Below are 114,369 nucleotides of genomic sequence, written 5' to 3'. Positions count from 1 at the left end.
CCTCGGATCGGCTAAGACGAAACCAGATCAGCCCCATCTAAGCCTTTCGAGGAGCCTGCCATGACCCTGTCCAACCTTCCGCCGCTCGTGACCGTGTTCGGAGGATCAGGTTTCATCGGGCGGCATGTCGTGCGCGCGCTCGCCAAGCGCGGCTACCGCATCCGTGTCGCCGTTCGCCGTCCCGATCTCGCCGGTTACCTGCAGCCGCAGGGCAATCTCGGCCAGATTTCGATCGTCCAGGCGAACCTGCGCTACCGCAACTCCATCGACCGCGCCGTCGAAGGCGCGCAGCATGTCGTCAACTGCGTCGGCATTCTCGCTGAAAGCGGCCGCAACACATTCGACGCCGTGCAGGAGTTCGGTGCCAAGGCCGTCGCGGAAGCCGCGCGCGGCGTCGGCGCTTCGCTGACGCATGTCTCCGCTCTCGGCGCCAACGTCAATTCGCCCTCGGTCTATGCTCGCACCAAGGGCCGCGCCGAAGCCGCCATTCTCTCGATCAAGCCGGATGCTGTCATCCTGCGGCCGTCGATCGTCTTCGGACCGGAAGACAATTTCTTCAACAAGTTCGCCGAGATGTCGCGCTCGGCACCCTTCCTGCCGCTGATCGGCGGCGGCAAGACCAAGTTCCAGCCGGTTTATGTCGAGGATGTCGCCGAGGCAATCGCACGCGGCGTTGACGGCAAGCTGAAGGCCGGCACGATCTACGAACTTGGCGGTCCGGAAGTACTGTCCTTCCGCGAATGTCTCGAGACCACACTTGCGGTCATCAATCGCAAGAAACCGCTGGTCTCCCTGCCGTTCAGTTTCTTTTCCACGATCGCCAGCATCACGTCGCTGTTGCCGCTCATCGCGCCGCCGATCACCGCCGATCAGGTTACGCTGCTGAAGAGCGACAACGTCGTTTCCAAGGAAGCCGAAGCTGAGGGACGGACGCTGAAGGGCATCGGCCTGCTGCCGACCCTGCTGGCCTCCGTGCTGCCGTCCTATCTGGTGCGCTATCGTCCGCAGGGCCAGTTCACCGGTTCCGGCAAGGCTGCCTGACGCCGCGATCGTTCGAAAAATTCAAACGCCGCCTGGTTCCGCCCGGGCGGCGTTTTTCGTTTCTTCAGCTCTGCTCATGATCTTCTGGGTAGCGCGTACGCCGGCTTAACGCACAGCCTGACGTTGCCGAAAAGACGCACCTCAAAAATAGTAGCATTAACGTCAAATTTAGCATGAACATTTATTGCTATTGCTCACTTCACTGACTAACACAACCGCGCGTCCAGAGGTTCACCCAAGGAGCCAGATCGTGGCGCGCTCTAATTCTGCGGAAAGGCATTTTTCGATGGGTAAGTCTATCGCGCTTCTGTTTGCGTGCGCGGCACTAGTGATCCTCGCGGGCTCGTTCATGGCCCGTGGCAGCATCGCTTCGGTCAAGGGTGAATGCACGCCGACCTATGGCGTCGACCCCTGCACGACGGGCTCCATCGACGCATCATCCTCGAACTGATCGAGCATGAAAAAGGCCGGTTCTCACCGGCCTTAATTTTCTTCGCTATTTCGACTTTGCAGCCACTTCAGCCGACGGTGTAAAGCCCGATCAGGCCGAGGACACCGACGCCGATACGCCACCATGCAAAGGGAGCGTAGCCGCGGCGCGAGACGAAATCGAGCAATGCCCGTACCACGAACAGCGCCGTGATGAAGGCGGCGACGAAACCGATGACGATCAGTTGGCCGTCGGCCATGGTGAGATCGTGCCGGCTTTTCCATAGATCCAGCGTGAAGGCACCGACCATGGTCGGCATGGCGAGGAAGAAGGAAAACTCAGCCGCAGAGCGCTTGTCCGCGCCAAGCAAGAGGGCGCCGACGATCGTCGAGCCGGAACGCGAGGTGCCGGGGATCATCGCAAGGCACTGGAAGAAGCCGATCTTGATCGCCATCGGCCACGAGAAATCGTAGGCGCTGGTATATTTCGGCTTGAACTCGATCCTGTCGATGACGAGCAGGACGATGCCGCCGAGAATCAGCGAGATACAGATGAGAGCGGGCGTCTCGAACAGCACGCCTTTGATGAAATCATGCGCGAGCGCGCCGATGACCGCGGCCGGCAGGAAGCCGAAGAGAATGGCCAGCACGAAATGCCGCGCCTTGACGCTGACCGGCAACGCCTTGGCAATTTGAACCAGACGGTTGAAATAGACGAGCAAGATGGCGAGAATCGCACCGAGCTGGATCAGAACCTCGAAGGTGCCTGCAGATTTAAAACCGAGAAAATGTCCGATCAGTATCAAATGACCCGTGGAGGAAACGGGAATAAACTCTGTGAGGCCTTCCACGAGGCCCAAAACCAGCGCGATAATAATTTGTTCAGCCATATTGTGTCCTTTGTCAAACGGCGGGGCAGCCCGATTCGCTTGTGTTAACTAGGCCAAGCTCCTATAGCTTCAACCGATGACGTATGACTAGGGTCGCAATCATGACCGACCCAAAACGCCCGTAAGCATCAATCAAAAAAGCCCGAGTATCAATGCCGACGCTGTATCATCACTCCATGTCATCTCCGTCACGGTTCGTCCGTCTGATCCTGACCGAATACGGTTATCAGACGGAGCTGATCGAGGAACAGACATGGGAAAAGCGACGCGACTTCCTGGCGCTCAACCCGGCCGGCACCCTGCCGGTCTATGTTGACGACAGCATGCGGGCGCTCTGTGGCGCGACCGTGATTTCCGAATATGTCGATGAGACGCATGGCGTGCTGAAACGCGACCGCCGGCTTCTGGCCGAAGACCCGTTCCAGCGCGCGGAAATCCGCCGGCTGACGGAATGGTTCATGCAGAAGATGGAACAGGACGTGACGCGGCCTCTGGTGCGCGAGCGGGTCTACAAGCTGCAGATGACCGCCGATCAGGGTGGTGGCGCACCCGATTCCAAGCTGATGCGCATGGCGCGCGGCAATATCCGCCAGCACATGAAATATCTCTCCTGGCTCGCGGGCTCCAGGCAATGGCTTGCCGGCGACCGGCTGAGCTATGCGGATCTCGCGGCGGCAGCCTCCATTTCCGTTCTCGATTATCTCGGCGAGATCGACTGGGCGGAATCGCCCGTTGTCAAGGAATGGTATCAGCGGATGAAATCGCGCCCCTCCTTCCGTCCGATCCTGGCGGAGCGCGTGCGCGCCATCACGCCGGTATCGCACTACGCCGATCTGGATTTCTGACGAGGGCTCGCCATGCCCGAAGACCGTGCAGCAGAAAAGGAAAGCAGGCGGCGGCAGACGCTGACCGCTTTTCTACGCGACGAAGCACGGGCGCAGGGATTCGATCTCTGTCGCATCACCCGGCCGGATGCCATCCCCGAGGCCAGCGTCAGGCTCGACCAGTTCCTTGAGCAAGGCTACCACGGCACCATGGCGTGGATGGAAGAGACCCGCGAACGCCGCGGCGACCCGCGCATGCTCTGGGGCGATGTGCGTTCCATCGCCGTCTTCGGCCTGAATTATGGCCCCGAGGAAGACCCGCGCGGCATTCTGGAAAAACCGGATAAGGCGGCCATCTCCGTCTATGCCCGCAATCGCGACTATCATGACGTCATCAAGGGCCGGCTGAAGGAGATCGCCACCCGCTTTGCCGCCCGCTCGCAGGAAGACGTCAAGGTCTTCGTCGACACCGCCCCTGTCATGGAAAAGCCGCTGGCGGCGGCCGCCGGACTCGGTTGGCAGGGCAAGCACACCAATCTCGTCAGCCGCACGCATGGCTCCTGGCTGTTTCTGGGCTCGATGTTCACCACGGCCGATCTGGAGCCGGATCAGGCCGAGATCGACCATTGCGGCTCCTGCCGCGCCTGTCTGGATGTCTGTCCGACGGCGGCCTTCCCGACGCCCTACCAGCTCGACGCCCGTCGCTGCATCTCCTATCTCACCATAGAGCATAAAGGGCCGATCGATCCGCTGCTTCGGCCACTGATCGGCAATCGCATCTATGGTTGCGACGATTGTCTTGCCGCCTGCCCCTGGAACAAATTCGCCAGCTCAGCGTCGGAGATGAAGCTCGTCGCCCGCAAAGACCTCAAGGAGCCGTCGATCGCCTTTCTGCTTGATCTCGACGATGCCGCCTTTCGCACCTTCTTCAGCGGCTCGCCGGTCAAGCGCATCGGCCGCGACCGTTTTGTCCGCAACGTGTTGATCGCCGCCGGCAATTCCGATGATCGCACTTTGATCGAGGCCAGCCGTCGTCTCTCCGGCGATCCCTCGCCCGTCGTGCGCGGCATGGCCGTCTGGGCGCTGTCGCGGCTGATGACGGCTGGCGAATTCCTTGCTTTTGCGGCAGAAAGAACCGACGAACCGGACGCGGATGTCCGCGCCGAATGGAAACTGGCGGGAGTGGCGTGATGCATGTGATGATTTTCGGCTGCGGTTATTCGGGAACCGCTATCGCCAGGGCCTTCGCCGGCTCCGGTATCCGCATCACCGGCACCACCCGCTCGGCCGACAAAGCCGATCTTCTCGCCAGGCAAGGCGTGGAAGCCTTTGTCTTCGACGGCGAGACGCTCGATCCGGCGCTCGCCGAGGCGATGAAATCTGCCACGCACCTTATTCAATCGATCGCTCCGGGTACGGCGGGCGATCCGCTACTCAGGCTGGCGCATCTCGATGTCGCCACGCTGATGCCGAAGCTCGAATGGATCGGATACCTTTCCACCGTCGGCGTCTATGGCGATCATAAGGGTGCCTGGATCAACGAGGAAACGTCGTTGCACCCGGTTTCCAACCGCTCCGTCGAGCGTGTCGAAGCGGAGGATGGCTGGCTGCGCGTCGGCGTCCGGCTTGGCATTCCCGTGGCCGTGCTTAGGCTTGCCGGCATCTATGGCCCCGCCCGCAACGCCTTCTCCAATCTGGAAAAGGGCACGGCACGACGGCTGATCAAGGCAAATCAGGTGTTCAACCGCATCCGCGTAGAGGACATCGGCGCCAGCGCCAAGTTCCTCTCCGACCGCCGTCTCGGCGGTATCTATAATGTCACAGATGACGAGCCGACCGCGCCGCAGGATATTATTGTCGAAGCGGCCCGCCTGATGGGTGTCGAGCCGCCGCCGGAACAGCCTTTCGAGACGGCGGAGCTGACGCCGATGGCCCGTTCGTTCTATGGTGAGAACAAGCGCGTTTCGAATGCAAAACTACGCTCCCTCGGCTTCCTTTTCCGCTATCCGGAATACCGCATGTCGCTGGCCGAATTATGGGCTTCCGGACGCTGGCGCGGCTGAACAGAGCCATAGTTATCACAGCCAATTCGCATGAAAATTCCTACTAAGCCACCCGGCATAGTTCAATTTTCTCCACACTTATGGTTAACGATCTCTAAAATTGCACAAATGCGGCAGCGATTATGGCAAAGTCGGAAAATTATTTTTCCGACTTTCGTGATCCTTCGCATAGCGCCGGGGGTCAAAGAAAATTTATTCGGCTTTTGACTGATTCCATTAGGCTTTTTCCAAGAAGCAGCTTTTTCGATGCCTTGTCATATCAATTGCCGTGAATCACAAATGTTACAGACTGTAACATTCCGTGATCGACGGAGGCACTTTTTCGCCATTTTTCGCCCGATTTAAGCCCGCACCGCCTGCTGGGCGCAAGTTCAATTGCTTGAGGGAAAAATCGGTTTGAAGAAACTCAATCGTGCTATTGCGATCGCCGCAACTATATCCGCCTCTTTTGCTATCCTCTCTACGGACGCATTTGCAGCAACGGGATGCGGGGGCGCATCATGGTACGGCGGAACCACCAAGACTGCTTCCGGGGAACGCATGAGTTCCGCACGTCTTACTGCCGCGCATCGCTCGCTTGCTTTCGGCACACGCCTGAAGGTCACCAACCGTAATAACGGCCGCAGCGTCGTCGTTCGCATCAACGATCGCGGACCTTTCATTCGCGGCCGGGTACTCGATCTTTCCCGTGCAGCAGCACAGGATATCGGCATGGTTTCCTCCGGCACGGCCAAGGTCTGCTACGAAATCGTCGCTTCCAGGTAATCCGCGAAATCGCCGGTAACGATCCGGCGTTTCGGCGTAATGCTTGCTCTCTCCGTCAATCGCGGCTACCACGCGGTTGAGACGTCTCAATAATCTGCCGCCACGTGCTATATATTCGTGCGGATTGATGAGGTGTCAGCAACATCATGATGAGCGCATGTGCCCTTCCGACAATCGATCGTGATTTTCGGGCCCATGCGCCGAGCAGGAGAGTAGTGAATGCGTTTGGGCGGCCGACTACAGGGTGCCATCGAGGTTCTTGCCGATATCGAAACGCGCAAGCGACCGGTGGCCGATGCCCTGAAGGATTGGGGACTTGCCCATCGCTTCGCCGGTTCCGGCGACCGCGCCGCGATCGGCAACATCGTCTATGACGCCCTGCGCATGCGGCTGTCGCATGCCTGGCTGATGGGCGACGACACCCCATCCGGGCTCGCCCATGCCGTCCTCTTCCGTCAATGGGGCCTGACGCCCGAAACGCTGGCCGCAGAGCTTGACGGCGACAAATTCGCGCCCGAGGCACCGAGCGCAGAGGCGCTGGCCGCCTTTGCCGCCCGCAGGCTCGAGGATGCGCCCCGCCATATCCAGGGCGATATTCCCGAATGGGTCGAACACTCTTTCCAGCAGGCTTTCGGCGATAGCTGGCTGGCAGAGGCACAGGCGCTTGCCGAACGGCCGACGCTTGACCTGCGCGCCAACTCCCTGAAGGCCAGCCGCGACAAGGCGGTCAAGGCGCTGGAGCGCGCAGGCGCCCAGGCCTCGAAGATTGCCCGTAACGGCATCCGCATTCCCGCCGGCGAAGGCGCATCGCGCCTGCCGAACGTCACCGCCGAGCTTTCCTTCCAGAAGGGATGGTTCGAGGTACAGGATGAGGGCTCGCAGATCGTTGCCGATCTCGTCCTGCCGCAGGAGGGCGACCAGGTGCTCGACTATTGCGCCGGCGGCGGCGGCAAGACGCTCGCCATGTCGGCGGCAATGCACAATAAGGGTCAGGTCCACGCCTATGATACCGATCGCCGGCGGCTGGCGCCGATCATCGAGCGATTGAAGCGCGCCGGCACCCGCAATGTCCAGGTTCACGACGAACGCAACGCCCTGCTTGCCCTGCGCGGCAAATTCGACAAGGTGCTGGTCGACGCGCCTTGCACCGGCACCGGCACCTGGCGCCGCCGTCCCGATACGAAATGGCGGCTGACGCAGAAGAACCTCGACGAACGCATCAGCCAGCAGCAGGAAGCGCTGGCCCAGGCCGGCGAATTCGTCCGCCCCGGCGGTATGCTGCTCTACGTTACCTGCTCGGTCCTGCCGGACGAAAACGAGACGCAGGTCAACCGTTTCGCCGCCAACAATCCGGAGTTCGAGGTGGTCGAGGCGCTGAGTTCCTGGGAAAAGCTGTTCGGCAACGAAGCGCCGAAGCCGCTCTCGTCGGACGGCAAGACCATCACGCTGACGCCGGCATCGACCGATACCGACGGCTTCTTCTTCTGCCGCCTGCAGCGCAAGCAATAAAGGGAAGTTTTATTCCGCCCGCAGCGGATATTGCTGCTTCGGCGGGATGAGATGATGCAGCACGGCGATGGCGATCAGCAAAAGGCTGCCGAGACCGACCACCGTAAACAATGTCCAAGCCGACAGATGCGAGCCGAGTGCCACCAGCGGCACGGCGCCCGCCGGCGGATGCGTCACCCGCAGCATCAGCATGCCGGCGATGGCAAGGCCGACCGCGATGGCGGCCGCCCACCACAAGCCCGGAAACAGCACCATGGCAAGGCTGCCGACCAGCGCGGCCAGCAGATAGCCGCCAATCACATTGGCCGGCTGCGCCAGCGGGCTTTTCGGCTGGCCGAAGATCAGGACGGCCGTGGCACCGAAGGGTGCGATCAGCAGCGGAATACCGGTTGCGATCGTCAAACCGCCAACCGCAATCATGCCCGTAACCGCGCCGATGCCGGATTTCAGATGCCCGTGCCAGTGGCCTTCCGGCTCATGACGATGGATGAAATGCTTGAAATGGCGATGCATGGGGGGCTTGAAGACTCGATTGGACTCAACTTGCCTATTTTTTGAACTGTATCTGCCGCTTTTTCAAGCAAATCTATTCCATTGGCGAGACCTAAATCGGTAATTTCCTATCTTCGAAAATCGTCACAAACTAGAGCGTTTGACACCAGTTTAATTTTAATACATGACACCAGTCGCCAAGTTTTGACGGTGCCCCAGCTGTCATAGGAGAGGGAACATGAAATTGAAAATCAATTTAGCCGCCGCTTTGGCGCTGGCTGTCGCTGCATCAGCCGTCCCAGTGCTCGCCAAGGCTCCTGAGCCGGCAGCCATCATCAAGCATTACGCCGAAGTCGCGCATGCCAAATACGAGGACTCGCTGATCACGGCCAAGGTGCTGGACAAGGCCATCGATGCCCTGCTTGCCACTCCCAGCGACAAGACGCTGAAGGCTGCTCAGGCTGCCTGGATCAAGGCGCGTGTTCCCTACCAGCAGTCGGAAGTCTATCGCTTCGGCAACCCGATCGTCGACGATTGGGAAGGCAAGGTGAACTCCTGGCCGCTGGACGAAGGCCTGATCGACTATGTCGACGCCTCCTACGGCACCGAGAGCGACGAGAACTCGCTCTATGTCGCCAATGTCATCGCCAACAAGACGATCAAGATCAACGGCAAGGATGTCGACGCCTCGCATCTGACGCCGGAATTCCTCTCGGGCACGCTGCATCAGGCCGGCGGCGTCGAAGCCAATGTCGCGACCGGCTATCACGCCATCGAATTCCTGCTCTGGGGTCAGGACCTGCACGGCACCGGTCCCGGCGCCGGCGAACGTCCCGCCACCGACTACGACCTGAAGAATTGCACGCACGGCAATTGCGATCGCCGCGCCGAATATCTGAAGTCCGCCTCGACGCTGCTCGTCTCCGACCTGCAGGAAATGACCGAAAAGTGGACGCCGGACGGCGAAGCCACCAAGCATGTCGAAGCCGATCCCAAGGCTGGCCTTGCCGCCATCCTGACCGGCATGGGCTCGCTCTCCTACGGCGAACTTGCCGGCGAGCGCATGAAGCTCGGCCTGCTGCTGCATGATCCGGAAGAAGAGCATGATTGCTTCTCGGACAACACGTATAACTCGCACAACAACGACGCCATCGGTATCGCTGCCGCCTATAACGGCAACTATACCCGCATCGACGGCAAGAAGCTGAAAGGCGCGTCGCTGCACGACCTGGTCGCCGCCAAGGACAAGGCGCTCGACAAGGAAGTCGAAACCAAGCTCAACGCCACGCTCGATGCCATGAAGGCCATGGTTCATCGCGGCGAAACGGTTGAGAAGTACGACCAGATGATCGGCGAAGGCAACACTGTTGGCAACGCCACTGTCCAGAAGGCAATCGACGGCCTGCTCGACCAGACGAAGAGCATTCAGCGCGTCGTCGCCGCTCTCGATCTCGGCACGATCAAGCTTGAAGGTTCGGACAGCCTGGATAATCCTAACGCTGTCTTCAAGAAGTAAGTAAGGGAGAGCGGCAGCGTCTCAAGCGCTGCCGCTCCGACACATATGACCCGCATCCCGGCTCGTCGCGTCCTCCTGCCCGCCTTCGTCGCGGGTTTTTTGGTTTTTTCCATCACCCTGGCCGCGGCGGAGATTCTGAATTTCCCCTCCGTCCGCATCGACCTTTCGCCCGAACAGTTAAAACGGGTGCAGGACATCACCCGGCCAGCCACGGATTTCTCCAAGGCCGAGCCCTATGAGGCGATGCAGAGCGGCGCGACCACGACGGTCGCTCCCGTCAGCCGCGATATCTTCTCGCAGCCGTCGGCCAATCTCGGCCTCGAGCGCGAAGAGAATTTCCATCTCGGCAATGCGCTTTTCCGCAAGCTTTGGGTCTCCGCTCCCTCCTCCACGCAAGCTTCGGACGGGCTAGGCCCACTGTTCAACGCCCGCTCCTGCCAGAGCTGTCACATCCGCGACGGTCGCGGCCATGCGCCGGACACAGTGGGCGCCGCCGCCACATCGATGGTGCTGCGCCTGGCGCGGCCGGCAATCACGCCGGAAGAGGAACAGGCGCTTCGGGATTTCAAGGCGATCAACTTTCCCGACGCCACCTATGGCGCGCAATTGCAGGATCTCGCCGTGCCCGGCCTTGCCGCCGAGGGCAAGGTGGCCGTCAGCTATTCCGAGGAGACGGTGACGCTTGCGGGCGGTGAGGCCGTCACGCTGCGCAAGCCGCATTATGCCGTGGCCGACCTTGCTTACGGCCCGCTCGGCGAGACGACTACGGTCTCGGCGCGCATCGCCCCGCCGATGATCGGCCTTGGCCTCATCGAAGCCATTCCGGAAGCAGATATCCTTGCCCATGCCGACCCGGACGATAAGAATGGCGACGGCATTCGCGGCCGTGCCGCCATCGTCCGCGATCACCGCACCGGGCAGATCACATTGGGCCGTTTCGGTTGGAAGGCGCAAAACGCCACAGTCCGCGATCAGGTAGCCAGCGCCTTCTCCGCCGACATCGGCATTTCCACCCCCGACCGACCGAACCCCTATGGCGATTGCACGGCCAAGCAGCCGAAATGCCTCTCCATGCCGACCGGCGTGCAGAAGCGCCTCGGCGATACGGAGGCCCCAGGACCGATCCTCGACCTCGTCACCTTCTATTCCGAGAACCTTGCCGTACCCGCCCGCCGCAAGGCGAGCTTTCCCGATGTGCTGCGCGGCAAGGACATGTTCTATCAATCCGGCTGTGCCGCCTGTCATACGCCGAAATTCGTCACGCGCGACGATCTCAAGGGCAGCGACGGCAAGGACACGGTTCAGGCTTTCCAGCTGATCTGGCCCTATTCCGACTTCCTGCTGCACGACATGGGCGACGGTCTGTCAGACGGCCAGCCGGTGGGTGTGGCATCCGGCCGCGATTGGCGCACGCCACCACTCTGGGGTATAGGCCTGACGCAGACGGTGAGCGGCCGGCAAGCCTATCTGCACGACGGCCGCGCCCGGACATTGACCGAAGCCATCCTCTGGCATGGGGGAGAGGCGGAGAAAGCTCGCAATACTTTCGCAAACCTGCCGCAGGACGACAGGCAAGCTCTCATCAATTTTCTGGAGTCCCTCTGATGCACCCCTGGACATCCCTTGCAAAGCCGCTTGCAGCAAGCCTCCTTCTCAGCTTCCTCGCGCTGCCCGCCGGCGCGCAAGAGGCCACAACCAATGGTGCCGGGCTGAACGAAGCGGCGGTGCCGGCGGTCATGCAGAAGGCGATAGACGACGTCATCCGCCCCGGCTATCGCACCGTGCATGACAGCGCCGCGAAGCTGACGACGACGATGAAGGCACTCTGCGCCGATCCGTCCGCCGCAAGCCTTTCCGCCGCGCAGTCCGCCTTCGGCGACACGATCAAGAGCTGGTCGCGCATCGAAATCGTGCAGACGGGGCCGATCATCGAAAAGAACCGCTTCGAGCACATCCTCTTCTACCCCGACCGCAAGGGCGTCGGCCTCAAGCAAGTGCAGGCGCTGATCGCCAAGGCCGACGAGCACGACACCACCGTCGAGGCCGTTGCCAGCAAGAGCGTGGCGCTGATGAGCATGACCGCGCTGGAATATGTGCTCTACGGCAACGGCTCCAATGTTCTGAGCTCCGAGAAGCAGGGTTTCCGTTGCCGCTATGGCGCGGCTGTCGCTGGCAATATCGAGAACACCGCCAAGGAAATCGCCGACGAATGGGACGATCCAAACGGCGTGCAGAAGTCCTGGAAGAACCCCGGCAAGGACAGCGAAGAATTCATGGACAACAAGGAGGCGGTGACCGCGCTACTTGGCATCCTCGTCCATGGCGCCGCCAATGTGCGCGACCAGCGGCTGGAAACCTTCTACAAGGGCGATCCCGCCGCGGCACGGCCGAAAATGGCGATCTACTGGCGCTCCGGCAACACCTGGACCTCGCTCACCGGCAATCTCGAAGGACTGAAGGCGCTCTGGGAAAAGGCTGACATGGCCGACCTCTTGCCCGCCGACAAGCGCGACATGGCCGGCAAGATCGACGCACTCCTCGACAAGCTGATCGCCACCGCGCCGACCGTCAATCCCGATATCGAAGCGGCAATCGCCAGCGATGCCGACCGTGCCAAGATCGACACGCTGCTTGCCGAGACCCGCGACCTCACCACCGGCTTCAGCGACAATTACGGCGGCGCGATCGGCCTTTCCGCCGGCTTCTCCTTCGCCGACGGGGACTAACGGCGATGCGAAGCGCGCTGATCGACCGCAGGGCCTTCGTCAAGGCGGCAGGGCTAACCTTCCTGGCAGCCTTGAGGCCCGGCGCGCTGATGGCTCTGGAGCGGGCCGACGCGGTCTATGCTTCCGGCATGCGCGCCGCCGACGGCTCCTTTGCCGTCGCGACGGTCACCGAGCGCGGCGAGATCATCGACCAGGTGGCGCTGCCCGCCCGTGCCCACGGCATGGCTTTTTCGAAAGCGACCGGCAAGACCGTCGCCTTTGCCCGCCGGCCCGGCACCTATGCAATGATCTTCGATCCCTGGAACAAGGGCGAGCCGATCGTCATCAGCGCGCGCGAGGGCCGGCATTTCTACGGCCACGGCACGTTTTCGCCTGACGGTAAGCTGCTCTATGCCAGCGAGAACGACTTCGACGCCAACCGGGGCATGATCGGCATCTACGATGCCCGCAACCGCTTCACCCGCATCGGTGAATACGAGACCTATGGCACCGGCCCGCACGACATGACGGTGTCCGACGACGGCAAGCTGCTGATCGTCGCCAATGGCGGTATCGAGACGCATCCGGATTTCGGGCGCACCAAACTCAACCTCGACCATATGGAGCCGTCGCTGACGCTGATCGACGCGGCAACTGGCCGGCTGATCGAAAAGCACGCCCTGCCGCCGCAATATGCAAAGGTCTCCACCCGGCATGTCGATATCGACGCCACCGGCCGCGTCTGGTTCGCCTGCCAGTATGAAGGCCGCCGCAACGACCTGCCGCCGCTCATCGGCCATTTCGCCAGGGGCGAGGATCTGACCTTCGTCCACCTGCCCGACGACACCACCCGCGCACTCGGCAACTACGTCGGCGCCATCGCCGTCAACCGCGCCGAAAACCTCGTCGGCGTGACGTCACCGGTCGAGGGGACATCCGTGACGCTGGATGCAAAGACCGGAGCGGTGCTGAAGGTCGAGAGCGTAACGGATGCGGCGGGGATCGCGCCGGCAGAGCATGGGTTTGCGGTGTCGTCCTATCGCGGCGAGTTTCTGGGGCAACACAGCGATGTGGCCTGGGATCAGCATATTGTGCGGATTGGGCGTGGCTGAGAGGTGCAACGTTGGCGTGGCATGTGCAGGGGCCTATCTCGCCCTTGGCGGGCGAGAAAGCAAAAACTTAGGATTAGGCGGGGGCTTGTCCCGCGTCTAATTCTTAGTTTTTGCAAGAGAGGGGGTAGGCAGGGACGCAAGAACGCCGCAACGAGCAAGACACGGACCCCCGCTCTTGCAATTTCAATGGCTTAGAAATTGCGCCAACCTTTTGAATACATAGAGCTTCTTGTTTCGCAATTCCTAAACCAGTGAAATTGCTTTCTCGCCCGCCAAGGGCGAGATACGGCCCCAACCCACCTCACCACCGCTTGGCAAACTCCGCCTGCTCCGCGCTGATCGCCGTTGCCGCAGCCTTGGCGGATATCCTCAACCAATCGCCGCCGCGCTTGTCGAGATCCGCCAGAACCGGCGGAATACGCGCCGCGTCACCCGCATGGCAACTGGCGATTTCGAAGCCCATCAGATCGAGCATATCGGGCGACAGCAGGATCTGTGCATCACCGATGACTTCGATCTTGCGGCTGTTCGGCGACAGGCGACGGACCAATAGCTTGCCGGTTACCTGATAGCGCGGATCGGGAGCACGCGTCCGGCCGGCGGCGATAACGCCCGTATGGATTGTCGTATCCGATGGGTTATGGCAGAGCGACCAGGCGGACTGGGCAAGCGCCTTGACCTCGCGTAGCACCGGCCCGCCGCGCCATTCGACGTCGGCGACGAAACGCGGACGGCCGAGGCTGCCGGTGCCGGCGGTGCGCGGTTTGGGGACGAAGGTCAGCGTCGGGTCCGGCAATGACCGACGCAATGCGTCGAGATAGGGCTCCGGCACCGGTTTGGCCGCCGGCGGCAGGTCGCGAAACTTATCCCAGAACGCCTTGCGCTCGGCGTTCGACAGGATCACCGCGTTACGCAACCATTTATAATCGCGCTCGAGGATGACCGCCGAAGGCTTCTGCATGCCGCGCCGATAGCCGCCCAGAATGGCATCGGCGATAGCACGCGGCGTTGGGCCATCATCGCCACGCGTCAGGATCGCGCTCGCCGCCAGCCGCACCAGATCGAGCGCGTAGGGCATGGTGGCGGCATCGTCGAAATCATTGACGCCCCAGACCAGCCGCCCCTCCTCGTCGCGCCAGGTGCCAAAATTCTCGAGATGCGTGTCGCCAATCGCCAGCAACTGCGGCGCATCCGCAAGGTCAGGGCAAATGTCGAAGATGGTCTCGGCCCAGCGCCAATAGGAGGCGCGCAGGAATACGAAACCGCCGCTCTTCATCTTCTTGTACTTCTTGTCGAGATCAGCCTCCACCAGATCGGCGCCGAGCTGTGCCCGCATCCAGCTTTCATAAGCTTTGGTCGATTGCAGGATCGTCGCCATCTAAGCTCCATCTCGAATTTCCTGATGAGCATACCGAAAACCGGGCATCATGGAAAAACAATGTCGCAGATACATCACTTCCCCAAGGGCGATTTCCATCGCATGACCCTTGTCCAAATGACCTTGCCATGCCAATTTCGCACCTGCGAAGGGGAACAACATGACCGGGGAAAACAGCGGCGACTATAGGGCGCGCATCAGAACGAGTTTCGAGCGACAGGCGGCAATGGCGACGATCGGCGCGGAACTGACGCGCGTCGAGCATGGCATGGTCGAGATTGAGCTACCATTCGACGTCAAGCTAACGCAGCAGCACGGCATCCTGCATGCCGGCATCATCTCAGCGGCGCTGGATTCGGCCTGCGGTTTCGCGGCCTATAGCCTCATCGACCCGACCGCCTCGATCCTTACCATCGAATTCAAGGTCAACCTGATGTCGCCGGGGCGCGGAGAGCGCTTTCTGTTTCGCGGCGAGGTCACCAAGCCGGGCAATACCATCATCGTTGCCGATGGGCGTGGCTATGCCATCGGTGACGGACCGGCCAAGCTGATTGCCTCCATGACCGGGACGATGATGGTCATCCGGGGCCGAGAGGGAATTACCGGATGACATTCGAACTGAAGCGCGTGTCGGGAAAATCGATCCTGTTCGTGATGGCGGCCGAAGCCGAATATGGACCTTTCCTGCAATCCCGCTTCGAACCGTTGATAACCGGCGTCGGCCCGGTCGAGGCGGCCGTCGTCCTGACACGCGCGCTGGCCCAACTCCAGGCACAGGACGATCTCCCCGACCTCGTGGTGTCACTCGGCTCGGCCGGTTCCGCCAGACTGGACCAGACGGAAGTCTATCAAGCCACCTCCGTGTCCTATCGCGACATGGATGCTTCGCCGCTCGGTTTCGAGAAGGGCCGCACGCCCTTTCTCGACCTGCCCGCCACCATCGAGCTGCCGCTGCGCATTCCCGGCGTTCCGGAGGCCAGCCTTTCGACCGGCGGCAACATCATTTCCGGCGCGGAGGCCTATGGCCGGATCGCTGCCGATATGGTGGAGATGGAAACCTATGCGGTGCTGCGCGCCTGCCAGGCCTATAATCGGCCGCTGATCGGGCTACGCGGTATTTCTGATGGGAAAGTCGACCTGCAGCACATTTCCGACTGGACGGAATATCTGCATATCATCGACCGCAAGCTTTCCAATGCCGTCGACGCGCTGTTCACTGCCCTTGAAGACGGCGTATTCTGGTTCTAAAGGACCGGAAACCGCTAGAATTGAGGACAATCGGGACAATAAATTCGGCTCCGCCGTGATTTGCCCGATTGCCAGCGAAAGCGCTTTTCATTAAAGGCTCGACATGACCCAGACAGCACAGCCCGATACCGTTCTCATCGTCGATTTTGGCAGCCAGGTGACGCAGCTCATCGCACGGCGCGTGCGCGAAGCGGGCGTCTATTGCGAAATCATCCCTTTCCAATCCGCCGAAGCCGGTTTTGAACGGCTGCAGCCGAAGGCCGTGATCCTCTCCGGCGGCCCGGCTTCGACCGTGGACGAAGGTTCGCCCCGGGCGCCACAGATCATCTTCGACAGCGGCGTGCCGGTGTTCGGCATCTGCTACGGCCAGCAGACCATGTGCATGCAGCTCGGCGGCAAGGTCGAAAGCGGACATCACCGCGAATTCGGTCGCGCCTTCCTCGACGTCAACACCGATTGCGCGCTGTTCGAGGGCCTCTGGTCCTCCGGTTCGCGCCATCAGGTGTGGATGAGCCATGGCGACCGCGTCACCGCGCTGCCGGAAGGCTTCGAAGTCGTCGCGACGTCCTCGAACGCGCCCTATGCCTTCATCGCCGACGAGAAGCGCAAATATTACGGTGTACAGTTCCATCCGGAAGTGGTGCATACGCCCGACGGCGCCAAGCTGATCGGCAACTTCATTCACAACATCGCCGGCATCAAGGGCGACTGGTCGATGTCGGCCTACCGCGCCAAGGCGGTGCAGGCAATCCGCGACCAGATCGGCGACAAGCGCGTCATCTGCGCGCTCTCCGGCGGCGTCGATTCCTCCGTCGCGGCCCTGCTGATCCACGAAGCGGTCGGCGACCAGCTGACCTGCATCCTCGTCGATCACGGCCTGATGCGCAAGGACGAGGCGGCCAATGTCGTCGCCATGTTCAGCGAACACTACAATCTGCATTTGCTGCATGTCGATGCCTCCGAGCGCTTCATCGGCGAGCTGGAGGGCGTCAGCGACCCCGAAACCAAGCGCAAGATCATCGGCCGTCTCTTCATCGAGACCTTCGAAGAGGAAGCCAAGAAGCTCGGCGGCGCCGATTTCCTCGGCCAGGGCACGCTTTACCCCGACGTCATCGAAAGCGTTTCCTTCACCGGCGGCCCCTCGGTCACCATCAAGTCGCACCACAATGTCGGCGGTCTGCCGGAGCGCATGAAGATGCAGCTCGTCGAGCCGCTGCGCGAACTGTTCAAGGATGAGGTACGCGCGCTCGGCAAGGAGCTCGGCCTGCCCGACAGCTTCATCGGCCGCCATCCCTTCCCAGGCCCCGGCCTTGCCATCCGCTGCCCGGGCGGCATCACCCGCGAAAAGCTGGAGATCCTGCGCGAAGCCGATGCCATCTATCTCGACGAAATCCGCAAGGCCGGCCTCTACGACGCCATCTGGCAGGCCTTTGCCGTGCTGCTGCCGGTCCAGACCGTCGGCGTCATGGGCGACGGCCGCACCTACGAATTCGTCTGCGCACTGCGCGCCGTCACCTCCGTCGACGGCATGACCGCCGACTTCTACCACTACGACATGGAATTCCTCGGCCGCGCTGCGACCCGCATCATCAACGAGGTCCGCGGCATCAACCGCGTCGTTTATGACGTGACATCGAAGCCGCCGGGCACGATCGAGTGGGAATAGACGGGAGTACCGGGGGAGCCGACAAATATTCGGTCGCGCGCTGCTCCAACACGTTAGCGCGCAACCAGTTCTCGGCGTCGATCACACGGTCGTAGATCGACTACTGCTCCTTCTTGAACAAATCCTGGAAGATGAGCTGGCCCCAAGTGCGGCCGCGTGCGTGCACCAGCGCACCACCCTCGCTGAGCTTTCCCAGCTTGACGGGTGCAAAGCCGAGTTGTTTGGCCAGGGCCGCCACGGGAGCGATCGCGTCCTCGTCGTCGCTCGATAGAAAGACAACCCGGTGGCCGCCCTCGACGACCGGATCGGTAGCCAGGGTAGCTGCGATCAGGTGATTGAAACCTTTCACGAGCTTGGCGCCCGTGAACGCCTTCGCAACGAAGGCGGAGGACGGGAGACCGTCCAGCTCTTCAGGGACTGGAAACGCGTTCATCGCGTCGATGACCATCTTGCCTTTCCAGCTCGGCAGGGCCTTCGCAACCTCGCGATGCTCCCCGAACGGGACCGCCAAGATGATTGTGTCGGCCTCGAGTGCATCCCGCAGCGACTTGGCGACGACCGTGGGTCCAATCGCCCGAGCCTGCGGCGCCAACGCCTCGGGCGGCCGGCGGCTCGCGACGGCCACCTCGATGTTCTTACGGGCGAAGGCATGGGCGAGGGCTTGGCCTATCGCACCGAATCCTACAATTGCGTAGCTCATAGTGCTTCTCCGATGTTGTGTTGAGATTGATTCCCTGTCCTTCAACGGTGCAGGGTTATCCGTTTCGCCGCATGGCGACCTTCACGTAGACGTCCTGTCGTGAACGACTTCCGCGCGGCTGAGCCGACCGTTCAGCCCGGAAGTCGTTCCACCATGGACACGCTAGTTCCTGCGGATCAGCCACTTCCGGTGATCCGACGCGAATTCAGATGGCCGAGAAGCCGCCGTCGACAGACAACTCCACTCCATTCACGAAGCTCGAATCGTCTGAAGCAAGAAACAGCGCGACCGCCGCAATTTCCTCAGGGCGACCCATCTTTCCCCGTGGGATCAGAGATTCGAACATCTGCTTCGCCTCCTCAGTGAGGACTTGGTCCTGCATCGGCGTGGCGATCGGCCCCGGGTGCAGTACGTTCACCCGGATATTTCTGCCCCTCAGTTCGTTGAGCCACCCGCGTGCGAAAGCGTGCAACGTCGCCTTGCTCGCCGCATACACGCTGTAACCCGGAAAACCTTTGATCGAAGCAACCGACCCGGTCATGAAAATCGATCCGCCATCGTTGAACAGCGGCAACGCCTTTTGAACCGTAAACAGCGTGCCGCGCGCATTCAGGCCGAAGGCCGCATCGAAATGCTGCTCGGTAATCTCGCCCAGCGGTACGGCTTCGCCCGTGCCGGCGCTCGCGTACAGGATGTCGATCTTGCCCTTTTCCCGCTTGACCGTATCGAACAGGCGGTCGAGGTCGTCGAGATTAGCCGCGTCGCCGCGCACGCCGGTCACGTTCCGGCCGATCAGCTTGACGGCCTCGTCCAGCGCCTCCTGCCTCCGGCCCGTGATGAAGACATAGGCGCCTTCTTCAACGAACCGCTTGGCGCTGGCCAGCGCCATGCCGCTCGATCCACCCGTGATAACTGCAACCTTACCTTCAAGCTTTCCCATGACTTCTCCTATCAGACTCTATCTTTGGTCGTTCGGGGACGCCCCCGAGAACCTCAAGATAGGTTCGCCGGGGTCCGGCATTGAGTGCGGAAGCACGCACATCGGTGGTGCAAAATCGATCCGGTTGGACGACTGGCGCCAGCCGCGACGATCGGTGTTCGCCGCTCGGAATTGGGCCATGCTCGTCGGCATAAGCTATGATGACCGCCCGTACTGCTGTACGATGCGTCAGATACGGGCTTTGGAAGGCGCACCGCGTGGTGCCGGATTGCACCATGATCGACTGGGATGACATTCGCTATTTTCTCGCCGTCGCGCGCGGAGGCTCAGTACGAGCTGCCGCGCAGCGTCTCGGAGTGAACCACTCGACCGTACTGCGACGCGTCGCACAGCTCGAGGAACGCCTCGGGGCGCAGATGTTCGAAAAGCTGCCTTCGGGCTACCGCCTGACGGCTGCGGGCGAGGAGGTCCTCGATCTCGCGAACCAGATGGAAGCGTCGTCGCACCAGCTGGAGACGCGCGTCTTCGGTCGCGACCAGAGCGCGCGCGGGCTTCTGCGGGTGACGCTGCCACCGTTCCTCGCGACACACCTGCTCATGCCGGATCTCGCCGATTTCGCGCGTCTCCATCCGGACATCGAGATGGAGATCTTGTCGACCGGCGAGGTGGCGAATCTGACCAACCGAGAGGCCGACCTGGCGATCCGCATTGTCGCCGACCGCAAGGCCCTGCCGCTTAATCTCCACGGCCTGAAGGGACCGGAGCTGTTCAGTGGCGTCTACATGTCTCGCGATCGACTAGCCGCGTGGCGTGCGGGCGCGCCTGATCCCATCCGGTGGATCGTCACAGGCAATCATGGACTCCCGGTCTGGGCGCGCGAGGGAGAGGTTGACACCACTGGGGTTCCCTTCAGGACCCCGGACGCCGAGACGCAGATCGTAGCGGCGCAGAAAGGGATCGGGATGACGAAATTGCCGTGCTTTGTCGGGGATGCCGACGCTCTATTGGTGAGGGTGCCGGGCACCGACCTTCCCATGCATGGAACGCTCTGGCTTCTCACACAGGGGGAGACACGCAAGACGAAGCGTGTGCGGCTCTTCACGGAGTTCGTATCCCGCCGGCTCGCTGCGTATGCTCCGCTTCTCGCGGGGCTGTCCATATCGCGCGACTAACGCCCGGCAGGTCGCCAGCGACGTTTGCCGCAATCCGAGCTACGATCGCTTGAAGCGGCGGCGTTCAATCCGCGAATGTTGCGCCGTATCGCAACCGGCGCGACGGCACTCTCCGCGCAACTCTCCCGGATGTGCCCGATCGCTAAATTCAGCAAATCGGGCCCGTCCGGGGAATGACGAAGGGCGTGGCGCCGTTACTTCACCTTGATGCTCATGCCGCTGATATCGGCGTTGATCTGCAGGCCTACCTGCCTGCCTGTGAGTTCGAGTTGGGCGCCTTTGTCATTGGTCATGACGATCATCTGGGCCCCTTTGCCGACCGCGCCGCCGCCGCCCGCTGCGCCGTAAATGCCCGTCACATCCTGGGGACGGCGAATGTGGCGCACGGTGCCCTGGAAATAGGTCTTGGAGGCCCCGAAGGCGAGGCCGCCCGAGATGCCGCCGATCGAGACCGGATATTTGCGACCGTGGAAGGTCAACGTGCCCTCGCCTCCGGAGCCGCCGACGAAGAAGGCCGCCTTGTAGACGGCGAAACGGATCGTACCGCTGTCGGCATGCGCGGCGCTGGCAAAGCCAATGCCCGCGGCGGCGATGGCGGCTACTGCGACTGAACGAAATCCGGACGAAATATTCATGATGAGCTAATCCTCTAGAGTGCCGCTTAACCCAGCCGGCCGGGCACGACGTCTGCGTCGTATCAAAGTTATATATGAACAGTTTCGCGCGTCATTGGTTCCAAAGCAGGATAATAACAAAGCGTTAGAGTACATCCAAATAATCGAGTTGGAACGAAAGGTAGGCTCAGCCGGGGCATCCGAGGTCAACCACTCTATCCCCTTTGAGCGGTAATGATCCAAGCGCGCGAGTCGAAGAGTACGCCCTCCGGGGTCATATGCGCCTCCAGCAGATCGCGCAGCCGCTGCAACGCCTTGTCGGGCGCTTCGTCGGTTTGCGCGAGCGCGTCCTTCACAAGATAGAGGTTGATGAGCGCGTCAAACGCCGCATCGACGTCTGGCCCATAGAAGACCGGCTCCCGCACGTCGATAAAATCGATCGAAACAAAGCCGGCCATGCTTAGAAGCTCTGTGGCTATGGTGGGATCGCCAAGTGAAAATGGCGTGAGGGCATTCGCGGAAACGGCGGTTTCCGGGGTCAGAGCTCGCCGAATGGCGCCGGACCACTCGTTGCGCTCCTGGCTCTGCCACACCATCCATGCAAGTCGCGCGCCCGGACGCAGCGCGCGGGCGATATTGGCAAATGCTGCCGCCGGATCGGCAAAGAACATCACGCCAAACCGGCTGATGCAGAGATCGAAGCGGGCCACGGGAAATGCGTGGTGCTGGGCATCACCCAACTCGAACGTAATATTTCTCAACCCTGCTTCGCTGGAGCGTCGTCGCGCGACATCGAGCATCTCCGAGGACGTATCCACGCCGATCGCGCCGCCTTCCACCGCGAGACGAGCGGCCTCGCGCGTCGATTGTCCCGCCCCGCAACCGATATCGAGCACGCGGTCACGCACGCCAACGCTGGCGGCGGCGCGCAAATGCCGATTGTGCAGCTTTAATTCCGCGTCATAGAAGTCAGCACGATTCAGCATCTCCACCCTCGCTCGGTTCTGTCTCTGTCACTTGGTTGATGGGACAACCTCAATGATTATCAGGCATATCGATCCATTTGGGAAACCGGTTGCATAACAAGATCAGTTATGAGATAACAAAACTAGTTGCGAAATGCAATCAGATCTTTAGCAAGAGGGGGAACCATCAGATGAATGAACGCATCATCATGGCTGACGGTGTCGAGATTGCCACGCAGGTTTTTGGCGACCCAAACCATCAACCTACTCTGCTTGTCATGGGAGCCATGGCTTCAATGTTGTGGTGGCCGGAGACATTTTGCCAAAAGCTCGCCGCCCAAGGCCGCTTTGTCATCCGCTATGACAATCGCGATACCGGCCTTTCGACCTTCTACGAGCCGGGCAGCTCTCCCTATACGATGGACGACATGGCCGAGGACGCAATGCGCGTGCTCGACGCCTACGGTATCGACAGCGCCCATCTGGTCGGCATGTCGCTGGGCGGGATGATCGCACAGATCGCGGCGCTTGCGCATCCAGCGCGGGTGAGAACGCTGACGCTGATCTCCACCACTCCGATCGGCATCGACACCTCCGCTCTGCCGCAAACCAGCGATACCTATATGGAGCATGCGGCGGCAGGCGAGAGCATCGATTGGACCGACAATACTCAGGTCATCGACTTCATCGTCAAGGATACGCGGATGATTGCCGGCACGGCGCATCCCTATGATGAGATAGGCGCCCGTGATCTTGTGGAGCGTGACGTCAAACGCGCTCAAAACTTCGTCAGTGCGACCAATCATTTCATGCTGAAGGGTGGCGATGTGTGGAAGAATAAGCTCAGCGAGTTGGCCGCGCGCCTTCTCGTCGTTCACGGTACGGCGGACCCGATCTTCCCAATCGAGCACGGTGAATTGCTGGCAGAAACCGTCGCAGGCGCAAAGCTTCTTCGTCTCAACGGCGGCGGCCATGAAATTCATCCCGGGGATTGGGATGAAATCATTGCGGCCATCTATGCTCATACCGGCGCACAGCGCGGATAGGGGCCGGATAGCAAAAAATTCGCGAGACACTGTCGGTTTCCGAAAGCCCCATTCGTCGTTCCGATATCGAGCCGATAAGGCCGGCTCAAACAAGGAGACAGACAATGCGTGTGATGGTTCTGGTGAAGGCTACCGACGACAGCGAAAAGGGCTTTGTCCCCACGCCCGAGACCATGGAAATGATGGCGGCGATGGGCAAATTTAACGACGAGCTTCGCAATGCCGGCATCCTGGTTACCGCCGATGGCCTCAAGCCCTCCTCGCAGGGCAAGCGTATTGCCTTCGATGGTCCGGGCCGGACAGTCATCGACGGGCCTTTCACAGAAACCCGCGAGCTGGTCGCCGGCTTCTGGCTCTGGGACGTCAAGGACATGGACGAGGCGGTCGCCTGGGTGAAGCGCTGCCCCAATCCCATGCCGGGACCGAGCGAGATCGAAATTCGGCCGCTATACGAGATGGCTGATTTGCGCCAATAATCTGGCGCCGAAGATAACGGAGGCGGCCTCCGCCGCCGCAGGAAGTTTGATATGCAGGATAAAGCCGTAGCCGCCGATATGGATGACCAAGCCGAAATCGCAGCGCAGGCGAGCGGGCTAGCGGAGATTCTTGCCCCTCACCTTTCCGTGGTTTTCTGCGGCTTGAACCCTGCCCTTTCCGCTCATCTGGATGGCCACAACTTCTCGAACCGAAGCAACCGCTTCTGGCGAGTCTTGCATCTCGCCGGATTTACCCCTCGCCTGCTGCGGGCGGAGGAAGAGCGCGAGATGTTGCAATATGGCGTGGGCCTGACATCGGCGGTTTCGCGCCCCACGAAAAGCGCCAGCGAGCTTACGAAGCGCGATTACATCACCGCTGCTCCTGTGCTAGAAGACAAGATCAGGCAGCTTGCACCCGGTAATCTGGCGTTTCTAGGCAAGGCGGCCTATGCGGCGATCAGCCTTCAAACGCATGTCGAATGGGGCAGGCAGCCGAATGAATTTGCCGGCGCTTCGGTCTGGGTGCTCCCAAATCCGAGCGGACTCAACAGGGCCTTTGATCTCACGAGATTGACGGAACATTATCGCGAGATGAAATTGGCGGTTGACCGGGCGGCGGCCCCTCTTGAATAGCCAGGAATGAAGAGAGCAAGGAACCGCCCTACCCCACGCCGCCGACTCGCCGGACTAGCGGCGAGAAGTCCGGGTCTCCAAAGCGAAGTCCCGGAACTTTCCAGCTGCGGCACACTTTACTTCACCGCGATCACGATCTTGCCCTTGGCGCGGCCGGTCTCGACGTAAGTCAGCGCCTCGTTGGTCTTCTCGAACGGGAACACCCGGTCGATGACGGGGCGTATGGCTCCTGCCTCGATCAGCGAGGCGATCTGCCCAAGCTGCCCACCATTGGCCGCCATGAAGAGGAACGAATAGTTGACGCGATGACGTTTCGATTTCCTGCGGATGCCGAAGCTCAAGGCGCGCGTGACCTGCTGAAGCAGCCAGCCGAAACCGTTTTCCTTGGCAAACTCCGGATCCGGCGGACCGGAGATCGAGATAAGTTTCCCGCCCGGCTTCAGAACGCGCAGTGATTTCTCCAGCGTGTCCTTGCCAAGACTGTTCAGCACGACGTCATATCCCTGCAGGACATTTTCGAATTCGTCCTTCTTGTAGTCGATGACGACATCCGCTCCGAGGCTTTTGACCAGATCGACATTGGCGGTGCTCGTCGTCGTCGCCACAGTCGCGCCGATATGCTTGGCGAGCTGGATGGCGATCACCCCGACACCGCCCGAGCCGGCATGGATCAGAACCTTCTGGCCCTTCTTCAGCTTTGCTCGCTCGACAAGCGCCTGCCAGGCGGTCAGGGCGACGAGCGGCATCGATGCTGCCTCTTCCATCGTCAGGTTCTTCGGCTTTGCCGCCACATCGGCCTCGTTCATCGCGATGAACTCCGCGAAGGTGCCGATGCGGTCCTTGGCCGGACGCGCATAGACTTCGTCGCCCGGCTTGAAGCGCCGGACCTTGGGCCCAACCCGGACCACGACGCCCGCCACATCGTTGCCGAGGATCAGCGGCAGGCGGTATGGCAGGATAAGCTTGAACTCGCCGTCCCTGATCTTACCATCCAGCGGGTTTACACTGGTGGCATGGATCTGGACCAGGACGTCATTGTCCAGCAACTGCGGCTCGGGGACTTCGCCGAGGCGCAGGGCAGCACCTTTCGCGTAGCGATCGACAAGGAATGCCTTCATGATACTAACTCTTTTTCTAAGATTTCGGCGATAGCGGCTCAGGCCGGAAGCCCGTTGAATTTGCGAAGATTTTTGTCGACGAATGACTCGGGCAGAAAGCGGCGTATGAAGCGGATCTGGCCTGCGGCCTTTCCTGCAGTGTAGCGCCGTTTAGGCGATGCCGCATTGGCCGCCTTGACGACCATGTCAGCGACGATCTCGGGTGCATCCCCCGTCTCGACGATCTCACGCATCAGCTTCTCAGCATCGGTACGAACGGTATCATACACCGGAAGCGGCTGATCCGGTCGCGTGAGATTTTCCTCGAAGGAGGTGCGCGTAACGCCGGGTTCCACCAGCACAACGCGGATGCCCTGCGTTCGCACCTCGTGGTCGAGCGATTCCGAATAGCCCTCAATCGCGTGCTTGGTCGATGCATAAAGGGCGTTGAAGGGAGCTGGGATGAGCCCAAGAACGGAGCTCATGTTGATGATCCTGCCCTTTCGCTGGCGTCTCATGACGGGCAGCACGGCATTTGTCAGGCGCACGACGCCGAAGACGTTCACGTCGAACAGCACCTTTGCCTGTGCGGCGGAGGATTCCTCGGCACCGCCCAGCAGTCCGATCCCGGCATTGTTGACGAGAAGATCGATCCGTCCCGCGCGACTCACGACATCGTCGACCACATTCTGCACGGACCGATCATCGGTGACGTCGCAGACCAGCATGACCACACCATCCGAGGTGTCGGCCATCGGCTTGCGGCTGGTTCCGAATACCCGGTAGCCATTGCGCCGCAGCGCTCGTGCCGTCACCAGCCCAATGCCGGAGGAAGCGCCCGTGACCAGCGCAACACCGCGTTCTTTATTGCTCATTTGTCTCAGCTTTCATTTTGTCGTGGAACATCGATGAAAACTACGTTACTATCATTTCGAAACTAAGTCACTATCAAAAAGATACCAACATGCAGAATCTTTCGGAGAAGCCATGCCTGATCGCCCGCAGCCTGGCGCTGGTAGGGGATGCATGGAGCATGCTGATCCTGCGGGATGCCCATGCCGGGCTCACCCGTTTCGATGAGTTCCGCAAGAGCCTCAGCATCGCTCCGACGATCCTGACCCGGCGGCTTGCGGCACTGACGGAGGATGGGCTGCTGGAGAAGCGGCGCTACTTGGAGCGCCCGCCGCGCGATGAATACGTGCTGACCGAAGCAGGCCAAGACTTCCTACCGGTCTTGTTCGCGATCGGCGCCTGGGGGCGAAAACACCGCAACGCAGACGGTGTAACCCGTTTCCTCGATGCCGAGACTGGAACGGAGATCGATCCGATCACCATCGATCGTACGACGGGCGCTCCGATTGGAACGCGCCCGATTCGCATCGTCATGCCCGAGTGAATCGCATCCAGCCGAGGAGGAGCGGCTTTCAGGCTAATCAGCCGCCGTTTCATCCTTTAGATGCAGCGCGAAACCGGTGGCGGTGGCCTCGCCCAGTTCCGGGCGGAGTTGCATGCTCGGGATCAGATAGTCGCCGCCATTCTGTTGCCGATAGGCAATAGGACGCGTCGTCTCGAGTGCGCGCATCCTCGCGCGCAGGCCTTCGGCAACGGAGCCGAAGCCGGCTTCATCGAGACGATCGACACTGTAGGTCACGAAGGGCGGAAGCACGTCATAGCCGGGATAATAGAGAACCCCGTGATTGATCGGGAAGAGCAGGTCGTCGATTGGCCCATTGACCCCGCGCGGGGAGTAATGCGCCTCCCAACCACCGGCGGTGACGATCAGCATGGCGCGCTTGCCCGCCAGGGTTCCTTCCCCGTAGCGGTCTCCCCAGCGCCGATCGCTGTGTTCGCCGACACCATAGCCGAAGCCGTAGGCAAAGACCCGCTCGACCCAACCCTTCAGGATGGCCGGCATGGAGAACCACCAGAGAGGGAATTGCAGGATCAGGACATCCGCCCACAGGAGCTTCGCGATCTCGGCTTTGACATCGTCGGTCAGCGTGTCGGCGTCGAAGGCATTCTTGGACGCCACGACCGGTATAAGGCGTGCATCCGACGCCAGCGAGGGAAAGTCGGCGCGATCGATCTCGGATTTCCAGCCGTCGGCATAGAGGTCCGACACCCGCACCTCATGACCTTGGGCTTCCAGTTCCCGAACGGCAACGTCACGGAGCGCGCCGTTGAGCGAGCGCGGTTCGGGATGGGCGAAAACAAGAAGAACTTTCATTGGGCAGCGATCCTTGTGCGATGGAAGATTGACCCACAAGCTAGTCAACCTCCGAATGATCCGCTACATGTTGTGAATGCATAAGATTGTGCCGAAAAATGGATAAGTCTGATATCACGCTCGAGCGCATGCGAACCTTTGTCCGCGTGGCGGAACGCGGCAGCCTGTCCGCGGTGGCGCGCGAGCTCGCAATAGGCCAGTCGACGGTGACGCGGCATCTGCGGGAGCTCGAGGAGGCTGTGGGCGTGCCTCTGCTTTCACGCACCACCCGACGCGTCACGATGACGGATGAAGGCAGCCGCTACTATGCCGACAGCATCCAGATCCTGCGGCTGGTCGAACAGGCGGGCGACGAGGCACGGAGTACGCGCGGTGCGCCCGCCGGCACGATCCGCATATCCTGCACAGCTGCCTTCGGGGTGCTGCATGCAAGTCGGCTGATCTTCGCCTTCCAGGATCGCTATCCCGAAATCGGGGTCGATCTCAGCCTTACCGACGAGCGCGTCGACCTGGTAGAGGAAGGCGTCGACATCGCGCTTCGCCTCGGTCCGCTCACCGACAGTTCGATGAAGCTGCGAGCGCTTGGGCAGAGCCGGCGCCTGCTGGCCGCCGCACCCGCCTATCTGGCGGCGCGGGGGACACCGGCCGTTCCGCAGGATTTGTCCAGTCATGAGGGCATCCGGATGTCGAACATAGCGGGCAGCGATACGCTCGCCCTGGAAGGACCTGATGGCAAGCGCCATCTGGTGCCTTTCGATGGGCGGTTCCGGGTCGACCACGGGCTCGCGGTACGCGAGGCCCTCGTCGCGGGACGTGGCTTTGCCCCCACCCATCATTGGCTTGTCGATGATCTCCTGGCGACCGGGCGGCTTATGCCCATTCTGCCGGACTACGCGCTGCCGCCGGTTCCGCTCAGCATGCTGATCGTTCCCGAGCGCGCGGGAATTGCCCGGGTCCGGCTGCTGGTCGATTTCCTCGCGGAGCAGATCGCCAACATATCGGGCATCGAATAGATGCGGCCGAGGCTGATCTGCCCTGCCACATCGCTGTCCGTCCCTCGCCCTGCCTAAAACTCCAACGATTGCTGCACGGGCTTCGGCGGCGCGAGCTGGACGCCTTCCAGTTCCAGCATGCGGGCCTTGGCGGTCGAGCCGCCGGGGGCCGAGAAGCCACCGATCTTGCCGCCGGCGGCAAGTACGCGATGGCAGGGGATGATCAGCGCCACGGGGTTGCGCGCCATGGCCTGGCCGACATCGCGGGCGGCTTCCGGTCCCACACCGAGCTGCTTTGCGAGCGCGCCATAGGTCGTAGTGTGGCCCCATCCAATCTGTCGCGCCGCAGCATAGATCTGCTCGAAGAAGGCATCCTGCTCGCCGAGATCCAGCGTGACGCCGGAAAAGTCGATTTCCTCGCCCGCGAAATAGCGCTTCACGGCAGCGACCGCATCAATCACCTCCGGCGTCGGCGTACCCGGCCGAGCATCCGGCAGACGCCGCAACAGAAGACGCTCGGTCGAGCCAGCATCTTTCGTCGGCAACTGGAAGCGCGTGACGCCGATATCGTTCCAGGCGATGCCGCAGAAGCCGCCGGCGGTTTCGAAGATCAGATAGTATTGCCTTGTTTCACTCATGGCGGAATCTCCATGTTTCCACTTGGCATGAGAATCGTGTTTCCCATGGCCAAGTTCAACCCGATTCTTGCGCAGGGCGATTATTGCCAACACTTTGCCCGCCAAAGGGCGTCATCCCGATAGCCTCTGGCACACTCCCCTGCCCGGCGCAGAGCTTAACGTCCCATCTCGCCATTGTCGATCAATTTGTTCTCTATTCGTTCTTGAATTTGCAATGTACTGGCCATAGGGTATCTGGAAATTTACGGGAACAGGACAAGGCAAAGCCCGAGGGCTTTGAAGCAATCTCATGAAGAATAGCGGACAGCTTTCGTTCAATCTCGGCCGACCACGGAGTCGGCAATCCGAAACCGGTCCGGCGCATGTAGAAGCTCTTTATTTCGCAATCCTGCCCGATCCCGACACGGCTGCGCTAAGTTTCGAGCTAGCAAGCGACCTTCGAGCGCAGCATGGCTTTTCGGCCAAGCCGAGACGATCGGACCTGGCTCATATTACGCTTTATCCGATCGGCACCTATACCGGCCTGCCGGAAGAAGCGGCGTTCGCGGCGATGCAGGCGGCATCGACTATCCGCAAGCCATCCTTCCAGGTGATCTTCGATCGGGCGGTAAGCTTCGGGAACAACAACAATCGCCCGCTTGTTCTGTGGAACAAGGAGGGGAATGCCGAGCTGAAGACGCTCCATCGGGAGCTGAATGAAGCCATGCAGCTCACCGGATTTGCGAATGACGATGGAGTGAAATTCGAGCCGCATATGACCTTGTTATATAGGGGCCATCTCATTCCGGAGGTGATACTCGAAAAACCCGTCACCTGGACTGTCCGGGATTTTGTCCTGATCAACAGCCTGCAGGGCAAAGGCAAGCACGAACATCTTTGCTACTGGCCGCTACTGCGCTCAGCAGCATAGTCACGCATTCGGCTGGCTCACTCCATTCGCCGCCGCCGGCCCAACCGCGGCAACCGCGTCGTCGACGCTGAAACTGCAACGGCTGTCGATACCCGCCATGCCGGCGGTCATCATGAGATCGCGGACGCGATCATGGACGCGGGCGAATTGCAGGCGGATGCCGGCGACGCGCATGGCGCCATCGAGTTCCATCAGCGCATCGAGCGCGGTACTGTCGAGATCGGAACTCTCCTCAAGGCTGAGGATGACGTCACGAATCCCCGGCTCTCCCCTGCTACGGGACAGGATTTCGCCAAAGATGGTGTCGGCATTGCCGAAGAACAGCGGTTCACCGGGGCGCCAGATGGCGACGCCGGGCGTTTCCGATGCCTCCTGATGGCGGCTGAGGTCGACGAAATTGTGACTGCTCCCCAGCCGCCCGAGCCTGGCGATATAGGGCGAGGCCAGGCGATGCATCATCGCGGCCAGCGACAGTGCGATCGCCAGCAGCATGCCGTTGAGGACACCGAAAATCAGCACGCCGGCCGTGGCGCCGAGCGCGACGTAGAAATCGCGGCGGAGCCGCCGGAGGCGCAGGATCGGGCTCGGATCAAGCGCATGCGTCAGCGCCGCGATCACCACGGCGGCAAGCACCGGCTCCGGCAGCCGCGCCACCAGCGACCCGGCGCAAACGATCAGGATGGTAAGGCCGATGGCGGCAAAGACCGCCGTGGCGCGTGTCTTCGCGCCCGCCGCCTCGCTGGCGAAACCGGCGGAAAAACCGGCACCGACGGGCATGCCCTGAACGATGGCGCTGGCGATATTGGCAAAGCCGAGCGCGCCCAGTTCGCGATTGACCGCCAGCGTGTCGCCATAGCGCAGCGCCAAGGCCCGCATCGTCCCCCAGGATTCAGCAAAGAGGATGAGCACCAGCGGCACGGTGAACTGCACCAGCCGCGAATAGGCCGTCCAGCCGGCATCGGGCAGTGACGGCCATTGCGGCAGGACCTCGATCGTCCCGACAAGCTTGACGCCATAGCCGGCAAGGTCGAAGACGAAAGACGCGAGAATGCCGGCCGCCAGCACAAGGAAGGCGCCGGGAATGCCCGGCAGGCGCTTGAGCAGCAGCAGCGCGGCGAGTGCTACGACACCGACCGCGACGCTCACCGGATTCCATTGCGGGATCGCCGCAAACAGAGCGGCGGCATAGCTGAAGATATTGGAACCCTGCACGGAGACGCCAACGAGAATCGGCAGCTGATGCAGGATAATGGTGATCGCCAGTCCCAGCGCGAAGCCGCGCAGCACCGGGCGCGAGATGAAGCCAGTGATGCCGCCGAGGCGCAACGTGGCGGCGATGACGAAAAGGATACCGGCAAGGGCCACCGCAACGGTCGCAAGGCCGGCCTTGACCGTCGCGTCGCCCGGCACGATCGCCAGCGTGGCGGCCAGAATGGCGGCGGAAGACGATGTCGGCGAGACGATCGCGAAGCGGCTACGCCCGAAGATCGCGTAGACGAGACAGCCGGCGATACCGGCGAGAATTGCCCGATGCGGCGGCAGGCCGGCAATGCCGGCATAGGCGACGGCCTCCGGCAGCATCAGGCCGGCAACCGATATGCCCGCAATCACATCGGCTTTATTTATCGCGGGCCAGCCACTCAGCTTCGTCATCGATCACGGACCATGGAAACCGTCAATCCAACCATGTGTAGAGCTTCGCCAATAGGCTGCAACAGGAAAGTGGGCGGAACGAGCTACCGCCCTTACGCACTTTCGTCCGCGTCCCGAAGCGGGCAGCTTCTGCCGATCGTTTCGCTGACGAACTCCATCACCGCGCGGATCGCGGGTGAGCGGCGGAGATCGGGGTAGGTTACCAGCCAGAGGTCGCGCGTTGGCGATGGGATGGCCGTCGGCAATCGCGCAAGCGCGGCATCGCCGTCGCCGAGAAAGGCGGGAAGCGCCACGACGCCGAGGCCCGCGCGCCCGGCCTCCAGCTGCCCGAAAACGTCGCCGGCGCGAAACACGATTGGACGGCCTGCGAGCAGGCTGCGCAGCCAGGTCTGCTGTGTCAGATGCTCCAGTGCCGCGTCATAGCCAATGAAGACCCAGTCCTCCTCCGGTGTCTTCGCAATCTCAGGCGTTGCGTAGAGCCCAAAACGCATGACACCGATGCGCCGCACCAGGAGGTCGCTCTCCTCGGGGCGCGTCATGCGCACGGCGATGTCGGCTTCGCCGTGATCCAGCGCCGCGCGCCTCGTCACGCCGGCGATCGTCAACGTGATATCGGGATGCTCGGCGCGGAAGCCGACCGCTTTCGGGGCGATGAGATGGGCAGCAATGGAAGGTGGCGCGCTGATCTTGACGGCGGCGGACAGCCCCGCGACGGCACTCTTCGAGTAACGCCTGATCGCCTCGACGTTCTCCTCCATGCCGACAACCAGCTCGGCAATCGCCCGGCCGTCGGCCGTCAGCGGCGAGGTACGCGGCCGGCGGTCGATCAGGCGGAGGTCAAGCGCGCGCTCCAGCGCGGCGATACGCCGGCCGACGGTGGCGTGGTCGACGCCTAGCTCGCGCGCCGCCGCCGAGAGCGAGCCGCTGCGCGCCAGCGACGCGAAATGAAGGAGGTCCTGCCAATCGATCATCTGTGCATTATTGCACAGATGTGGTGAGCTCATACCGAATTTATTCAGACGCCTCTTTGTGATCAAAGATACGTCTGAAAGGAGACTGCCTCTATGCCCCTAGCCATTGCCATGAACAACCCCGGCAGCCCCGAGACGATGCAGCTCGTCGATCTCCCAATCACCGAGCCGGGTTCCGGTCAGGCTCGTATCAGCCAAAGCATTTCCGGCGTCAATTTCGTCGATATCTATATTCGCTCGGGTCTTTACCCACGGCCACCCGGCCAGACCATTCTCGGCTTCGAAGGTGCGGGCATCGTGGATGCAATCGGCTCCGACGTCGAGGGTCTGAAGGTCGGCGATCGCGTCGCCTATGTCGGCCACCCGCTCGGCAGTTATGCCGAGATGCGCACCCTGCCCGCCTCACGGCTGATAAAGCTGCCCGATGGTGTCAGCGAACGGCTTGCCGGCAGCTCGATGCTGCGCGGACTTACCGCCCAGATGCTGCTCCAGAAAGTCCATCCCGTGCAACCGGGCGAATGGATCCTGGTGCATGCGGCGGCCGGCGGTCTCGGGCAGATCGTCACCCGCTGGGCCAAGCGGCTCGGCGCAAACGTCATCGGCACCGTCGGTTCGGAAGCCAAGGCGGGATTCGCCTATGAGGCCGGCGCCGATGCGGTTCTCCTGCACACATCCGAGGATTGGGTAGAGGAAACCCGCCGCATCGCCGACCGCCGGGGCGTGCATTTCGCCATAGACGGCATCGGCGGCGCGATGCTCTCGCAGACGCTCGCAACCGTGCGCCCGTTTGGCATGGTCGCCAGCCTCGGACAGCCAGCCGGCCCCATTCCGCCGGTCCAGATCGAGGAGTTGACCGCCCCCCGGGCCATCGCTCTCTCCCGCCCGAGCGTGCTGGTCTATGCCAACGATCCCGATCTCTATCGGCAAGGCGCCGAAGCCCTGATGACGGAATTGCAGGCCGGCCTGATCAATCCGATCGGCGCAGAATACACGCTGAAGGATGCGGCCATCGCGCATGCCGATCTGGAGGCAGGACGAACGACGGCAAGCGTGGTGCTGACGATGTGAAGCGCGGGCAACACAATCACCTGATCCCGTCAATGGCTTTTGCTGCATAGCAGCACTTACATTGACCGGGCCTGCTTTTGCCTGATACCAATTGGAAGTGGCATCGCTGCCATTTCCATCCGGTATAAACCCCGACCCGTCGTGGCAAACAGCATGGACACCGCTTGGCCGGTGCCCGCAGGCGATATCTCGTGAACACAGCCTCTCAGACAATCCAGTCCAACTCGGCCCTTACCCTTGTTTCCATTGTTGCGCTGACCTTCTTTGGCTACCTCGCCATCGGCCTGCCGCTTGCCGTGCTGCCGACCTATGTCGATAGTGGCCTTGGCTTCGGTGTCGTCTGGGCCGGCATCGCCATCAGCACGCAATATGTGGCGACCATCGTCAGCCGTGCGCAGGTCGGCCGGTTGTGCGACCAATACGGGCCGCGCCGTTCGGTCTTCCTCGGTTTTTTCGCCTACGGGCTTTGCGGCGCCCTGACGCTGGCATCAGCGCTCGTCACGGATACACCGGCGCTGAGCCTTGCGTCGCTACTCGCCGGACGCCTGGCGCTTGGTATCGGCGAAAGCCTGGTCAGCACGGCGGCGATCACCTGGGCGATCGGCCTGATGGGATCGCGCGAAACCGTGCGGATCATCTCGTGGAACGGCATCGCGACGTTTGGCGGCATCGCAATTGCGGCCCCCTTCGGCGCCTGGCTGGAGGGACAATACGGTTTCTTCGCCATCGGCTCGGTGACAATCAGCCTGGCGATTGCCGGTGTGATGCTGGCGCAGACGCGACCACCCGTGCCCGGCGTCAAGGAAAAGGGCATCGGCACCGGCCAGGTGCTCAGCCGCATCCTGCCTTACGGCGTGGCGCTAGCGCTGGCCGCCAGCGGCTTCGGCGTCGTCATGGCCTTCGTCGCCCTGTTTTTCCATAACCGCGGTTGGGATGGGGCTTCGCTGGCGTTGAGCGCCTTTGGTCTGGCCTTTATGGGCGTTCGCCTCGGATTGGCGCAAGCTGTCGCCCGTTTCGGCGGCCTGCCGCTGGCGCGCATTTCGCTGGTGCTCGAAATCGTCGGCCTGCTGACGATTGCCTTCGCTCCCACGCCTACGATCGCGATTATCGGCGCGGCCCTTGCCGGCACCGGCTTTGCGCCGGTCTTCCCGGCACTCGGCAACGAGGCGATGGCGCGCATTCCGCCGCAGAACCGCGGCGTGGCGCTTGGCCTCTACTCGATGTTCCTCGATGTGGCGCTCGGAGGCACCGGTCCGATCGCCGGCGTGCTTGCCGATCACTTCGGCTATACGGCCCCCTTCTTCCTCGGCGGCGGCGCCGTCCTGCTCAGCCTCGCACTCTGCTTCTGCCTGCGCAGGAGCAGCAACGCCTAGAGCCAAAGGCTCCGCGAAGCCGGAGTCTTTGATCCCGCCACTGGTATTGCCGCTCGATAATCATTGCGCAAAACGACCGCGGCTTGGTATGGACCTGCGACGATCACAGCTGGGAGACAGGCGCATGAACATCACCGAAATCGTTCTCGAAGGCGATACCACGGGGATCGCATGGCGACTGCCGGTGCTGCATTTCAAGGGCAGCAAGCCGGATGCTCCGAAAATCTATATCCAGGCGGCCTTGCATGCCGGCGAGCTGCCGGGTACCGCGCTTGCCCATTTCCTTTGCGAGCGGCTGCGGCAGGCCGAAGCGGACGGCGCGCTTCTGAGCGACATCACCGTTGTCCCGCACGCCAACCCGATCGGTGCCGCGCAATCGCATTTCGGCGAGATGCAGGGCCGTTTCGATCTGGGCTCGCGCGCCAATTTCAACCGCGATTTCCCGCTGATCTCGATGCACGACCGCCATCTGCTGATCGCAAACCTGGAGCGCTATTCCGCCGTCGACCGGTTGAAACGGCAGCTCATCCATATGGCGCTCGGGGCCGATCTGGTGATCGACCTGCATTGCGACGACGAATCCCTGCAATATGCCTATATCGACGATGCCTTCTGGCCAGAGGCCGCCGATCTGGCGGCAGCGCTGGACATGGACGCAGTACTCCTGTCGGACGGCGAAAGCTCCGCCTTCGAGGAAGCCGTCAGCTTCGCCTGGAAATACGAGGTGCCCGGCGAGAAGAAGGCGCAGTTACCCGGAAAACTGTCGGTCACCGTCGAGCTGCGTGGCACGCGCGATGTCTACCCGGAGATGGCCAGGAAAGATGCCGAAGGGCTCTGGCGCTTCCTTGCCGCCCGTGGCGCGGTCAGGGACGACAGCGTCACTCTCTCCGCTTTCACCGGACCGGCGGTGCCGCTCGACAACGTCGAAATGATCCGCGCGCCGCAGGCCGGCACCGTGCTTTTCCATCGCAATATCGGCGAGCGCGTCGAGGAAGGCGATTTGCTGGCGACGATCATCACCGCGCCCGGTATGCCGAACGGGACCGTCGACGTTCATGCCCCGCAAGCCGGCCTCATCGTCACCCGCGTCTCCGACCGCCTGGTGCGGCGCCGCGGCGACCTGATGAAGATCGGCTGCGACGGGCCGAGCGCCGCCGCCCGCAAGCCCGGAACGCTGGAAGACTGAGATAGAGCAAGAGACGGAACGGATATGACCATCACCATTTACGGCATCAAGAATTGCGACACGATGAAGAAGGCGCGGACCTGGCTCGAGAGCCACGGCATCGCCTATGATTTCCATGACTACAAGGCCGCCGGCATCGACCGGGACCATCTGGAACGCTGGACAACGGAAGCCGGCTGGGAAATCGTGCTCAACCGTGCCGGCACCACCTTCAGGGCCTTGCCCGAAGAAAGCCGCGCCGACCTCACCAGGGACAAGGCTATCGCCTTGATGCTGGCCCAACCTTCGATGATCAAGCGCCCGGTGCTGGATGCGGACGGAAAATTGCTGGTTGGGTTCAAGCCGGAAACTTATGCGGATGCCTTCAAGGTCGGTACGTAAGGGCTGAACCATGTCCAAAACCACCCGCGCGACACAAGTGCTGACCCAAGCCAAAGTCGCCTTCACGGTTCACGCCTATGACTACGATCCCAATGCCGAACGGGTCGGGATGCAGGCGGCGGAAGCTTTGGGAGAGGAGCCGCATCGGGTGTTGAAGACGCTGATGGCGGAGGTGGATGGCAAGCCGGTTTGCGTCGTCGTGCCCTCAGACCATGAGGTCAGCATGAAGAAGCTTGCCGCCGCTTTCGGCGGAAAATCGGCGAATATGATGAAACCCGCCGATGCCGAGCGGCTGACGGGCTATCATGTCGGCGGCATTAGTCCTTTCGGCCAGAAGAAGATCGTACCGACGGCGATCGAAGCGCAAGCGATGACCGAAGTCTACGTCTATATCAACGGCGGCCAGCGCGGCCTTCAGGTGCGGCTCAGCCCACAAGATGCGCTCAGGGTTCTGAAGGCCAGTGCCTCGCCGCTGATTGCCTGATCATTCGTTTCGGCAGACAAACCGCCTTCATTTTCGCCGCAAACCGGTCTAAGTCTGAGGACCGTTTTCCGATATCACGCACGCAGGTTTTACCATGACGTCAGCCTCCAACCATCATCCCGTCGATACCGCCAAGCTGGAAAAGCTTGCCGAAGTGGCCGTGAAGGTCGGGTTGCAGCTACAGGCTGGCCAGGATCTGCTGATCACCGGGCCGGTCGCAGCGATGCCGCTGGTGCGGCTGATCACGCGCGAGGCCTATAAGGCCGGTGCAGGGCTCGTTTCCACCTTTTACTCGGACGAGGAAACCACGCTCGCCCGCTACGAATACGGCCATGACGAGAGCTTCGATCGCGCGGCGAGCTGGCTCTATGAAGGTATGGGCAAGGCCTTCGCCAACAATACCGCGCGGCTCGCCATTTCCGGTGACAATCCGATGCTACTCTCCGGCCAGGACCCGGCCAAGGTGGCGCGTGCCAACCGCGCCAACTCGGTCGCCTACAAGCCGGCACTGGAGAAGATTTCCAATTTCGACATCAACTGGAACATCGTCTCCTACCCCAACCCCTCCTGGGCCAAGCTGGTTTTCCCGGACGACCCGGAAGCAATCGCCGTCGCCAAGCTTGCCAAGGCGATCTTCTCGGCTTCGCGCGTCGATGTCGAAGACCCGGTCGCGGCCTGGGCCGAGCACAATGCCAACCTGCGCAAGCGGTCGGAATGGATGAACGGCCAACGCTTCGCCACGCTGCATTTCCAGGGGCCGGGCACCGATCTGAAGGTCGGCCTTGCCGATGGCCATGAGTGGCATGGCGGCGCTTCGACGGCCAAGAACGGCATCACCTGCAACCCCAACATCCCGACGGAAGAAGTCTTCACCACGCCGCATGCGCTGCGCGTCGAAGGCCATGTCTCCTCGACCAAGCCGCTGTCGCACCAGGGCACGCTGATCGACAATATCCAGGTTCGCTTCGAAGGCGGCCGCATTGTCGAGGCCAAAGCGACGCGCGGCGAGGAAGTGCTGAACAAGGTGCTCGACACCGACGAAGGCGCACGCCGGCTCGGCGAAGTGGCGCTGGTGCCGCATTCCTCGCCGATCTCGGCCAGCGGCATCCTGTTCTACAATACGCTGTTCGATGAAAACGCCTCATGCCACATCGCGCTCGGCCAGTGCTACTCCAAGTGCTTCGTTGACGGCGCGACGCTCAGCCAGGAGCAGATCACGGCGCAGGGCGGCAATTCAAGCCTGATCCACATCGACTGGATGATCGGCTCCGACAAGGTCGACATCGACGGCATCAAGCCAGACGGCTCCAGCGTGCCGGTCATGCGCAAGGGCGAATGGGCATAGACGGGGACAGAGCTACAGGGCGGCCAACGCCGCCCTGACACGAGCAAGATGGGCCAGACGCCCGGCTTCGCTGACGCGGTCCATGTCGTGCAGGGTCAGCATTCGGAAATCCAATCGCTTGGCGCAGAAGGCGGCAATGCCGCGCTTCAGCAGGCGGCGCACCGGGTTGCCCATATAGAGATGGACGATCCACCAGGGCGAACCGGTTGTCGTCAGCGCCCAAAACAGGCGGATATTGGTGAGTTTCGGCACGATGCGGCCACCGGCAGAATCGTGGGTGAAGGCGATGCCGGGCGCGAAGGCGCGATCGAAGAAGCCCTTGAGAATGGCCGGAAAATTGAACCACCATTGCGGAAAGACCAGTATCAGCCCATCTGCCGCCTGTAGCCTCGCGACGATATCCGCGACGCCAGAGGTATCGTAGGGCTGGTCGAAATAACCACGCCGCTCCGCCTCGGACAGGCGCGGATCGAAGCGTTCGCGATAGAGATCGAGCAGATCGACCTGATGCCCACCGGCGACAAGCGTCTCCTTTGCCATTTTCGCCACCGCTGCGGCAAAACTATCTTCCAGCGGATGGGCAAGCACCAACAGGATACGCATCAGAACAGGCTACCCTGCTTCGACGGATCGACGGGACCAGCCGGTTTCGCGACGCGTTTTTTTTGAGGCGGTTCCGTAGGTGTCAGCGCTATGGGGTTATCGCCGGTAACCGCGCCAACACGGCCATCGGCGAATTCGATCGAGATGGCCGCACCCGTGGCCAGCGCTGCAGCCAGCGAAACCGGCCGGTCGGCCTCGTCGCGCACGACGGCATAGCCGCGCTTCAGCACGTTCTTGTAGGACAGCGATTGCATCACGCGCTCCTGCGCCGCCAACTCACCACGCGCCCGCACGAGCTGATGGCGGATCGCCGTATCCGTGCGGCGGGAAAGATTGCTCAGGAGATCGCGGGCGCGGCCGGTCTGTGCCTCCAGTCGCGAGGGCAGCGTCGCAAAAACGGCGTCGGCGCGGCCGATGCGGGCGCGAGCGCGGTCGATCATCCGCTCAATGGTGCGCTCGGCGCGGGTCATCCGCTCGCTCAGCATCTGCCGCCGCTCGACGATGCGGTTCGACAGGACGTCGGGCCGCAGATGCGAGGCGGCGCGTTCGAAGGTGCGGCGCTTGTTCAGCGTATTCAACTCAAGCCCGCGACCGAGGCCGGAAGCCGCCTCGTCGAAGCGGCGGCGCGGCAAGGCCAGAAGCTGGTCGAGCGACGGAAGCGCGCGCAGCAGGGCGCGCACGGACTGCCGCCGCTGATCCATCTGCCGGCTCACCCCTCCCTGCAGGCGAGCGGCAAAGCTTGCGAGCTGCGCTTCCAGATCGGCCTTGACCGGCACGGCCATTTCGGCGGCCCCCGTCGGCGTCGGCGCACGCACATCGGCGGCATGGTCAATCAGCGTCCAGTCGGTCTCGTGGCCGACGGCGGAGATCAGCGGGATTTCGCTCGTAGCGGCGGCGCGCACCACCGCCTCGTCGTTGAAGCTCCAGAGATCCTCGAGGCTACCGCCGCCACGGGCGACGATCAGCACATCCGGACGCGGCAACGGCCCGCCGGGCGCAAATTCGTTGAAACCACGGATGGCGTTCGCCACCTCGTCACCGGAGCCCTCCCCCTGCACTTTTACCGGCCAGACCAGCACATGCACGGGAAAACGATCAGAGATGCGGTGCAGGATATCGCGGATGACCGCGCCAGTCGGCGAGGTGACAACACCAATCACCTTGGGCATGAACGGGAGCCGGCGCTTGCGCTCGGCATCGAACAGGCCCTCGGCGCCAAGCTTGCGCTTGCGCTCCTCGAGCAGCGCCATCAGCGCGCCGGCGCCGGCAGGCTCCAGCGTTTCGATGACGATCTGATATTTCGAGGAGCCGGGGAAGGTCGTCACCTTGCCGGTGGCGATGATTTCCATTCCCTCCTCGGGGCGGAATTTCAGCTTGGAAAATGTGCCTTTCCAGATCACCGCATCGATGCGGGCGCGGTCATCCTTCAGCGAAAAATAGGCGTGACCGGAGGAATGCGGCCCGCGATAGCCGGAGATTTCACCGCGCACGCGCACCTGATCGAAGGCACTCTCGACGGTGCGCTTGATCGACCCCGACAATTCCGAGACGGAATATTCCGCAAGATTCGACGGCGAATCATTCTCAAAGAAGCTGCTCATACGGTCTTTTATCCGAAGTTTCCGAGAAAACGGAGATTCAAAGTGCTGCCTTGCCCTTTGTGCATGCAAGAGGATGCAAGGAACAGCAATGCTTCATCAAACGTTAACCCTGTCTACAAAGCCTTTCTTAGCCATCCCCGTGCAATTCTGTGCAAACTTGTTTTTGGTAAAGAGGAGGTGGAGCGATGATATTCGTAACCGCCACGATCATTGGAATTGCCGCCGGCCTGCAACGCTCGGCGATCGTCTCGATCCTGGGCGCCGCCCTGGTGAGCATCGCCTTCATGGCGGCCGTCGCCATCTCGATGGTTCCGCCGCCGTTGACGACATTGTTCATCGCCCTCGGCGGCTACAATCTTGGCTTCATTGGTTATCTCATCACGCTCGACGTGCTGGAGCAGCACCGCCGGGCTTGAGCAGCACGCTCAGTCCAGCGGCTTGAACCAGAAGAACCGCACATCCGATTTCGACGCCGTCGGGATCGGCTCCAGGTAGGCGGGCACCTGACCCTTACCAAGTTGAGCGTAGAGCCCCTCCGGCTTCAGTTCCGCAACTTCCTGCACTTGCGGATCCCCAGGGCAAAAGGCAAGCAGCGTCACATGGGCGCCACGCAGGAAGGCTTCCGCCTCCTTCGGCTCAGCAAGTCCGATATGCAGTTCGGTCAGCATACCGTCGGGATCGCGATGATAGGGACCGGAGAGCGTGCGATGCGGCGTGAAGCGTAGCAGGGGTGAACCCATGTTGGACGGCGCGGAAACAAGGCCGGGCTCAAGGCCGGCAATCGGCGCGAAGGCCTGCCTCGAATAGCAGTCTCCCGTCTCGTCCGCATTGGCAGCGAAACTGTTTGAGATCCCATTCTTGGCGAGCGTGCCGCCGACGGCCCAGACGGCGGGGACGGAGAGCAACGTGGCGACAATATAGAGCAAGGCCGCGCGGACATTCTTCGTATCGGCGGCGGAGATGCGGCGAAGCTCCGCCAGTAGGATTGCAAGCGGCGGGATGGCGAGCAGATTGGAAAACTCGGCGCCACGCACCTGCACCAGAGCGATGATCCAGTTGACGGCAACCAACGCCATTAGTACAGCATGCAGCCGGGCACGCTCGCCACGCAGCATGCGAACGATGCAGAGGATGATCGCCAGCAGGCCCGTGGCGTAGAAGGCGCCGAGTGTTTCCGGTTCACGTTGCGCCAGCGCGACAATCGACTGCGCCTCGGTGACCTTGCTCAGCCACAGTTGCACCAGCATCGGGTCGAGATCGGCAAGCGGATTGCGCAGGCATTGTGGTGCGATCACCAGGGTTGTTGCGAAGACGGCCGCGCCGTTGGCCGCCAGCACCACCAGGCGCCATGGCCGCGACAGGCGGCTGGCAAACAGCGCCGACAGCAGCAGGGCGGCGCCCCCGACGCTAGTGATGCCATAGAAGCCAAGCGAAAGGTTGTCGCAGGTCACCGTGGAATAAAGATGCGGCGGCACCAGCGCGAAGAAGGCGGCGCTGACAGCGATCGTCAGTGTCAGGGCGAAGGCCCGGGCGGCAGGCGCGAAGATCTCACCGTTCCAGGCCCAGAGGCCCGCGACCGCCATGCAGGCGACGGCGACGAACGGCGTCGTCTCCGCGCCGATGCCGAGCGCGATGGCCAGCGCAATGGCGGCAATGGCGAAATTGCGCGGACGATAGGTTTCATCGGCGAGCATGGCGACGGAGAGCGCTACCAGGCCGAGCTGCACATTGTCATGATCGATCGAGCCGGGCATGAAGCGGCGCGACGTCAGCACGAAGAGCGTCGTCAGGATCAGCGAAAAATGCATGCCCTCGACGCCGGCGATCCGGCGGCCGGCAAGGCCCATGAAAAACATCAGCGGCAACACCAGCATCAGCGGCCAGACGGTGAGCGCCGCCGCCTCAGCACTTTCCGGCGCGAGAAACAGCCGGAAGAAGGCAATCAGGCTGGCGATCGGCAGATCGATGAAGCGCGACCAGTGCATCAGCGTGCCGCCAGCAAGGCCGAGGCGGTACTGCATCATGTCAAACCAGCCCTGGCCGCCGAGGAAATCGCGCACCTCGACAAGTCGCATGATGTCGTCATTGTCGGGGCCGACATAGTCCGTGGCATGGCGATTGAAGATCAGCAGCACGACGATCGTGGCAAGGCCGTAGAGCAGCGAAACGAGCCCCAGCCGCGACCAGCGCGACCGCGCCTCCGTCTTTGCCACCGTGGCTACTCCACGCGATACTGCCAGCGTCTGCGCCATCTCGATAAAACCCCGTATTCGAAGGACATGCGGGGCGCCACGCTAACCGCTGGCAATCAAGAAAGCGTAAAGCGGGATCATGCCGCAGCCGATATCACGATAATGTTTCCGCGGAAGCGGCAAACCGCCATTTTTCGTCCGCAGCCCTAGGGTCTTATTAACACGCAACGGGATAGGCTCTCGTCCATTAGGCCCCAAGTGAAAGTCATGCGTAGGAACTGGCCAGAGACCATGTGGAACGAGAAGCTGAATATCGCCGTCCTTCTGCCCTGCTACAATGAAGCCGCCACGATCGGCGACGTCGTCCGCGGCTTTCGTCAGGCTCTGCCGCAGGCCGACATTTACGTCTACGACAACAATTCCACCGACAGCACGGCGTTGCATGCCATGCTTGCGGGTGCGACCGTGGTGCGCGAGCGCCGCCAGGGCAAGGGGCATGTGGTGCGCCGCATGTTCGCCGATATCGACGCCGACATCTATCTCATGGCCGACGGCGACGGCACCTATGCACCTGACGACGCGGAGGAACTGATCCGCACACTTCTGACGGAAGGCTCCGACATGGTCGTCGGCACCCGTCGCGGCGTCCATGACGATGCCGGTCGGCAGGGCCATGCCTTCGGCAACCGTATCTTCAACTGGCTTTACCGCACGATCTTCGGCCCCGATTTCACCGACATCTTCTCCGGCTACCGCGCCTTCTCCCGCCGCTTCGTCAAGAGCTTCCCGGCCGTATCAGGCGGTTTCGAGATCGAGACGGAAATGTCGGTGCATGCCTCGCGGCTGAAGCTGCCGGTCAGCGAGCTGGAGCTCGATTACGGCCGCCGGCCGGAAGGCTCGCATTCCAAGCTTTCGACCTTCCGCGACGGCTGGAAGATCCTCTGGATGTTCGCGATGCTGATGAAGGAAACGCGACCCTTCGCCTTCTTTGGAATTCTGGGTGCCATCTCGATGGAGTTGAGCATCGGCTTCTCGATTCCGGTGCTCTTCGAATATTTCGAAACCGGCATGGTCTTGCGCATGCCGACCTGGGTGCTCTCCATGGCGCTGATGATGATTTCCTTCATGCTGTTCACGGCCGGTTTGATCCTCGATTCCGTCGCGCGTGCCCGTGCAGAACAGCTTCGCATTCACTATATGAGCCTGGCCAAGCCGGCATCTCGCCAGATGGGTGAGGAGCGAACGGCCTATATGACGGAACACGAGAAGCCGGCAAGCCGGAGGAAAAGGGCCAAGGCTGCATGAAGAAGCTTCTTCGCTTCCTGATCGCCGGCGGCGTTGGCTTCGTGGTCGATGCGGGCGTGCTGCATTTGCTGCTTTGGTACACGCCCTACGGCCCTTTTATCGGCCGAGCGGTGTCCATACCGAGCGCGCTGCTCGCCACATGGTTCCTCAACCGCAATTTCACCTTCGGCCGTTCCGGCCGCTCGCTGGCGGCCGAAGGCTTCCGCTATGGTTCGGTCGGCCTGACCTCAGCATTGCTGAACTATGCCCTGTTCAGCTCGCTGCTGGTCACCGCGCCGAGCTTGCGCCCGATCATAGCGCTGATCCTGGCGTCAGCGGCGGCGACGGCTTTCAGCTTCTTCGGCTATTCGCGCTTCGTCTTCCGCCACCGCCAAAATCCCTAGGAAAGCTGCTCAGACAGGCTCCCAGCCGTCCTTTTCGCTGGCGCGATAGATGGCATCGATGACCTTCTGGTTGAGCTTCGAACTTTCGAGCGACACGACTTCGGCCTCCTTGCCAAGAGCGGCGGATGCGAAGGCTTCCGCCTCGCGCCTGTATTGGCGGCTGTCGGGGAAGCGGAAGATCTGCGATTCCGTGTGGCTGCGATTGGTCAGTTCAAGCTCTTCTGCGCCGTAGCGATCGGCATTGAAGGGCGACTTCACCTCGATGAAACCTTCCGTGCCATGGAAGACCATGACCTGGCGGTTGGCCATCTGCGTCGAGATATAGAAGCTCATATCGAAATCGCCGAAATCAGCCTTGACGCTGGAATAGATGTCCGTGCCGAATTCCGGATCGCGCTCGGTGACTGCCTGGATGCGCAGCGGTTCACGGCCGGTGACGAAGCGGGCTGATATCGTCGGATAGACGCCGATATCGGGCAAGCCGCCGCCGCCGAGCGCGGGGATGTTGCGCATATTGCCGGCATCGCGGTTAAAATAGGTGAAGGCGCCCTGGATGTGGCGCAGGCGGCCGATGGCGCCATCGGCCAGAAGCGAGCGCACCTTCCGCCAGACCGGCGCATAGGTGACCATGTAGGCTTCGCTCACCAGCACCTTGTTGCGGTCGCGGGCGGCGATCAGGCTATCGATCTCCTCGGCCTTCAGCGCGATCGGCTTTTCGCAGAGCACATGCTTGCCGGCATCCGCCGCCTTGATCGTCCACTCGACATGCTGCGCCGTCGGCAGCGGAATATAGACGGCATCGATCTTATCGGAGGCGAGCATCTCTTCGTAGGAGCCGAAGGCATGCGGGACGGAGAAGCGATCCGCCATCTGCCGGGCACGAGCGAGATCGCGGCTGGCAACCGCCGTCACAACGCAATTTTCCGCATCCTGAATGGCAGGCACGACTAGATCGCGGCCGATCTTCGCTGTCGACAAGATTCCGAAACGCAACATGATTTTCCTCCTGGAGCGTGATCCCGAAGCGACGGTCCGCAGGGCGTCAAACGCGGCGCGGTTTTCGGCTGGGATCCTCATGACATTGATGGACGAAGCGAAACGAGGCAGGCGTTACCGCTTGGATGAAACCGAGACTGACCTTATTCGGCCGTTGCTGATGGTGCAACGGTTTGGAGCGACGCGGCGCCAAAAACATACGGCGGGCCGGAGAAGATGGATGGCTGGATTTGTCCTAATTTTGTCCAGCGCTTGGCTTTCATGGCTATCTATTGGAGCTTAGTTTCGGTTATCCTTCAAATACAGGAGATACGAAAATGTCCCATACCGACACTGCCCTGCTGGTTATCGATGTCCAGGAATCCTTTCGCCAGCGTCCCTATTGGCAAACGGACAATCTGCCTGTCTTCACCAATCGTCTGCAGGCGCTGATCGACGGAGCGAAGGCCAAGGGCATTCCGGTCGTGCAGATCTTCCATGTCGATGGCGACGAACATTTCAGCTTGAAGAGCGGCTATGTCCGCACGCTCGAAGAGATCATGCTCGAAGCCGACGCCGTCTTCCATAAGCCCCGCCATTCCGCGCTCGTCGGCTCCGGCCTCGATGTCTGGTTGGTGGAAAACGGCATCCGCAAGCTGATCGTTTCCGGCATCCGCACCGAGCAATGCTGCGAGACGACGACACGCCATGCCTCCGATCTCGGCTATGCCGTCGATTACGTCACCGAGGCGACGCTGACCTTCCCGATGACGCATGCGTCGGGCACGGTTTTCAGCGTCGAAGACATCAAGAAGCGAACCGAGCTGGTACTTGCCGACCGCTTCGCCCGCATCGCAACGGTCGAAGAGGCGCTTGCCGCGACGGCGCTCAGGAGTGCTGCATGAGCCAAGGCGACAGACACCTCCATCGTCGCATCATTCCGGTCTATGTCGTCCTGCCGCCCTACACGCTGCTTATGGATGTCGCCGGACCGATGGAGGTTCTGCGCTGCGCCAATGTCGAACAGGAGGACGTCCTGTTCGACTATCGCTTCATCGCCGCCCGGCCGACGCAGACGACATCGATCGGACTGCTGCTTGCCGAACTGTCGCCGCTGCCGGATCGCATTCCCGACGGTGCTTATGTCGTCGTCTCCGGCAGCGTCACGGCACCACTGAACGCGGATGACGTCGAGCCGGAGCTCTCGATCCTCGCCGCATGGCTGAAGACGGCCATCCGCCCCGGCATCACGCTCGTCACCATCTGCTCCGGCGCCGTGCTGGCCGCGCGCGCCGGTCTGCTCGAGGGCCATGCCTGCACGACGCATGCGGCCTGCATCGACGAGGTCCGGCAATATGCGCCGACGGCGCGGGTTCTCGACAACCGGCTCTATGTCGAGGATCGCGAGCGCTATTCCAGCGCCGGCATTTCCACCGGCACGGACCTGATGCTGCACATCGCCTCGAAACTCACCTCGCCGATGACGGCGCTGACGATCGCCCGCCACATGGTCGTCTACATGCGCCGCACCGGCGCCGAACCGCAGCTTTCTCCCTGGCTCAGCGGCCGCAACCATGTGCATCCCGCCATCCACCGCGTGCAGGATGCGATCATGGCCGACCCTGCTCACGGCTGGTCGCTCCTGGAACTTGCCCAGATTGGCGCGATGAGCTCTAGGCATATTTCCCGGCTGTTTCAGGAACATGCCGGCCTGTCGGTGACCGCCTATGTCAATCTGATGCGGGTCACGCTTGCCCGCGATGTGCTCACCAACTCGCGGATAGACATGGAGCGCGTGGCGGAAAAATCCGGCTTCGCCTCGCCGCGGCACATGCGGCGCGTCTGGTCGAAATACAACGAACTGCCGCCCAGCCACTACCGGCGATCCGCCGCCGAATAAAGAAATCGTTAGTAGAATTTCCCTAGCCGTGGCGGTAGCCTGCCTTGTCCCTCCCTGCTGGCGCCTCTGACGCCGGCTTCCCGCTCAAGTGATTTGGAGATGTATCATGGACCTGCGCAAGCTTGGACGAACCGATCTTTTGGTCGCCCCCATCGTTTTCGGCGGCAATGTCTTCGGCTGGACAGCCGATGAGAAAACCTCCTTTGCCCTGCTCGACGCCTTCTTCGGTGCGGGCTTCAACACGATCGATACCGCCGACGTCTATTCCCGCTGGGTTCCCGGCAACAAGGGCGGCGATTCTGAGGAGATCATCGGCAAGTGGCTGAAGCAGAGCGGCATCGCTCGCGACAAGGCCATCATCATCACCAAGGTCGGCTCTGACATGGGGCCGGACAAGAAGGGCTTGAAGGCCAATTATATCCCGCAGGCGGTCGAGGCGTCGCTGAAGCGGCTACAGACCGACTATATCGACCTCTATCTGTCGCATTGGCCGGACCCGGAAACGCCGCATGAGGAATCGCTTAGCGCCTATGCCAAGCTGAAGGAACAGGGCAAGATCCGCCATGTCGGCTGCTCCAATCTCAATGTCGAGCAGCTCCAGGCCTCTCTCGATGCCGCCGCCAAGGCCGGTCTGCCGCGCTACGACGTGCTACAGCCGGAATATAACCTCTATACGCGTGACAGCTTCGAAGGGCCGTTGGCCGATCTCTGCGTTCGAGAAGATATCGGCGTCATCACCTACTTCAGCCTCGCCGCCGGCTTCCTCACCGGTAAATACCGCACCAAAGCCGACACAGAAGGCCGGGCGCGTGAAAACCGGGTGGCCGCCTATCTTGACGACAAGGGTCTGCGCATCCTTGCAGCCCTCGACAAGGTTTCCGCGGAAACCGGCAGCAAGCCGGCCGAAGTCGCACTCGCCTGGCTGCTGCGCAAGCGCGGCGTCACCGCCCCGATTGCCAGCGCCACCAGCCTTAGCCAACTTGACGCGCTGATCAATTCGGCCAAGCTCACGCTTTCCAATGAGGCCATGAGCCTGCTCGACAAGGCCGGCGAATAGACAGGACAAACCGATGACCGTGGTCGTGCGTGAAGTCAGACCTGAAGACGAAGCCCGCTGGCACAAGCTCTGGGCTGATTATCTCGCCTTCTACGGCGTCAGCCTCGCGCCCGATATCACCGAGGCGACATGGCGCCGGGTCTTCGATCCGGCGTCCACCATCTTCATGCGCGTTGCGGAAGTCGATGGTGAGGTCAGGGGTTTCGCGCTCTGCCTGACGCATGAGGGTACATGGATCAGAGAGCTGGAATGTTATCTCGAAGACCTGTTCGTCGACGAAAGCGCGCGCGGCCAGGGCGTCGGCCGGGCGCTGCTCGATGACCTCGTTTCGCTTTGCAAAACGAAAGGCTGGGCGCGACTCTATTGGCATACCGAAGAGGGCAACGCCACGGCCCGCAAGCTCTATGACAGCTACATCGAGAGCGATGGGCTCATTCGTTACCGCATCAAGTTCTAAGCTTTGGCAGACCTTCGTAGAGGGCGGAATGATCGCCCTCCCAGTTTGCCATGCCCCTCTTGGTCAGCATACCGCGCGGGCTGACATAGCTCTGGATGGTTCGCATCGGCCGCTCGTGCCACTGGATGTTGAAGGCCCATAATTTGGGGAAGAAGCAGAGCGAGGCATAGGGCAGGTGATCGTGGATCCACCAGGCCAGTTTCCGCCAATCGCCCTCCTCGCGGCAATGGTCGATCAGCCACGGCACGACGACGCAGACGGCGGCGCCCATGCAGCCGTCCAGATCGCGCATGTCCCAGATGTGATGGGCGGCGGTGTGAGGATTGGTTGAGCAGTTCAGCCCGTTCCTGTTGCCGAAGGCGTTGACATCAGGGGCACGATAGCCGGAGCGGATATGAAGGCGGCCGAAAGTGGCTTCCAGCGGCTCCAGCAGTTCCGCGCAAAGCCTGCGGCCGCTCTCGATCGCCAGATCAGGGTCCTCGGGAATATTGGGAATGCGATAGAAATCGGCGATCTCCGAATGCAGGAAATCGCGAAAGAAGAAATTCTTCGACAGCCTGACGCGGCCGAGTTCTTCCAAGCCCTTCATCGACCCCGGCTTTTTCATCCTTTGAAATCCTTGTCCTCGGCTCCTGCGACCAGTTCAGGCATTTTACCCAGAGCCGCCACCCGATTCCGTCAGTAGCGGATCTGCGGTCGCTCTCCTCATGGCCCGGTATATTTGAAGAAATCGATGAAGGCTCTCAGCGCCGGGCGCATCTGGCGTCGGCTGGGATAATAGATGCAGAAGCCGGGATAGGGCGGGCACCAGTCCTCCAGCACGCGGATGAGGCGGCCTTCGGCCAGCTCCTGCGCCACCCTTATGTCGAAGAAATAGGAGAGGCCCGCGCCATTGAGCGCCGCCAGAACCGCAAGCCGGTCCTCGATCACGATCAAGGGGCCGTCGACCGCGACGATCAGCTCACGGCCGTCCTTCTCGAACTCCCAGCGATAAATCGACCCGTCGGTAAAGCGTCGTTTGATGCAGCGATGCTGGGCGAGATCGCGCGGGTGCAGGGGTTTCGGATTGTTCTCGAAATAGGCCGGAGAACCGGCGATGACCGTGCGGATGTCGGGTGATACCTTCACCGCGATCATGTCCCCCTCGATGCTCTCCTCCAGCCGAATGCCGGCGTCGAAGCCTTCCTTGACGATATCGCTGAAACCGTCCTCGTTGGCGATCTCCAGCGTGATGTCAGGATAGGCGTTGAGGAAATCGCCGAGCCGTGGCGCCATCAGCAGATCCGAGGCGAAGCGCGGGGCTGTGATGCGCAAATTGCCCGCCGGGCGACCGCGCATGGCGAGCGTATCCTCCAGCGCGATATCAATTTGCTCCAGAGCTGGCGCCAGTCGCTCCAGCAGTGTCCGGCCCTCCTCGGTCGGCAAGACGCTGCGGGTGGTGCGGGCAAGCAGCCGAACGCCAAGGCTTTCTTCCAGGCTGGAGACCGCATGACTGACGGCGGAGGGCGCGATCGACAACTCCTTGCCGGCGGCACGGAAGCTGCGATGGGCGGCAACAGCGGCGAGAACCGCCAATTGAGAAAGCTGGGTTCTATTCATTGATCTAAATAATAGAACAGCTTGTTGCAATTTGCACGGATTTTTATTCATTATCGAGCGGTCTATCTTCCGCTCGTCTACACGAATGGCCAGCCTGGTCGGCCCGAACACAAAAAAGTTCAAGAGGAATACGACAATGAAAACCCGCAAGCTTGGCAAGGACCTCACCGTTTCCGCCGTCGGTCTCGGCTGCATGGGCATGAGCTTCGCCTATGGCGCTTCCGACGAGAATGAATCGGTCAAGACGCTGCATCATGCCGTCGATCTCGGCGTCAATTTCTTCGATACCGCCGAAACATATGGCCCCTTTACCAATGAGGTGCTGGTCGGCAAGGCACTGAAATCCGTCCGCGACCGTGTCGTCATCGCCACCAAGTTCGGCTTCAAGCTCGATCCGACGAAATCAGGCCTGGCATCGATGGTCGGCATCGACAGCCGGCCGGAGCATGTGAAGGAGGTGGCCGAGGCATCGCTGAAGCGACTCGGCACCGATGTCATCGATTTGTTCTACCAGCACCGCGTCGATCCGAATGTTCCGATCGAAGATACGGTCGGCGCCATGGCGGATCTGGTGAGGGAGGGCAAGGTTCGCGCGCTCGGTCTTTCGGAAGCCGGCGCCGCCACCATCCGCCGCGCCCATGCGGTCCACCCGATCGCCGCGCTGCAGAGCGAATATTCGCTGTGGAGCCGCGACCCGGAAGAAGAGGTGCTTGCCGTCTGCCGCGAACTCGGCATCGGCTTCGTGCCCTATAGCCCGCTTGGCCGCGGCTTCCTGACCGGCGCGATCCGCAAGACAGACGACCTTGCCGCAGACGATTTCCGCCGCAACCTGCCGCGCTTCCAGGGCGAGAATTTCGACGCCAACGCCGTCCTCGTCGCCAAGCTCGAATCCCTCGCCAAGGACAAGGGCGTGACGGCGGCTCAGCTGGCGCTGGCCTGGGTCCTGCATCAGGGTGACGACATCGTGCCGATCCCCGGCGCCCGCAAACTGCACCATCTCGAACAGAACGCGGCAGCCGCCGATATCTCGCTTTCGGCTGGCGAAGTTGAGGCGTTGAGCGATATCATGCCGCTCGAACAGATAGCCGGCAAACGATACACCGCGGCATCGCTGGCGATGACGAATATCTAAGTCTTTCGACATCGACTCCACTCACGCAATGAGGGCATCGGCTTTTGGCCGGTGCCGGTTTTTTCTGCCTCAATGATGGGTACGCGACGCAAATGGTTGGGACCGAAGTGTTGGAAAGTATGCTCTGAAACAGCAATTTTGCCATTTCGAGCATCCCGCCAACAGATAGTCATGGTCGTAAACCGGACCCTCCTTCCTCGACGCTCGGTTGACAAACAAGCCCGAAATTCTAAGGTGCGGCCAATCAAAACGGACAGCGTCGGGGGGACTTATGTCTAAGCGCTCGTTTATCGGATTTTCCGCTCTTCTTCTTACCACTTTCGCCACTTTGATGCCGGCAAACGCTGCCGACACCAAGCGACAGGTGGTCACCACGCAGGATGGCGACTACTACGGGTTCGACCTGCGCACCGAGCAGAACGTGACGCTCGACCAATGCTCGACGTCCTGCATCGGCGACAAGTCCTGCAAGGCCTTCACCTATAATCCCAAGGTGAAATGGTGCTTCCTGAAGTCCGATTTCAACCAGCTCAACACTGTCGCCGGTGCCATCGCCGGCAAGATAGTCCAGACCGCCGCCGCCAATGAACCGGATATCGGCGCAGCACCCGCCCTCTCCTTCCTCTCCGACGATTTCGTCCAAAGCGCACGCGATGCGAAAAGCCAGCTGACGCTCGCCGCTGACCTGAAGGGACAAGGCGTCGAGAGCTTGATCGCGCTTGGCCGCATCGAAATCACCTCCGGCAACGTCAACAACGCGTTGAACGCTTTCCAGGGTGCTTTGTCGCTCTCGCCCGACAATGGCGATCTTTGGGTCGAGATGGCGCGTGCCGCCAATACGACGACCAACGACACGTCGCTCGCCACCCAGGCTGGCTACGCAGCACTCAACGGCTATCAGCTTTCCCGTACGACGCGGAGCCGTGCGGACGCGCTCGCCGTGCTGGCCGAGTCGCTGAAGAACGCGCAGAACTACCGCCAGGCGCTCAGCGCCTACAAGGCGAGCCTCAACCTCACCAGCTCGGCAGCGGTCCAGGCCGCCTATGACGACCTGAAGGCCCGCCAGGGTTTCCGCGTCAGCGGCAATACGCTGGACAACGACAATGCCTCACCCCGCGCCTGCGTGCAGTTCTCCGAAAAGCTGGTGAAGAGCGGCGTCGACTACACCCCCTTCGTCACGGTCAACGGTGCCGCGCCCAAGGGCGTCGACGCCAAGGACAACCAGATCTGCGTCGAAGGCCTCGAATTCGGCCAGCGCTACAGGATTTCGCTGCGCCCCGGCCTGCCCTCTTCCGTCGATGAGGATCTTGCCACGCAGGTCAATGTCGACGTTTACGTCAAGGACCGCTCGGCTTCGATCCGCTTCACTGGCGACAATTTCGTGCTGCCGTCGACCGCACGTCGCGGCATCCCGATCGTTTCGGTCAACACCGGCACCGCCAATCTGAAGCTCTACCGCATCGGCGACCGCAACATCGCGCAGTTGCTGAACAATTCGCAATTCCTGACGCAGATGAGCGGCTACAGCGCCCAGACCATCCAGGACACCAATGGCGAGCTGGTCTGGCAGGGTTCGATCGAGATCCAGCAGAACCTGAACAAGGATGTCGTCACCAGCTTCCCGGTCGACGAAGCGCTGCCGAAGCGCAAGCCCGGCGTCTACGTGCTCACCGCCGTCGCGCCGAACGGCAGCGGCCAGGAGTGGGATTCGCAGGCGACGCAATGGTTCGTGGTCTCCGATATCGGCGTCACCACCTATGCCGGCACCGACGGGTTGAACGTCTTCACCCGTTCGCTCGGCAGCGCCAAGCCGAGCGCCGGCGTTGAGCTGCAACTGCTTGCCAAGAACAACGAAATTCTCGGCACAGCCAAGACCGACGCAAACGGCCGCGCCATCTTCAGTGCCGGCCTGATGCGCGGCACGGCGGGCATGACGCCAGCCGTCATCACGGCGCAGAATGGCGATCAGGATTACGTCTTTCTCGACATGACCCGCGCCGGCTTCGATCTTTCCGACCGAGGCGTCGCGGGCCGCACGGCACCGGGTGCGATCGACCTCACTGCCTGGACCGAACGTGGCATCTACCGCGCCGGCGAGACCGTGCATGCCTCGGCGCTGGCGCGTGATGTCAGCTCCGTGGCGGTCGAGAACCTGCCGCTCACCTTCGTCTTCCTGCGCCCCGACGGCGTCGAGGATCGCCGCGTCGTCACCGACGGCGGCAAGCTCGGCGGCTATAATGTCGACCTGCCGCTGCAACAGACGGCGATGCGCGGCAGCTGGACGATGAACATCTATACCGATCCGAAGGGTTCTTCGATCGGCTCGCAGACCTTCCTGGTCGATGATTTCGTGCCGGATCGCACCGAATTCGACATGAAGAGCGACGCCAAGGCGATCGAGGTCGGCAAGCCGACGCCGGTCAATATCGAAGGGCGCTATCTCTACGGTGCGCCGGCCGCCGGCCTCAGCCTCGAAGGCGAAGTGACGCTGAAACCGACACGCCAAAGCGACGACTACAAGGGCTATCAATTCGGCCTTGCCGACGAGGGCGCCGGACAGAATGCCAGCGACGACAGCGATAGCAGCAGCAGCGACAACAAGGCCGAGAGCTCGCAAGTGCCGCTCGAGGATCTGCAGGCGCTGGACGAGGACGGCAAATCGACCTTCGACGTCACCATCAACGACACGCCCTCGACCACGCAATTGCTCAACGCCGATATCACCGTGCGCATGCAGGAAGCAGGCGGCCGCGCCGTTGAGCGCTCACTGACGTTGCCGGTCAGGGCGGATGGGCCGCGCATCGGCATCAAGCCGGAATTCGACGGCGATCTCGGCGAGAATTCCATCGGCGCTTTCCATGTCATCGCAATCGACCAGAACGGCCAAAAGCAGGCGATGCAGGGCCTGACCTGGAAGCTGCTCAGCGTCGAGCGCGACTATCAATGGTATCGCGACGGCAATAGCTGGAAATACGAGCCGATCACCTCGACCAAGCAGGTCGCCACCGGCACAGTCAACGCCACCACCGACGGCGCGGAAATATCCGCGCCGGTCACCTGGGGCCGCTACCGGCTGGAAGTGGACACGGCCGATACGAACGGCCCGGAATCCAGCGTCGAATTCAATGCCGGCTGGTATGTCGCCTCGACCTCGACCGAAACGCCCGATGCGCTGGAAGTCGCGCTCGACAAGAGCAGCTACCATATCGGCGACACGGCAAAGCTCAAGGTGACCTCGCGTTATGCCGGCCAGTTGATGGTGACGGCCGGTTCCGAAACGCTGATCTCGGTTGCCAATGCCGATATCGGCGCCACCGGCGGCGAAGTCGATATTCCCGTCACCGCCGATTGGGGCGCCGGCACCTATGTGACCGCAACCCTCTTTCGCCCCGGCGAAGCACAGGAAAGCCGCATGCCGATGCGCGCTATTGGCATCAAATGGGCGGCGGTCGATCCCGGCGAGCGCAAGCTGCAGGTCAAGCTCGATGCGCCACCAAAGACCCTGCCGCGCCAACCGCTGAGCATTGCCGTGCAGGTGACGGGGGCCGGCGCCAATGAGGATGCCTATGTGACGCTTGCCGCCGTCGATGTCGGTATTCTCAACCTGACGCGCTACCAGCCGCCGGCACCGGACGACTGGTATTATGGCCAGCGCCAGCTCGGGCTTGAAATCCGCGACATCTACGGCCGCCTGATCGACGGCTCGCTCGGCGCAACCGGCAAGCTGCGCACAGGCGGCGACGGCGGACAGGCAGCCTTGCAGGCAAGCCCGCCGACACAAAAGCTGGTCGCCTTCTTCTCCGGCCCGGTCAAGCTGGATGCCGACGGCAAGGCCAATGTCAGCTTCGATATTCCGCAGTTCAATGGCACGGCGCGTCTCATGGCGGTTGCCTGGTCGAAGGCCGGGGTCGGGCATGCGACGCAGGATGTCATCATCCGCGATCCGGTTGTCGTCACCGCCAGCCTGCCGAGATTCCTCGCACCGGGGGACAAGGCCAATCTTCGGCTTGATATCGCCAATACCGATGCGCCCGCCGGCGACTATAGACTGGCAGTCACCGGCAACGCAGCGGTCACCGTCGATGCCAGCGCCACCCAGCAGACAATCAATCTGCAGCCGGGCGGCAAGTATGACATCACCCTGCCGTTGAGCGGCGGGCAGCCGGGCGCCGGTACGGTTTCGATCAACCTCTCCGGCGCTTCCGGACTGTCGCTCGATCAATCGCTCGATCTCCCCGTTCGGCCGGCGCAATTGCCGGTGACCGAACGGCGCCTCGTCTCGCTGGCGCCCGGAAAAAGCCTGACCGTCAATGCCGATCTGCTCGCCGACAGCGTGCTGCCCGGCGCTTCGGTCAGCGTCAATGTCAGCCGCTCCGGCGCCTTCGACGTGCCGGCCCTGCTGATGAGCCTCAGCCGCTATCCCTATGGCTGCGCCGAGCAGACGGCCAGCGGCGCGATGCCGCTGCTTTATTTCAGTGATCTGGCCATCAAAAACGGCCTTGCCGACGACACTGAAATTCACCAGCGCGTTCAGGACGCGATCTATCGCGAAATGTCCTACCAGTCCTCCACCGGCAGCTTCGGCCTCTGGGGTCCGGGCTCTGGCGACCTCTGGCTCGACGCTTATGTCACCGACTTCCTGACCCGCGCTCGCGAGCAGAAATACATAGTGCCAGATCAGGCCATGGCGCAGGCGCTGGAGAACCTGCAGAACGCGCTGAGCGCCAACACCAACGTCAAGGATAACGGCAACGAGATCGCCTATACGCTCTATGTTCTGGCGCGTAACAAGAAGGCTTCGATCAGCGATCTTCGCTACTATGCCGACACGATGCTGAACGACTTCCCGACGCCACTGTCCAAGGCGCATCTGGCGGCCGCACTTGCGCTCTACGGCGATGCCCAGCGTTCGCGCAATATCTTCGTGGACGCGCTGCAGATGTCGCAGCAAGGGCTCGTAACCAAGGTCAGCTTCGCCCGCTCGGATTACGGCTCGTCGCTGCGTGACGGCGCGGCCGTGCTGGCGCTGGCCAGCGAAAGCCGCCCCGTGCCGCCGATCGTTCCGGAGCTGGCGACGATCGTTGCCAAGGAATGGCAGACCAAGCCCTATACCAGCACCCAGGAACAGACCTGGATGCTGCTTGCCGCCCGCGCGCTGCAGAACGGCGATGACGGCTTGACGCTCGATGTCAACGGCGCGACCCACACCGGCACCTACATGGCGCAGATGAGCGGCGACGCCCTCATCGGCCATCCTCTGACGGTCACCAACACTACTCGCCAGCCATTGGCAGCCGCCGTGACCACGGTCGCGGCCCCGATTTCGCCGCTGCCCGCGGGCGGCAAGGGTTTCACCATCGAGCGTAAATATTACACGCTCGACGGCGAGGAGGCGAATATCACCCAGGCGCAACAGAACGAACGTTATGTCGTCGTACTGCACGTCACAGAAGCCAACGACTGGCCGTCGCGTATCCTCGTCACCGATCTTTTGCCCGCCGGCTTCGAGATCGACAATCCGAGCATCGTCAACAGCGCGCAGCTATCGAATTTCGACTGGCTGAGCGATGTTCAGCCGGCCCATGTCGAATTCCGCAACGACCGTTTCGTCGCCGCCTTCGACCAGTCGTCGGGCAGCGACCGCGACCTGAGCTTCGCCTATGTCGTGCGCGCCGTTACCCCCGGCACCTACGATCATCCGGCCGCAAGCGTCGAGGACATGTACCGTCCGCAATTCTCGGCCCGCACGGCGATGGGCCGCATGGAGGTGCAGGCGGCACAGCAGTAAGAAGAGGTCATGAAGACGCGGTGGAAAATTGCGATCGGTCTTGGCACGGCGACCCTCTCGGTGGCGGCGCTGGCGCTTGGTCTTGTTGCCGCCGACCGCGCCTTTCCACCACCACTGGACAGAGCCGGTGTCGTCTCGTCCGAGGTGCTGGATGCCAATGGTGAGTTGTTGCGCGCCTTCGCCACGCCCGAGGGGCGCTGGAGGCTGAAGACCGATGTCGGTGACGTCGATCCGCAATTCCTGCGCATGCTGGTCGCCTATGAGGACCGGCGCTTCTACGACCATCACGGCGTCGATCCGATGGCGTTCGGCCGCGCCTTCCTCCAGCTCGTCACCCACGGCCGCATCGTCTCTGGCGGCTCGACGCTGTCGATGCAGGTGGCGCGCCTGATCGAACCGCGCGGCGAGCGATCGGTGACGGCCAAGCTGCTGCAGATCGCCCGTGCCATACAGATCGAGCGGCGGCTCAGCAAGGAGCAGATCCTCGACCTCTATCTGACGCATGCCCCCTATGGCGGCAATCTGGAGGGCGTGCGTGCCGCGAGCCTTGCTTATTTTGGGAGGGAACCGCGACAGCTGACGATCGCGCAGGCAGCGCTGCTGGTCGCCCTGCCGCAACTGCCGGAAAAGCGCCGCCCCGACCGCAATCTGGCCAGCGCCGAGGCCGCCCGCAAGCGCGTGCTTGCCCGCGCGGCGGTTGCAGACGTCGTCGGCGAAGGCGAAGCGGAAAGGGCAGCCCTCGTTCCCGTTCCGGCCAAGCGGCGGCAACTACCCGCCTATGCGGCGCATCTGGCCGAGATGGCTCTGCGCAAACAGCCTGATATCATCCAGCATCACACGACGCTGCGCCGGGATATCCAGAAGGGCCTGGAAGCCGTCGCCGACGAGGCGGCGAGACGGCTTGGGCCGAAGGTCTCGGTCGCCATGGTGATGGCCGACGTCCAGACGGGCGAGATCGTCGGCGAGGTCGGCTCGGCCAATTACTTCGATTCCAGTCGGTCGGGCTGGATCGACATGACCCGCGTGCTGCGCTCTCCCGGCTCGACGCTAAAACCCTTCATCTATGGCCTTGCCTTCGAAGAGGGATATGTCGCCCAGGACACCATCATCGAGGACCGTCCAGCCGATTTCTACGGCTACCGCCCGCGCAATTTCGACATGACCTACCAGGGCGACGTCAGCGTGCGCGAGGCGCTGCAACTGTCGCTCAACGTCCCTGCCATCCGTCTGCTCAATGCCGTCGGGCCGACGCAGCTGCTGGTGCGCTTCCGCCGCGCCGAGGTGAAGCCGGTGCTGCCGCCGAACGAGGCGCCGGGCCTTGCCATCGGCCTTGGCGGCGTCGGCATCACGCTCAAGGATCTGGTGCAGCTCTATGCGGGGCTCGCCAATCGCGGCAAGCCGATGCGGATCGGCGACGGCATTCAGGACCAGCCGGGGCCGATCGAGAGCCAGCCGCTAATGGAGCCGGTGGCGGCGTGGAACGTCACAGACATTCTCTCCGACATCATTGCGCCGGCCGGCAGCAGGAAGCTCGGCATCGCCTACAAGACCGGCACCAGCTACGGCAATCGCGATGCCTGGTCGGTCGGCTATGACGGCGCGCATGTGCTCGGCGTCTGGGTCGGACGACCGGACAATGGCGCGGTGCCGGGGCTGGCGGGCTATGTCTCGGCCGCTCCCATCCTGTTCGAAGGTTTCGTCAAATCGGGCGTCGCCATCGCCCCCTTCCCGGCCGCACCCATGGGCGCCGTGCGTATTTCCGCGACCCAGCTGCCGATCAGCCAGCGGCGCTTTTCCGTCACCGCGGCCGGCCTGCTCTCGACCTCGACCCGCGAACCGGCGCCACAGATCGTCTATCCGCCGGAGGGCGCGCGCGTCGATCTCGGCGCCAACGGCGGTCCGAGTTCGATCATGCCGCTGGCGCTGAAACTGCAGGGTGGGCGAGCGCCGTTCCGCTGGCTCGCCAACGGCAAACCGCTGCCTGATCTTTCCCGCCGCCGCACCAACCAATGGGTGCCCGACGGCGCCGGCTATTCGACGCTAACCGTCATCGACGCCGCCGGCCGCGCCGCCAGCGTGCGGGTGTTCGTGGAATAAAAGACGCGGGCTCAGCAAGATCGTGCTGCCGCTTTTTTGCCAGTCCGGCCCGTTCGTGTTACTTTATCAAATACTCAAACGAGGAATGACGAGATGTCGGAAGAGCAGGCAATCCGCGCGGTTGTTCACCTCTATGTCGATGGCATGGCATTCGCGAATGAGCCGGCGCTGCGCAAAGCGCTGCATCCACGCGCGGCGATCATCGGCAATTATCAAGGCGCGGTGGAGTGGATGACCCGCGACGAATTCATCGCGGCCATCGTCGAGGAAGGCAGCGCCCCGCCCGGCACCATACCGCTGATGGATATCGAACTGATCGACATTGAAGGGGATGCGGCGAACGTCAAGGTCGTCGACGAATTCGCCGGCATGCGCTTTTCCGACTATCTGTCACTGCTGAAGATCGACGGGCGCTGGAGTGTCGTCAACAAGGTCTATCATTTGCATCGGTAGCGCTGGCCTCAAGGCCGCTCTTCTATGCCGAGCCTCTGATACCCCCCTCTGTCACTTCGTGACATCTCCCCCACATGGGGGGAGATTGTTGGGAGTTTGCCGGTCGTCTTCGTTAAAACAGAGACTTCGGTTTCAACAGATACGGTGCCGGCTTGAGACGAGAGCGCGCCGCGAGTTACCAATCTCCCCCCTTGTGGGGGAGATGTCACGACAGTGACAGAGGGGGGTGCCGCACCCTCCGCAAACTCAACAATCACGGATAGGGCGTCTTACCCCCGCAAAACACCACCCGTCGTCTTGGTGACATTGGCGACGATCTTCTGCGTCAGCGCTTCGAAATCCTCGTCGGTGAGCGTACGCTCGGCCGGCTGGATCTGGACTTCGATGGCGATCGACTTCTTGCCGTCGCCGAGCGATGCGCCCTCGAAAATATCGAAGACATTGACGCCGGTGATCAGCTTGCGGTCAGCGCCGGTGGCGGCGCGGATGATGGCGCCGGCTTCCACCGATTTGTCGACCACGAAGGCGAAATCGCGCTTGACGGCCTGGAAGGGCGAAAGCTCCAGCGCGGGCTTGGTGCGCGTCGCCTTCTTCTTCGGCTCCGGCATGGCGTCGATGTAGACTTCGAAACCAGCAAGTGCGCCGGTGACGTCAAGCGCTTCCAGCGTCTTCGGATGGAATTCGCCGAAATAGCCGAGCACGACCTTCGGACCCATCTTGATCGTTCCGGAGCGGCCCGGATGATACCAGGCGGGACCGCCCTGCTCGATCTGGATATTGCCCATCGGCAGACCACAGGCTTCAAGCACCGCCAGCGCATCGGCCTTGGCGTCGAAGACATCGACCGGCTTGCCGCCGCCCTTGGCGGCGTTCGACCACATGCGGCCGGAACCGGCGAGCGTCGCCGTGCCGCGACGGATGCCGCCGGCAACGCGGCGCTGGCCTTCCGGCCGGTCATTTTCATAGGTGCCGGAGACTTCGAAGATCGCGACGTCGCCATAACCCTTGTCGGCATTGCGCTGCGCGGCCGAAAGCAGGCCCGGCAACAGCGACGGGCGCATATCGGACATGTCGGCGGCAATCGGGTTGGCAAGCTTCAGCGCCGTGGTGCCGCCGCCAAAAAGCTTGGCCTGATCTTCCGAGATGAACGACCAGGTGACGGCTTCCAGCATGCCGCGCGAGGCAAGCGCGCGCTTGGCGGTGCGGGTGCGGATCTGCAGTGTCGTCAGGATCTTGCCGTTGACGGCGCCGTGGCTGCTAAGCGGCTGCGGCTTGATGTTGTCGACGCCGTGGATACGCATGATCTCTTCGACCAGATCGGCCTTGCCATCGACATCCGGGCGCCAGGGCGGAACGGCGACGGAGACGCGCTCGCCAGAACCCGAAACCGAGAAGCCGAGCTTCGTCAGGATCGACTTGCCCTCTTCCGTCGAGACATCAAGACCCGTCAGGCGCTTGACCTCGGAGAAGGGGAAATCGACAATCTTGGCGTCATAGCCCTTGTATCCCTCGACCTTGGCCTTGGCGGCGGTGCCGCCGCAGCAGGCGAGCACCAGCTCGGTCGTGCGTTCCAGGCCAGGGACCATATATTCCGGATCGATACCGCGTTCGAAACGGTAGCGGGCATCGGTGATGATACCGAGGCCGCGGCCGCTCTTGGCGATGTTCATCGGATCCCACAGCGCGGATTCGATCAGCACGTCGACGGTGTTCTCGTCACAGCCGGAATGCTCGCCGCCCATGATGCCGCCGATCGACTCGATGCCGTTGTCGTCAGCGATGACGACATTGTTCGGGCCGAGCTTGTATTCGCGCTGATCGAGCGCCAGCACAGTCTCGCCATCCCTGGCGCGGCGAACGACGAGATTGCCCTTGACCTTGGCGGCGTCGAAGACGTGCATCGGCCGGCCCTGATCGAAGGTCATGTAGTTAGTAATGTCGACCAGTGCGCTGATCGGGCGAAGACCGATCGCCAGCAGACGCTGCTGCATCCATTTCGGGCTCGGGCCGTTCTTGACGCCGCGCACGAGGCGAAGCGCAAAGCCGGGGCAGAGCCTGGTATCATCGAGCTCGATCTTCACGTCCACAGGCGTCTCGCCTTCGACAGCGAAGGAAGGAACGGCGCGCGGCTTCAAGGTGCCGAGACCGGAGGCGGCGAGATCGCGAGCGATACCATAGACGCCGGTGCAGTCCGGACGGTTCGGCGTCAGGTTGATCTCGATCATCGGATCGTCGAGGCCTGCGTAAGTGGCAAAGCTGGTGCCGACAGGCGCATCTTCGGCCAAGTCGATGATGCCGTCATGGCTGTCGGAGATTTCCAGCTCCTTTTCGGAGCACATCATTCCGTGGCTTTCGACACCACGGATGTTGCCGACCGCCAGCGTCACGTCGATGCCGGGAACATAGGTGCCGGGCGCCGCGAAAGCGCCGACGAGGCCCGCACGCGCATTCGGTGCGCCGCAGACGACCTGGATGGGTTTGCCGGCGCCGATATCGACCGTCAGCACCTTCAGGCGATCGGCCTGCGGATGCTTTTCGGCGGACAGGATCTTGGCGATGACGAAGGGCTTGAAGGCGGCCTTGTCGTCGACGTCTTCGACCTCCAGCCCGATCATCGTCAGGCGGGCGCAAATCTCGTCGAGCGTGGCGTCTGTTTCCAGGTGCTCTTTCAGCCAGGAGAGTGTGAATTTCATGTCATCGATCCTTGCTTACGCGCTCAAGCCGCCGAACAGCGTCGGCATGTCGAGCGGGCGGAAGCCGTAGTGGTTCATCCAGCGGACGTCTGCGTTGAAGAAGTCGCGCAGGTCCGGCATGCCGTATTTCAGCATGGCGATGCGGTCGAGGCCCATGCCCCAGGCAAAGCCCTGATATTCGTCCGGATCGAGGCCGCCGTGACGCAGCACGTTCGGATGCACCATGCCGCAGCCGAGGATTTCCATCCAGTCGGTGCCCTCGCCGAACTTGACGCTCGGGCCGGAGCGGTCGCACTGGATATCGACCTCGAAGGAGGGCTCGGTGAAGGGGAAGAAGGACGGGCGGAATCGCATCGTCACATTGTCGACCTCGAAGAAGGTCTTGCAGAATTCTTCCAGCACCCAGCGGATATTGCCGACATTCGCCGTCTTGTCGATCACCAGGCCCTCGACCTGATGGAACATCGGCGAGTGCGTGGCGTCGCTGTCCTGGCGATAGGTCTTGCCGGGAATGATGATGCGGATCGGCGGCTTCTGCGCTTCCATGGTGCGGATCTGCACCGGCGAGGTGTGCGTGCGCAGCACCTTGCGCTCACCCTTCTCGTCCGGCTGGAAAAAGAAGGTGTCGTGCATCTCGCGGGCCGGATGTCCCTCGGGGAAATTCAGCGCCGTGAAGTTATAATAGTCGGTCTCGACATCAGGACCCTCGGCGATCGAGAAGCCCATGTCGCCGAAGATCGCCGTGATCTCATCGACGATCTGGCTGATCGGATGGATGCGACCGCGTTCAGCCGGGGAAGAACGCACCGGCAGGCTGACGTCCACCGTCTCCGCCTTCAGCTTCGCGTCGATGGCGGCATCCTTCAACGCGCCTTTGCGAGCGTTGATGGCGTCGGTGACGGTGGTCTTCAGCGCGTTGATCGCAGCGCCCCGTGTCTGCCGCTCTTCCGGCGACATCGAGCCCAGCGTCTTCAGCAGTTCCGAAACCGAGCCCTTCTTGCCGAGCGCGGCCACCCTGACGGCTTCGATCGACTGCTCGTCGGTCGCCGCGGCCACCTCGGCCATGAGTTGGGTTTCAAGTGTCACGAGTTCCGTCATCTGGTCCTGCCTTGCGGGCGGCGGGCTTGGAACGCCGCTCAGTCCGCGGAATAATGGATGAACGCCCGCATCAGACAGCTTGTGGCAACGATGAGGCGCTGCAGATCACTACCCATGTGCAAGCGGCCAATCAACCGGGCAAATGACAAAAACCCGCCAAGAAGGCCGTCCTTGGCACTTGCCGCCCGATACACGATCCGTTTTCCGGGATCTCGCCCGACAGGACCGCCTGACACGATGGAAAAGCGTATGCTGCAAAACACAAAACCCGCGCCGGTTTCGCCAGCGCGGGTTTCATAATGAATTTACGAAAGACGTGCGAAGCGGCGTTAGTTAACGGCTGCTTCAAACTCGTTCTTCGTACCGGCGTCCTTGAGATATTCCAGAGCCTTCTTCGAGGCGGCGACGAGCACACCGAAAGCATCCGGCTCATGGATCGCCATGTCGGACATAACCTTACGGTCGACTTCGATGCCAGCCTTGGTCAGGCCGTCGATGAAGCGGCCATAGGTCAGGCCGTGTTCGCGGACGGCAGCGTTGATACGCTGGATCCAGAGGGCGCGGAAGTTGCGCTTGTTAACCTTGCGGTCGCGATAAGCGTACTGCTTGGAACGATCGACAGCGGCCTTGGCGGTCCGGATGGTGTTCTTGCGGCGGCCGTAGAATCCACGAGCCTGCTTCAGAACCTTCTTATGCTTGGCGTGCGAGGTTACGCCTCTTTTTACGCGTGCCATTTCATGATCTCCTTAGTCTATAGCGTTACGAATAGTCTTAGAGACCGTTCGGCAAGTAATTCTTGATAACCTTACGACCATCCGGCTCTGCGAGAACCATGGTGCCGCGGGCATCGCGAATGAACTTGTTGCTACGCTTGATCATGCCGTGGCGCTTGCCAGCAGCGGCGGCCTTGACCTTGCCGGTCGCGGTGATCTTGAACCGCTTCTTGGCTGAGGACTTCGTCTTCATCTTGGGCATTTTGCTACTCCTTCGATGCTTCCTGGCGCGCTTTGCTAAAAGCCCTTCCCACAGATCCGGCTCGGCCGGGCTGCGACAAGGTTGCCGGAGCGTTTGTTGTTGAACGGTGGATACGGCGACGAACCATCCCACCAGCATTCTGAACTGCCACGGCATGCCCTGCCGGTCAGTTCGGACGCGCGCTTATAACCGTAGTTGCCTTAGAGTGCAACGGGCCGGACGCGTGAATCTTTGCAGATCGATGACATCAATCAACCTGGCGGCATAAAAGGAAAAAGCCGCCCCTTGGACGGCTCCGACCTCTTGAACCTGCTCGCGCTTACTTCGGCGCAAGCACCATCATCATCTGACGGCCTTCGAGCTTGGGCTCGGCTTCGACCTTGGCGATCTCAACCGTATCTTCCTTGACCTGCTGGAGAAGCTTCATGCCGAGTTCCTGGTGAGCCATTTCGCGGCCACGGAACTTCAAGGTCACCTTCACCTTGTCGCCTTCTTCAAAGAAACGTCCGATCGCCTTCATCTTCACCTCATAGTCATGGGTGTCGATGTTCGGGCGCATCTTGATTTCTTTGACTTCGACAATCTTCTGCTTCTTGCGTGCCTCGGCGGCCTTCTTCTGGTTGGCGTATTTCAGCTTGCCCAGATCGAGGATCTTGCACACAGGTGCTTCAGCATTGGGGGAAATCTCAACGAGATCGAGACCGGCCTCCTCCGCCATTTTCAATGCCTCGTCAGTCGGGACGACGCCCAAATTCTGGCCGTCAGCAGCAATAAGCTGAACTTTGGAAACGCGAATTTCCCTGTTGGAACGCGGCCCATCCTTCACGGGCGCATCGGTTTTAAAGGGTCTGCGAATGGTCGTATTCTCCACGAATTGTTACGGATAGCTGCAGCTTCTCGCTCCCGTCGGCGCAACTGACGGAAATGTCGTAAAAGCTGTGTTGAAGTCAATAGCATGGCGCCAGGAAAAAATCACCTCCCGCGCGTCATTACTACGTCGCACAGTCTCAAGATGCGCAAAGGACACAGTAATAAGCTCGAATAGCACAGGATGCTTGCAAAAATCGAGAGATTTTTTGGGGTCACATGCGCGCGAATCTGCTTTAAAGAGCGGAAAATTCCGGGAGTTTCTTGATGTCCGAAGCACTAGCCAGCCTTGAACCCACCTTCCTTTCCGTTGGCGCCGGCGACGATCAGCGGCAGATCGCCATACAGCAGCGCGCGAGCAAGAAGGGCGTGAAGGGTGCCACCTTCGTCTGGCTCTCCGGCTATCGTTCCGACATGGGTGGCACCAAGGCGCTGGAACTGGACGCGCTGGCAGAGCGGCTGGGGCTCGGCTGCATCCGCTTCGACTATTCGGGCCACGGCCAATCGGGCGGCAAGTTCACGGACGGCACGATCTCGCGCTGGCTGGAGGAGGCACTGGCCGTCATCGACCATGCCAAGCCGAAGCGCATCGTCCTCGTCGGCTCGTCGATGGGCGGCTGGATCGCGCTCCGGCTGATCCAAGAGCTGCGCAAGCAAAAGAAGACGCCCGTCATCCACGGCCTGGTGCTGATCGCCCCCGCCCCGGACTTCACTATCGACCTCATTGAGCCGAACCTTTCCGACACCGAGCGCAGATCGCTGGCCGAACGCGGCTATTTCGAGGAGCCCTCGGAGTATAGTTCCGAGCCAAACATCTTCACCCGCGCCCTCATTGAGGATGGCCGCGCTAATCGTGTTTTGACCGGCATCGTCGAGACCGGCTGCCCGGTCCATATCCTGCAGGGCATGCAGGACGAGGACGTGCCCTTTGCGCATTCGTTAAAACTGGTCGAGCACCTGCCAGCCGACGATGTGGTGTTAACACTTGTGCGCGACGGCGATCACCGCCTGTCCCGACCGCAGGATATCGAGCGCATGCTGGTCGCGGCAGAGACGCTGGCGCTGCATAACCTTCCATAAAAACAGATAGATAGATCGGATAAAAACCGGCGAGCAAGCTGCTCGCCGGGCCGCATTCGCGTGGCAACAGCTAATCAGAAGAGGTATTCAATTGTGGCGACTATCTCTTTGATTGTGCTGAAATTAACCATATGGCCTGGTTCTGGCGTTAACACTTAAGTAACGATTGACTTCACGCACCCCCTACATTAACAATTTGTTAACAAATGCAGGGACGATACAAGGATAGTGGGCGTGCGTATTAAGGGCCTATTCGTTGCCTTTGCGGCTATAGTTGCCATGTCGTCGTCGGCCATGCCGGCCCCGCAGAAGACCGCGTCGATGGCTATCGGCAACGTCACATCCCAGCCTATCGGACACTATGAATTCTGCGAGCGCCACACAGACGAGTGTGGCCCGACCCGCAACGCCGGCCCGGTCGACCTCAACGCCGACACCTGGGCACTGGTCAACCAGGTCAACCTGCGCGTCAACAAGACGATCACGCCGGCCACCGACATGGAAGTCTATGGCCAGGAAGAATATTGGGAATATCCGAAGACTGCAGGTGACTGCGAGGATTTCGCGCTCCTAAAGCGCAGAGTTCTGATGCAGAAGGGCATTTCCGCCGCCAACCTCCTGATGACTGTCGTTCGCAAGCCGGATGGCGAAGGCCATGCCGTGCTGACGCTACGCACCAAGCAGGGCGACTACATTCTCGACAATCTTGAGGATGAGGTGAAGGTCTGGAACAAGACTCCCTACTCCTACCTGAAGCGCCAGGCGAGCTTCAATGCCGGCCGCTGGGTCACCATCGAGAACGGCAGCGACATTCTGGTCGGCTCGGTCAAGTAAGCGTAGCCGCGATAAGCATCACAAATGGAAGGCCGGCACATCTGCCGGCCTTTTGCTTTTCCAACCGCTCTTGCCGACCGGCCTCAGGCATTTCCGATCAATATGCCGGCTGCCAGCACCAGAGAACCACCAACGACGACCTGGAAGGCGGCGCGCAGGAATGGCGTCTCCATATATTTGTTCTGGATGAAGGCGATCGCCCAGAGTTCAAAGAAGACGACGATGCCGGCAAGGACGGTTGCTATCCAGAAGTGCGGAATGAGATAGGGCAGCGCGTGGCCAAGGCCGCCGAGCGCCGTCATGATGCCGCAGGCAAGGCCGCGCTTGATTGGCGAGCCGCGACCGGAAATCTTGCCGTCGTCATGGGCAGCTTCGGTAAAGCCCATGGAAATGCCGGCGCCGACGGAGGCCGACAGGCCGACGAGGAAGGTCTGCCAGGTATTTTGCGTCGCGAAGGCCGCCGCGAAGATCGGCGCCAGCGTCGAGACGGAACCATCCATCAGGCCGGCAAGGCCCGGCTGCACATAAGTCAGCACGAATTGGCGGTGAGCGCTGGCGTCTTCCTCCTGCTTGACCGATTGCGGCGTGTGCTTGTCGCCCAACATGCGAGCGACTTCCTCGTGCCCCTGCTCGGCAAGCGCGAGATCGCCCAGAAGCTGGCGCGTCGAAGCATCCGAGATCTGCTTGGCCGCTTCGACATAGAAATTATAGGCCTGCTGCTCCATCGCCTCCGCCTCCTGGCGAATGGCGTCGAGCGACAGGTTCTTGCGCAGCCAATCCGGCTTGCGGTCGTAGAAGCCGCTGACATGTTCGCGCCGGATCAGCGGGATGCGCTCGCCGAAACGGCGGCGGTGCATGTCGATCAGCGTCTTGCGATGGGTGTCCTCGACCTCGGCCATATCCTCGAACACCTTGGCGGAGTCGGGATATTGCTCGCGAAGGATATCGGCATAGGCGAGAAAGATGCGCGCATCGTCTTCTTCGGCGGCGATGGCGACAGCGAGAATTTCCTGTTCGGACAAAGAGGCAAAGGAACGCTTCGGCGAGCGGAAGAAACCGAGCAACATCAAAATCTCCATCTTTAGAATTATTCTAAATCTAAAGTGGCTAAATGCGTGGGTCAAGCGCAAAGGCATGACCCCGAAGCAGGAGACGCCATTTTTGGACGAGATTACCAACGCGACTTCAACAGATTGCTGCAATGACAGCATGACATCTTGGTTGCGTGGGGAAATGGCGTACATAGGAGCCGACACAAGCCCATTGCCGCAGAAAAATTACGCGCGGCGGGGCCAGGAGCATAACATGGACAATGACCTGCAAGGCCGCGCCGCCCATCTGGCCGGCATCCGCGAAAAGGCCGAGGCCGAGATGACGCGCTTCGGCATCGACGCCGCCTTTATCGACCGGCTGGTCGAGACCTTCTACGGCCGCATCCAGGCGCATCCCCGGCTCGGCCCGGTCTTCGACGGCCGTCTTGCGGGGCGCTGGCCGGAGCATATGGACAAGATGAAACGCTTCTGGTCCTCGATCGCCTTCAAGAACGGCGCCTATGGCGGTAAGCCGGTGCAGGCCCATCTCGGCGTCCAGGGCATCGCGCCCGACCTGTTTCCGGAATGGCTGGTGCTGTTTTCCCAGACGCTGGACGACATAGCGCCGACGGACGAGGCCAAAGCCTGGTTCATGGCAACAGCCGAGCGCATCGCCAAGAGCTTGACCTTGTCGTTGTTCTACAATCCGGCGGTGGATGATCCGGCCCGGCGGGGTGAATGAGGCAAAGTCTCACTTCGAGTTTGCGGAGAGTGTTCACCCCCTCTGTCACTTCGTGACATCTCCCCCACAAGGGGGGAGATTGGTAACTCGCAGGAATTTCTCGCCTCAAGCTGGCATCGGATCTGCTGAAATCGAAGCTGATTGTTTTAAGCAGAACACGCGGCATCCTCCCAACGATCTCCGCCCTTGTGGGGGAGATGTCACGACAGTGACAGAGGGGGGTGCCAGAGGTGCGGCATATCGACAGCCGATTGCCAGGCAAAGCTACCAATCAACCCTTGGCAACAAACACCGTCGCGCCGATGCTGGCGGCCACGACCAGCGCCGTGCCGAACATCTGTGATGGCGTCAGCGGCTGGGTCAGGATGACGAAGCCGGCGAAGGCGCCGATTGCCGGTTCCAGGCTCATGAGAATGCCGAAGGAGGATGTCGGCATGCGCCGCAGCGCCACCATTTCCAAGGCGTAGGGCAGAAGCGGCACGAGCAGTGCGAGACCCGCCATTTCGATGAGGCCATAGCCGGTCAAATGCGGAACGGCTGAGGCAAAGCCGAAGGGTGTCGCGACAATCGCCGCGATGATGAGCGACATAGAGAGACCCTCGAAGCCGGTAAAAACGCTGCCGACCTTCTTCGTCAGCAGGATATAGCAGGCCCAGCCGGTGCCCGCACCGCAGGCAAACAATATGCCCGGGAGATTGCCGACCCACTCCTGGCCGTTATAGGCGAGCAGAAGCACGCCAATCCCGGCGATCAGCGGCCAAGCAAGCTGGCGGCTCAATCCGAACCCCAGGGTCGCGACCGACAGAGGGCCGAGAAAATCGATGGCGACGGCAAGACCAAGCGGAATACGCTCGATCGCCAAAAAGAAGGAGATCGTCATCATCGCCGTCATGGCACCGAGCACGAGCGCACCTATCCATTGCTCGCGGCTGTAGCGGGTCACCTTCGGCCGGACGATAACCGCAAGAATGATGGCGGCAAAAGCGAGCCGCAGCCATGTGGCGCCGGTAGCCCCGTAGGTGGCGATGGCAGAAGACGACAGCGCCGCACCAAACTGGATGCAGCACATGGATAGCAGACACATGAGAACGCCCGCGCCAACGCCGCCCGAGGACGCCGCTACATCGGGATGCGGCATCAACGGCGCGCCACCATCCGTGCCGCTCTCGATCATCTTCTGGTCCATGGTCGCTCCCATCCTGCGCGGCTTGTAGTCGGCAAGCGATGGAGGCGCAAATTCAAACTTTTCATCGGTTGGATCAGTCGCCCTGATAAGAGCACCTCAGGCTTCCAGGCCCTTCAGCACATTGGCGACGTTCAAGCCGATCTCCGGCACGCCATAGCCGCCCTCCATGCAGGTGAGAACCGGCAGGCCGGCTCCGGCGACAAGCTGGCCGATGCGGATGAAATCCTCCGACGTCAGCTTGAAGAAGGAGATCGGGTCGCGCTCGAAAGTATCGACGCCGAGGGACAGCACGATCGCCTCCGCGCCAAACCCCTTGATGCGGGCGAGCGCATCGGCAAGCGCTTCCGACCAGACGCTCCAGGGCGTGCCGCGCGGCATCGGATAATTGCGGTTCGTGCCGAGCCCTTCGCCTTCGCCCTCCTCCTCGGCATGGCCGAGGAAATAGGGGAAGGCGTGGATGGGGTCGCCATGCAGCGAGGCGGTGAAAACATCGCCGCGTTGATAGAAAATGTCCTGCGTGCCGTTGCCATGATGGAAATCGACATCGAGCACAGCCACCTTCTTCGCGCCGTGGTCGCGTAGGCGCTGCGCCGCGACGGCAGCATTATTGATGAAGCAATAGCCGCCGAAGAGATCGAAGCCGGCGTGATGGCCGGGCGGGCGGCAAAGCGCGAAGGCGAAGCGATGGCCGGCATGCAGCCAATCAGCACTCGTCAATGCGCAGCGCATCGAGGCAATCGCCGCTTCATAGGAGCCCTTGCTGATCGAGGTATCGGCGGCATTGGCATAATGGCCGATCATGCCGACAATGTTTTCCGGTACGCGCTGGCTGGTCCGGCGCACCGGAAAGGAATTGGCGATCGCCTCGCCCTTGTAGCCAGCCGCGACCCAGCGCTCCCAGACCGTGCCCAGAAAATCGAGATAGGCCGGATCATGCACCTTGCGCGCCGTCTCCAGCCCATGGGCATCGGGCGCGACGATATCGGTAAAGCCCGCTTCCTTTACCGCCGCCAGAATCCATTCGGCACGGAACGGCGCTTCGAAGGGCGTCACCAGCTGGCCGTCATGCAACTCGGTCTTGGCATCCCTCAGCTTGTGATCTTCCGAATAAATGACACGCATGATCGGCCCCCTCGCCTGCGAAGTTTATTGGTTGGCCCAGAGGCTTACACGGATCGCAGTCAGGAAAAAAGAGCGGCTTGTGCCCTTGAACGCGACAGGAAACGACGGCACCTTCCATCCGCCTTTCCAACAACTGGGAGATTCGCGCGGCATGAAAGTCCTGATGGTCGATGTCGATGGTGTACTGGTTCATGGCCGGCCCAGCGATGGACTGCACCTTTTCACCTATCTGGAACGCGATCTCGGCCTTAGTCGCGATCTGATCCAGAAGGAATTCTTCCAGACCCACTGGGGCGACATCGTCACGGGACGCGACGAGCTGGAACCCCGGCTCGCCAGTGTGCTGGCGAAGATCGCGCCAAATCTCAGCGCCGCGGCGCTGATCGATTACTGGTTCGAGAATGATTCCCGGCTGGACCGGACGCTGCTTGCCGATCTCGCCACCCTGCGGGCAAAAGGCATCCCGATGTATCTGGCGACCAATCAAGAGCATCGGCGTGCCGCCTATCTGATGGAGAAGCTCGGGCTCTCCTCCTATTTCGACGGAATTTTCTATTCCGCCATGTTCGGACACCAGAAGCCAGCGCCCGAATTCTTCCGGTTGGCAACCGAGCGCGTCGGCATCGAAGCCAGCGAGATCGGCTTCATTGACGATTATCCCGCCAACATCGAGGCGGCGCAGCAATTCGGCTGGAAGGCGATGCATTGGGCGCCTGGCTCCAGATTGGAGGATGCCTTTGCCGCGTTTTCCCGTTGAAACTTACGCAGCAATCCGCTTGTAGAAGAGCGTCGTGTCGCAAAACCCGCCCTGCGGCCACAGAGCATAATCGGGAATGACACCAGCGCGCTCCCAGCCAAGGCGGGGATAGATGGCTTCCGCTTCGCTGCCCGTCGCCGTGTCGAGCACCAGCAAGGTCTTGCCGCGCTTGGCCGCCTCGTGCTCAGCGGCCTCCATCAGGAAGCGAGCAAGGCCGTTTCCGCGGGCGGACCGGTGCACCAGCAACTTTTTCAGATCGCCACGATGCGGCTGGTTCGGCATCTGTGCCGCGCCAATCTGCACGGTGCCGATAACTTTGCCCTCAATGACAGCGGCGAAAAGCAAGGTCGAGCCGGCCTCAACGCTATCGGCTACGCCTTGCCAATAGGGCGCGGCGTCGTCAGGCCCATAGGGCTGCATGAAACCGACCGAAGCGCCGCCGTTGACGCAATCGGCGAGGACTTCACAGAGATCGGCGGAGACGGCGCGGGCTTCGGAGGCGGAGAGAAGACGAATATCGGGCATGAAGAGTTCCTTGAATTATGGCCGGCCGCGATCGAGCACGACGCAGTAACGCGCCGGTGTGCCGCCGGGATTATGAAAAACGTGGCCGTCGCCGACGGGTATGAAGAGGCAGTCGCCGGGCTTCAGATGATGCACGGTTTCACCCGATGTCATCTCCATCTCGCCCTCGAACAGCCAGATATGCTGGGTCATATTCTTGCTTCCCGCATTCGGCGGAAAGCTGACGCGCGCGCCGGCGGGAAAGGTGACTTCGACAAGATCGACCGGCGTCTCCATACCCAACGGCGAAACCGCGCGCCTGACATAGCCAGTTTCCGGATCCCGCCAGACCTGCTGATCCTTATGCCGGGAAAGCGGCGAGACCTCCCGATCCTCTTCCGCGAAAAAAGCCGAAAGCGACAGGCCGAGTGCTGCGCAGAGCCGGGCGAGCAGTGAGGCCGTCGGGCTCGCTTCGGCCCGCTCGATGCGCGAGATCATCGCCCGGCTGACCGCAGAGGCGTTTGCCAGCTCATCCAGCGTCATTCCGCGGGCAATGCGCAGCTGCTTGATACGAGCGCCAATCGCGATTTCCAGATCGTCATCCATTATTTGCATGTCACTTGCGCCGATATTCTACTATAAGAGAAATACATGATCTAATAATGGAATCAAGCCGAATAATGCGGCTGATCGTGACGGCAATCGCAAATGCCTACGGCCGCACCGATATCCCTAACAAAACCCTGCTTTTCCGCTTTGCGGCGCGGGGCGGCGCTGCTATATGGCGCGCATGAGCACCAATTCCACCACACCGCTTTCGCACATCCGCAACTTCTCCATCGTGGCCCATATCGACCACGGCAAATCGACGCTGGCCGATCGTCTGATCCAGACGACGGGCGGTCTTGCCGAACGCGAGATGTCGGAGCAGGTGCTTGACAGCATGGATATCGAGCGCGAGCGCGGCATCACCATCAAGGCACAGACGGTGCGCCTGCACTACAAGGCCAACAATGGCGAGACCTATATCCTCAACCTGATCGACACGCCCGGCCACGTCGACTTCGCCTATGAAGTCTCGCGCTCGCTGTCGGCCTGCGAGGGTTCGCTGCTAGTAGTCGACGCCTCTCAGGGCGTGGAAGCGCAGACGCTCGCCAACGTCTATCAGGCGATCGACAACAACCACGAGATCGTCACCGTTCTCAACAAGATCGACCTACCGGCGGCCGAACCGGACCGCATCAAGGCCCAGATCGAGGAAGTCATCGGCATCGACGCCTCCGAAGCCGTGCTGATTTCTGCCAAGACCGGCCTCGGCATCCCCGATGTTCTCGAGGCTATCGTCAACAAGCTGCCGGCGCCGAAGAGCCCCGGCGGCGAAAAGGCACCGCTGAAGGCACTGCTGGTCGACAGCTGGTACGACACCTATCTCGGCGTCATGGTTCTCGTTCGCGTCATCGACGGCGTTATGACCAAGGGCCAGACCATCCGCATGATGGGCACGGACGTGAAATACCAGATCGAGCGCGTCGGCGTGCTGACGCCGAAGATGCTCACCGTCGAGAGCCTTGGCCCCGGCGAAATCGGCTTCATCACCGCCTCGATCAAGGAAGTGGCCGACACCCGCGTCGGCGATACCATCACCGAGGACAAGCGCCCGACTGCCCAGGCCCTGCCGGGCTTCAAGCCGGCCCAGCCTGTCGTGTTCTGTGGCCTCTTCCCGGTCGATGCCGCCGAATTCGAGGATCTGCGCTCCGCCATGGGCAAGCTGCGCCTCAATGACGCCAGCTTCTCCTTCGAAATGGAATCCTCGGCAGCGCTCGGCTTCGGCTTTCGCTGCGGATTCCTCGGCCTCTTGCATCTGGAAATCATTCAGGAGCGACTGGAACGCGAATTCAATCTCGACCTGATCGCGACGGCCCCTTCGGTCGTCTATCAGCTGACCATGAATGACGGCAGCCAGATCGAGCTGCACAATCCGGCCGACATGCCCGACGTCGTCAAGATCGCCGAATTCCGCGAGCCGTGGATCAAGGCGACGATCCTGACGCCGGACGACTATCTCGGCTCGATCCTGAAGCTCTGCCAGGACCGTCGCGGCATCCAGACCGAGCTGACCTATGTCGGCAACCGCGCCATGATCACCTACGATCTGCCGCTCAACGAAGTTGTCTTCGATTTCTACGACCGCCTGAAGTCGATCTCCAAGGGCTACGCCTCCTTCGACTATAATCTCTCGGATTACCGCGAAAGCGATCTCGTGAAGATGTCGATCCTCGTCAATGCCGAGCCGGTCGATGCGCTCTCAATGCTGGTCCACCGCTCCGCAGCCGAGAAGCGCGGCCGCGTCATGTGCGAGAAGCTGAAGGACCTGATCCCGCAGCATATGTTCCAGATCCCGATCCAGGCCGCCATCGGCGGGCGCATCGTCGCCCGCGAGACGGTGAAGGCACTGCGCAAGGACGTGACCGCCAAGTGCTACGGCGGCGACGCATCCCGCAAGCGCAAGCTGCTCGACAAGCAGAAGGAAGGCAAGAAGCGCATGCGGCAGTTCGGCAAGGTCGAAATCCCGCAGGAAGCGTTTATTGCGGCGCTGAAGATGGGGGATGAGTGAGGGCCAGCCTCACCCCTTCGCCATATACTCCTTCATCAGCATCTCGAAATCCTCAGGGGCTGGCAGCGCCGCATAGCTGTGCTTGGCCGGCGTCGTTGCCCAGGGGAGCTTCTCGCTCGTCCAGGTCTCGATGAACGGCGTAAACCAGCTCGGATCGTCGAGCATGGTGGCGCGGACGTTGACGAACCAGTCCATCCCCTCGACCCGCGTGAACATCCAACTCATGCAATGCGGGCAGGCATAGTGGTGAATGGCATCGCCATGCAGCCCGCCGATGACCGGCTCTCCCACTGTCACCTCAAACCCTTCGCTCGGAATGGCGGCACTCAGCGAATAGGCACTCGCCGTCATGCGCTGGCAGCCGGTGCAGTGGCAAGCCATGGTGAGGAGCGGCTTGGCGCTGACCTTCAACCGCACCCGCCCGCAACGGCATCCACCTTCCCAGGGTAGATCTGGCTTGCTCATGAATGGTCTCCTCCTCCAGTGATAGATTCCCACCGCAACAGCACATGCATGCTCTACGCAAAAGCGGATCATTCGTACCGAGTAACCTCTACGAAGTGATGTCTTCCGGTGTCTGGACTCGCACGTCAATCGGGCGAAAATCTCTCAGATTCCATGTTAGGACTGTAAGATCATGCGCTTTTGCCGTTGCGGCAATTAGAATATCGGCCAAACCCGAATCATGGCCAGCCGCTAGCGCCTTGCCCTCAAGCTGCCCGGCTTGTTTTGCGACCATCATATCGATCGGCAGAATACGGTCGCCATATTCCCCAATGAGTTCCTCCAGCCATGCTTTGATCAAAGCAGCCCGCTGCTGGCTTCCACCTTTCACCGTAGCCAGCTTTTCGGCACCCTTTTCGATTTCCTGCACGGTGATAACGGAAAGAAAAAGCGTGTCCTCGCTGTAGCGGGCTCGCAGCCAATCAAGAAATGCAGGCGTTGCCGCTCTCTTCGTTGGAAGCAGCATGGACACCACGTTGGTGTCGAGCAGGTAGCCCTTCACAGATCGACATCCCGCGACTTCGACGGATTGCGCTCAAACTCGATATCCTCCGGAAACTCCATCAGGAAATCGATCAAATTCTTCCGCGGCTTTCTCAGGCTTCTTTTTGCCGCCTCTGCGGCTTCGATGCTCACGATGGCCGCCACTGGCTTGCCATGGCGCGTGATCGTTACGAATTCGCCCTTGATTGCCTCATCTACAAAATTGGAGAAGCCGGCCTTTGCATCCTTCAAGCTCACGATGGACATCAGCAATTGCCTAACAAAGTGGTCATTTGTGACTACTTTACTGATGTGCTTCCGAAGAATCAATAGACTTGCTCACGCCCCATCCGATCATCAAAGCACCGCCTCCTCCCGCTGCTCCGCGCCGACGCCGATCGTCCTCACCCAGGCCCGCGCGATCGCCATCCCGGCCGTCTCGGCGGCCGGCGCATGCTTTGCGGCGATCTCCGGATAGCGCTCCAGCCAGCCGGGCTCGATGCGCTCGATCGTGGTCTCGAATTCCGTCCGCCAACCCTCGACCACGGCGGCATTGGCCTCGAAATGGAACTGTGTGCCGTAGGTGGCGCGGCCGATGCGGTAGGCTTGATTCGTGGCAGTGCTGTTGGTGGCAAGCCGCACTGCCTCTGCGGGCAGCGTAAACGTGTCGGAATGCCATTCGAAGATGGTGAAATCGTCGCCGACGTCCGATAGCAGCGGATCGGTCTTGCCCTCCTCGGTCACGCCGACCGTCTTCCAGCCGAATTCACGAGCGGCACCGATGAGGTTTTCCGCCTCATAGGCGCGCGCCAGGATCTGGCTGCCGAGGCAGATGCCAAGCACGGCCTTGTCGGCTTGCGTGAAGCGGCGCATCAGTTGCGCCAACTCCGGCAGATAGGGGTGGGTTTCGTCGTCGCGGGCGTTCTGCTCGCCGCCGAGCACGACGAGCGCGTCGTGCGACGCCGCATCCTTCGGCAATGCCTCACCGTCCCATGCCCTGAACCACTCGAGCTCAGCTCCCGCTTCCTTCAGCGCGGCGCCAAGGGCGCCCAGCGGCGTGTTCTTCATATTCTCGACAATTGCGACCCGCATTTCCATGATTCCCGAAAATTGCCTGGGCCAAGATGACCACGAGCCGATCGACGGCGCAAGAGCGCGACGCTTGCGACCGGCCAAAGCTGAGCCTAAATGTCAGTCAGCAACAAGGAAGCCGACGATGAGCGACAAGCCGCGGATCACCATTCTCTATTGCACCCAATGCAACTGGCTGCTGCGGTCCGGCTGGATGGCACAGGAGCTGCTGCAGACCTTCACCGACAGCCTGGGCGAAGTCGCGCTGCTACCAGGCACCGGCGGTGTCTTTGAAATCCGTATCGATGGCGAATTGCTGTGGGAGCGCAAGCGCGATGGCGGCTTTCCGGGACCGAAGGAGCTGAAGCAGCGGGTGCGCGACGTCATCGATCCCGATCGCGATCTCGGCCATACGGACCGCGCATCGCTGGAAAGCTGAGCGATATTAAAGAGGAGGCGCGGCCCTGATAAGGCGCGCCTCCGTCTCATTATTTTTCTTTCTTGCCAAAACCCGTCGTGCTGCCGGCCTGTTTGACAGCAAAACCCGGCTGCGCCTTTGGAGCTTCGACAGCTTTGTCCTTCTTGGGTTTTCTCGTCTCGCGATTGCTTCTTACCTGACCCTTGGCCATTTCAAGCTCCCTATTTCGTTCGCGACCCCGTGGAAGCGATGACACATTAGGGGTCGCCTAAGCCGCGAAAAAAGCAAGCGATTTATTTTTGCTTTCGTCTCAAGACGTCAGGAAAATGCACGAGCCGGCGTTGAAATCGCCGGCCGGCCGCGCTCGATCATTGATAGGGCGAGCGGCAAGCCTGGAAGCCATTGTGGAGCGTGGTGTAGAGGTTCGTCCCCGGATTATAGGTTCGATAGCGGTCGCTGCACCACATCCGGTGCCGAGTGCGACTGTCGACCGGCGCACGATAGTTGGGTTTCGGCGGGACATAGTTATTGCGCGGAGGGACGACGATCCTGGGATTGTCATAACGATTCCTGCCGCCAAGGGCCGGCGGCGGATTGGGGATAGCCTGACCGGGCCGTCGATACCATTGCTGCCGCCCGAAACCGAAACAGCCGCGATAGTCGCAGAGAACGGATCCATTGGCGCGAGGCGGTATGACGATCGTTGGGTTGGCCGAGGCCGCATAGCCGACATCCAGGGGCAGCAGGACAGCAAGACCGAGAGCGCAGCCATAGGCGATTTTGGCGAAAATAGTCATGACAGGCTCCCGTGCTGTCGGTCCTGGCGACGCAACGTCACTCCTTCAACGGCTCGTCTCTATATCTGGGTCCTCGCTTGGGGCAAAACCAGTGCCGCAATGGCAGATACATCAGCACAATCGATCAGTTGATCCTTTTCTCGGCTTGTTTCATAAGAAGCACAAGGATTACGAGGAGATCGCGCGTGAGCAGCTTGAAATTCGGCACCAGCGGCCTTCGCGGCCTGTCAGTGGATCTCGTGGGACGGGCGTCGGCTCTCTATGCCACGGCCTTTGCCCGCCACCTGCTGAAGAGCGGCCAGGCACAGCCCGGCGATCTGATCCTCGTCGGCCGTGATTTCCGCGATTCCAGCCCGTCGATCTCGGCCACCTGCATCGGCGCGCTGAAACGAGCCGGCTTTAAGCCGGTCGATTGCGGCACCTTGCCGACGCCGGCGCTGGCACTTTACGGGCTTGAGCTCAAGGCCGCGTCGCTGATGATCACCGGTTCGCATATTCCGGCCGATCGCAACGGCATCAAATTCTACCGCCCGGATGGCGAGATCGACAAGCAGGACGAGTTGGCTATCAGCGCGGAAGCCGCTGACATCGGCGACACGAACCTGGACGAGACACCCGGCACCGGCGAAGATCGCTCAGCGCAGACCGAGGCCCTGTACTTCGAGCGCAATGTCGCCCTGCTGCCCGCCGACAGCCTCAAGGGCCTGACCATCGGCGTCTATCAGCACAGCACGGTGGCGCGCGACCTGCTGGGCCTGGTGCTTGCCCATTACGGCGCACGCGTCGTACCGCTCGGCCGTTCCGAAAGCTTCATCCCCGTCGATACCGAAGCAGTCTCTCCGGACACCATCCGCCTGCTGAAGGGCTGGGCGCCCGAGCACGGGCTGGATGCGATCGTCTCGGCCGATGGCGATGGCGACCGGCCGCTTCTGGCAGACGAGACCGGCGAGCCGCTGCGCGGCGACCTGCTCGGCCTCATCGCCGCGAACTTCCTCGGCGCCGAGGTCGTGGTGACGCCGGTCACCTCCAATTCCGGCATCGAGGCCGCAGGCTCCTATTCGGTCACCCGCACCCGCGTCGGCTCGCCCTATGTCATCGCCGGCATGGACGAGGCGCTGGCGGCCGGCAAGACCAATGTCATGGGCTTCGAGGCGAATGGCGGCACGCTGACGGCCAGCCGCTTCATCGTCGAAGGCGAGCCGGTACAACCCCTGCCGACGCGCGATGGCTTCCTTCCGATCCTTGCGACGCTTTACGCCGCCGCACGCGCCGGACAGCCGCTATCAGCCGTTGCCGGCGGCTACCGCCTGCCGTTTGCCGCCGCCGACCGTCTGGAGAATTTTCCGGTCGAAACCAGCGCCGCACTGATGGCCTATCTGCGCGCCTCGGATGCGAATCTCGCAAGCTTCCTGGCGCCCGTCGCCGGTGTAGCGTCGAAGAGCGATATCGACGGATTGCGGGTGACGCTCTCCGATGGCCGCATCATCCATTTCCGCCCCTCCGGAAATGCGCCGGAAATGCGCTGCTATGTCGAAGCAGCGGGAGAAAACGAAGCAAAGGCCTTGCTGGAACAGGGACTTGGCCTCATCCGCGCCTGGGCGAAAGCCCAGGCATAGGCCGGGCTTCAACCGCTTTTTTCCAGATTGACACGAAAACTTCAAAAACCCTGTTGACACCGGAGAGCCACCCCCTTACATGCGTGTCCGTCGCCCAGATGGCGGAATTGGTAGACGCGCCAGCTTCAGGTGCTGGTACCCGAAAGGGTGTGGAGGTTCGAGTCCTCTTCTGGGCACCATTCCATTTTTCCAACGTTGATTTCGTTGGTTCTTTCATCGATTTTTGTCGGATACACTCCCCTCGGGGGAGAGACAAATGTCGATGACAATTTCCCGAACAGCATCAGCATAACTGCCCCGGACAGCGGTTCGGCGCGTCTGCGTGGAATTGCATCCGCCGCTTGCCCGGCGCTCGATGCGAAGACGTCCGTCAGCCTCCACATCCTCCATGTCTTGCACGAGATTTCCCCTGCCGCCATCACGACCGTTGACGTCAGTGGCAGCCCCATGCCGCGAATTGCCTATCCGTGACGCTATTCATATAGACAGGCCATGGTCGCAAAAACATAGTTGCGCATGAGAACTACACGCCTCTTCTTCAGGCTGGCCGCACCAATGTAAGAAATCGGCCTAACAATGCAGAAAAATTTACTTAAAACATAAGCTTAGGACGGATTAGATGGAGACATGGCTCCTGCTATCGAACTGCCAAACGTTTGGGCTTGCGAACTCGCTGAATTTGCTCAATCCAAAGTTTCATATCGAGGCGGTTGATGTCTATGCGTTCCAGCATGGTATCGAAAAATACAGGGCAACCTTGCCCGAATATTTCAGGGTGATCATCCATCCGTATTTCCAGACCATGGATTTCGATTTCACGGCCGCGCGCAATCTCGACATCATTCCCTCGATAGAGTTCGACGCTTACCACCCTGATGTCTGCTATGCTTTCTCGGAAAGCGCCGGCCCGCTCGACGGGCCGATGAGCGCGTATCACTCGATGATCGTATTGGCCGCTTATGAGGCCGGATTGTCCGCTGAAGCGACCCGCAAATTGTTTCGACGGGATGTGTTTGAACGATGCGGCTTCCTGACGCGCTGGGAAGAAGAGCGCACGGATCTTCTCAACAATTTCGCGCAGCATGGCCTGGATATTTCATCCGCATTCAGGAACTGGTCTCGCGGCGATTCCTTCATGTATTCGGTGAATCATCCGAAGATTCACTGCGTCTACGATATTGCGCGCGCCTTCATGAAGCGCCTCGGCGTTCAGACTTTCGAGGGCGGTATCATGCCGATGGACAATCTTCTTAAGGGGCCGTGCTATCCGGTCTATCCGGAAATTGCCGAGACATTCGGGGCGCGGGGATCCTACCTGTTCAAGACGCACAACGAATACCGTCTCATCTCGCTGGAGACATTCATTGATCTCAGCTTCGCCAGCTATTCGCGCTTTGCCGCCGGCACGCTCCATATCGAGAAATCGGTTCGCGGCCGATATGCGCAGGTGAAGGCCGTCATCGCCGAGGCAGTCGGATAACGGCACCCGTAAGCCCGTTGTTTCCTTGGGATCAGATCACCCAACCGGCAATCCGAAGGATAAAAATCGGCGCTGCCCACTATGTCGCAGGCAGCGCCGTGCTTTCGAGAGCCGCCTTACAGGCTCGGGCTGAGCGGCACGATGGCCGCAAACCGCTGCCAATCCTTGCCCGCCTTCGGCGTCCATGCGGCTTCGGCGATGGCCGGGAGGCGCGGGAAGACCAGGCGGTTGAAATAGGCGCGGGAGAGAAAGTTTTCCTGCCAGATGCAGGCCTGTACGCCCTTCAACCGATCCTTCAGCTCATCCGGAAAATCACCCTCCGCCTCGTAGGCATAGGTATGTGCCGGTGGCACGGTACCGGCCCAGCTCGCGCCAGGCTCCTGCCAAGCTTCCGCCTGCACCATGTCGAGATAATAGGCCTGGCCGGGCGTCATCACCACATCATAACCCTCACGCGCCAGCTCGATGCCGACCTCGGGCTTTTCCCAGGCCATCAGCAGCGTGCCTTCGGTGCCGACACCGCCGCCATGGGCGACCTCGTTCCAGCCGGAGAGCTTGCGGCCGCGCTCGGTCAGCATCGCCTTCACCCGCTTCAGGAAAAAGGATTGCAGCGCGAAGGTGCCCGAGATGCCTTCCTGCTCCATCAGCTTGCGCGCCATCGGCGAGGCAAGCCAGGAGCCGTTGGCCACCTCGTCGCCGCCAATATGGAGATATTCGGAGGGGAACAGCTCGACCATTTCATCGAACACCTTGCCGAGGAATTCATAGGTCAGCTCGATGGCCGGGTTTAGCGCATTGTTGGGGAAGCCCTGGACGGAATGATAGCTTTCCGGCGCCTCCTGCCCGTCGGTGAGATCCGGCAGCGCAGCGAGAGCAGCGGTGCTATGGCCGGGAATGTCGATTTCCGGCACGACCTCGACGCCAAGCACCCGAGCATGCGCAACTATCTCCCTGATATCGTCCTGCGAATAGAAACCGCCGACCGGTTCGGCGCCATTGCCGAGCTGTGGCAATAGGGGCTCGTCCGGGCCACGCAGCACGCCGGTCGAGGTCAGCGCCGGATAGGCCCTGATTTCGAGCCGCCAGGCCTCGTCGTCGGTCAGATGCCAATGGAAGATATTGAGCTTCAGCCAGGCGAGGATATCGATCAGCCGCTTCACATCATCCTTGGGCGTGAATTGCCTGGAGACGTCGAGATGGCAGCCGCGCCAGCCGTAGCGCGGCTGGTCGGAGATCGTGCCGGCGATCGGAAAACGGAACTTGCCCGGCTCGCGCCGTGCGCCGTCCAGAAGCTGCGCCAGCGTCGTCAGGCCATAGAGACGGCCGGCGTCAGTGGAATAGGCAAGCACGATCTCGCTGGACGAGAAAGCGAGCTCATAGGCCTCCTTGGCAAGGGCAGACCGTTCGACGAAGCGCAAGGCCCTGCCCTGCGGCACGGTGATAAGGCTGAACGGGGTGTGATTGACGGGAAACAAGCGCTGGAAGAGCGCCTGCGCCGTTGCGACGGCCTTGCGGCTGGCGCTATCCGTTCCCTCGGCGGCAAAGAGCGCAACCGGAAAGTCTTCGCCCGGCTTGACGTCGATCGCGGCAGGCCAGGGCTGGATGGCGAAGGGCTGGTCGAGCTTGCCTTCCGGCAGCAGCACCGGCGGCGGCTCGCTGACGCGGCCTTCGAGCAGGAGGTCGCTGATGGAGATATCGACATGGCTGCCGTCGGCAAGCGTCAGATAGGCGGATTTGGCGCCATCCGTGCAATGCTTCGCGACGCGGTGCAAACCGCTGACGCTGAAGGTCCAGCTATCGCCAGGCGCAACGGACAGGCCGGCGGGCGGGGCGAATTCATGGAAATTGGCGTTGCGGCGCAGGAAGACGGCATTCTCGCACGCCTTGGTATCAATGACGCGTGTCAGCGACGTATAGACGATGCTAAACCCCGTGAGCGGCGCATCCGATAGATTGATCAGCGTGAAGGTCAAACGGCCGTTCGGCCCGCCTTCAGGAGACCATGTGTGTTCGAGATGATAGGAAGCCGGTTGCATGTCTGTTCCCTTTATAACAACGAGCGCTTAATAATGGTCGGACTGTGAGAATGTGTGGGCAAGCTCCGCCTGCCCCGCCGTCAGGCCGCAATCGACCGGCAGGCAGACACCGGTGATGGAAGCGGCAAGCGGGCTTGCGAGAAAACCCACGGCATTGGCAACGTCAGCAGGATCGACGACACGCTGCAGCGGATACCAGCGGCGGGCCTCCTCGAAGACATTGGGGTTAGCGGCAGCACGCGCCTCCCAGGCCTGTGTGCGCACCGTCCCCGGTGCCACGGCGTTGGCGCGAATGCCGAACTTGCCGTATTCGACCGCGACCAGCCGGGTGAAATGCAGAAGCCCGGCCTTGGCGGCGCTATAGGCCGGGTGGCCGAAGACGGCCATGCCGTTGACCGAGGCGATGTTGATCAACGATCCCTTCGACGCCTTCAGCATGTCCTCAACAGCGCGGAAGCAGAGGAAAGCCGCTTCGAGATTGAGGGCATTGTCGGCGCGCCAGATCTCCGGCGTCGTATCGTGCAGGCTGACGGCGCGCGCCGCACCCGCATTGTTGACGAGCGTTTTGACCACGCCCAGCCCCGCCGCGACCTTTGCCATGTTGGCGGTATCGACCTCGCTAGTGACATCGACCTTCAGGGCAACGAAGCACTCCGCCGGCCCAAGCGCGCACGCGGCCTCTTCAGCGGTGGCGGGGTCGATATCGGCAAGCAGGACGACATCGTGGTCATCCGCCAGGCGCCGGGCGATGGCGCGACCGATATCGCCTGCGGCTCCGGTGACGATGGCGACGGATCTGCTCATGGGGGTCTTCCTCTTTAAATATGGCCTAGTCGCCGAGAAGCTGACGGTCGTCGCCGTCCCGATGGGCAACGAGCTGCTGCTTGATGCGGCGCAAGGTCACCGTCGCCTGCGGCTGGATGCGATAGGCGACCAGGCTTGCGAGAATGTCCACGACCGCCAGATAGGCGATGCGCGTCGACGTCGGCCGATAGATATTGTCACCTTCCGGCAGATCGACGGGCACGGTGATGTCGGCTGCAAGCGCCACCGGGCTACTGCTCTGCGTCAGCGCGATCGTCGGCACCTTCGCTTCGCGGGCCAGCGTGAAGGCGCGCACCAGTTCGGCATTGCGGCCGGAGAAGGATGAGCCGATCAGTACATCTGCCGGCTTGGCGGCGGCTGCCATCATCAGCTGCATGCTGTGATCGGAGCTGGCGGTGACGCGAAGACCGAGGCGGAAAAGCCGATTCTGCAACTCGCTGGCGATCATCGAGGAATTGCCGCCGGAACCGAAGGCATAGATCATCTCCGCACCGGCAAGACGATTTGCCGCTTGCTCGATAGAAGGGATGTCCAGCCCACGATGCAGCAGGAACAGGGCATTCTGCGCCTTGGTGATGATATCCTGAGCGACGTCGGCCGGCGCGATGCTCTTCGGCTCGGGCCTGATATAGCGCATGCCGACATAAGCGGTGCGGGCGAGCTGAACCTTGAAATCGGAAAAGCTGTCGCAGCCGAGGCGGCGGCAAAAACGGGTGACGGTCGGCGGCGAGACATCCGCCTTGCCGGCGAGCTCGATGATGGAAGCATTCACCGCGAATTCGAAGTCGTTGAGGACGATGTCGGCGATGCGGTTTTCCGATTGCGAAAGCCGCGCCCTTTCCTCCTGCATGGTCGTGAAAATATCCATCGGCCTCTCCCCTGTCGTGGCGCCTATCAAGCGTCCGGCGTCTTATAGGCGACGCAGTCGATCTCCACCTTGCAATCCACCATCATCGACGCCTGCACGCAGGCGCGCGCCGGCGGATGGGCGCCGAAATAATCCTGATAGATCTTGTTGAAGCTCCAGAAATCGCGTGGATCGTCCAGCCAGACGCCGACACGGACGATATGCTCCACGCCGTAGCCGGCCTCATGCAGAATGGCGATAAGATTGCCGATCGTCTTGTGGGTCTGGGCGACGATGCCGCCGTCGATGATCTCGCCATTTTCCATGGCGACCTGGCCTGAGACATGCAACCAGCCATTGGCCTCGACAGCACGCGCAAAAGGCAACGGCTTACCACCGGCACCCGTCTGGCCGGAGCCATAACGCTTGATGGGCATTTTCCATTCCTGCAAATTATTTTCTTGATACGTTGACAAGTGACCATAGAAAGCGGAATTTGGCCAGTGAAAATCGTAATTTATGAAAAGAATTTAAATACGGCTGGTCCTATGCGCGATCCTTTCCAAAATCCCTTCCCTGCCGACGATGCCGCCCGCCATGCAATCTGGGAGATGCTTGTGCCGCGCGATATCGATGCTTTTCTCGCCGCCGACTGGTCGCTGGTTTCAGGCGATTTCGTCGAAGACGGCTTCATTGGTATAGACGGCCGCCGCGAGATCAGCCCCGACAAGTGGCGCCTCACCTTTCCGACGCTATCGGCCTATCGCGAAGAATGGCTGCGCCAGGCGCAGGACTTCGCGAGCCAGTCCTTCGCCGAGGATCCTCGCACCGCCATTTTCACCACCACGACGCTGGAAGACATCGAGATCGAAGGCGAGACGGCGCTGGTGCGCAAGAAATTCGACGGCAGCCTGAAGAAGGCCGATGGCGGCGTTGACGTGCTGAAATGGCAGACACTCTATTACTGCCGCCTGCATGAAGGCCGCTGGAAGATCTCGGGCTTTACCGGTTACCTGCCGAATCCCATGGAATAGAGGCGACAGCATTGCGCATTTTCACTGCGGTGCTCGCGACCGAAACGAACACCTTTTCTCCGATCTGTGTCGACCGGCGCGCCTTCGAGGCCTCGCTCTATGCGCCGCCGGGTATGCATCCGGAAACGCCGACGCTTTGTTCCGCGCCGATCACTGTGGGACGCAGGGTCGCCGCGGAAAAGGGCTGGGAGCTGATCGAGGGCACCGCCGCCTGGGCCGATCCGGCCGGTCTGGTGAACCGCCAGACCTATGAGGATCTGCGTGACGAAATCCTCGACCAGCTCCGCGCCGCCATGCCGGTCGATGCTGTTGTCCTCGGCCTGCACGGCGCCATGGTCGCTGACGGCTATGAGGACACCGAGGGTGACTTCCTGTCGCGGGTGCGTAAGACCGTCGGGCCTGATATCCTGGTCTGCGTCGAACTCGACCCGCATAGCCATCTGACGAAAAAGCGCCTCGCGGCTGTGGATTTCCTCGTCTACTTCAAGGAGTTCCCGCATACGGATTTCGTCGATCGCGCCGAGGATCTCTGGCGCATCGCTGTCGACACGCTGGAAGGCCGCGTAAAGCCGGTCATGTCCGTCTTCGATTGCCGGATGATCGACGTCTTCCCGACCTCGCGCGAGCCGATGCGCTCCTTCGTCGACAAAATCATGGCCATGGAAGAGGCCGACAAGGATATCCTGTCGATCTCCGTCATCCATGGCTTCATGGCCGGCGATGTCCCTGAAATGGGCACGAAGCTGCTGGTCGTCACCGATAGTAAGCCGGATAAGGGCTCCGCCCTCGCCCGCGATCTCGGCCTCGAACTCTTTTCCAAGCGCGGCACTTTCATCATGCCGCAGATCGACGAGAAGCAGGCGGTGGCGGTGGCTATGGCCGCGACGTCCTGGCCGGTCGTCATTGCCGATCTCTGGGACAATCCCGGCGGCGGCACGGCGGGCGACGCCACCGTCGTCCTTCAGGAACTACTCGACCAAGGCGCACGCGACACGGCGATCGGCACGATCTGGGACCCGATGGCGGTGCAGATCTGCATGGCCGCCGGCGAAGGCGCGGAAATCCCGCTGCGGTTTGGCGCGAAATCGGCGCCGGGCACCGGCAGTCCGATCGACGGCATCGTCAAGATCGTGCGCCTCGTCGCCAATGCCGAGATGCGCTTTGGCGAAAGCTTCGCCCCCTTCGGCGACGCGGCGCATATCGAACTCGACGGCATCGACATCATCCTCAATTCGACGCGGGCGCAGAGCTTCGACCCCACGCTTTTCTCGGTGATGGGCATCGATCCGACGCAGAAGAAAATCCTGGTGATCAAGTCGACCAATCATTTCTATGCATCCTTTTCCCGGATCGCTTCGGAAATCCTTTACTGCTCGGCCGGAACGCCCTATCCGAACAATCCGGCGCGCACGCCCTATCGCCGCGCGCCAAAGGACATCTGGCCGATGATTGCCGATCCGCACGCGGCAAAACAGGGAGTTGCCTGACATGGCACATGACATCGTCTCGGAGATCAGCCCCAAGCCGGGCGATCGTATCGAGGATCTTTCGACGCCGCGTCCGATCATCGACGAAGACCGCATGGCGGGCAATATCGCTCGCGTGCAGTCCTACATGGACGCGCACGGGCTGAACTTCCGGCCGCATATCAAGACCCACAAGATCCCGGCACTGGCGGGCGCGCAGGTGGCGGCGGGCGCCAAGGGCATCAATTGCCAGAAGATCACCGAGGCCGAGGTCTTCGCCGATGCCGGCTTTGAGGATATCCTCATTACCTACAATATCATCGGGCCTGAAAAGCTCGCCCGTCTCTCGACACTCAACGAGCGCATCGGCGGGCTGAAAGTGGTGGCCGACAGCAACTACACCGTCGACGGACTTTCGGCATGGTTCGCCACGCGCAAGCCACTGACCGTGCTGGTGGAATGCGATACGGGCGGCGGACGTTGCGGCGTGCAAACACCGGAGGCGGCCGCAGCTCTCGCCAGACATATTGCCGGCAAGCCCGGCCTCATCTTCGGCGGACTAATGAACTATCCGAAGCCGAACAGTGCTGCGGCTACACAAGCCTTTCTGGCCGAGACTATCTCGCTGCTGAAGCGCGACGGCATCGAATGCGCCATCGTCAGCAATGGCGGCTCGCCGAGCCTTTTCGACGCCCATCTGGTGCCAGCGGCCACCGAGCACCGTGCCGGCACCTATATCTACAACGACCGCTCCATGGTGCGCGCCGGCCATTGCCGCGAGGAGGATTGCGCCATGCATATCCTCGCGACCGTCGTCTCCCGCCCGACGCCTGACCGCGCCGTCATCGACGCCGGCTCGAAGGCGTTGACCTCCGATCTCCTCGGCTTCTCAGACCACGGTGTCGTCGTCGGTTATCCCGAGGCTGTCATCACCGGCCTCTCGGAAGAGCATGGGGTGATCGACCTTTCGAAATGCACTGGCCCCCGCCCCGAGATCGGCGACAAGGTCCGCATCATCCCCAACCATACCTGCGTGGTTTCCAACCTGTTCGACACCATGGTGTTTCACCGCGATGGCGTCATCACCCGCGTCGAGGATGTCGCGGCGCGCGGGCTGGTCTGGTAGGGCGATCACGCGTCTCAACCGCCCTCGCCCTTCGAGGGTCGCTTGCGCTCCCACCTCAGGGTGAGGGTTGATCCTCGTGTACGACCAAAACAAACATTTCCTGGATTGTTAAAACAGCGACGGCAATCAACTCCATCCTCATCCTGAGGCGCGGAGGCCGAAGGCTGTAGCCTCGAAGGACGAGGCGGCCCCTGACTTACCACTCGCGCATCAAGAAGCGATAGGATTCAACAATTCCATATCGATATCGGTCAATTCGACGCGACGCTCGAAAGCCACGCCGTTTTCATCGAAAAGATGGCAATCGGTGGTGCGGATGCCGGTCTTGAGCGGCACCTCGGCGCGGATGGCGATGCTTCCCGACAGCATGGCGCAGAAATTCTCAGCCTCGTCCGCATCCAACGCCGCATAGGCAACCGTCTGCGCACCCAGGCGCTCGATCACGGTGGGCATGATCGTCAGGGTTATATCGCCGTCACCAAGCTGTAGATGCTCCGGCCGGATACCGAGCGTCAGCGCCTGGCCGACCACACCGTCGCGCGGCGCAACCGGCAGCAACACCGTCTGCCCCTTGTAATCGACCTCCACACCCGCCTCGCTGACGCCTGTGCAGATGACGGGCAGGAAATTCATCTTGGGATTGCCGATGAAGCCGGCGACGAATTTGTTCGCCGGCTTATGATAGAGCTCCAGCGGCGCGCCGGTCTGGGCGATCTCGCCGGCATTGAGGACGACGATCCGGTCGGCCATGGTCATGGCCTCGACCTGATCGTGGGTCACATAGATCATCGTCGCCTGCAATTGACGGTGCAGCTTGGCAAGCTCGATGCGCATATCGGCACGCAGCGCCGCATCGAGGTTCGATAGCGGCTCGTCAAACAGGAAAATCTTCGGCTCGCGGACGATCGCCCGGCCGATGGCGACGCGCTGGCGCTGGCCGCCCGACAGCATGCCCGGCTTCTGCTGCAGGCGCTGGTCGAGATGCAGGATGCGGGCGGCATGCTCGACGCGAGCCTTGAGCTTGTCTTCCGGCATCTTTTCGACGCGCAACGGAAAGGCGATGTTCTCGAATACCGTCATGTGCGGATAAAGCGCGTAGGACTGGAACACCATGGCAATACCGCGCTTGACCGGCGGCAGATCGTTGACACGCTGACCGTTGATCATGATGTCGCCGCTGGTGACGTCATCGAGGCCGGCGATCATGCGAAGCAAGGTCGACTTGCCGCAGCCGGACGGGCCGACGAAAACGATGAACTCGCCGTCCGTCACGTCGAGCTCGACACCCTTGATGACTTCGAAATGACCGTAAAATTTCTTGACCTGATTAAGGTGAAGCTGTCCCAAACTCTATCTCCGCACGGCGCCGCAACAAAGGCGGGCAGGGCTCGAAAGGCCGCGCGCTATGCGCGCGGCCCGACGATCTGCAGGGTTTACTTATACTGCTCGAGGTCAGCCGCCGCCTTTTTCAAGGCAGCCGCTGGCTCAGCCTTGCCGGTGACAACCGACTGGACCATCTCGATCATCACGTTCTGGAAGCCCTTATAGTCCTTGAACAAGGGTTCAGGACCACCGTAGCTGATGCCGTCGATGAACGGCTTCCAGAAGGGATCCTTCTTCTCGAACTCATCGACCTGCGGAGACGGACGCAGAGGCGTGAGGCCCGCGCCGCCCTGCAGCTCATACTCGCCCTGCGGACCGGGAGAGGTGATGAACTTCGCGAATTCGATCGCCTTGTCCTCGACGCCGCTTCCCTTGAAGACTGCAAGACTATCGGTGATGAGCAACGTGCCATGACCCTTGGCCGATGGGCCGAGCGGCAAGGGTGCGACGCCCCAGTTGATCTTCGTTTCCTTCAGGCGATAGGCAGCGCCCGAGCCCGCCTGGATCATACCGACCTTACCATCCAGGAAGATGGCGCGCATTTCGTTCTGCTCGTAAGCGGTCGCGCCCTCGACGGAGTAAGGCGTGATGTCCTTGTAGGCCTGAAGCGCGGCCAGTACTTCCGGGCTGTCGAGCAGGATCTTGTCGCCGTCGATCACCTTGCCGTTGTTGCTGTAAACCCAATGGAGGAACTGGTGCATGGTGTTGTCGAAGGTCTTTGCCGACAGGCCATAGCCGGGGATACCGGTCTTTTCCTTGATCGTCTTGGCGTCAGCGATTTCCTCAGCCCAGGTGGTCGGCGGCTTTTCCGGATCGAGACCTGCCTGCTTGAAGAGGTCCTTGTTCCAGTAGAGCGCCTTGGTCGAAAAGGCGATCGGTACGCCCCATTGCTGTGCATCGAAGGTCACGGTGCCGACAATACCCGGATAGTAGGTCTTCTGCTCCGCATCCGTCATCGGGACGGGGACGATAAGATCGTTCTCCGCGAACTGCTTGAGCGTGCGCGAGCCGACATAGGCCATGCCGACCGGCGTGCCGGCTGCGGCCAGCGTCGTCGCCTTGTCCTGGCACTGTTCCCAGCCGACGACTTCCGGCTTGACGGCCCAGCCCGGATTCTTGTCTTCCCATTGTTTGATATACTTCACATGGATTGGATCAATGCTGTCGCCGCAATAGATCCAGCTGATCTCCTTGTCGGCGGCCTGAGCGGTCACGGCGCCAAGCGCAGTGGAGCCAAGCAAAGCGAGGGCAAGCAGCCCTGTTTTGAAATGGATTGTCACGTTTAAGCTCCCCTTTTTCTAGTGGTTATTGTCTAGCTTATTGCTTTACCGCGCCGGCGGTCAGACCGCTGACGAGATAGCGTTGCAGGAAGAAGATCACGACCAGCGCCGGCGCTATGCCGACGAAGCTTGCAGCCATGAGTTCGTTCCAGACGACCTCCTGCCGGCCGAAATAGGCGAACAACCCAACCGGCAGCGGCATGTATTCGGTCTTCGAATTGAAGGTGAGCGCATAGATGAACTGCTGCGCATAGGCCTCGATGAAAGAGGAAATCGCCACCACGACGATGCCCGGCATGGCGATCGGCAGGATGACCCGACGCAGCGTATAGAGCTGGCTCGCGCCATCGACATAGGCGGCCTCGTCCAGCTCCCGGGGGATGCGCCGCATATAAGTGTGCAGCAGCCAGATTCCGGTCGGGATGATGAAGGCCACGCCCGGCACGATCATGGCAAAATAGGTGTTGAGCACACCGAAGGAACGCATAAGCCGGAACAGCGGGATCAGGAGGACGGCGCCGGAGAACATCTTGACGGCAAGAAAAGCGCCGAGCAGCAGGCCCGCGCCCCTGAACTCGAAGCGAGCGAAGGCATAGGCCGCCGGCACCGCAAGTATCAGCACGATAATGGTGATCGAGCCCGATATCAGGAAGGAGTTGAAAATATACCAGCCGAAGCCCGGCACGCTGGTCCACATCGTTCGATAGGCCTCGAACGACCCGTTTTCTGGAATGAAGCGGTAAGGTGACGAAAAAAGCTGGCTGAGCGGCTTCAGCGACACCAGAAACCCTTCGACGAAGGGCGCCAGAACGAAGGTGAGGAACAGCAGGATTCCGGCATAAATCCCGACGAGCTCGTACCATCTGTAGCGATTGATCATCATCTGCTGGCTCATCGCTTGGCTCCTGCTGAAAAGCGGCTGGTCAGGCGGAAATAGGCGAGGCAGAAGAGCGACAGGAAGATGCAGATCAGGACTGCGCGAGCCGAGCCTTCCCCGTATTTGTACGACCCGATCGCCGTGCGATAGGTGTCGATGATCATCGTCGTCGTCTCGCCGTTCGGGCCGCCGCGCGTCAAGATCCAGATGATGTCGAAGGAGTTGAACGTCGAGATCAGGGACAGCATCGACATGGTGACCATCGAGGGCACCATGAGCGGCAGTGTGATGCGGCGGAGACGATAGAAGCGGCCGGCACCATCAGTCCAGGCGGCCTCATGGAGATCCTGCGGGATCGCCTGCATAGCCGCGAGCATATACAGCGTCACCATAGGCACGCCGATCCAGACGTCCGTGATGATTGTCGCCCAGAAGGCAGTACTGCCATAGGCGAGAAAGGCAACCGGGCTATCGACAAGGCCGAAGCGTTGCAGCAGGCCAGAAATCATGCCGAACTGACCGTTATACATCCACCCCCACATGAAGATGCCGATGGCCATCGGTACGACCCAGGGCGGCATGGTCAATACCCGGAACAGGGCGCGGCCGGGGACCGCAGCGTTCAGCAACATCGCGCCGCAGGTCCCGATGATCATCTTGATCGACACGGAAAAAAAGGTCCAGATGAAGGTCCGGACGATCACCGAACCGAAGGTGTCGTTGAATATCTTCGCATAATTTTCAAAGCCGACCCAGTTCGTCACCTTCTTCAGCGAAGCATCGGTGAAGGACAGGATGACGGTGTCGACCAGCGGATAGGCAACGATGACGACAACGTAAAGGACAGCCGGAAGAAGCAGGAGCCAGGCGAAGATGACCGTGCTGCGTTGAACACCCATCTTGCGCCCCTCCCTATGCGGCTCGAGAATGCAGTGCTTCGTCGAACCTGTCCCAGACGGGACGCAGATCCACGACCGTCTTCTTCATGCGCGCCTCGTCCATGGACAGCGCCAGAATGCCGGCTTCCAGCGCGTTCAGGGTCGAGACCGGCAAATGCAGACCGGTTCTTACATGTGCCATGATGTCGGCGGCCATCTGTTCGTCGGCGCCGTAATGCTGGGAAAGCGTCGTTCGGTTCGCGTATGTCTTCTCGATCACCTTGTTGCCGGTGAGCATTTCATGGACATTGAAGTAACCACGGATGAAATCGCCCTCGGCCATGCCGCGCGAGCCCATAATGGCAAAGCGACGGAACTGGTCCGGCACGTTGATATTGGTATGGAAATTCATGCCGACGCCATTGGCGTATTCGACGATCGCCACCTGATAATCGATGATGTCGCCATCGCTGTCGAAGACCTTGTCCGATCCCATCCAGCCACTCGGCTTGCGATGGAACATTTCCAGGTCATTGATCCCTTCTTTGGCGGGATCATTTTCCGGAATAAAGCTCTTTCGTCCGCCGAAACTGGCGACGCGTTCGGGACGCGCTCCGATCACGCCATTATAGAGATCGAGGTCGTGGCAGCATTTCTCCAACATGAAGCTGCCGGAATAATGCTCGTAGCGGCGCCAGTCGCGCATGAAGAAGGCGCCGTGATAGGGCTCGATATGCTCGGACGCCTCGATCGAAACGATATTGCCGAGCTTGCCTTCGGCTTGCGCGGCCCGGAGGTCGCGATACATCGGCGCGTAACGCAACACGAGACCGACATTGAGTTGCTCATGACCGAATTTCGCCATCAGGCGAGCGAGCTCGATGCTGTGCTCGATGGTGGTGACGACCGGTTTTTCTGAGAAAATCTTCAGACCGGCTTCAAGGCCGATGCGAATGTGATCGAGATGCATATGGTTCGGCGAGCCGATCATCAGCAAATCGAGCTTTTCGTTGGCAATCAGCTCTTGGGGAGTGGCATAAGCCTTGCCGGCCGAAATGCCCTGCTCGATCAAACCGGGCAAGCCTGCCGGCGCCGGATCAACATAGCCCGCGATTTCGAAATTCTCGTCGATCGCTTTGAAAACATAGCCCAGATATCCCAGACGGAATCCGAGCCCAATAATTCCCACTCGCATACTCGTATCGTTCCCACGACGTAATTTATTTTCGTCAACTTGGGACAAATTTTCGCATTCGTCAACGCGCTTCGGTAAAATACTGGAAAAGATGAAATTTATTTTCAGATTGACGCATAAACCTGCGCAGATGGTAGGCGGCCGATTGCGTCAGATTTGATGTTTCTGCCGATTATTTCGGCAAGGCGGAACCGTTATCTGTCCGGGCCGTTGTACTGCCAATATTGATAGTTAGGTTTGCCGGTACCCACGGAGATCACGCCATTCTGCTCACAGACGTAACCGAGGCGCGGCAAGCCACGCCGGAAGATACCGTCGTGAAAACCGCGAAAGTCCACCGTTGTCGTGCGGCATTGGAACTTTTCGTCCTCGGCCATTTTCGGCGCGGTCACTCCGGGCAGGTTCTTATAGGGATAGACAGGACGGACATGGGGCTTGGGAAGCAGCGGATTATCGGCAAGAGCCGCAACCGGCATGGCGCTTGCTAGGAGCAAAGCAGCAATGACGATTTTCGATCTGGTCCACATGGCGCTCTACAATCCTTCCGCAAGCTCGAACACGACGATGGCTGTGTCGCGTAGCCTGAATATAATATCGCTCGCGCAACGCGCCAACAGGCGAGCCGGGAAAATCGGCCTCGGGAACACATACGTGAACGATGGGCTGTTCACGGTAAGTTACGGCAGTGAAAATGCTTTTACCTCAACATGGGGAATTGTCATACAAACCGAGTTTGAGAAAAGTAAGAAGCTTGTTATATATTAATGAGTGTGTCGCTATAGTTTATCGTTATCAAATTTTCTACTTGTGGGAGCAAAGGTGATTCTCGAACAGGCCAATCGGATCATCCAACACACGCAAGCACCCGGCGCAGACAGTCTGGCACGACAGATCTGCATCTATGTCATCAATCTCGATCGCTCTCGCGAGCGCTGGGAAAGATTGTGTGGGCAGGCCACTCAATATGGCCTGAATGTCGTACGGGTTACCGCGATCGACGGAGCCAAGATTCCGGCAGGCGAACGCCTCGATTTCCAGGCACAGCAATTCGTCTATCACAATGGGCGCAAGCCGTTGGCCGGTGAATATGGCTGCTATCGCAGCCATCTGCTTGCGCTCCAGCAATTCATCGACAGCGGCGACAAGATGGCGATCATCATGGAGGACGATGTCGAGCTAAACGAAAGGCTGATCCCGCGTGCGCTGTCCGCCATGGATAGCGTCTGTGGCGCGCGTCTGGTGAAGCTCGTCAACCACCGGCTGGTTGGGTTCAAACCGCTATCGGAAACCACGGAAAGCGATATCGTCGGCCGCTGCATGCATGGACCACAGGGGTCGGCTGCATGTTACATCGTCAACCGTGCGGCCGCGAAGAAGCTGCTGGTCACGTTGAAGCCGATGCTTCTGCCCTATGACGTCGCGCTCGAGCGTGGCTGGTCAACGGGGGTCGAAACTTTCTCCACCCTTGAAAACCTGGCGGACTTCAGCCCGCATCGCGCCGATACGACGATCGGCAAGCGCGTACATTATCGCGCCGTGAAGCGGCATTTCCTGTTGCGGGCAACAACCTACTGGTTCCGCGCCTGCGATCAGCTTCGTCGTTGGCACTATACCGTGAAGGCCAAGCCTCAGCCGACCTCGGAAACCACTGAGACCTAAGGCGACAGCCGGACGATGTTGTCGAAATTCGGCTCGTCGAGAGGCAAATCCATCTCGCGCTCGCGGAAGACGAGATCGACCACCTCACCGCTAGGTGTATAGCCGGACACCAGATTCTGCAGCAGGCCCCTAGCCAATGGTACGTCATTTTCATCAAGCGCCGCCTCAAGCGCGGCAAGCTTCTTTGACAGTTCCGGCCAGGGCAGGAAATCTTCCTTGGCCCGCATGATGCGCGGATGGCTCGTCGACTGCGGATTGTCGCCGATCAACAGCTCTTCATAGAGTTTCTCGCCCGGTCTCAGGCCGGTGATCTCCAGTTCGATATCTCCCTCCGGCTCATCCTCGTCCCTGACCGTCAGGCCGGACAATTCCACCATGCGGCGCGCGAGATCGGCAATACGCACCGGTTCGCCCATGTCGAGCAGGAAGACGTCGCCGCCGCCGGACATGGCGCCGGCCTGGATGACAAGCTGCGATGCCTCTGGGATGGTCATGAAATAGCGGGTGATATCGGGATGCGTCAGCGTGATCGGGCCGCCGTCGCGGATCTGCTGGCGGAAGAGCGGCACGACGGAGCCGGAAGAGCCGAGCACGTTGCCGAAACGGACCATGGCGAAATTGGTACCGACGGCGCCGGGCTTGCGGTCCGCATCCATCGCCTGCAGCACCATCTCCGCCAATCGCTTGCTGGCGCCCATGACATTGGTCGGGCGCACGGCCTTGTCGGTGCTGATCAGCACGAAGTCCTCGACACCGCAGTCACGCGCCACTTCGGCGGTGGTCAGCGTTCCCATGACATTGTTGCGGACACCTTCGACGGGATTGTATTCGACGAGCGGCACATGCTTGTAGGCGGCGGCATGATAGACGGTCTTCGGCTGCCATGCCTCCATGATCCGCTTCAGCCTTCGGCCATCGCGGATAGAGGCCAGGAAAGGGATGATGCGGATATCGCTGTTTCCCGATGTCGCCGCCAACTTCTCAAGCTCACCGTGAATGGCGTAGAGTCCGAATTCATTCTGCTCCACCAGCAGCAGGGAGGAAGGGCCGTTCTTCAGGATCTGGCGGCAAAGTTCGCTGCCGATCGAGCCGCCCGCGCCGGTCACCATGACGACCTTGCCACGAATATTCTTCTCGATCAGGGCGCGATCGGGCGCGATCACGTTGCGGCCAAGCAGGTCTTCGATATCGAGTTCGCGGAGATCGGAAACGGCCACACGCCCCTGAGCGAGCGCCGTCAGGTCCGGCATGGTGCGCACGGTGACGCGTGCCTTGCGCATGCTTTCCAGAATTTCGTTGCGGCGCTGGCGCGACGCATTCGGCAGCGCAAGCAGCACGCCCTTGATGTCGCCGGAGATCACCAGCGCCGGCAGATCGGTCGGATCGTAGATCGGCAGGCCGCCCATGATGCTGCCATGCAGATTACGGTCGTCATCGAGATAGCCGACGACATTTAGTTCGGCGCTGTTGGCAAGCGCGCCGGAAAGCTGGCGCCCGGAGGCGCCGGCGCCATAGATCAACACCTTGCCGAGCTGGTTGCGGTTCAAGAGCCGCTGATAGGCGTTGCCGAGCCAATAGCGGGTCCACATGCGCGACAGGCCGATGGCGATGAGCAGCAGCAACGGCTGCAGGATGCCGACCGTGCGCGGCACGCCGGGCACGCTGATCGCCGTAAAAATGGTCATGAAGGCGAGCGCATAGATCGCCACCGCCTTGACGACGGTCATGAAGGCCGACATGCCGGCGTAGCGGAAAATGGCGCGATAGAGGCCAAGGACGATGAAGATCGGGATGGCGACGAGGAGGGAAACGATCGCGGGCAGCCACTCGACACCCTCCAGGATCACCCAGTCGTCCAGACGGAGACAGTAGGCGAACCAGACCGTCAGCACGCACAGGCTGGCATCAACGAGCAGCGCTAGCGCGCGCTTGGTCGAGCGCGGCAGCGCCAGGAACGGCAGGACAAGCTTATCCGCGGGCACCATCGGTCAATTTCCCCTGGCGCCGGTCAACGGACCAGCATACCGCTTTTCTCGCATAAATTGCACCATCATGTATTGCACGACACAGCATGATTGTCTTTATGCTTCCATTAGCAAAATGCAAACACTCTCTGCGTCCATTCACTTTTAGAACAGCGCACGCGCAATTGCATCCCTGATCTTGAAGCGGACATCTAACGCAAAAAATGGCGACAATATTACTTTCCGAGATATCCGCGGATCACCGGATGCCGGAACAGGCCGGCGAGGACGGCAAAGGCCATGCCGAGCCCCATGCCGAACAACGCACCGGCGATCAATCCGGCCACCATCATCACCTTCCGGCTTGGCCCATCCGCCGTCAGCGGCGGTTCGGCTTCGGAAATAACCCGGATGTTGCTCTGTGACAGATCCCGGGCATCGCTGGTCTGGCCGGATCGCTTCAACAGCGCCTGGTACGCGTCGCGAGCGGCTGCAGCCTTGCGCTCGAGTTCGTTGAGGCCGACCAGCTTGCCTGATGTGTTGACCTGCGATGCCTTTTGCACCGAAAGTTCCTTGGCGATATCCTGCTCGGCCTTCTGCGCCTGATCGTAATCGGCGCGGGCCGAGGTCGTCTGCCGCTGCAACTCGCTGCGGATCTCGACCGAGAGACTATCCAGCGAAGATTTGGCGGCAAGCAGGCGGGGATGACGAGCGCCGAGCTGGCTTTGCAGACTGCCGACATTGGCGGCTAGTACCGCATATTGCTGACGCAGGCTGCTGAGCGAGGTGGATGCGGCCGTCGCCGTTGCCGAAGGGCCGTTGGAGACGACGTCCGTGAAACTCAGCCTGTCGGCGGCCTCGGCGCGTGCTTTCGCCTCAATCGTCTTTTGCTGCGCCACCACCAGCATGTCGTTGAGCGCGGTCAGGCGCTTGTCGGACATCAGGTTGCCTCCGACGGCAACCATATCGTTATCGGCCCGATAGGCCTCGGCCGCCTTTTCGGCGGCTCGCACCTGGTCGCGCAGATCCTCGAGCCTGCCATCCAGCGCGGTATTGCTGGTCTGATATGTGTTCGCCGCCGCCTTGCTCTCCTCCTCAATGAACGAGGTGACAAGCTGGTTGGCGATCCCGGCCGACTTTTGCGCATCGCGCGTCGTCACCTTCAACGACACGACATAGGTGCTGGCCTCGCGGGCAATCTGCACGGCCTTCGCCAAGACCGTCACTGCCATGTATTTCGCCGCCTCGCCACCGGCGCCGCCATTGAATTGCGGATCCTGATCGAGCTTCAGCGTATCCACGACCCGGGCCAGCACCTTGCCGGAGGACAGGATCTGCGTCTGGCTGTCGATCATCGTCAGGATCAGTTCCGGCGCGATCGGCGGCGACTGTGACGAATCGGCGCCGCCGGTTTGACGCGGATCGAAGTAGAGGCTGGTTTCAGCCGTGAATTTCTGCGGCAGCATCGGAATGACGGCCGCGCCCAGCACGGCCCCGGCCACGGCAAGCGCCAGAACCAGGAGCTTTTTTGCCCAGATCGAACGGACAGCAGAGCGCAGGTCGAGAAGCGGTGTCTCAGTATCAGGCGTCGGCGAGGCTATCTGTGGCGCAACGACGACAAGCGGCTCGGCAGCCGGGATCGCGGCAGCCACGGTTGGCTTGGTCGCCGGCGGCAGTGCGGCTTCCGGCTTGGGCTCAACCGTAGGCGGTGGTTCCGAATGCGCCGGGATTACCGGCGTTATGGCATCGGCCGGCTGCTCGGCGGCGACGGGCTGGACCTCATGGACGAAATCCCGCGGTCGCACCACCGGGCCGCGCAGGCGCAAGCCTTCGCCCTGCCCTTCGGACGGCTCGTTGCTGCGCCAACTCGGAAAGTGGCTCGATCGCTTGTTTCGTTCCAATGAACTCATACCAGACTTTCAGGGACCCGCTCGCGCGGATCCCACGCAACAGATGCGGGGAGTTTAGAAATGTTTGGCTAACGGACCATTAAGGACATTCCCAGGAAGTCCCCCGGCAAACGTCGGCAAGGGCCTGCAGAGCCCCTGTCTTCATCAATATTCAACCGGGCAGGCCTATGAAGCGGGCCAACAGGCGACAGGAAGAACGGGAGCTTGCAATGGCCGGACCGATGACGAGACTGCTGCGCCGATCGCTCGCGGCCATGGTTGTGCTCGCCGTCGTCGCTGAGGCCGACACTGGCCTTGCCGCATCGCAGCTCTGCTATCGCGGCATCAATCTTTCCGGCGCCGAATATGGCGACCGCGGCGGCGTACTCGGCACCAACTATATCTACCCTTCCGAAGACACGGTGCGCTATTTCGCGGGCAAGGGGATGAACGTGGTGCGCCTGCCCTTCCGCTGGGAGCGGCTGCAGCCCGTATTGAGCCAGCCGCTCGACGGAAAGGAGCTGCAAAGCCTCAAGGATGCCGTCGATCTCATTCAAAAGCATGGCATGGCCGTTGTCCTCGATCCGCATAATTACGGCTACTACGACAAGATCCAGCTCCCGCAGGTACCGGCGGGCGATCTTGCTTTTGGCGACTTCTGGGCGCGGCTCGCCGTCGAGTTCGCCAATCTCAAGGGTGTCTCCTTCGGCCTGATGAACGAGCCGCATGATATCAAGGCGCCCGATTGGCTGGAACTGGCCAACACGGCCATCCGCAGCATCCGCACCGTCGGCGCGCGCAACCTCATCCTCGTGCCCGGCACGAACTGGACCGGCGCGCATAGCTGGTCCGCCGATGTACTTGGCGGCGGCGCCAACGGCACCGTGATGCTCGGCGTCAAGGATCCCCTCGATTTCTACGCCTTCGAATTCCACCAGTATCTCGATGCGGACAGCTCCGGCACGCATCCGGCCTGTGACGGCAACGATAAGGCCATCAAAGGTCTGAACGACGTCACCGACTGGCTGCGCAAGAACGGCAAGCGCGGTTTCCTCGGTGAATTCGGCGTGGCCGGCAATGATGGCTGCCTCAAGGGCCTCAAACAGGTCCTCGGCGTCATGAACACCAATAGCGACGTCTGGCTCGGTTGGAGCTACTGGGCGGCCGGCGACTGGTGGGCGCCCGACGAGCCACTGAACGTCCAGCCGCACAACGGCCGCGACAAGCCACAGATGAAGGTACTGGCGGATGGCCTGAGCAGGAAAGCCTCGGTGGCACCATCATGCGCTCTCATCAAGCCCTCAAACTGACGGGCAGCGAGCGTCCGGCGCTTTGCCGCGAATCATCAGCCTGATATGGTGCCCACGGCCAGAGACGCCACGACCCCGGATATTTCATGCAAAGCTCAGGCGAAAAGCAGCCCATAAACTACGTCATTCTCGCCATCTCGCTGCTCGCGGTCCTGTATAATAGCATCCTCGCCTTCATCAATCATAACATCACACCGCTAACGCCAAACGCCGTGGTGATGAGCGAAGTGCTCCTGCAAGTGGCAAGCTTCGCCTATATATTGAAGAAGGGGATTTATGAGGAGGATATGGCGCCGCTCCTCTATCTGCTCCTGACCATCGTACTGACGGTCTTCGTCATCGCCATCAACAAGCAGCCCTATGTCGATCACCTTCGCAACGTGATGATCATCTTTGTGTTTTCCATCATGGGCAGGCTTTGCAACGAGCGCACGCTGAAGCTGGCTTTCAGGATTTCCTGCATTGCCGTGCTCGCCGTGCTCATCTGCGAAATCGTGTCGGTGACGGAATATGTCGCGCTCTTTCATCCGGCTGAATATTTCCAGAATACGCGCGGCGTGCCGCCCGCCACCTACAGCGATATCGGGCTGTTCCGTGGGGCGCTCGGGTTCGAGGGGCGGTTCTCCTTCGGCCTGATAGACCATCGCTCGTCATCCATCTTCCTGGAGCAGGTCTCGCTTGCCAATTTCTGCGGCGTGATGGTCCTCTACCTGATCAGCTTCTCCAGCCGGCTGCGACCGTCCGACAGGCTACTGTTCATATCGACCGTCATTCTGATCCTGCTGACGAACGACACACGCACGATGCTGATTTTCAGCCTCATCAGCATCGCCGGCTATTTCATCTATCCCTGGCTCCCCAAGCTGCTCGACCTTTTGACGATGCCCTTGATCATCCTCGTCGGGTTCGTCATCAACGCCCTCAAGCCGGGCGTTACCGGCGACAACTTCGTCGGTCGCATCAACGGTACGGTGAGAGCCTTCCTCGGCATGGACCTGCAGAGTACCATCGGCCTGCAGCTCGATCAGGTCGGCATCTTCTACGACAGCGGCTATGTCTACATCATATACGGCGCCACCATCTTCGGCCTGATCCTGTTCTGGCTCTATGCCTCGCTCTATCCCGGAGGCGAGACCGTCAATCAGCGGCGGCTCGGCCACGCTCTTTCCCTCTTCCTGTTCCTGAACCTGATGATCGGCTCCACGGCCATCTTCTCGATGAAGACGGCCGGGCTGGTCTGGCTGTTGGTGGGCTTCCTGAAATTCAACGAGGGCACGCAGGCAAAGCAGCCGCAGAGGCTCTCGCTCGCCACCAACAGCTAAGGCGGGGATGCGCCGTTCGAAGGCGCAACGGGAACGGTTTTTCCGATCATCTTGCCTAAAGTAGCCGTGGAAACATGGTTGAGGGGCATATTCCCCATAGTTTCGATTTGATTTAAGCAGGCGGGCGCCAAAACAAGCGGGCACACCGGCGGAAGAGAGAAGAGATATGACGCATTTCGTACTCACGGTATCGTGCCACTCGACGCGGGGGATTGTTGCGGCGATTGCCAACTATCTGGCGGATCAGGGCTGCAACATCGTCGATTCCAGCCAGTTCGACGATCTGGATACCGGCAAGTTCTTCATGCGGGTCAGTTTTGTGTCCGAAGAGGGCATCGGCCAGGAGGCGCTGCTTGAGGGCTTCAAGCCGATCGCGGCCAAATTCGAGATGGAGGCCGAGATCCACGATACCCAGAAGCGCATGAAGGTGCTGCTGATGGTCTCGCGCTTCGGTCATTGTCTGAATGACCTGCTCTACCGCTGGAAGATCGGCGCACTGCCGATCGACATCGTCGGTGTCGTCTCCAATCACTTTGAATACCAGAAGGTGGTGGTGAACCACGACATTCCCTTCCACCATATTCCGGTGACCAAGGCCAACAAGCCGCAGGCGGAAGCCCGGATCATGGATGTGGTCGAACAGACCGGCACCGAACTGATTGTGCTGGCCCGCTATATGCAGATCCTGTCGGATTCGATGTGCAGCAAGATGTCGGGACGGATCATCAACATCCACCATTCCTTCCTGCCGAGCTTCAAGGGAGCCAACCCCTATAAGCAGGCCTATGAGCGCGGCGTAAAGCTGATCGGGGCAACCGCGCATTATGTCACTGCCGATCTGGACGAGGGTCCGATCATCGAGCAGGACACGGCGCGGATCACGCATGCGCAGTCGGCGGACGATTACGTCTCGATCGGCCGTGATGTCGAAAGCCAGGTACTGGCGCGTGCCATCCACGCCCATATCCACTACCGCACCTTCCTCAACGGCAACCGCACCATCGTCTTCCCGGCAAGCCCGGGAAGCTATGCATCCGAGAGGATGGGGTAAGACGCGGTCGACCCCTGTTTTCTTTCCCCTCCAAAATACGATCTAATACGGCCGATATCGAATCGCCTGGCAGTGCGGAGGGGAAATTGCCGTCACACCTGAATAGAATCCTGCCGCTTTCGGCCCTTATCATGCTCGTGACGGCGCAAGGCTCGATCGCCGCCACGACCGAGGACGATCCCTTGAAGGTCGATCTCGCCAAGCTGGTCGAATGCACCAGCTACGATGTGCCGAGCTACAACGGCTTTGCCATGTGGCTGACCGGGCCTGGGAGCGTCGAGGCGATGAAGCTGATGGGCGTCACCGAGCTGCCGTCCGACAATCTCATGCTTCGGGAATTCAAGCTGGAGAAGCCGATCACCGTTTTCGGCCGACAGACCGACAGGGTTGCCTTCGCCCCCTCCGGTCCACTGGCCGTGCTCGATGAGGCCGATCCGCATCCGCTCGCCAAGCAGCTTGGCATCAAAGTTGCCGTCGACACACCAGGCAAGTTCCTTGGCGAAAAAGAGATCGTCTCCAGCAAGGAGCAACTGGAAAACTCCGACACGGTGCTGCATTCGCGCATAACCCTGAATGTCTCGACCGTCGACACCCATCCCGGCAAGACGCTGGCCGGCTGCAGCTATTCGATCGAGGTTGAGTGACGTCTGCACCTAGGCAGGCGCGATCGGTGGCCTATCTTCCATCCTATAGTCCGTTCACCCTGTTTGTTTTCGGTGATTATCTTTAGGACGGAATGGTTTAGTGTCGACTGAGATGAACCATCCGGGGGAGCCATGACCGACGCCGCGCTCGTCAATCGTATGCAACTGCCAAGACCGGACATCACGCCGGAGGAAGCAGCGGAACTCCTGCAGACGCACTACGGTCTGTCCGGAATGCTCACCGAACTTGGCAGCCAGCAGGATCGCAACTACCGCGTCGATACCGGCACGAACAACTATGTTCTGAAGGTCTGCCGGACCGAATATGACACGGTGGAGCTGGAGGCGCAGAATGCCGCCATCCGCCATCTACACGCCAAACCGGAGGCGCCGCGCGTCCCCAATATAGTGCCGTCGCTGAACGGCCGGGATATTCTCGCCGTCACCCTTCGCGAGCAGGATTATCTCGTTCGCCTGCTGAGCTACCTCCCCGGCCAATCGCTGACGCAGCGCAAGCATCTGCCGCTCGCCTCTATCGCGGCACTCGGCGCCCTCTCGGCGCGGCTTGCCCGCGAGCTCGCCGATTTCGACCATCCCGGCCTCCATCGCAATCTGCAATGGGACCTGCGACGCGCCGGACCGGTTGCCGTGCAGCTGCTGTCGGCGATCACGGATCACGACGCGCGCGACCGCATCGCCAAGGCGATGGTCGCAGCCGTCAAGCGGATCCAGCCGCTCGCGAGCGGACTTCGCGTGCAGCCCGTCCACCATGACGTCACCGACGACAATGTCGTCTGCCATCCGGACGCGCATGGCCAGCCCATCCCGGACGGGGTGATCGATTTCGGCGACATCATCCAGGGCTGGCTGGCGGGCGACCTCGCCGTTACCTGCGCCTCGCTGCTGCACCATGCCGAAGGCGACCCCTTCGTCGTCATCCCGGCCATCAAGGCCTATCACGCGGTCTATCCGCTCGAGGAAGCCGAACTGAAGGCGCTGTGGCCGCTGATCGTCGCCCGCGCCGTGATCCTTGCCGCTAGCGGCGAGCAGCAACTCTCTATCGACCCCGAGAACGATTATGTGCGCGGCAATCTCGAGCATGAACGCGAGATCTTCGAAGTCGCCACCGGCGCCGATCCGGACGTGATGGAAGCCGCCATCCTGCGTGCTGTCTCCATCGATATCGCCCCGATCGCCACTGAGGGCTGGTCAGCGCTGCTGCCGGATATCACGCCGGACACCATCGCCGCCGTCGATCTGTCCGCAACCAGCCCGCATTTTACTAACGGCAACTGGCGCAAGCCCGACATGGACTGGCGGCTGCTCGCCAAGGAAGCGGCAGCCTCCGGTACGGCGGCAACGCGTTATGGCGAATTCCGCCTGTCCCGCGGCGATCTCCTCGGCATGACGCCGCCGCAGAATTTTGCGCTGCATAGCGATGTCTGCCTGCCCGCCGGAACGACGGTCGCCGCTCCCTTTGCCGGACGCATCCAATGGGACGGCCAGCATCTGGTTCTGGTGAGCGACGCGGTCAGCCTGCATCTCGACGGTATCGATTGCACGCTGGAAGAAGGCGCCGAGATCGAACAGGGAGCGACCATCGGCACCATCGCCGGAGAGGGCTCGGCGGTCGGTGGCCTGCGCGTCCAGCTTTGTCGCTCGCCATCGCTGGTGCCGCCGCTCTTTGCCGTCGCGCATCAGGCGGATGGCTGGTCGGCCGTCTGCCCCTCGCCATCAGTCCTTCTGAATCCTGCCTGCGAAGCGCCGCGAGAAGACAGCGCAGCCCTGCTTGCGCGGCGCGAGGCGCATTTCGCCGGGCCGCAGAAGCATTATTACGAGATCCCGCCGCAAATTGAGCGCGGCTGGCGCGAATTCCTGTTCGACATGGAAGGCCGCGCCTATCTCGACATGGTCAACAACGTCACCATGCTCGGCCATGCGCATCCGCGCCTGACGGCGGCGGTCGAGCAACAATGGTCGCGGCTCAACACCAACTCCCGCTTCCACTACGCCGCTGTCACCGAGTTTTCCGAGCGGCTGGCGGCGCTGGCACCCGACGGTCTCGACAGCGTCTTCCTGGTCAACAGCGGCTCCGAGGCCAACGACCTCGCCATAAGGCTTGCCTGGGCGCATACGGGCAAAAAAAACATGTTGTGCCTGTTGGAGGCCTATCATGGCTGGACGCTGGCAAGCGACGCCGTCTCGACCTCCATCGCCGATAATCCGCAGGCGCTGACGACGCGGCCGGACTGGGTGCATCCCGTCGTTTCGCCCAATACCTATCGTGGCCCGTTCCTGGGTCCTGATTCGGGCGCGGACTACGTGGCCAGCGTTACGACGGTGCTGGAGGCAATCGACGAGAAGGGCGACGGCCTTGCCGGCTTTATCGCCGAACCGGTCTATGGCAATGCCGGCGGCATCGCGCTGCCGGACGGCTACCTCACCGACGTCTATGCCGCCGTGCGCGGGCGCGGCGGCCTCTGCATCGCCGACGAGGTGCAGGTGGGCTACGGCCGGCTCGGCCATCATTTCTGGGGCTTCGAGCAACAGGGCGTCGTGCCGGATATCATCACGATTGCCAAGGGCATGGGCAACGGTCATCCGCTCGGCGCGGTCATCACCCGTCGCGAGATTGCCGAATCGCTGGAAAAGGAAGGCTATTTCTTCTCCTCGGCCGGCGGCAGTCCGGTGAGCTCGGTCGTCGGCCTCACCGTGCTCGACATCATCAGGGACGAGGGCCTGCAGGAGAATGCCCGCGTGGTCGGCGATCATCTGAAGGCAGGGCTGGCAGCACTTATGGAGCGTTTTCCGTTGATCGGCGCGGTGCACGGCACGGGTCTTTATCTCGGCGTCGAGTTCGTCCGCAACCGCGAGACGCTGACGCCCGCCACGGAAGAAACGGCTGATATCTGCGACCGGCTGCTCGATCTCGGCGTCATCATGCAGCCGACCGGCGATCACCTGAATGTGTTGAAGATCAAACCGCCGCTTTGCCTTTCGGCCGAGAGCGCCGACTTCTTCGTTAAAGCCTTGGAAAAGGCTTTGGAAGATACAGTCTAATCTCTCCTGGCGGCGGCGTTAACCATTAGGGTAATTTAGCGGCGAGTGATTTTTAGTGCCTTTTGGGGATTGTCGAATCTCGCGGTAATTCCTATCTGTCTCTCGGTGATCGGCGATGCCGTTCCGCTACGGGAGGTTGCGCGGAGGTTGATACAACCATCCCCGTAATTAGCCAGGTACGGAATTATATTTTACCGATCGTCGATATTTTGACATCTTTCGGAATATGTTTCCGGAGATAGAATCGCTATTCTCTGCTAAGGTTGTAGACAATAGCACACCGGATCACCGGCTCCCTTGAGCGGAGCCAGAACAAGTACAACACCAACTAAGGAAAGTGACATGCTGAATATCAAGCTCATCGCCTCGATCCTTGGGTGGGCCGTGCTTGGCCATGACCGTTCGGGCGTGCTCTCCCGCCCGTGCTGTCGAATGTGACGTTCGTCCCCTAATCGGATTCAAACAGTCAATTCGTCGTGTCTGCGCCGCTAGGGTGCGGAGGGAGTGTTTTTTATGAAGAAGCAAGTTATCGAATATGCTGGCGTTCCCGTCGGCATCGTTATTCCGGATGAAGACCGGCTGAAGTTCATCGCCGTGAAATACCATGTCCATGATCTGGACGAACAGCGTTTCAGAAACACGGACGAGGTCAAGCTCGCCATCCGCGATCTCCTCTCACGCCAACAGGCTAAGCCGATCCACGTTTGATGGATCGGCTTAGCCGCCACTTTTGCATCCCCAAATCACCCATTACCCGCCCTCGCCCTTCGACAAGCTCAGGGTGAGAATTGATCTTCCGCACTCATAAACAAACCAATTTCGCTTCCGCTTCGGAAGTAAGCCGTAGTTCACCCGAGACAAAGGTCGCTCCGCCCTCATGGTGAGGAGGCCCACAGGGCCGTCTCGAACCACCAGGGTCGGCCCCAGCAGCACCACCTCCCACAAACCCATCTTGTCTTTTCCCCCTCTTTGCGATCCTATCGCCATGACAACCTCGCGCTTCGAAAGGCGAAGGATTTTTCATTGGCTGATCTACTCAATCTCCTGACCGACATCGACGGCCTCGCCGTCGGTCATTCCACAGACCTTGCGCTCGGCTCTGGCGTTACCGCCATCATCTTCGACGAGCCGGCGATTGCCTCCGGCTCCGTGCTTGGCGGCGCACCGGGCGGGCGGGACACGGCATTGCTCGATCCGGCGATGACCGTCAGCACGGTCGATGGCCTGGTGCTGTCGGGCGGCTCGGCCTTTGGGCTCGACGCGGCCGGCGGCGTGCAGGCGGGCCTGCGCGAGATCGGGCGGGGCCTACAGATCGGAACGGCGCTCATTCCCCTCGTGCCGCAGGCGATCCTCTTCGATCTCATCAATGGCGGTAACAAGGACTGGGGCCTGCATTCGCCCTATCGCGACATGGGTTACGCCGCCTTCGAGGCAGCGAAAAAGGGCACTTTTGCGCTCGGCACAGTTGGCGCTGGCACCGGCGCAACGACGGCGACGCTCAAGGGCGGCCTCGGCTCGGCCAGCGCCGTCAGCAGCCGGGGACACAGGATTGCGGCCATCGTTGCCGTCAATGCACTTGGCACCGCCACCATCGGCGACGGTCCGCATTTCTGGGCGGCCCCTTTTGAAGAAAATGGCGAATTCGGCGGGCTCGGCATGCCTGAGACCATCGACACGCGGCTGCGGCTGAAGGGCGGAAATGTCACGGCAACCACCATTGGCGCCATCGTCACCGATGCGCAGCTGACCAAGGCGGAAGCACATCGTCTGTCGATCTGCGGACATGACGGCCTTGCCCGCGCGCTTCTGCCGGCGCATCTGCCGCTCGACGGCGACACGGTTTTCGCCGCCTCCACCGCCAAGCATCCAAGAGACGACATGCCGAGCTTCATGGAGCTCTGCCACCTCGCCACCATCGTCATGGCGCGCGCGATTGCCCGCGGCGTATACGAGGCGACGGCGCTGCCGGTCGAGGGCGCGCAGCCGGCCTGGCGGGATCGCTTTCCCAACCGAACGGCCTAGCCGGAGATCCATTCATGCAGATCCGGGCGCTGATCTATTTCGACGAGCTGGTACGCACCAACTCCATGCGCCAGGCGGCGGAAAACCTGAATGTCGCGCCGACGGCAATCAGCCGGCAGATCGAAAATCTCGAATATCATTTCGGCACGCCGCTGGTCGAGCGTAGCGCCCGCGGCGTCAAGCTGACCGCCGCCGGTGAGCTGCTGGCCGTGCGCGCCGGACGGACGCTGCGTGAACTCGACCATGTGCATCAGTTGATCGAAGATCTGAAGGGCCTGCAGCGCGGCCGCGTCAGCGTCTATGCCAGCGGCGCCACCGTCGCCAACCTGCTGGCGCCGGCCCTTGCCGAATTCAGCCTACGCTATCCGAAGCTGCGCTTCGAGGTGACCATCACCAGCGCCCGCAGCGCCATCGAGGCCGTCAATGGCGCCGAGGCTGATATCGCCGTGACGCTGTTCGCGCCGCCGCTCTCGGGAACCAAGGTGCGGCTACGCTCCGAAATCACCTATGACGTGATCGCCGCGACCAGCCATCCGCTGGCGGCGCGCAAAGAAGTCTCGCTTGCCGAACTCGCGGCGCATTCGCTCGCCGTGCCCGACCGATCCTTCGGCGCGCGGCAGGCCTTCGATGCGCTGTTCGAGCGCGAAGGGTTGGTGCTAGACCCGGTGTTCGAGAGCAGTTCGCTGGAAATGCAGAAGGAACTGGTGCTGCGAGGAGCCGCGATCACCATGCTGCCGGCACTGACCGTGCAGCGGGAAATCCAGGCCGGCCAGCTCGTGGCCCTACCTATCGCCGACGGCAAGGGGATCAGGACGCCGATCGATCTCTGCGTTGCGCCGGACCGCCAACTGTCCTTCGCCGCCGGCAAGCTTCTCGACTTCATCGAGCGCTTCATGCGCGAACAGGTCGCCCACAAGGGAAGAAGCGATTGATCCGAGACGATGGATTTCAACCGGGCAAAATCAGTGTAGCCATATCAGCTACACTGAGCACACATTTTTAGAATTGTGTGTGCGCCTGCGAGATGACACTATTTTGAAAAAGGGCCGCATGTCGGAGGGAAAAGCCGGTATCGCGAGCTAGAGCCAAGGGAACTGATATGACCACGTTTTTACGTCCGAGCCTGGGCGATTTCGCTCGCCGTCTTGCCTGTGGCGCCGCGATCTCGGCGGGGCTGCTGTTGATGGGGATGACATCGGCCGAAGCCGCCAAGACGACGCTGAATATCGGCATGACGGTCGAGCCCACCGGCCTCGATCCAACGATCGCCGCGCCGGTCGCCATTGGTCAGGTGACCTGGCAGAACATCTTCGAAGGGCTAGTGGCGATCGATGAGAGTGGCAAGGTCGTGCCGCAGCTTGCCAAGAGCTGGGAGATTTCTCCCGATGGGCTGACCTATACGTTCAAGCTGCAGAGCGGCGTCAAATTCCACGATGGCCAGGCCTTTGATTCGGCGGCGGCGAAATTCACACTCGACCGCGCCCGCGACGCCAAATCCGTCAATCCGCAGAAGCGCTTCTTCGCCACCATCGCCTCGATCGACACGCCGGATCCCGAAACGCTGGTGCTGCATCTTTCCTCGCCAACCGGCAGCCTGCTCTATTGGCTCGGCTGGCCTTCCTCCGTCATGGTCGGCCCGAAATCGACCGCCAACGACAAGACGACGCCTGTCGGCACCGGCCCGTTCAAGTTCGCGTCCTGGGCCAAGGGCGACCATGTCGAGCTTGCCAAGAACCCGGACTACTGGAACAAATCCGTCGACGTGAAGCTGGAGAAGGTGACCTTCCGCTTCATTCCCGACCCGCAGGCGGAAGCCGCGGCCCTCAAAGCCGGCGACCTCGACGCCTTTCCGGAATTCGGCGCGCCCGAGCTGATGAGCTCCTTCGACGGCGATCCCAGGCTGATGACCAAAGTGGGCAACACCGAGCTCAAGGTCGTCGCCGGCATGAACAACACCCGCAAGCCCTTTGACGACAAGCGGGTGCGCCAGGCGCTGATGATGGCGCTCGACCGCAAAACAGTCATCGACGGCGCCTGGTCTGGCTTCGGCACCGCGATCGGCAGCCACTATACGCCGAACGATCCGGGCTATCAGGATCTGACCGGCACGCTGCCTTTCGACGCCGCCAAGGCAAAGGCGCTGCTCGCCGAAGCCGGCTATCCGAACGGCTTCACCTTCACCATCAAGACGCCGCAAATGGCCTATGCGCCCAGAAGCGCCCAGGTGATGCAGGCGATGTTCGCGGACATCGGCGTCACCATGAATATCGAGCCGACGGAATTCCCGGCGAAATGGGTGCAGGACGTCTTTACCGGCCGCGATTACGACATGACCATCGTCGCCCATGCCGAGCCGCGCGACATCGACATCTATGCGCGCGACCCCTATTATTTCAACTATAAGAACCCAGCCTTCAACGACCTGATGAAGAAGGTCCAGCTCACCGCCGATCCGGCCGAGCAGGACAAGCTCTATGGCCAGGCACAGACGATCCTCGCCGAGGATGTGCCGGCGCTCTTCCTCTTCGTCATGCCGAAACTCGGCGTCTGGGACAAGAAGCTGAAAGGGCTCTGGGAGAACGAGCCGATCCCCTCGAACGTCCTCACCAACGTTTCCTGGGAAGACTGACCTCTTTCAGCGCCGCGCAGCCGGGCGTAACCCGGCCATGGACATGCAATGATCGTACTTCTCACCCGCCGGATCATGGGCCTATTCCTGACCCTGATCGCCGTTTCGCTGCTGCTTTTTGCGGTGATGGCCCTGCTGCCGGGCGATCCCGCCGCCATCACGCTCGGCACCTCGGCAACGCCGGAGACGCTGGCGGCGCTCAGGCACGAGATGGGCCTCGACCAGTCGCTGATCCTCCGCTACGGCCAGTGGCTGGGTGGCGCGCTGACCGGCGATCTCGGCATGTCCTATACCTATGGCGTGCCCGTCGCCGGGCTGATCGCCGAGCGGCTGGCCGTGACGCTGCCGCTCGCTATCCTCGCCATCCTGCTTTCCATTCTGATCGCGGTACCGCTCGGGGTTGCCGCCGCTGCCAAACGCGGCGGCGTCTTCAACATCATCGCCACGCTATTTTCGCAGATGAGCATCGCCGTGCCCGGCTTCTGGGTCGGGCTATTGATGATTCTCCTGTTCGCCACCTCGCTCGGCTGGATGCCGGCCGTCGGCTTTCCCGGCTGGGGCAATGGCCTGTGGCCGGCTTTGAAGGCGCTGATCATGCCAGCGGTCGCACTGGCCTTGCCGCAGGCGGGCGTCTTGACCCGCGTCACCCGCTCGGCCGTACTCGACACGCTGCATGAGGATTTTGCCCGCACCGCCATCGCCAAGGGCTTGTCGCGTAGTGCGGTGCTCTGGGGGCATGTCGTGCCCAATGCGCTGATGCCGGTGATGACCATTCTCGGCCTGCAATTCACCTTCCTCGTCGCCGGCGCGGTGCTGATCGAGAACGTCTTCAACCTGCCCGGTCTCGGACGGCTGGCCTATCAGGCGCTCAGCCAGCGCGACGTCGTTGTCCTTCAGGACGTGGTGCTGTTCTTCGCCGGGCTTGTCATCGTCGTCAATTTCCTGGTCGATCTCTCCTATCTGGTCATCGATCCCAGACTTCGCAGCGGAGCGGCGCGATGACCATGGCCGAGACCACCGCCCGCCGCCGCTCCCGTTTCCGCGCATTACGCCGCGCCAATCTGATCGTCGGCGCGATCATCATCCTCGCGCTTGTCGGCGTCGCCGTTCTATCGCTCTTCTGGACGCCGTTGCCGCCGGCAAAGATGCAGATCATTCACAAGCTGCAGCCGCCGCTCGGCTTCGGCCTTCTCGGCACCGACCAGCTCGGCCGCGACGTGCTGTCGATGCTGATGGCCGGCTGCTGGAATTCGCTATCGATCTCAGTGTCGGCGGTGGCGATCGGCGGCACGATCGGCACGATGATCGGCGTTGCCGCCGCCGCGCAGCGCGGGCTATTCGAAGCGCTTATCATGCGCGCCTGCGACGTCATCTTCGCACTGCCGCCGATTCTGTCTGCAATGATCCTTGGGGCATTTCTCGGCACGGGACGCCTGACCGCCATCATCGCCATCGCCACCTTCATGGTTCCGGTCTTTGCCCGCGTGGCGCTGAGCTCGGCGCTGCAGGCCTGGAGCCGCGACTATGTGATGGCGGCGCGCGCCATCGGCAACACACCTTTCTCGATCACCATGCGGCATGTGCTGCCGAATATTCTGAGCGGCATCATCGTGCAGGCGACGATCCAGCTTGGCCTGGCGATCCTGACCGAAGCGGGCCTGAGCTTCCTCGGCCTCGGCGTGCCGCCGCCGGCCCCGACCTGGGGGCGGATGCTGGCGGATGCCCAGACTTATCTCGGGCTGGCGCCCTGGCTCGCCATTCTGCCGGGCCTCGCCATCGCGCTCTCTGTTCTCGGTTTCAACATGCTCGGCGACGGCCTGCGGGATCTTCTCGATCCGCGCGACGCCCGCCGCTGAATTCAGACCACGAAGAGTATAGACCATGACTGAAACGACCGATCTTTCCATCCGTCAACTCCTCGAGAAGTTTTCCGCAAAGAGCCTTTCGCC

109 protein-coding genes and 1 tRNA gene (1 of these 110 only partly in view) are annotated in these 114,369 nt (G+C 61.4%); 63 read left to right on the top strand and 47 right to left on the bottom strand.

From position 1 onward, the window contains the following. The first annotated feature begins 60 nt into the window (after positions 1-60). Positions 61-1,041 (top strand): complex I NDUFA9 subunit family protein, encoded by a 981-nt coding sequence (locus HB780_RS27585; protein ID WP_183690914.1) that lies wholly within the window; start codon positions 61-63, stop codon positions 1,039-1,041. Between the two features lie 286 nt (positions 1,042-1,327). After that, complete coding sequence (locus HB780_RS27580) at positions 1,328-1,492, top strand: hypothetical protein (RefSeq protein ID WP_007702841.1); 165 nt, start codon at positions 1,328-1,330, stop codon at positions 1,490-1,492. Positions 1,493-1,559: 67 nt separating this feature from the next. On the opposite strand, the gene HB780_RS27575 is transcribed toward HB780_RS27580, so the two are convergent. Continuing rightward, positions 1,560-2,360, bottom strand: coding sequence for an undecaprenyl-diphosphate phosphatase (locus HB780_RS27575; protein ID WP_183690912.1), 801 nt, complete (start codon positions 2,358-2,360; stop codon positions 1,560-1,562). Between the two features lie 152 nt (positions 2,361-2,512). Between HB780_RS27575 and HB780_RS27570 the strand changes: the two genes are divergently transcribed. From HB780_RS27570 to HB780_RS27550, 5 genes are all read left to right on the top strand, one after another. After that, complete coding sequence (locus HB780_RS27570) at positions 2,513-3,205, top strand: glutathione S-transferase family protein (RefSeq protein ID WP_183690910.1); 693 nt, start codon at positions 2,513-2,515, stop codon at positions 3,203-3,205. Positions 3,206-3,217: 12 nt separating this feature from the next. Further along, on the top strand, positions 3,218-4,375 hold the full coding sequence (gene queG / locus HB780_RS27565) for a tRNA epoxyqueuosine(34) reductase QueG (protein WP_183690908.1): 1,158 nt from the start codon (positions 3,218-3,220) through the stop codon (positions 4,373-4,375). Then, positions 4,375-5,247: an SDR family oxidoreductase gene (locus HB780_RS27560; protein WP_183690906.1), complete on the top strand. Its 873-nt coding sequence runs from the start codon at positions 4,375-4,377 to the stop codon at positions 5,245-5,247. Before queG ends, HB780_RS27560 begins: the two co-directional genes overlap by 1 nt. Positions 5,248-5,643: 396 nt before the next feature. Next, positions 5,644-6,012, top strand: coding sequence for a septal ring lytic transglycosylase RlpA family protein (locus HB780_RS27555; protein ID WP_183690904.1), 369 nt, complete (start codon positions 5,644-5,646; stop codon positions 6,010-6,012). Between the two features lie 219 nt (positions 6,013-6,231). Then, positions 6,232-7,521, top strand: coding sequence for an RsmB/NOP family class I SAM-dependent RNA methyltransferase (locus HB780_RS27550; protein WP_183690902.1), 1,290 nt, complete (start codon positions 6,232-6,234; stop codon positions 7,519-7,521). A 9-nt stretch (positions 7,522-7,530) separates the two neighbouring features. Here the strand turns inward: HB780_RS27550 and HB780_RS27545 are convergent, their stop codons facing one another. Further along, on the bottom strand, positions 7,531-8,034 hold the full coding sequence (locus HB780_RS27545) for an HPP family protein (RefSeq protein ID WP_183690900.1): 504 nt from the start codon (positions 8,032-8,034) through the stop codon (positions 7,531-7,533). A gap of 217 nt (positions 8,035-8,251) precedes the next feature. Here HB780_RS27545 and HB780_RS27540 point away from each other — a divergent pair, with 217 nt between their 5' ends. From HB780_RS27540 to HB780_RS27525, 4 genes are read left to right on the top strand one after another with little or no spacing between them, the layout of a single operon-like run. Beyond that, complete coding sequence (locus tag HB780_RS27540) at positions 8,252-9,529, top strand: imelysin family protein (RefSeq protein WP_183690898.1); 1,278 nt, start codon at positions 8,252-8,254, stop codon at positions 9,527-9,529. Positions 9,530-9,574: 45 nt separating this feature from the next. Next, a complete protein-coding gene (locus tag HB780_RS27535; protein ID WP_183690896.1) occupies positions 9,575-11,134 on the top strand; it encodes a di-heme oxidoreductase family protein in 1,560 nt (519 codons plus the stop codon). Further along, positions 11,134-12,255 (top strand): imelysin family protein, encoded by a 1,122-nt coding sequence (locus tag HB780_RS27530; protein ID WP_183690895.1) that lies wholly within the window; start codon positions 11,134-11,136, stop codon positions 12,253-12,255. Before HB780_RS27535 ends, HB780_RS27530 begins: the two co-directional genes overlap by 1 nt. 5 nt (positions 12,256-12,260) lie before the next feature. Further along, positions 12,261-13,346 (top strand): DUF1513 domain-containing protein, encoded by a 1,086-nt coding sequence (locus HB780_RS27525; RefSeq protein ID WP_183690893.1) that lies wholly within the window; start codon positions 12,261-12,263, stop codon positions 13,344-13,346. A gap of 301 nt (positions 13,347-13,647) precedes the next feature. On the opposite strand, the gene HB780_RS27520 is transcribed toward HB780_RS27525, so the two are convergent. After that, positions 13,648-14,724, bottom strand: coding sequence for a DUF2252 family protein (locus HB780_RS27520; RefSeq protein ID WP_183690891.1), 1,077 nt, complete (start codon positions 14,722-14,724; stop codon positions 13,648-13,650). Positions 14,725-14,884: 160 nt separating this feature from the next. Between HB780_RS27520 and HB780_RS27515 the strand changes: the two genes are divergently transcribed. The 3 genes from HB780_RS27515 (at position 14,885) to guaA (ending at position 17,638) form a co-directional block, all read left to right on the top strand. Then, positions 14,885-15,334 (top strand): PaaI family thioesterase, encoded by a 450-nt coding sequence (locus HB780_RS27515; protein WP_007694473.1) that lies wholly within the window; start codon positions 14,885-14,887, stop codon positions 15,332-15,334. Next, complete coding sequence (locus tag HB780_RS27510; RefSeq protein WP_183690889.1) at positions 15,331-15,972, top strand: 5'-methylthioadenosine/S-adenosylhomocysteine nucleosidase; 642 nt, start codon at positions 15,331-15,333, stop codon at positions 15,970-15,972. Before HB780_RS27515 ends, HB780_RS27510 begins: the two co-directional genes overlap by 4 nt. A gap of 103 nt (positions 15,973-16,075) precedes the next feature. Continuing rightward, on the top strand, positions 16,076-17,638 hold the full coding sequence (gene guaA / locus HB780_RS27505) for a glutamine-hydrolyzing GMP synthase (RefSeq protein ID WP_183690887.1): 1,563 nt from the start codon (positions 16,076-16,078) through the stop codon (positions 17,636-17,638). A 100-nt stretch (positions 17,639-17,738) separates the two neighbouring features. On the opposite strand, the gene HB780_RS27500 is transcribed toward guaA, so the two are convergent. Together HB780_RS27500 and HB780_RS27495 are read right to left on the bottom strand one after the other, a co-directional pair. After that, complete coding sequence (locus HB780_RS27500; RefSeq protein ID WP_183690885.1) at positions 17,739-18,338, bottom strand: NADPH-dependent F420 reductase; 600 nt, start codon at positions 18,336-18,338, stop codon at positions 17,739-17,741. Positions 18,339-18,543: 205 nt separating this feature from the next. Further along, on the bottom strand, positions 18,544-19,278 hold the full coding sequence (locus tag HB780_RS27495; protein WP_183690883.1) for an SDR family NAD(P)-dependent oxidoreductase: 735 nt from the start codon (positions 19,276-19,278) through the stop codon (positions 18,544-18,546). Positions 19,279-19,553: 275 nt separating this feature from the next. Between HB780_RS27495 and HB780_RS27490 the strand changes: the two genes are divergently transcribed. Next, entirely contained in the window at positions 19,554-20,450 is an 897-nt protein-coding gene (locus tag HB780_RS27490) for a LysR family transcriptional regulator (protein ID WP_183690881.1), read from the top strand. Positions 20,451-20,644: 194 nt separating this feature from the next. Here HB780_RS27490 and HB780_RS27485 read toward each other — a convergent pair whose 3' ends face one another. Together HB780_RS27485 and HB780_RS27480 are read right to left on the bottom strand one after the other, a co-directional pair. After that, on the bottom strand, positions 20,645-21,085 hold the full coding sequence (locus HB780_RS27485; protein ID WP_183690878.1) for a lipid-binding SYLF domain-containing protein: 441 nt from the start codon (positions 21,083-21,085) through the stop codon (positions 20,645-20,647). A 194-nt stretch (positions 21,086-21,279) separates the two neighbouring features. Continuing rightward, a complete protein-coding gene (locus HB780_RS27480) occupies positions 21,280-22,050 on the bottom strand; it encodes a class I SAM-dependent methyltransferase (protein WP_183690876.1) in 771 nt (256 codons plus the stop codon). Positions 22,051-22,220: 170 nt separating this feature from the next. On the opposite strand from HB780_RS27480, the gene HB780_RS27475 reads away from it, so the two are divergent. The 3 genes from HB780_RS27475 to mug all read left to right on the top strand — a co-directional run bounded on the left by HB780_RS27475 (position 22,221) and on the right by mug (position 24,184). Next, positions 22,221-23,075 (top strand): alpha/beta fold hydrolase, encoded by an 855-nt coding sequence (locus HB780_RS27475; protein WP_183690874.1) that lies wholly within the window; start codon positions 22,221-22,223, stop codon positions 23,073-23,075. Between the two features lie 104 nt (positions 23,076-23,179). Beyond that, on the top strand, positions 23,180-23,551 hold the full coding sequence (locus HB780_RS27470) for a YciI family protein (protein WP_183690872.1): 372 nt from the start codon (positions 23,180-23,182) through the stop codon (positions 23,549-23,551). A 78-nt stretch (positions 23,552-23,629) separates the two neighbouring features. Next, positions 23,630-24,184: a G/U mismatch-specific DNA glycosylase gene (gene mug, locus HB780_RS27465; protein ID WP_435693931.1), complete on the top strand. Its 555-nt coding sequence runs from the start codon at positions 23,630-23,632 to the stop codon at positions 24,182-24,184. Between the two features lie 116 nt (positions 24,185-24,300). Here mug and HB780_RS27460 read toward each other — a convergent pair whose 3' ends face one another. Both HB780_RS27460 and HB780_RS27455 read right to left on the bottom strand, forming a co-directional pair. Further along, complete coding sequence (locus HB780_RS27460; protein WP_183690868.1) at positions 24,301-25,302, bottom strand: NADP-dependent oxidoreductase; 1,002 nt, start codon at positions 25,300-25,302, stop codon at positions 24,301-24,303. 38 nt (positions 25,303-25,340) lie between these two features. Then, entirely contained in the window at positions 25,341-26,156 is an 816-nt protein-coding gene (locus HB780_RS27455; RefSeq protein WP_183690866.1) for an oxidoreductase, read from the bottom strand. An 89-nt stretch (positions 26,157-26,245) separates the two neighbouring features. Between HB780_RS27455 and HB780_RS27450 the strand changes: the two genes are divergently transcribed. After that, the gene (locus tag HB780_RS27450) at positions 26,246-26,677 is read left to right on the top strand and encodes a winged helix-turn-helix transcriptional regulator (protein ID WP_183690864.1); all 432 of its coding nucleotides are present in this window, start codon (positions 26,246-26,248) and stop codon (positions 26,675-26,677) included. A gap of 33 nt (positions 26,678-26,710) precedes the next feature. Here HB780_RS27450 and HB780_RS27445 read toward each other — a convergent pair whose 3' ends face one another. Beyond that, on the bottom strand, positions 26,711-27,508 hold the full coding sequence (locus HB780_RS27445) for an NAD(P)H-dependent oxidoreductase (protein ID WP_183690862.1): 798 nt from the start codon (positions 27,506-27,508) through the stop codon (positions 26,711-26,713). A 98-nt stretch (positions 27,509-27,606) separates the two neighbouring features. On the opposite strand from HB780_RS27445, the gene HB780_RS27440 reads away from it, so the two are divergent. After that, positions 27,607-28,521 carry a LysR family transcriptional regulator gene (locus HB780_RS27440; RefSeq protein ID WP_183690860.1) on the top strand — a complete coding sequence of 305 codons (915 nt, stop codon included), beginning with the start codon at positions 27,607-27,609 and terminating at the stop codon, positions 28,519-28,521. A 53-nt stretch (positions 28,522-28,574) separates the two neighbouring features. On the opposite strand, the gene HB780_RS27435 is transcribed toward HB780_RS27440, so the two are convergent. After that, entirely contained in the window at positions 28,575-29,138 is a 564-nt protein-coding gene (locus HB780_RS27435) for a methylated-DNA--[protein]-cysteine S-methyltransferase (protein ID WP_183690858.1), read from the bottom strand. 289 nt (positions 29,139-29,427) lie between these two features. Between HB780_RS27435 and HB780_RS27430 the strand changes: the two genes are divergently transcribed. Beyond that, on the top strand, positions 29,428-30,048 hold the full coding sequence (locus HB780_RS27430) for a 2'-5' RNA ligase family protein (RefSeq protein WP_183690856.1): 621 nt from the start codon (positions 29,428-29,430) through the stop codon (positions 30,046-30,048). Here HB780_RS27430 and HB780_RS27425 read toward each other — a convergent pair whose 3' ends face one another. Next, positions 30,049-31,701 (bottom strand): SulP family inorganic anion transporter, encoded by a 1,653-nt coding sequence (locus tag HB780_RS27425; RefSeq protein ID WP_183690854.1) that lies wholly within the window; start codon positions 31,699-31,701, stop codon positions 30,049-30,051. It abuts the gene before it with no gap. 92 nt (positions 31,702-31,793) lie between these two features. Next, positions 31,794-32,705 carry a LysR family transcriptional regulator gene (locus HB780_RS27420; protein WP_286203079.1) on the bottom strand — a complete coding sequence of 304 codons (912 nt, stop codon included), beginning with the start codon at positions 32,703-32,705 and terminating at the stop codon, positions 31,794-31,796. 60 nt (positions 32,706-32,765) lie between these two features. On the opposite strand from HB780_RS27420, the gene HB780_RS27415 reads away from it, so the two are divergent. The 6 genes from HB780_RS27415 (at position 32,766) to HB780_RS27390 (ending at position 38,509) form a co-directional block, all read left to right on the top strand. Then, positions 32,766-33,740 (top strand): quinone oxidoreductase family protein, encoded by a 975-nt coding sequence (locus tag HB780_RS27415; protein WP_183690852.1) that lies wholly within the window; start codon positions 32,766-32,768, stop codon positions 33,738-33,740. A 191-nt stretch (positions 33,741-33,931) separates the two neighbouring features. Next, entirely contained in the window at positions 33,932-35,113 is a 1,182-nt protein-coding gene (locus tag HB780_RS27410; RefSeq protein ID WP_183690850.1) for an MFS transporter, read from the top strand. A 124-nt stretch (positions 35,114-35,237) separates the two neighbouring features. Further along, a complete protein-coding gene (locus HB780_RS27405) occupies positions 35,238-36,299 on the top strand; it encodes a M14 family zinc carboxypeptidase (protein WP_183690848.1) in 1,062 nt (353 codons plus the stop codon). 24 nt (positions 36,300-36,323) lie between these two features. Beyond that, complete coding sequence (locus tag HB780_RS27400; protein ID WP_183690846.1) at positions 36,324-36,680, top strand: ArsC family reductase; 357 nt, start codon at positions 36,324-36,326, stop codon at positions 36,678-36,680. 10 nt (positions 36,681-36,690) lie between these two features. Continuing rightward, on the top strand, positions 36,691-37,164 hold the full coding sequence (gene ybaK / locus HB780_RS27395) for a Cys-tRNA(Pro) deacylase (RefSeq protein WP_183690844.1): 474 nt from the start codon (positions 36,691-36,693) through the stop codon (positions 37,162-37,164). A gap of 94 nt (positions 37,165-37,258) precedes the next feature. Beyond that, a complete protein-coding gene (locus HB780_RS27390) occupies positions 37,259-38,509 on the top strand; it encodes an aminopeptidase (RefSeq protein ID WP_183690842.1) in 1,251 nt (416 codons plus the stop codon). A 12-nt stretch (positions 38,510-38,521) separates the two neighbouring features. Here the strand turns inward: HB780_RS27390 and HB780_RS27385 are convergent, their stop codons facing one another. Together HB780_RS27385 and xseA are read right to left on the bottom strand one after the other, a co-directional pair. Beyond that, entirely contained in the window at positions 38,522-39,112 is a 591-nt protein-coding gene (locus HB780_RS27385; protein ID WP_183690840.1) for an NAD(P)H-dependent oxidoreductase, read from the bottom strand. Continuing rightward, on the bottom strand, positions 39,112-40,713 hold the full coding sequence (gene xseA / locus HB780_RS27380; protein WP_183690838.1) for an exodeoxyribonuclease VII large subunit: 1,602 nt from the start codon (positions 40,711-40,713) through the stop codon (positions 39,112-39,114). Before xseA ends, HB780_RS27385 begins: the two co-directional genes overlap by 1 nt. Before the next feature lie 185 nt (positions 40,714-40,898). Here xseA and HB780_RS27375 point away from each other — a divergent pair, with 185 nt between their 5' ends. Continuing rightward, positions 40,899-41,129 carry a homogentisate export protein gene (locus HB780_RS27375; RefSeq protein ID WP_183690836.1) on the top strand — a complete coding sequence of 77 codons (231 nt, stop codon included), beginning with the start codon at positions 40,899-40,901 and terminating at the stop codon, positions 41,127-41,129. A 9-nt stretch (positions 41,130-41,138) separates the two neighbouring features. Here HB780_RS27375 and HB780_RS27370 read toward each other — a convergent pair whose 3' ends face one another. Next, positions 41,139-42,965, bottom strand: a complete 1,827-nt coding sequence (locus tag HB780_RS27370; protein WP_183690834.1) for a hypothetical protein — start codon at positions 42,963-42,965, stop codon at positions 41,139-41,141. Positions 42,966-43,196: 231 nt separating this feature from the next. On the opposite strand from HB780_RS27370, the gene HB780_RS27365 reads away from it, so the two are divergent. Continuing rightward, a complete protein-coding gene (locus HB780_RS27365) occupies positions 43,197-44,210 on the top strand; it encodes a glycosyltransferase (RefSeq protein ID WP_183697532.1) in 1,014 nt (337 codons plus the stop codon). Then, positions 44,207-44,593: a GtrA family protein gene (locus HB780_RS27360; RefSeq protein WP_183690832.1), complete on the top strand. Its 387-nt coding sequence runs from the start codon at positions 44,207-44,209 to the stop codon at positions 44,591-44,593. The genes HB780_RS27365 and HB780_RS27360 overlap by 4 nt, the downstream gene beginning before the upstream one ends. A gap of 9 nt (positions 44,594-44,602) precedes the next feature. On the opposite strand, the gene HB780_RS27355 is transcribed toward HB780_RS27360, so the two are convergent. Further along, entirely contained in the window at positions 44,603-45,589 is a 987-nt protein-coding gene (locus tag HB780_RS27355; protein WP_183690830.1) for a Gfo/Idh/MocA family protein, read from the bottom strand. Positions 45,590-45,906: 317 nt separating this feature from the next. Here HB780_RS27355 and HB780_RS27350 point away from each other — a divergent pair, with 317 nt between their 5' ends. The 4 genes from HB780_RS27350 (at position 45,907) to HB780_RS27335 (ending at position 48,982) form a co-directional block, all read left to right on the top strand. Next, positions 45,907-46,473 (top strand): cysteine hydrolase family protein, encoded by a 567-nt coding sequence (locus HB780_RS27350; protein WP_183690829.1) that lies wholly within the window; start codon positions 45,907-45,909, stop codon positions 46,471-46,473. Then, complete coding sequence (locus HB780_RS27345; protein ID WP_183690827.1) at positions 46,470-47,468, top strand: GlxA family transcriptional regulator; 999 nt, start codon at positions 46,470-46,472, stop codon at positions 47,466-47,468. Before HB780_RS27350 ends, HB780_RS27345 begins: the two co-directional genes overlap by 4 nt. A 106-nt stretch (positions 47,469-47,574) precedes the next feature. Further along, the gene (locus HB780_RS27340) at positions 47,575-48,525 is read left to right on the top strand and encodes an aldo/keto reductase (protein ID WP_183690825.1); all 951 of its coding nucleotides are present in this window, start codon (positions 47,575-47,577) and stop codon (positions 48,523-48,525) included. A gap of 13 nt (positions 48,526-48,538) precedes the next feature. After that, positions 48,539-48,982 (top strand): GNAT family N-acetyltransferase, encoded by a 444-nt coding sequence (locus HB780_RS27335; protein ID WP_183690823.1) that lies wholly within the window; start codon positions 48,539-48,541, stop codon positions 48,980-48,982. Here the strand turns inward: HB780_RS27335 and HB780_RS27330 are convergent. Continuing rightward, positions 48,972-49,589, bottom strand: coding sequence for a hypothetical protein (locus HB780_RS27330; RefSeq protein WP_183690821.1), 618 nt, complete (start codon positions 49,587-49,589; stop codon positions 48,972-48,974). The genes HB780_RS27335 and HB780_RS27330 overlap by 11 nt on opposite strands. A 98-nt stretch (positions 49,590-49,687) precedes the next feature. Beyond that, positions 49,688-50,581 carry a LysR family transcriptional regulator gene (locus tag HB780_RS27325; protein WP_183690820.1) on the bottom strand — a complete coding sequence of 298 codons (894 nt, stop codon included), beginning with the start codon at positions 50,579-50,581 and terminating at the stop codon, positions 49,688-49,690. Between the two features lie 136 nt (positions 50,582-50,717). Between HB780_RS27325 and HB780_RS27320 the strand changes: the two genes are divergently transcribed. The 4 genes from HB780_RS27320 to HB780_RS27305 all read left to right on the top strand — a co-directional run bounded on the left by HB780_RS27320 (position 50,718) and on the right by HB780_RS27305 (position 60,051). Next, positions 50,718-51,713, top strand: coding sequence for an aldo/keto reductase (locus HB780_RS27320; RefSeq protein WP_183690818.1), 996 nt, complete (start codon positions 50,718-50,720; stop codon positions 51,711-51,713). A 271-nt stretch (positions 51,714-51,984) separates the two neighbouring features. After that, positions 51,985-57,501: an alpha-2-macroglobulin family protein gene (locus HB780_RS27315; RefSeq protein WP_183690816.1), complete on the top strand. Its 5,517-nt coding sequence runs from the start codon at positions 51,985-51,987 to the stop codon at positions 57,499-57,501. A 9-nt stretch (positions 57,502-57,510) separates the two neighbouring features. Next, positions 57,511-59,598, top strand: a complete 2,088-nt coding sequence (gene pbpC / locus HB780_RS27310) for a penicillin-binding protein 1C (protein WP_183690814.1) — start codon at positions 57,511-57,513, stop codon at positions 59,596-59,598. 93 nt (positions 59,599-59,691) lie between these two features. Then, a complete protein-coding gene (locus HB780_RS27305) occupies positions 59,692-60,051 on the top strand; it encodes a nuclear transport factor 2 family protein (protein ID WP_183690812.1) in 360 nt (119 codons plus the stop codon). Between the two features lie 269 nt (positions 60,052-60,320). On the opposite strand, the gene pheT is transcribed toward HB780_RS27305, so the two are convergent. The 5 genes from pheT to infC all read right to left on the bottom strand — a co-directional run bounded on the left by pheT (position 60,321) and on the right by infC (position 65,673). Beyond that, on the bottom strand, positions 60,321-62,744 hold the full coding sequence (pheT, locus tag HB780_RS27300; RefSeq protein ID WP_183690810.1) for a phenylalanine--tRNA ligase subunit beta: 2,424 nt from the start codon (positions 62,742-62,744) through the stop codon (positions 60,321-60,323). A 15-nt stretch (positions 62,745-62,759) separates the two neighbouring features. Continuing rightward, positions 62,760-63,842 (bottom strand): phenylalanine--tRNA ligase subunit alpha, encoded by a 1,083-nt coding sequence (gene pheS / locus HB780_RS27295; RefSeq protein ID WP_183690808.1) that lies wholly within the window; start codon positions 63,840-63,842, stop codon positions 62,760-62,762. Positions 63,843-64,171: 329 nt separating this feature from the next. Next, on the bottom strand, positions 64,172-64,576 hold the full coding sequence (rplT, locus tag HB780_RS27290) for a 50S ribosomal protein L20 (RefSeq protein ID WP_183690806.1): 405 nt from the start codon (positions 64,574-64,576) through the stop codon (positions 64,172-64,174). A 37-nt stretch (positions 64,577-64,613) separates the two neighbouring features. Next, the gene (gene rpmI / locus HB780_RS27285) at positions 64,614-64,817 is read right to left on the bottom strand and encodes a 50S ribosomal protein L35 (protein ID WP_003544621.1); all 204 of its coding nucleotides are present in this window, start codon (positions 64,815-64,817) and stop codon (positions 64,614-64,616) included. 319 nt (positions 64,818-65,136) lie between these two features. Further along, positions 65,137-65,673 carry a translation initiation factor IF-3 gene (gene infC, locus HB780_RS27280; RefSeq protein ID WP_183697529.1) on the bottom strand — a complete coding sequence of 179 codons (537 nt, stop codon included), beginning with the start codon at positions 65,671-65,673 and terminating at the stop codon, positions 65,137-65,139. Between the two features lie 278 nt (positions 65,674-65,951). Here infC and HB780_RS27275 point away from each other — a divergent pair, with 278 nt between their 5' ends. Continuing rightward, positions 65,952-66,764, top strand: a complete 813-nt coding sequence (locus HB780_RS27275; RefSeq protein ID WP_183690804.1) for an alpha/beta hydrolase — start codon at positions 65,952-65,954, stop codon at positions 66,762-66,764. Positions 66,765-66,998: 234 nt separating this feature from the next. Next, on the top strand, positions 66,999-67,598 hold the full coding sequence (locus tag HB780_RS27270; protein ID WP_183690802.1) for a transglutaminase-like cysteine peptidase: 600 nt from the start codon (positions 66,999-67,001) through the stop codon (positions 67,596-67,598). An 83-nt stretch (positions 67,599-67,681) separates the two neighbouring features. On the opposite strand, the gene mbfA is transcribed toward HB780_RS27270, so the two are convergent. Then, on the bottom strand, positions 67,682-68,665 hold the full coding sequence (mbfA, locus tag HB780_RS27265) for an iron exporter MbfA (RefSeq protein ID WP_183690800.1): 984 nt from the start codon (positions 68,663-68,665) through the stop codon (positions 67,682-67,684). A gap of 238 nt (positions 68,666-68,903) precedes the next feature. Here mbfA and HB780_RS27260 point away from each other — a divergent pair, with 238 nt between their 5' ends. Further along, entirely contained in the window at positions 68,904-69,371 is a 468-nt protein-coding gene (locus HB780_RS27260; protein ID WP_183690798.1) for a group III truncated hemoglobin, read from the top strand. 271 nt (positions 69,372-69,642) lie between these two features. Here the strand turns inward: HB780_RS27260 and HB780_RS27255 are convergent, their stop codons facing one another. Continuing rightward, positions 69,643-70,557: an EamA family transporter gene (locus HB780_RS27255; RefSeq protein WP_183690796.1), complete on the bottom strand. Its 915-nt coding sequence runs from the start codon at positions 70,555-70,557 to the stop codon at positions 69,643-69,645. Positions 70,558-70,653: 96 nt separating this feature from the next. After that, positions 70,654-71,679, bottom strand: coding sequence for a histone deacetylase family protein (locus HB780_RS27250; protein WP_183690794.1), 1,026 nt, complete (start codon positions 71,677-71,679; stop codon positions 70,654-70,656). A 151-nt stretch (positions 71,680-71,830) separates the two neighbouring features. Here HB780_RS27250 and HB780_RS27245 point away from each other — a divergent pair, with 151 nt between their 5' ends. Continuing rightward, positions 71,831-72,436 carry an HAD family hydrolase gene (locus tag HB780_RS27245; RefSeq protein ID WP_183690792.1) on the top strand — a complete coding sequence of 202 codons (606 nt, stop codon included), beginning with the start codon at positions 71,831-71,833 and terminating at the stop codon, positions 72,434-72,436. Positions 72,437-72,439: 3 nt separating this feature from the next. Here HB780_RS27245 and HB780_RS27240 read toward each other — a convergent pair whose 3' ends face one another. Together HB780_RS27240 and HB780_RS27235 are read right to left on the bottom strand one after the other, a co-directional pair. Continuing rightward, a complete protein-coding gene (locus HB780_RS27240; protein ID WP_183690791.1) occupies positions 72,440-72,961 on the bottom strand; it encodes a GNAT family N-acetyltransferase in 522 nt (173 codons plus the stop codon). Positions 72,962-72,976: 15 nt separating this feature from the next. Further along, positions 72,977-73,546 (bottom strand): helix-turn-helix domain-containing protein, encoded by a 570-nt coding sequence (locus tag HB780_RS27235; protein WP_183697526.1) that lies wholly within the window; start codon positions 73,544-73,546, stop codon positions 72,977-72,979. Positions 73,547-73,721: 175 nt separating this feature from the next. Between HB780_RS27235 and lepA the strand changes: the two genes are divergently transcribed. After that, positions 73,722-75,554 carry a translation elongation factor 4 gene (gene lepA, locus HB780_RS27230; protein WP_183690789.1) on the top strand — a complete coding sequence of 611 codons (1,833 nt, stop codon included), beginning with the start codon at positions 73,722-73,724 and terminating at the stop codon, positions 75,552-75,554. 9 nt (positions 75,555-75,563) lie between these two features. On the opposite strand, the gene HB780_RS27225 is transcribed toward lepA, so the two are convergent. The 4 genes from HB780_RS27225 to HB780_RS27210 all read right to left on the bottom strand — a co-directional run bounded on the left by HB780_RS27225 (position 75,564) and on the right by HB780_RS27210 (position 77,633). Beyond that, positions 75,564-76,019, bottom strand: a complete 456-nt coding sequence (locus HB780_RS27225; RefSeq protein ID WP_183690787.1) for a GFA family protein — start codon at positions 76,017-76,019, stop codon at positions 75,564-75,566. Between the two features lie 88 nt (positions 76,020-76,107). Beyond that, positions 76,108-76,560 carry a type II toxin-antitoxin system VapC family toxin gene (locus tag HB780_RS27220; RefSeq protein WP_183690786.1) on the bottom strand — a complete coding sequence of 151 codons (453 nt, stop codon included), beginning with the start codon at positions 76,558-76,560 and terminating at the stop codon, positions 76,108-76,110. After that, positions 76,557-76,808, bottom strand: coding sequence for a type II toxin-antitoxin system Phd/YefM family antitoxin (locus HB780_RS27215; RefSeq protein ID WP_183690784.1), 252 nt, complete (start codon positions 76,806-76,808; stop codon positions 76,557-76,559). The genes HB780_RS27220 and HB780_RS27215 overlap by 4 nt, the downstream gene beginning before the upstream one ends. Before the next feature lie 90 nt (positions 76,809-76,898). Then, the gene (locus HB780_RS27210; RefSeq protein WP_183690782.1) at positions 76,899-77,633 is read right to left on the bottom strand and encodes a type 1 glutamine amidotransferase; all 735 of its coding nucleotides are present in this window, start codon (positions 77,631-77,633) and stop codon (positions 76,899-76,901) included. A 124-nt stretch (positions 77,634-77,757) separates the two neighbouring features. Between HB780_RS27210 and HB780_RS27205 the strand changes: the two genes are divergently transcribed. After that, positions 77,758-78,051 (top strand): Rdx family protein, encoded by a 294-nt coding sequence (locus HB780_RS27205; protein WP_007692627.1) that lies wholly within the window; start codon positions 77,758-77,760, stop codon positions 78,049-78,051. A 49-nt stretch (positions 78,052-78,100) separates the two neighbouring features. Here HB780_RS27205 and HB780_RS27200 read toward each other — a convergent pair whose 3' ends face one another. Together HB780_RS27200 and HB780_RS27195 are read right to left on the bottom strand one after the other, a co-directional pair. Then, the gene (locus tag HB780_RS27200) at positions 78,101-78,241 is read right to left on the bottom strand and encodes a hypothetical protein (RefSeq protein WP_183690780.1); all 141 of its coding nucleotides are present in this window, start codon (positions 78,239-78,241) and stop codon (positions 78,101-78,103) included. A 157-nt stretch (positions 78,242-78,398) separates the two neighbouring features. Then, entirely contained in the window at positions 78,399-78,827 is a 429-nt protein-coding gene (locus HB780_RS27195) for a BA14K family protein (protein ID WP_183690778.1), read from the bottom strand. A 194-nt stretch (positions 78,828-79,021) separates the two neighbouring features. On the opposite strand from HB780_RS27195, the gene HB780_RS27190 reads away from it, so the two are divergent. The 3 genes from HB780_RS27190 to HB780_RS27180 all read left to right on the top strand — a co-directional run bounded on the left by HB780_RS27190 (position 79,022) and on the right by HB780_RS27180 (position 81,923). Further along, positions 79,022-80,443, top strand: a complete 1,422-nt coding sequence (locus HB780_RS27190; RefSeq protein WP_183697523.1) for a phosphomannomutase — start codon at positions 79,022-79,024, stop codon at positions 80,441-80,443. Between the two features lie 92 nt (positions 80,444-80,535). After that, positions 80,536-80,622: transfer RNA gene (locus HB780_RS27185), tRNA-Leu, on the top strand. Between the two features lie 440 nt (positions 80,623-81,062). Further along, positions 81,063-81,923 carry a WcbI family polysaccharide biosynthesis putative acetyltransferase gene (locus HB780_RS27180; RefSeq protein ID WP_183690776.1) on the top strand — a complete coding sequence of 287 codons (861 nt, stop codon included), beginning with the start codon at positions 81,063-81,065 and terminating at the stop codon, positions 81,921-81,923. Between the two features lie 116 nt (positions 81,924-82,039). Here HB780_RS27180 and HB780_RS27175 read toward each other — a convergent pair whose 3' ends face one another. From HB780_RS27175 to HB780_RS27160, 4 genes are read right to left on the bottom strand one after another with little or no spacing between them, the layout of a single operon-like run. Next, entirely contained in the window at positions 82,040-83,959 is a 1,920-nt protein-coding gene (locus HB780_RS27175) for a beta-N-acetylhexosaminidase (protein WP_183690774.1), read from the bottom strand. Between the two features lie 27 nt (positions 83,960-83,986). Further along, positions 83,987-84,763 carry an SDR family oxidoreductase gene (locus HB780_RS27170; RefSeq protein WP_183690772.1) on the bottom strand — a complete coding sequence of 259 codons (777 nt, stop codon included), beginning with the start codon at positions 84,761-84,763 and terminating at the stop codon, positions 83,987-83,989. Positions 84,764-84,788: 25 nt separating this feature from the next. Then, complete coding sequence (locus HB780_RS27165) at positions 84,789-85,652, bottom strand: MurR/RpiR family transcriptional regulator (RefSeq protein ID WP_183690770.1); 864 nt, start codon at positions 85,650-85,652, stop codon at positions 84,789-84,791. Between the two features lie 26 nt (positions 85,653-85,678). Beyond that, positions 85,679-86,068 (bottom strand): RidA family protein, encoded by a 390-nt coding sequence (locus tag HB780_RS27160; RefSeq protein ID WP_183690768.1) that lies wholly within the window; start codon positions 86,066-86,068, stop codon positions 85,679-85,681. Positions 86,069-86,134: 66 nt separating this feature from the next. On the opposite strand from HB780_RS27160, the gene HB780_RS27155 reads away from it, so the two are divergent. The 3 genes from HB780_RS27155 to HB780_RS27145 are packed head-to-tail and all read left to right on the top strand — an operon-like array spanning position 86,135 to position 89,257. Beyond that, on the top strand, positions 86,135-86,665 hold the full coding sequence (locus HB780_RS27155; protein WP_183690766.1) for a hypothetical protein: 531 nt from the start codon (positions 86,135-86,137) through the stop codon (positions 86,663-86,665). A gap of 11 nt (positions 86,666-86,676) precedes the next feature. Then, positions 86,677-88,152: a M81 family metallopeptidase gene (locus tag HB780_RS27150; protein WP_183690764.1), complete on the top strand. Its 1,476-nt coding sequence runs from the start codon at positions 86,677-86,679 to the stop codon at positions 88,150-88,152. Position 88,153: 1 nt separating this feature from the next. Then, on the top strand, positions 88,154-89,257 hold the full coding sequence (locus HB780_RS27145; protein WP_183690762.1) for a D-TA family PLP-dependent enzyme: 1,104 nt from the start codon (positions 88,154-88,156) through the stop codon (positions 89,255-89,257). A gap of 210 nt (positions 89,258-89,467) precedes the next feature. On the opposite strand, the gene HB780_RS27140 is transcribed toward HB780_RS27145, so the two are convergent. The 6 genes from HB780_RS27140 to HB780_RS27115 form a co-directional block, all read right to left on the bottom strand. Next, positions 89,468-90,604 (bottom strand): ABC transporter ATP-binding protein, encoded by a 1,137-nt coding sequence (locus HB780_RS27140; RefSeq protein ID WP_183690760.1) that lies wholly within the window; start codon positions 90,602-90,604, stop codon positions 89,468-89,470. A gap of 86 nt (positions 90,605-90,690) precedes the next feature. Continuing rightward, positions 90,691-91,920, bottom strand: coding sequence for an ABC transporter substrate-binding protein (locus HB780_RS27135; RefSeq protein WP_183690758.1), 1,230 nt, complete (start codon positions 91,918-91,920; stop codon positions 90,691-90,693). A gap of 37 nt (positions 91,921-91,957) precedes the next feature. Continuing rightward, positions 91,958-92,815 (bottom strand): carbohydrate ABC transporter permease, encoded by an 858-nt coding sequence (locus HB780_RS27130; protein ID WP_183690756.1) that lies wholly within the window; start codon positions 92,813-92,815, stop codon positions 91,958-91,960. Next, positions 92,812-93,696, bottom strand: coding sequence for a carbohydrate ABC transporter permease (locus tag HB780_RS27125; RefSeq protein WP_183690754.1), 885 nt, complete (start codon positions 93,694-93,696; stop codon positions 92,812-92,814). Before HB780_RS27125 ends, HB780_RS27130 begins: the two co-directional genes overlap by 4 nt. Before the next feature lie 13 nt (positions 93,697-93,709). Beyond that, the gene (locus HB780_RS27120) at positions 93,710-94,870 is read right to left on the bottom strand and encodes a Gfo/Idh/MocA family protein (protein ID WP_183690752.1); all 1,161 of its coding nucleotides are present in this window, start codon (positions 94,868-94,870) and stop codon (positions 93,710-93,712) included. 194 nt (positions 94,871-95,064) lie between these two features. Then, positions 95,065-95,397 carry a hypothetical protein gene (locus HB780_RS27115; RefSeq protein WP_183690750.1) on the bottom strand — a complete coding sequence of 111 codons (333 nt, stop codon included), beginning with the start codon at positions 95,395-95,397 and terminating at the stop codon, positions 95,065-95,067. A gap of 292 nt (positions 95,398-95,689) precedes the next feature. Between HB780_RS27115 and HB780_RS27110 the strand changes: the two genes are divergently transcribed. Then, entirely contained in the window at positions 95,690-96,529 is an 840-nt protein-coding gene (locus HB780_RS27110; protein ID WP_183690748.1) for a glycosyltransferase family 25 protein, read from the top strand. Here HB780_RS27110 and HB780_RS27105 read toward each other — a convergent pair. Then, complete coding sequence (locus HB780_RS27105) at positions 96,526-98,514, bottom strand: polysaccharide biosynthesis protein (RefSeq protein WP_183690746.1); 1,989 nt, start codon at positions 98,512-98,514, stop codon at positions 96,526-96,528. The two genes, HB780_RS27110 and HB780_RS27105, sit on opposite strands and share 4 nt — an antisense overlap. A 215-nt stretch (positions 98,515-98,729) precedes the next feature. Next, positions 98,730-100,403: a GumC family protein gene (locus tag HB780_RS27100; RefSeq protein ID WP_183690745.1), complete on the bottom strand. Its 1,674-nt coding sequence runs from the start codon at positions 100,401-100,403 to the stop codon at positions 98,730-98,732. A 209-nt stretch (positions 100,404-100,612) separates the two neighbouring features. Between HB780_RS27100 and HB780_RS27095 the strand changes: the two genes are divergently transcribed. From HB780_RS27095 to HB780_RS27040, 12 genes are all read left to right on the top strand, one after another. After that, on the top strand, positions 100,613-101,692 hold the full coding sequence (locus HB780_RS27095; RefSeq protein ID WP_183690743.1) for a glycoside hydrolase family 5 protein: 1,080 nt from the start codon (positions 100,613-100,615) through the stop codon (positions 101,690-101,692). A gap of 86 nt (positions 101,693-101,778) precedes the next feature. Then, entirely contained in the window at positions 101,779-103,014 is a 1,236-nt protein-coding gene (locus HB780_RS27090) for a hypothetical protein (RefSeq protein WP_183690741.1), read from the top strand. A 166-nt stretch (positions 103,015-103,180) separates the two neighbouring features. Continuing rightward, on the top strand, positions 103,181-104,065 hold the full coding sequence (purU, locus tag HB780_RS27085) for a formyltetrahydrofolate deformylase (protein WP_183690739.1): 885 nt from the start codon (positions 103,181-103,183) through the stop codon (positions 104,063-104,065). An 86-nt stretch (positions 104,066-104,151) separates the two neighbouring features. Beyond that, on the top strand, positions 104,152-104,709 hold the full coding sequence (locus HB780_RS27080; RefSeq protein WP_286203078.1) for a hypothetical protein: 558 nt from the start codon (positions 104,152-104,154) through the stop codon (positions 104,707-104,709). A gap of 132 nt (positions 104,710-104,841) precedes the next feature. After that, complete coding sequence (locus HB780_RS27075; RefSeq protein WP_183690737.1) at positions 104,842-107,769, top strand: aminotransferase; 2,928 nt, start codon at positions 104,842-104,844, stop codon at positions 107,767-107,769. Positions 107,770-108,282: 513 nt separating this feature from the next. Then, complete coding sequence (locus tag HB780_RS27070; RefSeq protein ID WP_007701777.1) at positions 108,283-108,477, top strand: hypothetical protein; 195 nt, start codon at positions 108,283-108,285, stop codon at positions 108,475-108,477. Positions 108,478-108,792: 315 nt separating this feature from the next. After that, positions 108,793-109,791, top strand: a complete 999-nt coding sequence (locus tag HB780_RS27065; RefSeq protein WP_183690735.1) for a P1 family peptidase — start codon at positions 108,793-108,795, stop codon at positions 109,789-109,791. A gap of 14 nt (positions 109,792-109,805) precedes the next feature. Further along, positions 109,806-110,723 carry a LysR family transcriptional regulator gene (locus tag HB780_RS27060; protein WP_183690733.1) on the top strand — a complete coding sequence of 306 codons (918 nt, stop codon included), beginning with the start codon at positions 109,806-109,808 and terminating at the stop codon, positions 110,721-110,723. A 167-nt stretch (positions 110,724-110,890) separates the two neighbouring features. Beyond that, positions 110,891-112,420, top strand: a complete 1,530-nt coding sequence (locus HB780_RS27055) for an ABC transporter substrate-binding protein (RefSeq protein WP_183690731.1) — start codon at positions 110,891-110,893, stop codon at positions 112,418-112,420. A 48-nt stretch (positions 112,421-112,468) separates the two neighbouring features. Next, a complete protein-coding gene (locus HB780_RS27050; protein WP_183690729.1) occupies positions 112,469-113,422 on the top strand; it encodes an ABC transporter permease in 954 nt (317 codons plus the stop codon). Next, the gene (locus HB780_RS27045) at positions 113,419-114,276 is read left to right on the top strand and encodes an ABC transporter permease (protein ID WP_183690727.1); all 858 of its coding nucleotides are present in this window, start codon (positions 113,419-113,421) and stop codon (positions 114,274-114,276) included. Before HB780_RS27050 ends, HB780_RS27045 begins: the two co-directional genes overlap by 4 nt. Before the next feature lie 25 nt (positions 114,277-114,301). Continuing rightward, positions 114,302-114,369, top strand: the start of a protein-coding gene (locus tag HB780_RS27040) for an amidase (RefSeq protein ID WP_183690725.1). The gene runs 1,324 nt beyond the window's last position; the window shows 68 of its 1,392 coding nt (coding positions 1-68); its start codon is at positions 114,302-114,304; the stop codon falls past the right edge of the window.

This window comes from Rhizobium lusitanum, from assembly GCF_014189535.1.
Lineage (GTDB): Bacteria > Pseudomonadota > Alphaproteobacteria > Rhizobiales > Rhizobiaceae > Rhizobium > Rhizobium lusitanum_C.
The sequence above is the reverse complement of the archived record's forward strand: the minus strand, read 5'-3'. Positions and strand labels throughout refer to the sequence as shown.

Bases quoted from the DNA above. Each gene is read 5' to 3' on its own strand.
- rplT (WP_183690806.1), bottom strand. From the start codon at position 64,576: ATGGCACGCGTAAAAAGAGGCGTAACCTCGCACGCCAAGCATAAGAAG.
- HB780_RS27370 (WP_183690834.1), bottom strand. From the start codon at position 42,965: ATGGCGCAGACGCTGGCAGTATCGCGTGGAGTAGCCACGGTGGCAAAG.
- HB780_RS27130 (WP_183690756.1), bottom strand. From the start codon at position 92,815: ATGAGCCAGCAGATGATGATCAATCGCTACAGATGGTACGAGCTCGTC.
- HB780_RS27205 (WP_007692627.1), top strand. From the start codon at position 77,758: ATGAGCGACAAGCCGCGGATCACCATTCTCTATTGCACCCAATGCAAC.
- HB780_RS27255 (WP_183690796.1), bottom strand. From the start codon at position 70,557: ATGGACCAGAAGATGATCGAGAGCGGCACGGATGGTGGCGCGCCGTTG.
- HB780_RS27390 (WP_183690842.1), top strand. From the start codon at position 37,259: ATGACGTCAGCCTCCAACCATCATCCCGTCGATACCGCCAAGCTGGAA.
- HB780_RS27325 (WP_183690820.1), bottom strand. From the start codon at position 50,581: ATGAATAGAACCCAGCTTTCTCAATTGGCGGTTCTCGCCGCTGTTGCC.
- HB780_RS27560 (WP_183690906.1), top strand. From the start codon at position 4,375: ATGCATGTGATGATTTTCGGCTGCGGTTATTCGGGAACCGCTATCGCC.
- HB780_RS27090 (WP_183690741.1), top strand. From the start codon at position 101,779: ATGCAAAGCTCAGGCGAAAAGCAGCCCATAAACTACGTCATTCTCGCC.
- HB780_RS27320 (WP_183690818.1), top strand. From the start codon at position 50,718: ATGAAAACCCGCAAGCTTGGCAAGGACCTCACCGTTTCCGCCGTCGGT.
- HB780_RS27275 (WP_183690804.1), top strand. From the start codon at position 65,952: ATGTCCGAAGCACTAGCCAGCCTTGAACCCACCTTCCTTTCCGTTGGC.
- HB780_RS27070 (WP_007701777.1), top strand. From the start codon at position 108,283: ATGAAGAAGCAAGTTATCGAATATGCTGGCGTTCCCGTCGGCATCGTT.
- HB780_RS27225 (WP_183690787.1), bottom strand. From the start codon at position 76,019: ATGAGCAAGCCAGATCTACCCTGGGAAGGTGGATGCCGTTGCGGGCGG.
- HB780_RS27405 (WP_183690848.1), top strand. From the start codon at position 35,238: ATGAACATCACCGAAATCGTTCTCGAAGGCGATACCACGGGGATCGCA.
- pheS (WP_183690808.1), bottom strand. From the start codon at position 63,842: ATGACGGAACTCGTGACACTTGAAACCCAACTCATGGCCGAGGTGGCC.
- HB780_RS27125 (WP_183690754.1), bottom strand. From the start codon at position 93,696: ATGGGTGTTCAACGCAGCACGGTCATCTTCGCCTGGCTCCTGCTTCTT.
- mug (WP_435693931.1), top strand. From the start codon at position 23,630: ATGGATGACCAAGCCGAAATCGCAGCGCAGGCGAGCGGGCTAGCGGAG.
- HB780_RS27200 (WP_183690780.1), bottom strand. From the start codon at position 78,241: ATGGCCAAGGGTCAGGTAAGAAGCAATCGCGAGACGAGAAAACCCAAG.
- HB780_RS27530 (WP_183690895.1), top strand. From the start codon at position 11,134: ATGCACCCCTGGACATCCCTTGCAAAGCCGCTTGCAGCAAGCCTCCTT.
- HB780_RS27545 (WP_183690900.1), bottom strand. From the start codon at position 8,034: ATGCATCGCCATTTCAAGCATTTCATCCATCGTCATGAGCCGGAAGGC.
- HB780_RS27375 (WP_183690836.1), top strand. From the start codon at position 40,899: ATGATATTCGTAACCGCCACGATCATTGGAATTGCCGCCGGCCTGCAA.
- HB780_RS27115 (WP_183690750.1), bottom strand. From the start codon at position 95,397: ATGTGGACCAGATCGAAAATCGTCATTGCTGCTTTGCTCCTAGCAAGC.
- HB780_RS27365 (WP_183697532.1), top strand. From the start codon at position 43,197: ATGTGGAACGAGAAGCTGAATATCGCCGTCCTTCTGCCCTGCTACAAT.
- ybaK (WP_183690844.1), top strand. From the start codon at position 36,691: ATGTCCAAAACCACCCGCGCGACACAAGTGCTGACCCAAGCCAAAGTC.
- HB780_RS27340 (WP_183690825.1), top strand. From the start codon at position 47,575: ATGGACCTGCGCAAGCTTGGACGAACCGATCTTTTGGTCGCCCCCATC.
- HB780_RS27330 (WP_183690821.1), bottom strand. From the start codon at position 49,589: ATGAAAAAGCCGGGGTCGATGAAGGGCTTGGAAGAACTCGGCCGCGTC.
- HB780_RS27515 (WP_007694473.1), top strand. From the start codon at position 14,885: ATGACCGGGGAAAACAGCGGCGACTATAGGGCGCGCATCAGAACGAGT.
- HB780_RS27485 (WP_183690878.1), bottom strand. From the start codon at position 21,085: ATGAATATTTCGTCCGGATTTCGTTCAGTCGCAGTAGCCGCCATCGCC.
- HB780_RS27400 (WP_183690846.1), top strand. From the start codon at position 36,324: ATGACCATCACCATTTACGGCATCAAGAATTGCGACACGATGAAGAAG.
- HB780_RS27455 (WP_183690866.1), bottom strand. From the start codon at position 26,156: ATGAGCAATAAAGAACGCGGTGTTGCGCTGGTCACGGGCGCTTCCTCC.
- HB780_RS27435 (WP_183690858.1), bottom strand. From the start codon at position 29,138: ATGAGTGAAACAAGGCAATACTATCTGATCTTCGAAACCGCCGGCGGC.
- HB780_RS27120 (WP_183690752.1), bottom strand. From the start codon at position 94,870: ATGCGAGTGGGAATTATTGGGCTCGGATTCCGTCTGGGATATCTGGGC.
- HB780_RS27415 (WP_183690852.1), top strand. From the start codon at position 32,766: ATGCCCCTAGCCATTGCCATGAACAACCCCGGCAGCCCCGAGACGATG.
- HB780_RS27360 (WP_183690832.1), top strand. From the start codon at position 44,207: ATGAAGAAGCTTCTTCGCTTCCTGATCGCCGGCGGCGTTGGCTTCGTG.
- HB780_RS27440 (WP_183690860.1), top strand. From the start codon at position 27,607: ATGGATAAGTCTGATATCACGCTCGAGCGCATGCGAACCTTTGTCCGC.
- HB780_RS27060 (WP_183690733.1), top strand. From the start codon at position 109,806: ATGCAGATCCGGGCGCTGATCTATTTCGACGAGCTGGTACGCACCAAC.
- HB780_RS27240 (WP_183690791.1), bottom strand. From the start codon at position 72,961: ATGCCCGATATTCGTCTTCTCTCCGCCTCCGAAGCCCGCGCCGTCTCC.
- guaA (WP_183690887.1), top strand. From the start codon at position 16,076: ATGACCCAGACAGCACAGCCCGATACCGTTCTCATCGTCGATTTTGGC.
- pbpC (WP_183690814.1), top strand. From the start codon at position 57,511: ATGAAGACGCGGTGGAAAATTGCGATCGGTCTTGGCACGGCGACCCTC.
- HB780_RS27540 (WP_183690898.1), top strand. From the start codon at position 8,252: ATGAAATTGAAAATCAATTTAGCCGCCGCTTTGGCGCTGGCTGTCGCT.
- HB780_RS27245 (WP_183690792.1), top strand. From the start codon at position 71,831: ATGAAAGTCCTGATGGTCGATGTCGATGGTGTACTGGTTCATGGCCGG.
- HB780_RS27105 (WP_183690746.1), bottom strand. From the start codon at position 98,514: ATGGTGCCCGCGGATAAGCTTGTCCTGCCGTTCCTGGCGCTGCCGCGC.
- HB780_RS27500 (WP_183690885.1), bottom strand. From the start codon at position 18,338: ATGAGCTACGCAATTGTAGGATTCGGTGCGATAGGCCAAGCCCTCGCC.
- HB780_RS27215 (WP_183690784.1), bottom strand. From the start codon at position 76,808: ATGTCCATCGTGAGCTTGAAGGATGCAAAGGCCGGCTTCTCCAATTTT.
- HB780_RS27425 (WP_183690854.1), bottom strand. From the start codon at position 31,701: ATGACGAAGCTGAGTGGCTGGCCCGCGATAAATAAAGCCGATGTGATT.
- HB780_RS27490 (WP_183690881.1), top strand. From the start codon at position 19,554: ATGATCGACTGGGATGACATTCGCTATTTTCTCGCCGTCGCGCGCGGA.
- HB780_RS27575 (WP_183690912.1), bottom strand. From the start codon at position 2,360: ATGGCTGAACAAATTATTATCGCGCTGGTTTTGGGCCTCGTGGAAGGC.
- HB780_RS27345 (WP_183690827.1), top strand. From the start codon at position 46,470: ATGAGCCAAGGCGACAGACACCTCCATCGTCGCATCATTCCGGTCTAT.
- HB780_RS27355 (WP_183690830.1), bottom strand. From the start codon at position 45,589: ATGTTGCGTTTCGGAATCTTGTCGACAGCGAAGATCGGCCGCGATCTA.
- HB780_RS27075 (WP_183690737.1), top strand. From the start codon at position 104,842: ATGACCGACGCCGCGCTCGTCAATCGTATGCAACTGCCAAGACCGGAC.
- HB780_RS27445 (WP_183690862.1), bottom strand. From the start codon at position 27,508: ATGAAAGTTCTTCTTGTTTTCGCCCATCCCGAACCGCGCTCGCTCAAC.
- HB780_RS27475 (WP_183690874.1), top strand. From the start codon at position 22,221: ATGAATGAACGCATCATCATGGCTGACGGTGTCGAGATTGCCACGCAG.
- HB780_RS27385 (WP_183690840.1), bottom strand. From the start codon at position 39,112: ATGCGTATCCTGTTGGTGCTTGCCCATCCGCTGGAAGATAGTTTTGCC.
- HB780_RS27050 (WP_183690729.1), top strand. From the start codon at position 112,469: ATGATCGTACTTCTCACCCGCCGGATCATGGGCCTATTCCTGACCCTG.
- mbfA (WP_183690800.1), bottom strand. From the start codon at position 68,665: ATGTTGCTCGGTTTCTTCCGCTCGCCGAAGCGTTCCTTTGCCTCTTTG.
- HB780_RS27420 (WP_286203079.1), bottom strand. From the start codon at position 32,705: ATGAGCTCACCACATCTGTGCAATAATGCACAGATGATCGATTGGCAG.
- HB780_RS27350 (WP_183690829.1), top strand. From the start codon at position 45,907: ATGTCCCATACCGACACTGCCCTGCTGGTTATCGATGTCCAGGAATCC.
- xseA (WP_183690838.1), bottom strand. From the start codon at position 40,713: ATGAGCAGCTTCTTTGAGAATGATTCGCCGTCGAATCTTGCGGAATAT.
- rpmI (WP_003544621.1), bottom strand. From the start codon at position 64,817: ATGCCCAAGATGAAGACGAAGTCCTCAGCCAAGAAGCGGTTCAAGATC.
- HB780_RS27550 (WP_183690902.1), top strand. From the start codon at position 6,232: ATGCGTTTGGGCGGCCGACTACAGGGTGCCATCGAGGTTCTTGCCGAT.
- HB780_RS27570 (WP_183690910.1), top strand. From the start codon at position 2,513: ATGCCGACGCTGTATCATCACTCCATGTCATCTCCGTCACGGTTCGTC.
- HB780_RS27495 (WP_183690883.1), bottom strand. From the start codon at position 19,278: ATGGGAAAGCTTGAAGGTAAGGTTGCAGTTATCACGGGTGGATCGAGC.
- HB780_RS27450 (WP_183690864.1), top strand. From the start codon at position 26,246: ATGCAGAATCTTTCGGAGAAGCCATGCCTGATCGCCCGCAGCCTGGCG.
- HB780_RS27235 (WP_183697526.1), bottom strand. From the start codon at position 73,546: ATGGATGACGATCTGGAAATCGCGATTGGCGCTCGTATCAAGCAGCTG.
- HB780_RS27460 (WP_183690868.1), bottom strand. From the start codon at position 25,302: ATGAAGGCATTCCTTGTCGATCGCTACGCGAAAGGTGCTGCCCTGCGC.
- HB780_RS27580 (WP_007702841.1), top strand. From the start codon at position 1,328: ATGGGTAAGTCTATCGCGCTTCTGTTTGCGTGCGCGGCACTAGTGATC.
- HB780_RS27535 (WP_183690896.1), top strand. From the start codon at position 9,575: ATGACCCGCATCCCGGCTCGTCGCGTCCTCCTGCCCGCCTTCGTCGCG.
- HB780_RS27480 (WP_183690876.1), bottom strand. From the start codon at position 22,050: ATGCTGAATCGTGCTGACTTCTATGACGCGGAATTAAAGCTGCACAAT.
- HB780_RS27095 (WP_183690743.1), top strand. From the start codon at position 100,613: ATGGCCGGACCGATGACGAGACTGCTGCGCCGATCGCTCGCGGCCATG.
- HB780_RS27165 (WP_183690770.1), bottom strand. From the start codon at position 85,652: ATGGATATTTTCACGACCATGCAGGAGGAAAGGGCGCGGCTTTCGCAA.
- HB780_RS27525 (WP_183690893.1), top strand. From the start codon at position 12,261: ATGCGAAGCGCGCTGATCGACCGCAGGGCCTTCGTCAAGGCGGCAGGG.
- purU (WP_183690739.1), top strand. From the start codon at position 103,181: ATGACGCATTTCGTACTCACGGTATCGTGCCACTCGACGCGGGGGATT.
- lepA (WP_183690789.1), top strand. From the start codon at position 73,722: ATGGCGCGCATGAGCACCAATTCCACCACACCGCTTTCGCACATCCGC.
- HB780_RS27180 (WP_183690776.1), top strand. From the start codon at position 81,063: ATGGAGACATGGCTCCTGCTATCGAACTGCCAAACGTTTGGGCTTGCG.
- queG (WP_183690908.1), top strand. From the start codon at position 3,218: ATGCCCGAAGACCGTGCAGCAGAAAAGGAAAGCAGGCGGCGGCAGACG.
- HB780_RS27100 (WP_183690745.1), bottom strand. From the start codon at position 100,403: ATGAGTTCATTGGAACGAAACAAGCGATCGAGCCACTTTCCGAGTTGG.
- HB780_RS27305 (WP_183690812.1), top strand. From the start codon at position 59,692: ATGTCGGAAGAGCAGGCAATCCGCGCGGTTGTTCACCTCTATGTCGAT.
- HB780_RS27430 (WP_183690856.1), top strand. From the start codon at position 29,428: ATGAAGAATAGCGGACAGCTTTCGTTCAATCTCGGCCGACCACGGAGT.
- HB780_RS27195 (WP_183690778.1), bottom strand. From the start codon at position 78,827: ATGACTATTTTCGCCAAAATCGCCTATGGCTGCGCTCTCGGTCTTGCT.
- HB780_RS27315 (WP_183690816.1), top strand. From the start codon at position 51,985: ATGTCTAAGCGCTCGTTTATCGGATTTTCCGCTCTTCTTCTTACCACT.
- HB780_RS27160 (WP_183690768.1), bottom strand. From the start codon at position 86,068: ATGCCCATCAAGCGTTATGGCTCCGGCCAGACGGGTGCCGGTGGTAAG.
- HB780_RS27250 (WP_183690794.1), bottom strand. From the start codon at position 71,679: ATGCGTGTCATTTATTCGGAAGATCACAAGCTGAGGGATGCCAAGACC.
- HB780_RS27585 (WP_183690914.1), top strand. From the start codon at position 61: ATGACCCTGTCCAACCTTCCGCCGCTCGTGACCGTGTTCGGAGGATCA.
- HB780_RS27045 (WP_183690727.1), top strand. From the start codon at position 113,419: ATGACCATGGCCGAGACCACCGCCCGCCGCCGCTCCCGTTTCCGCGCA.
- HB780_RS27510 (WP_183690889.1), top strand. From the start codon at position 15,331: ATGACATTCGAACTGAAGCGCGTGTCGGGAAAATCGATCCTGTTCGTG.
- HB780_RS27145 (WP_183690762.1), top strand. From the start codon at position 88,154: ATGGCACATGACATCGTCTCGGAGATCAGCCCCAAGCCGGGCGATCGT.
- HB780_RS27055 (WP_183690731.1), top strand. From the start codon at position 110,891: ATGACCACGTTTTTACGTCCGAGCCTGGGCGATTTCGCTCGCCGTCTT.
- HB780_RS27210 (WP_183690782.1), bottom strand. From the start codon at position 77,633: ATGCGGGTCGCAATTGTCGAGAATATGAAGAACACGCCGCTGGGCGCC.
- HB780_RS27170 (WP_183690772.1), bottom strand. From the start codon at position 84,763: ATGAGCAGATCCGTCGCCATCGTCACCGGAGCCGCAGGCGATATCGGT.
- HB780_RS27520 (WP_183690891.1), bottom strand. From the start codon at position 14,724: ATGGCGACGATCCTGCAATCGACCAAAGCTTATGAAAGCTGGATGCGG.
- HB780_RS27335 (WP_183690823.1), top strand. From the start codon at position 48,539: ATGACCGTGGTCGTGCGTGAAGTCAGACCTGAAGACGAAGCCCGCTGG.
- HB780_RS27470 (WP_183690872.1), top strand. From the start codon at position 23,180: ATGCGTGTGATGGTTCTGGTGAAGGCTACCGACGACAGCGAAAAGGGC.
- HB780_RS27175 (WP_183690774.1), bottom strand. From the start codon at position 83,959: ATGCAACCGGCTTCCTATCATCTCGAACACACATGGTCTCCTGAAGGC.
- HB780_RS27260 (WP_183690798.1), top strand. From the start codon at position 68,904: ATGGACAATGACCTGCAAGGCCGCGCCGCCCATCTGGCCGGCATCCGC.
- pheT (WP_183690810.1), bottom strand. From the start codon at position 62,744: ATGAAATTCACACTCTCCTGGCTGAAAGAGCACCTGGAAACAGACGCC.